Source organism: Microcoleus sp. D2_18a_B4 (assembly GCF_036702475.1).
Taxonomy (GTDB): Bacteria; Cyanobacteriota; Cyanobacteriia; order Cyanobacteriales; family Microcoleaceae; genus Microcoleus.
The window spans coordinates 30555-145897 of the sequence record NZ_JAUBTL010000008.1; the positions used below are offsets into that span (position 1 = coordinate 30555).

102 protein-coding genes, 1 tRNA gene, 3 pseudogenes and 1 riboswitch are annotated in these 115343 nt (G+C 45.4%); of the genes and pseudogenes, 34 read left to right on the top strand and 72 right to left on the bottom strand.

The features are described 5' to 3' along the window. Positions 1–111 precede the first annotated feature (111 nt). The 3 genes from QUB04_RS07020 to QUB04_RS07030 form a co-directional block, all read right to left on the bottom strand. Complete coding sequence (locus tag QUB04_RS07020; protein WP_333282663.1) at positions 112–1083, bottom strand: GTP-binding protein; 972 nt, start codon at positions 1081–1083, stop codon at positions 112–114. Positions 1084–1264: 181 nt separating this feature from the next. Next, on the bottom strand, positions 1265–2299 hold the full coding sequence (gene cobW, locus QUB04_RS07025) for a cobalamin biosynthesis protein CobW (protein ID WP_333282666.1): 1035 nt from the start codon (positions 2297–2299) through the stop codon (positions 1265–1267). Between the two features lie 195 nt (positions 2300–2494). After that, positions 2495–2905 (bottom strand): DUF1636 domain-containing protein, encoded by a 411-nt coding sequence (locus QUB04_RS07030; RefSeq protein ID WP_333282669.1) that lies wholly within the window; start codon positions 2903–2905, stop codon positions 2495–2497. A 22-nt stretch (positions 2906–2927) separates the two neighbouring features. After that, positions 2928–3074: riboswitch (cobalamin riboswitch) on the bottom strand. 134 nt (positions 3075–3208) lie between these two features. Here QUB04_RS07030 and QUB04_RS07035 point away from each other — a divergent pair. Continuing rightward, positions 3209–5296 (top strand): serine/threonine-protein kinase, encoded by a 2088-nt coding sequence (locus QUB04_RS07035; protein ID WP_333282672.1) that lies wholly within the window; start codon positions 3209–3211, stop codon positions 5294–5296. 323 nt (positions 5297–5619) lie between these two features. After that, positions 5620–6876, top strand: coding sequence for a serine/threonine-protein kinase (locus QUB04_RS07040; protein ID WP_333282675.1), 1257 nt, complete (start codon positions 5620–5622; stop codon positions 6874–6876). Between the two features lie 15 nt (positions 6877–6891). Here the strand turns inward: QUB04_RS07040 and QUB04_RS07045 are convergent, their stop codons facing one another. From QUB04_RS07045 to cynS, 3 genes are all read right to left on the bottom strand, one after another. Beyond that, the gene (locus tag QUB04_RS07045; protein ID WP_333282678.1) at positions 6892–7503 is read right to left on the bottom strand and encodes a type IV pilin-like G/H family protein; all 612 of its coding nucleotides are present in this window, start codon (positions 7501–7503) and stop codon (positions 6892–6894) included. Positions 7504–7558: 55 nt separating this feature from the next. Then, the gene (clpX, locus tag QUB04_RS07050) at positions 7559–8941 is read right to left on the bottom strand and encodes an ATP-dependent protease ATP-binding subunit ClpX (RefSeq protein WP_333037102.1); all 1383 of its coding nucleotides are present in this window, start codon (positions 8939–8941) and stop codon (positions 7559–7561) included. 224 nt (positions 8942–9165) lie between these two features. Further along, complete coding sequence (cynS, locus tag QUB04_RS07055) at positions 9166–9609, bottom strand: cyanase (RefSeq protein WP_333282681.1); 444 nt, start codon at positions 9607–9609, stop codon at positions 9166–9168. Between the two features lie 441 nt (positions 9610–10050). Between cynS and QUB04_RS07060 the strand changes: the two genes are divergently transcribed. From QUB04_RS07060 to QUB04_RS07070, 3 genes are all read left to right on the top strand, one after another. Then, positions 10051–10395: a slr1659 superfamily regulator gene (locus tag QUB04_RS07060; RefSeq protein ID WP_333282684.1), complete on the top strand. Its 345-nt coding sequence runs from the start codon at positions 10051–10053 to the stop codon at positions 10393–10395. Positions 10396–10542: 147 nt separating this feature from the next. Further along, complete coding sequence (locus QUB04_RS07065) at positions 10543–12681, top strand: ATP-binding protein (protein WP_333282687.1); 2139 nt, start codon at positions 10543–10545, stop codon at positions 12679–12681. Positions 12682–12717: 36 nt separating this feature from the next. Beyond that, the gene (locus tag QUB04_RS07070) at positions 12718–12963 is read left to right on the top strand and encodes a hypothetical protein (RefSeq protein ID WP_333282689.1); all 246 of its coding nucleotides are present in this window, start codon (positions 12718–12720) and stop codon (positions 12961–12963) included. Positions 12964–13453: 490 nt separating this feature from the next. Here the strand turns inward: QUB04_RS07070 and QUB04_RS07075 are convergent, their stop codons facing one another. Then, positions 13454–13708 carry a hypothetical protein gene (locus QUB04_RS07075; RefSeq protein WP_333282692.1) on the bottom strand — a complete coding sequence of 85 codons (255 nt, stop codon included), beginning with the start codon at positions 13706–13708 and terminating at the stop codon, positions 13454–13456. A 55-nt stretch (positions 13709–13763) separates the two neighbouring features. On the opposite strand from QUB04_RS07075, the gene QUB04_RS07080 reads away from it, so the two are divergent. Then, positions 13764–16349, top strand: a complete 2586-nt coding sequence (locus QUB04_RS07080) for a PAS domain S-box protein (RefSeq protein ID WP_333282694.1) — start codon at positions 13764–13766, stop codon at positions 16347–16349. 93 nt (positions 16350–16442) lie between these two features. On the opposite strand, the gene QUB04_RS07085 is transcribed toward QUB04_RS07080, so the two are convergent. From QUB04_RS07085 to QUB04_RS07145, 13 genes are all read right to left on the bottom strand, one after another. Further along, positions 16443–16904 (bottom strand): VOC family protein, encoded by a 462-nt coding sequence (locus tag QUB04_RS07085; RefSeq protein WP_333282697.1) that lies wholly within the window; start codon positions 16902–16904, stop codon positions 16443–16445. A 508-nt stretch (positions 16905–17412) separates the two neighbouring features. Further along, positions 17413–17898, bottom strand: a complete 486-nt coding sequence (locus tag QUB04_RS07090; RefSeq protein ID WP_333246317.1) for a glutathione peroxidase — start codon at positions 17896–17898, stop codon at positions 17413–17415. Between the two features lie 290 nt (positions 17899–18188). Next, positions 18189–19082: a DUF2382 domain-containing protein gene (locus tag QUB04_RS07095; protein WP_333282701.1), complete on the bottom strand. Its 894-nt coding sequence runs from the start codon at positions 19080–19082 to the stop codon at positions 18189–18191. A 220-nt stretch (positions 19083–19302) separates the two neighbouring features. After that, a complete protein-coding gene (locus QUB04_RS07100) occupies positions 19303–20163 on the bottom strand; it encodes a DUF2382 domain-containing protein (RefSeq protein ID WP_333282703.1) in 861 nt (286 codons plus the stop codon). 396 nt (positions 20164–20559) lie between these two features. Then, positions 20560–21075: a DUF1499 domain-containing protein gene (locus QUB04_RS07105; protein ID WP_333282706.1), complete on the bottom strand. Its 516-nt coding sequence runs from the start codon at positions 21073–21075 to the stop codon at positions 20560–20562. A gap of 68 nt (positions 21076–21143) precedes the next feature. Continuing rightward, on the bottom strand, positions 21144–22802 hold the full coding sequence (locus QUB04_RS07110) for an adenylate/guanylate cyclase domain-containing protein (RefSeq protein WP_333282709.1): 1659 nt from the start codon (positions 22800–22802) through the stop codon (positions 21144–21146). Then, a complete protein-coding gene (locus QUB04_RS07115; protein ID WP_333282712.1) occupies positions 22777–25350 on the bottom strand; it encodes a response regulator in 2574 nt (857 codons plus the stop codon). Before QUB04_RS07115 ends, QUB04_RS07110 begins: the two co-directional genes overlap by 26 nt. Next, complete coding sequence (locus QUB04_RS07120; protein WP_333282715.1) at positions 25347–25739, bottom strand: response regulator; 393 nt, start codon at positions 25737–25739, stop codon at positions 25347–25349. Before QUB04_RS07120 ends, QUB04_RS07115 begins: the two co-directional genes overlap by 4 nt. 456 nt (positions 25740–26195) lie before the next feature. After that, entirely contained in the window at positions 26196–27620 is a 1425-nt protein-coding gene (locus QUB04_RS07125) for a response regulator (protein ID WP_333282718.1), read from the bottom strand. Positions 27621–27627: 7 nt separating this feature from the next. Further along, on the bottom strand, positions 27628–31572 hold the full coding sequence (locus QUB04_RS07130; protein ID WP_333282720.1) for a PAS domain S-box protein: 3945 nt from the start codon (positions 31570–31572) through the stop codon (positions 27628–27630). A gap of 519 nt (positions 31573–32091) precedes the next feature. Further along, complete coding sequence (locus QUB04_RS07135; protein WP_445301041.1) at positions 32092–34833, bottom strand: family 10 glycosylhydrolase; 2742 nt, start codon at positions 34831–34833, stop codon at positions 32092–32094. Positions 34834–35140: 307 nt separating this feature from the next. After that, positions 35141–36574 carry a transposase gene (locus tag QUB04_RS07140; protein WP_333282727.1) on the bottom strand — a complete coding sequence of 478 codons (1434 nt, stop codon included), beginning with the start codon at positions 36572–36574 and terminating at the stop codon, positions 35141–35143. 345 nt (positions 36575–36919) lie between these two features. Continuing rightward, positions 36920–39658: an RNA helicase gene (locus tag QUB04_RS07145; RefSeq protein ID WP_333282729.1), complete on the bottom strand. Its 2739-nt coding sequence runs from the start codon at positions 39656–39658 to the stop codon at positions 36920–36922. A gap of 258 nt (positions 39659–39916) precedes the next feature. On the opposite strand from QUB04_RS07145, the gene QUB04_RS07150 reads away from it, so the two are divergent. Continuing rightward, positions 39917–41050, top strand: a complete 1134-nt coding sequence (locus QUB04_RS07150) for a succinylglutamate desuccinylase/aspartoacylase family protein (protein ID WP_333282732.1) — start codon at positions 39917–39919, stop codon at positions 41048–41050. 69 nt (positions 41051–41119) lie between these two features. Here QUB04_RS07150 and QUB04_RS07155 read toward each other — a convergent pair whose 3' ends face one another. The 4 genes and pseudogenes from QUB04_RS07155 to QUB04_RS32500 form a co-directional block, all read right to left on the bottom strand. Continuing rightward, positions 41120–41302, bottom strand: coding sequence for a hypothetical protein (locus QUB04_RS07155; RefSeq protein WP_333282735.1), 183 nt, complete (start codon positions 41300–41302; stop codon positions 41120–41122). Between the two features lie 215 nt (positions 41303–41517). Further along, positions 41518–44025, bottom strand: a complete 2508-nt coding sequence (locus tag QUB04_RS07160; RefSeq protein ID WP_333282738.1) for a phosphodiester glycosidase family protein — start codon at positions 44023–44025, stop codon at positions 41518–41520. 178 nt (positions 44026–44203) lie between these two features. Continuing rightward, positions 44204–44596: pseudogene (locus QUB04_RS32495) on the bottom strand (sensor histidine kinase); the annotation flags it as partial. A gap of 141 nt (positions 44597–44737) precedes the next feature. After that, positions 44738–45046: pseudogene (locus QUB04_RS32500) on the bottom strand (hypothetical protein); the annotation flags it as partial. A gap of 719 nt (positions 45047–45765) precedes the next feature. Here QUB04_RS32500 and QUB04_RS07170 point away from each other — a divergent pair. The 5 genes from QUB04_RS07170 to QUB04_RS07190 all read left to right on the top strand — a co-directional run bounded on the left by QUB04_RS07170 (position 45766) and on the right by QUB04_RS07190 (position 52063). Beyond that, entirely contained in the window at positions 45766–50538 is a 4773-nt protein-coding gene (locus QUB04_RS07170) for a glutamate synthase-related protein (RefSeq protein ID WP_333282741.1), read from the top strand. A gap of 220 nt (positions 50539–50758) precedes the next feature. Next, positions 50759–50956: a hypothetical protein gene (locus tag QUB04_RS07175; RefSeq protein WP_333282744.1), complete on the top strand. Its 198-nt coding sequence runs from the start codon at positions 50759–50761 to the stop codon at positions 50954–50956. A gap of 58 nt (positions 50957–51014) precedes the next feature. Then, a complete protein-coding gene (locus QUB04_RS07180) occupies positions 51015–51212 on the top strand; it encodes a hypothetical protein (RefSeq protein WP_333146184.1) in 198 nt (65 codons plus the stop codon). A 3-nt stretch (positions 51213–51215) separates the two neighbouring features. Further along, complete coding sequence (locus QUB04_RS07185; protein ID WP_333282747.1) at positions 51216–51650, top strand: hypothetical protein; 435 nt, start codon at positions 51216–51218, stop codon at positions 51648–51650. Positions 51651–51793: 143 nt separating this feature from the next. Continuing rightward, entirely contained in the window at positions 51794–52063 is a 270-nt protein-coding gene (locus QUB04_RS07190) for a type II toxin-antitoxin system Phd/YefM family antitoxin (protein ID WP_333146188.1), read from the top strand. 37 nt (positions 52064–52100) lie between these two features. Here the strand turns inward: QUB04_RS07190 and QUB04_RS07195 are convergent, their stop codons facing one another. The 3 genes from QUB04_RS07195 to QUB04_RS07205 form a co-directional block, all read right to left on the bottom strand. Next, a complete protein-coding gene (locus QUB04_RS07195) occupies positions 52101–52499 on the bottom strand; it encodes a PIN domain-containing protein (protein ID WP_333282750.1) in 399 nt (132 codons plus the stop codon). A gap of 6 nt (positions 52500–52505) precedes the next feature. Next, positions 52506–52739, bottom strand: a complete 234-nt coding sequence (locus QUB04_RS07200; protein ID WP_333282753.1) for a hypothetical protein — start codon at positions 52737–52739, stop codon at positions 52506–52508. Between the two features lie 201 nt (positions 52740–52940). Then, positions 52941–56276 (bottom strand): Eco57I restriction-modification methylase domain-containing protein, encoded by a 3336-nt coding sequence (locus QUB04_RS07205; RefSeq protein ID WP_333282756.1) that lies wholly within the window; start codon positions 56274–56276, stop codon positions 52941–52943. A gap of 337 nt (positions 56277–56613) precedes the next feature. On the opposite strand from QUB04_RS07205, the gene QUB04_RS07210 reads away from it, so the two are divergent. After that, positions 56614–56817 (top strand): hypothetical protein, encoded by a 204-nt coding sequence (locus tag QUB04_RS07210; RefSeq protein WP_096832242.1) that lies wholly within the window; start codon positions 56614–56616, stop codon positions 56815–56817. Between the two features lie 153 nt (positions 56818–56970). Then, positions 56971–57043: transfer RNA gene (locus QUB04_RS07215), tRNA-Ala, on the top strand. Positions 57044–57141: 98 nt separating this feature from the next. Here the strand turns inward: QUB04_RS07215 and QUB04_RS07220 are convergent. The 7 genes from QUB04_RS07220 to QUB04_RS07250 form a co-directional block, all read right to left on the bottom strand. Next, on the bottom strand, positions 57142–59073 hold the full coding sequence (locus QUB04_RS07220; RefSeq protein ID WP_333282759.1) for a UvrD-helicase domain-containing protein: 1932 nt from the start codon (positions 59071–59073) through the stop codon (positions 57142–57144). A gap of 11 nt (positions 59074–59084) precedes the next feature. Further along, positions 59085–59477 carry a helix-turn-helix domain-containing protein gene (locus QUB04_RS07225; RefSeq protein WP_333282762.1) on the bottom strand — a complete coding sequence of 131 codons (393 nt, stop codon included), beginning with the start codon at positions 59475–59477 and terminating at the stop codon, positions 59085–59087. Between the two features lie 57 nt (positions 59478–59534). Beyond that, positions 59535–61733, bottom strand: a complete 2199-nt coding sequence (locus QUB04_RS07230) for a hypothetical protein (RefSeq protein WP_333282766.1) — start codon at positions 61731–61733, stop codon at positions 59535–59537. Positions 61734–61783: 50 nt separating this feature from the next. Next, entirely contained in the window at positions 61784–62884 is a 1101-nt protein-coding gene (locus tag QUB04_RS07235; RefSeq protein WP_333282769.1) for an ATP-binding protein, read from the bottom strand. After that, on the bottom strand, positions 62881–63111 hold the full coding sequence (locus tag QUB04_RS07240; RefSeq protein ID WP_333282772.1) for a hypothetical protein: 231 nt from the start codon (positions 63109–63111) through the stop codon (positions 62881–62883). The genes QUB04_RS07235 and QUB04_RS07240 overlap by 4 nt, the downstream gene beginning before the upstream one ends. Continuing rightward, positions 63101–63451, bottom strand: coding sequence for a hypothetical protein (locus QUB04_RS07245; RefSeq protein WP_333282775.1), 351 nt, complete (start codon positions 63449–63451; stop codon positions 63101–63103). Before QUB04_RS07245 ends, QUB04_RS07240 begins: the two co-directional genes overlap by 11 nt. 137 nt (positions 63452–63588) lie before the next feature. Beyond that, positions 63589–63909, bottom strand: coding sequence for a hypothetical protein (locus tag QUB04_RS07250; RefSeq protein WP_333282778.1), 321 nt, complete (start codon positions 63907–63909; stop codon positions 63589–63591). Between the two features lie 218 nt (positions 63910–64127). Here QUB04_RS07250 and QUB04_RS07255 point away from each other — a divergent pair, with 218 nt between their 5' ends. Continuing rightward, positions 64128–64439 carry a hypothetical protein gene (locus tag QUB04_RS07255; protein WP_333282781.1) on the top strand — a complete coding sequence of 104 codons (312 nt, stop codon included), beginning with the start codon at positions 64128–64130 and terminating at the stop codon, positions 64437–64439. 161 nt (positions 64440–64600) lie between these two features. On the opposite strand, the gene QUB04_RS07260 is transcribed toward QUB04_RS07255, so the two are convergent. Next, entirely contained in the window at positions 64601–65002 is a 402-nt protein-coding gene (locus QUB04_RS07260; protein WP_333282784.1) for a hypothetical protein, read from the bottom strand. Between the two features lie 87 nt (positions 65003–65089). Between QUB04_RS07260 and QUB04_RS07265 the strand changes: the two genes are divergently transcribed. Further along, positions 65090–65374, top strand: a complete 285-nt coding sequence (locus QUB04_RS07265; protein WP_333282787.1) for a hypothetical protein — start codon at positions 65090–65092, stop codon at positions 65372–65374. Positions 65375–65767: 393 nt separating this feature from the next. After that, positions 65768–65977, top strand: coding sequence for a hypothetical protein (locus QUB04_RS07270; RefSeq protein ID WP_333282790.1), 210 nt, complete (start codon positions 65768–65770; stop codon positions 65975–65977). A 248-nt stretch (positions 65978–66225) separates the two neighbouring features. On the opposite strand, the gene QUB04_RS07275 is transcribed toward QUB04_RS07270, so the two are convergent. The 12 genes from QUB04_RS07275 to QUB04_RS07330 all read right to left on the bottom strand — a co-directional run bounded on the left by QUB04_RS07275 (position 66226) and on the right by QUB04_RS07330 (position 71694). Continuing rightward, complete coding sequence (locus QUB04_RS07275; RefSeq protein ID WP_333282793.1) at positions 66226–67632, bottom strand: hypothetical protein; 1407 nt, start codon at positions 67630–67632, stop codon at positions 66226–66228. Next, the gene (locus tag QUB04_RS07280; protein WP_333282797.1) at positions 67623–67853 is read right to left on the bottom strand and encodes a hypothetical protein; all 231 of its coding nucleotides are present in this window, start codon (positions 67851–67853) and stop codon (positions 67623–67625) included. Before QUB04_RS07280 ends, QUB04_RS07275 begins: the two co-directional genes overlap by 10 nt. Then, positions 67850–68482 (bottom strand): hypothetical protein, encoded by a 633-nt coding sequence (locus tag QUB04_RS07285; RefSeq protein WP_333282799.1) that lies wholly within the window; start codon positions 68480–68482, stop codon positions 67850–67852. The genes QUB04_RS07280 and QUB04_RS07285 overlap by 4 nt, the downstream gene beginning before the upstream one ends. Next, positions 68472–68768, bottom strand: a complete 297-nt coding sequence (locus QUB04_RS07290) for a hypothetical protein (protein WP_333282802.1) — start codon at positions 68766–68768, stop codon at positions 68472–68474. Before QUB04_RS07290 ends, QUB04_RS07285 begins: the two co-directional genes overlap by 11 nt. Positions 68769–68775: 7 nt before the next feature. After that, positions 68776–68949 carry a hypothetical protein gene (locus QUB04_RS07295; RefSeq protein WP_333282805.1) on the bottom strand — a complete coding sequence of 58 codons (174 nt, stop codon included), beginning with the start codon at positions 68947–68949 and terminating at the stop codon, positions 68776–68778. A 161-nt stretch (positions 68950–69110) separates the two neighbouring features. Next, positions 69111–69674 carry a hypothetical protein gene (locus QUB04_RS07300; RefSeq protein ID WP_333282808.1) on the bottom strand — a complete coding sequence of 188 codons (564 nt, stop codon included), beginning with the start codon at positions 69672–69674 and terminating at the stop codon, positions 69111–69113. A 1-nt stretch (position 69675) separates the two neighbouring features. Continuing rightward, positions 69676–69927 (bottom strand): MerR family transcriptional regulator, encoded by a 252-nt coding sequence (locus tag QUB04_RS07305; protein WP_333282811.1) that lies wholly within the window; start codon positions 69925–69927, stop codon positions 69676–69678. Positions 69928–70076: 149 nt separating this feature from the next. Continuing rightward, positions 70077–70322 carry a hypothetical protein gene (locus QUB04_RS07310; protein WP_333282814.1) on the bottom strand — a complete coding sequence of 82 codons (246 nt, stop codon included), beginning with the start codon at positions 70320–70322 and terminating at the stop codon, positions 70077–70079. A gap of 82 nt (positions 70323–70404) precedes the next feature. Next, complete coding sequence (locus QUB04_RS07315; RefSeq protein ID WP_333282817.1) at positions 70405–70671, bottom strand: hypothetical protein; 267 nt, start codon at positions 70669–70671, stop codon at positions 70405–70407. Further along, positions 70661–71137, bottom strand: a complete 477-nt coding sequence (locus tag QUB04_RS07320; RefSeq protein WP_333282819.1) for a hypothetical protein — start codon at positions 71135–71137, stop codon at positions 70661–70663. The genes QUB04_RS07315 and QUB04_RS07320 overlap by 11 nt, the downstream gene beginning before the upstream one ends. A 17-nt stretch (positions 71138–71154) precedes the next feature. Next, positions 71155–71406: a hypothetical protein gene (locus QUB04_RS07325; protein ID WP_333282822.1), complete on the bottom strand. Its 252-nt coding sequence runs from the start codon at positions 71404–71406 to the stop codon at positions 71155–71157. A gap of 27 nt (positions 71407–71433) precedes the next feature. Then, the gene (locus QUB04_RS07330) at positions 71434–71694 is read right to left on the bottom strand and encodes a helix-turn-helix transcriptional regulator (RefSeq protein ID WP_333282825.1); all 261 of its coding nucleotides are present in this window, start codon (positions 71692–71694) and stop codon (positions 71434–71436) included. Positions 71695–71863: 169 nt separating this feature from the next. On the opposite strand from QUB04_RS07330, the gene QUB04_RS07335 reads away from it, so the two are divergent. The 3 genes from QUB04_RS07335 (at position 71864) to QUB04_RS07345 (ending at position 77961) form a co-directional block, all read left to right on the top strand. Continuing rightward, entirely contained in the window at positions 71864–75613 is a 3750-nt protein-coding gene (locus tag QUB04_RS07335; protein WP_333282828.1) for a DUF3987 domain-containing protein, read from the top strand. An 88-nt stretch (positions 75614–75701) separates the two neighbouring features. Continuing rightward, on the top strand, positions 75702–77474 hold the full coding sequence (locus QUB04_RS07340) for a DEAD/DEAH box helicase (protein ID WP_333282831.1): 1773 nt from the start codon (positions 75702–75704) through the stop codon (positions 77472–77474). Positions 77475–77721: 247 nt separating this feature from the next. Next, on the top strand, positions 77722–77961 hold the full coding sequence (locus QUB04_RS07345) for a hypothetical protein (protein ID WP_333282834.1): 240 nt from the start codon (positions 77722–77724) through the stop codon (positions 77959–77961). A gap of 314 nt (positions 77962–78275) precedes the next feature. Here the strand turns inward: QUB04_RS07345 and QUB04_RS07350 are convergent, their stop codons facing one another. The 16 genes from QUB04_RS07350 to QUB04_RS07425 all read right to left on the bottom strand — a co-directional run bounded on the left by QUB04_RS07350 (position 78276) and on the right by QUB04_RS07425 (position 88128). Then, positions 78276–78869, bottom strand: coding sequence for a C39 family peptidase (locus QUB04_RS07350; protein WP_333282836.1), 594 nt, complete (start codon positions 78867–78869; stop codon positions 78276–78278). A 5-nt stretch (positions 78870–78874) separates the two neighbouring features. After that, positions 78875–79090, bottom strand: a complete 216-nt coding sequence (locus tag QUB04_RS07355; RefSeq protein ID WP_333282839.1) for a hypothetical protein — start codon at positions 79088–79090, stop codon at positions 78875–78877. Positions 79091–79100: 10 nt separating this feature from the next. Beyond that, on the bottom strand, positions 79101–79346 hold the full coding sequence (locus tag QUB04_RS07360) for a hypothetical protein (protein ID WP_333282842.1): 246 nt from the start codon (positions 79344–79346) through the stop codon (positions 79101–79103). Between the two features lie 2 nt (positions 79347–79348). Continuing rightward, on the bottom strand, positions 79349–79741 hold the full coding sequence (locus QUB04_RS07365; RefSeq protein ID WP_333282845.1) for a hypothetical protein: 393 nt from the start codon (positions 79739–79741) through the stop codon (positions 79349–79351). Positions 79742–79745: 4 nt separating this feature from the next. Beyond that, positions 79746–80210: a hypothetical protein gene (locus QUB04_RS07370; protein ID WP_333282848.1), complete on the bottom strand. Its 465-nt coding sequence runs from the start codon at positions 80208–80210 to the stop codon at positions 79746–79748. Between the two features lie 5 nt (positions 80211–80215). Then, a complete protein-coding gene (locus tag QUB04_RS07375) occupies positions 80216–80653 on the bottom strand; it encodes a YkgJ family cysteine cluster protein (protein ID WP_333282851.1) in 438 nt (145 codons plus the stop codon). Beyond that, positions 80653–80985, bottom strand: a complete 333-nt coding sequence (locus tag QUB04_RS07380; RefSeq protein WP_333282854.1) for a hypothetical protein — start codon at positions 80983–80985, stop codon at positions 80653–80655. The genes QUB04_RS07375 and QUB04_RS07380 overlap by 1 nt, the downstream gene beginning before the upstream one ends. A gap of 51 nt (positions 80986–81036) precedes the next feature. Then, entirely contained in the window at positions 81037–81423 is a 387-nt protein-coding gene (locus QUB04_RS07385; RefSeq protein ID WP_333282857.1) for a hypothetical protein, read from the bottom strand. 56 nt (positions 81424–81479) lie between these two features. Continuing rightward, the gene (locus QUB04_RS07390) at positions 81480–81824 is read right to left on the bottom strand and encodes a hypothetical protein (RefSeq protein ID WP_333282861.1); all 345 of its coding nucleotides are present in this window, start codon (positions 81822–81824) and stop codon (positions 81480–81482) included. A gap of 162 nt (positions 81825–81986) precedes the next feature. Beyond that, positions 81987–82925 (bottom strand): hypothetical protein, encoded by a 939-nt coding sequence (locus QUB04_RS07395; protein ID WP_333282864.1) that lies wholly within the window; start codon positions 82923–82925, stop codon positions 81987–81989. Continuing rightward, the gene (locus QUB04_RS07400) at positions 82912–83844 is read right to left on the bottom strand and encodes a hypothetical protein (RefSeq protein ID WP_333282867.1); all 933 of its coding nucleotides are present in this window, start codon (positions 83842–83844) and stop codon (positions 82912–82914) included. Before QUB04_RS07400 ends, QUB04_RS07395 begins: the two co-directional genes overlap by 14 nt. After that, positions 83844–84191 (bottom strand): hypothetical protein, encoded by a 348-nt coding sequence (locus QUB04_RS07405; RefSeq protein WP_333282870.1) that lies wholly within the window; start codon positions 84189–84191, stop codon positions 83844–83846. Before QUB04_RS07405 ends, QUB04_RS07400 begins: the two co-directional genes overlap by 1 nt. Next, positions 84184–85932: a hypothetical protein gene (locus QUB04_RS07410; RefSeq protein ID WP_333282873.1), complete on the bottom strand. Its 1749-nt coding sequence runs from the start codon at positions 85930–85932 to the stop codon at positions 84184–84186. Before QUB04_RS07410 ends, QUB04_RS07405 begins: the two co-directional genes overlap by 8 nt. A gap of 88 nt (positions 85933–86020) precedes the next feature. Continuing rightward, a complete protein-coding gene (locus tag QUB04_RS07415; protein ID WP_333282876.1) occupies positions 86021–86632 on the bottom strand; it encodes a hypothetical protein in 612 nt (203 codons plus the stop codon). 2 nt (positions 86633–86634) lie between these two features. After that, positions 86635–87417 (bottom strand): hypothetical protein, encoded by a 783-nt coding sequence (locus QUB04_RS07420; protein ID WP_333282878.1) that lies wholly within the window; start codon positions 87415–87417, stop codon positions 86635–86637. Further along, the gene (locus QUB04_RS07425; RefSeq protein ID WP_333282881.1) at positions 87418–88128 is read right to left on the bottom strand and encodes a hypothetical protein; all 711 of its coding nucleotides are present in this window, start codon (positions 88126–88128) and stop codon (positions 87418–87420) included. Here QUB04_RS07425 and QUB04_RS07430 point away from each other — a divergent pair. Then, positions 88121–89494 (top strand): hypothetical protein, encoded by a 1374-nt coding sequence (locus QUB04_RS07430; RefSeq protein WP_333282884.1) that lies wholly within the window; start codon positions 88121–88123, stop codon positions 89492–89494. The two genes, QUB04_RS07425 and QUB04_RS07430, sit on opposite strands and share 8 nt — an antisense overlap. A gap of 86 nt (positions 89495–89580) precedes the next feature. Continuing rightward, positions 89581–89916, top strand: coding sequence for a hypothetical protein (locus tag QUB04_RS07435; RefSeq protein ID WP_333282888.1), 336 nt, complete (start codon positions 89581–89583; stop codon positions 89914–89916). Between the two features lie 48 nt (positions 89917–89964). Here QUB04_RS07435 and QUB04_RS07440 read toward each other — a convergent pair whose 3' ends face one another. Further along, a complete protein-coding gene (locus QUB04_RS07440) occupies positions 89965–91107 on the bottom strand; it encodes a tyrosine-type recombinase/integrase (protein WP_333282891.1) in 1143 nt (380 codons plus the stop codon). 715 nt (positions 91108–91822) lie between these two features. On the opposite strand from QUB04_RS07440, the gene gcvT reads away from it, so the two are divergent. Next, complete coding sequence (gcvT, locus tag QUB04_RS07445) at positions 91823–92974, top strand: glycine cleavage system aminomethyltransferase GcvT (protein ID WP_333282894.1); 1152 nt, start codon at positions 91823–91825, stop codon at positions 92972–92974. 143 nt (positions 92975–93117) lie between these two features. Here the strand turns inward: gcvT and QUB04_RS07450 are convergent, their stop codons facing one another. Continuing rightward, a complete protein-coding gene (locus QUB04_RS07450) occupies positions 93118–93951 on the bottom strand; it encodes an alpha/beta hydrolase (RefSeq protein WP_333282897.1) in 834 nt (277 codons plus the stop codon). A gap of 59 nt (positions 93952–94010) precedes the next feature. Between QUB04_RS07450 and gcvH the strand changes: the two genes are divergently transcribed. The 7 genes from gcvH to QUB04_RS07485 all read left to right on the top strand — a co-directional run bounded on the left by gcvH (position 94011) and on the right by QUB04_RS07485 (position 102035). Beyond that, on the top strand, positions 94011–94400 hold the full coding sequence (gene gcvH, locus QUB04_RS07455; protein WP_333263672.1) for a glycine cleavage system protein GcvH: 390 nt from the start codon (positions 94011–94013) through the stop codon (positions 94398–94400). 511 nt (positions 94401–94911) lie between these two features. Further along, positions 94912–97857, top strand: coding sequence for an aminomethyl-transferring glycine dehydrogenase (gcvP, locus tag QUB04_RS07460; protein WP_333282901.1), 2946 nt, complete (start codon positions 94912–94914; stop codon positions 97855–97857). 249 nt (positions 97858–98106) lie between these two features. Next, positions 98107–99438 (top strand): serine/threonine-protein kinase, encoded by a 1332-nt coding sequence (locus QUB04_RS07465; RefSeq protein ID WP_333282904.1) that lies wholly within the window; start codon positions 98107–98109, stop codon positions 99436–99438. A 159-nt stretch (positions 99439–99597) separates the two neighbouring features. Continuing rightward, positions 99598–99822 (top strand): DUF4258 domain-containing protein, encoded by a 225-nt coding sequence (locus QUB04_RS07470; protein ID WP_333282906.1) that lies wholly within the window; start codon positions 99598–99600, stop codon positions 99820–99822. Between the two features lie 17 nt (positions 99823–99839). Continuing rightward, entirely contained in the window at positions 99840–100067 is a 228-nt protein-coding gene (locus tag QUB04_RS07475; RefSeq protein ID WP_333282909.1) for a type II toxin-antitoxin system MqsA family antitoxin, read from the top strand. 95 nt (positions 100068–100162) lie between these two features. Further along, a complete protein-coding gene (locus QUB04_RS07480) occupies positions 100163–100342 on the top strand; it encodes a hypothetical protein (RefSeq protein ID WP_333282912.1) in 180 nt (59 codons plus the stop codon). 4 nt (positions 100343–100346) lie between these two features. Next, the gene (locus QUB04_RS07485; protein WP_333282915.1) at positions 100347–102035 is read left to right on the top strand and encodes a glycoside hydrolase family 44 protein; all 1689 of its coding nucleotides are present in this window, start codon (positions 100347–100349) and stop codon (positions 102033–102035) included. Positions 102036–102147: 112 nt separating this feature from the next. On the opposite strand, the gene QUB04_RS07490 is transcribed toward QUB04_RS07485, so the two are convergent. After that, positions 102148–102549 carry a helix-turn-helix domain-containing protein gene (locus QUB04_RS07490; RefSeq protein WP_333282918.1) on the bottom strand — a complete coding sequence of 134 codons (402 nt, stop codon included), beginning with the start codon at positions 102547–102549 and terminating at the stop codon, positions 102148–102150. 189 nt (positions 102550–102738) lie between these two features. On the opposite strand from QUB04_RS07490, the gene acsF reads away from it, so the two are divergent. The 4 genes from acsF (at position 102739) to hcp (ending at position 107966) form a co-directional block, all read left to right on the top strand. After that, positions 102739–103815 carry a magnesium-protoporphyrin IX monomethyl ester (oxidative) cyclase gene (gene acsF / locus QUB04_RS07495; RefSeq protein ID WP_333282921.1) on the top strand — a complete coding sequence of 359 codons (1077 nt, stop codon included), beginning with the start codon at positions 102739–102741 and terminating at the stop codon, positions 103813–103815. Between the two features lie 11 nt (positions 103816–103826). Beyond that, positions 103827–104573 (top strand): heme oxygenase (biliverdin-producing), encoded by a 747-nt coding sequence (locus tag QUB04_RS07500; RefSeq protein ID WP_333282924.1) that lies wholly within the window; start codon positions 103827–103829, stop codon positions 104571–104573. 86 nt (positions 104574–104659) lie between these two features. Then, complete coding sequence (gene hemN, locus QUB04_RS07505) at positions 104660–106057, top strand: oxygen-independent coproporphyrinogen III oxidase (RefSeq protein ID WP_333282927.1); 1398 nt, start codon at positions 104660–104662, stop codon at positions 106055–106057. A gap of 241 nt (positions 106058–106298) precedes the next feature. Further along, positions 106299–107966, top strand: coding sequence for a hydroxylamine reductase (hcp, locus tag QUB04_RS07510; RefSeq protein WP_333282931.1), 1668 nt, complete (start codon positions 106299–106301; stop codon positions 107964–107966). Between the two features lie 247 nt (positions 107967–108213). Here the strand turns inward: hcp and QUB04_RS07515 are convergent. From QUB04_RS07515 to QUB04_RS07540, 6 genes and pseudogenes are all read right to left on the bottom strand, one after another. Then, a pseudogene (locus tag QUB04_RS07515) lies at positions 108214–109047 on the bottom strand (MBL fold metallo-hydrolase); the annotation flags it as partial. A gap of 3 nt (positions 109048–109050) precedes the next feature. Continuing rightward, positions 109051–110262 carry a transposase gene (locus QUB04_RS07520; protein WP_333143302.1) on the bottom strand — a complete coding sequence of 404 codons (1212 nt, stop codon included), beginning with the start codon at positions 110260–110262 and terminating at the stop codon, positions 109051–109053. A gap of 407 nt (positions 110263–110669) precedes the next feature. Next, positions 110670–111905, bottom strand: coding sequence for an HhoA/HhoB/HtrA family serine endopeptidase (locus tag QUB04_RS07525; RefSeq protein ID WP_445301040.1), 1236 nt, complete (start codon positions 111903–111905; stop codon positions 110670–110672). A 142-nt stretch (positions 111906–112047) separates the two neighbouring features. Continuing rightward, positions 112048–112233 carry a hypothetical protein gene (locus QUB04_RS07530; protein WP_333282937.1) on the bottom strand — a complete coding sequence of 62 codons (186 nt, stop codon included), beginning with the start codon at positions 112231–112233 and terminating at the stop codon, positions 112048–112050. Between the two features lie 596 nt (positions 112234–112829). Then, complete coding sequence (locus QUB04_RS07535; protein ID WP_333282940.1) at positions 112830–113912, bottom strand: AI-2E family transporter; 1083 nt, start codon at positions 113910–113912, stop codon at positions 112830–112832. 257 nt (positions 113913–114169) lie between these two features. Further along, entirely contained in the window at positions 114170–115240 is a 1071-nt protein-coding gene (locus QUB04_RS07540; protein WP_333282944.1) for a D-alanine--D-alanine ligase family protein, read from the bottom strand. Positions 115241–115343 lie beyond the last annotated feature (103 nt).

The window sequence follows — 115343 nt, forward strand, 5'->3', positions numbered from 1 at the left end:
GTGGAACAGGCATCTTGCCTGTTCCATTCCACAAGAAATGAATTTTCATCTTGTGGAACAGGCATCTTGCCTGTTCCTAAAACGCTTATTAAAAATGCTTCAAGATGTCAGTTAAACCAGACATTTACGAAAATCCTCTCGCAATTGATTTTCGTTTAAGTTGCGGCCGATGAATACAAGCTCATTTTTCGGAGTTTCGGTGGCTTTCCAAGGTCTATCCGCCCGGCCATCGAACACCATATGTACTCCTTGGAAAACAAATCGCTTGTTTTCTCCAGCCATATTCAAAATACCTTTTGTCCGAAAGATATTTGTGCCTTGAGTTCGCAACAATTCCTCAATCCAATCGCTAAATTTGTTGCCATCAATAGCACCAGATTCGACTATTGCTACCGAGGTAACAGTTTCGTCGTGTTCGTGAGTGTCTTCGCCCAAAAAGTCTGGTTCGATTTCTAATGCCCGGTTCAAATCAAATGCTTTAACGCCCAACAAAGCATCCATTTGTAATTCAGCATTGTGAGTACGGTGAATTTTTGCCATTGCATTCATGGCGCGAATTCGTTTTTCTAATTCTGCCAATTCTTCCTCACTCACTAAATCAGTTTTGTTGAGCAAAACTACATCAGCGAATGCAATTTGTTCTTGAGCTTCCTCTGCGTCCCAGTGCTGCCAGATGTGCTTGGCATCAACTACCGTGACAACTGCATCTAGCAGTAATGTGTCCCGCATATCTTCGTCTACAAAAAAGGTTTGAATTACGGGTGCGGGGTCGGCTAAACCTGTGGTTTCGATGACTATGTGGTCAAATTTGTCTCGCCGCTTCATTAAGTTACCGATAATCCGAATTAAATCTCCTCGGACTGTACAGCAAATGCAGCCGTTGTTCATCTCAAAAATTTCTTCATCGGCATCAATTATCAGTTGGTTGTCGATGCCTACTTCGCCGAATTCGTTGACGATGACTGCAACTTTTTTGCCGTGTTCCTCTGTTAAAATGCGGTTCAGTAGCGTAGTTTTGCCTGCACCCAGATAGCCCGTGAGAACGGTAACAGGAACTGATTCGATCGCCCCAGCAGTCACCATACTTTACCTCGATTGTTGTACAATGATAACCATTATCGCTATTCTACACCAGACCTGCTGGCAGCAGCAACATATTAAATAATGTTAATAAATTGTTCGTGAGAGCTTGTAGGGGCGAGTTTTACCAATAATATGTGCTGCCATTCAAAATATCGATAAACCCGCCCCTCTCAGAGGACAATTAGTTGTTAATCATAGCTGCAATTCGATCGCGCTCTAACTCTCGACCAATCAGCACTAATTTGGTTTGGCGGAGTTCCGAAGGTTGCCAAGGACGATCGTAAAAATATTCTATGCGCGAACCCACACCTTGCAACACCATCCTCATCGGTTTCTTGGGAACCGCCACAAATCCTTTAATCCGATAGATTTCCTCCTGCTGCATCAACGATTGCAGTTTTTTCACCAAAGCTTCAGGTTCAAATTCGCGATCGGCAATAAAGAAAGTCGAGTTAATATCATCATCATGTTCGTGTTCCTCCTCAGTGTCGTGGTGACTCGGACGAGACTCCAAATCATCCTCAACCGCCGCATTAAATCCCATTAGCACATCAGGGTTAATTTCGCCACCTTTGCATGGCACAATTTTCACACTAGGACGCAACTCTTGTTGCAACCAGCTTTGGACTTTCTTGTGAGTTTCAGCATCTACGCGATCGACCTTCGTTAAAAGTACCATATCGGCACAGGCTAACTGATCTTCAAACAATTCCTCGATCGGAGTTTCGTGATCTAAACTAGAATCAGCCTGCCGCTGTGCCATCAAAGCATCGATATCACCGACAAAAGTACCGCTAGCAATGGCTTCGCAATCGACAACAGCAACCACACCGTCTACAGTAGCACCCGTGCGAATTTCCGGCCAGCGAAAAGCTTGAATCAAAGGTTTAGGAAGTGCGAGGCCCGAAGTCTCAATTAAGATACAATCAATTTGTTCTCTGCGCTTCAACAATTCCTGCATAGTCGGCAAGAATTCCTCTTGAACAGTGCAGCAAAGACAACCATTTGTCAGTTCAACAATATTGCTGCTGACATTTTCTTCTTCGTCGCAAACTTGGCAATCGCGCAGCAGTTCTCCATCAATACCGATTTCGCCAAATTCGTTAACCAGAACAGCAATGCGGCGACCTTGATTATTTTGCAATAAGTGGCGAATTAAGGTAGTTTTGCCGCTACCGAGAAAACCAGTGATGACAGTAACAGGAATTTTGTGCATTGATAATTTTGTGCTTATTGGGTGATGGGATATCTCGTTCCCAGGCTCTGCCTGGGAATGCTAATCTAGAGGCTCTGCCTCGCTGGAATAAAGGAGCGCTTTTAATAGGAGGCAGAGCCTCTGGGTATGCGTCACCAGGCAGAGCCTGGGAACTAGAAGGAAAGGGAAAAAATAAAATCCTTACTACAAACCTATCTAATTTGGTAGTGGGGGAATCTTTGCTAAAACACCTTTTTTCAGAGCTTGAGGACGCTCAGACCAAGGCAACAAACCGTCCGGTTTAGCATAGTATTGACCCGCGCATTCGAGTACCGCCTCGACGCTTTCCGACTCATTTGCTGGTAAATCACCAAACAGATAAGTGTACTTTCCAACAGCAGCAAAAGACACCGCACAAGAGTGACTGCAAGCACTCATGCACTCAACCTCTTGAATCTCAAATTTATCAGAAAACTCCCAATCTTTAGCTAGTTGCGACAAATTTTCCATGAATTGTTGACCGCCGCTTTTACCTTCGCGCTTGCCGTTTTTCCAAACACTAGCGCAAGCAGTGCAAACAAATAGACTGTGCTTTGTGCGTACAGCCGCATTAATTCCATCCATCATCCGTACCTCGCAGATGCGTTCAAAAGTGAGTTAGATATCGGCGGGCATTCTGACTTGAGAAACCACAAGGGTTTCATTACAGTTGCGGGACAGCGCCGGACTTGCACCGAACTTTCCCCGTTTCCTCTAACGGCTGCTCCCCGCTAGAACCGATCGCGAAATCATATCATACCGCACTTGCCGCCTTTTTGGAAAAAAGTTATGTTTGTAGGAGCGATCGTTTCGTTCGCAGTAAGGACTAAAGTCCTTATAACATAACGGCTTAAGGACTAAAGTCCTTACTACCAACCATAGTAATTACCTATGAACGCTTTTCCTGACTTTTCCCAACATGGCTATCAAGTAAGTCGCGAACTCGGATACAACAGTTTGGGAGGCCGCGTCACCTATCTCGCAGCAAAAATTAACACAAAAAAATCCGTTGTAATTAAGCAATTTCAATTCGCTCAATTAGGTGCTAGCTGGACAGAATACGAAGCTTACGAACAGGAAATCAAAGTGCTGCAAAATCTGGATTTTCCGGGCATTCCCCGCTATCTCGATTCTTTTCAAACTGACAGCGGTTTCTGCATGGTGCAGGAATACAAAAATGCCGAATCTGCTGTCGCGCGGACTTTTTCGCCGCCGGATATCAAGCAAATTGCGATCGCAACTTTAGAGATTTTAGTTGACCTGCAAGCTCAGAAACCGCCGATAATTCACCGCGACATTAAGCCAGAAAACTTGTTAATAGATGACGAACTCAATGTTTATTTAGTAGACTTCGGTTTTGCTCGGCTAGGAGGTGGAAATATCGCCGCTAGCAGCGTCGTCAAAGGCACGATGGGATTCATGCCACCCGAACAAATGTTCAACCGAAAATTAACAAAAGCATCCGACCTTTACGGCTTGGGGATAACGCTGATTTGCTTGTTAACTGGTACGAAATCGGCGGATGTCGGTAATTTAGTTGATGCCAATTATGGCATTCATTTCCGGCATTTAGTACCGCCATTGCAGCAAGGTTGGATGAATTGGTTAGAAACAATGGTAGCGCCGAGAATTCAAGATAGATACAAGTCGGCTGCGGATGCTTTGGCCGTTTTGAAATCTTTGGATGTCAGCAGCTTGCCGAAAGTGAGAATTGAGCGCGATCGCATTCAATTCACCGCCACAGAATATGGAAAAATCTTAACAGGGACGATTGCCATTAGTAACCCAATTCCCGATACAATACTTTGTGGCAGGTGGGAAGTCGCGCCGCATCCGAACGATCCGCCCCACACGCCCTACGACCACTCTTGGATCTCCTTTGAACCGCAGGCATTTGAAAGCAATAATATCGAGTGCACAATCGCCGTCGATACGAGCAAATTGCTGGAAAGTCAAACTTACAACCGCCAAATCATCTTGCGCGCAAATTCTGAACCCGAAACTCATACAATAGAATTGCAAGCTACAACAGCCCCGCTGCCCGAAACTCATACAATAGAATTGCAAGCTACAACAGCCCCGCTGCCCGTACCGCAAAAAACTAATTTTTTGTCGGTATTCATGCTGACTTTTAGCTGGTGTTTGATCTTAGCAACTTTTATGCGCTGTTTGCTGGGAACAGTTTGGATATTTTCCTCAATTGATTCTATTTTCCCCTATCCGCAGGTTGACATCTTTTTGTATTCGGGGACTACTACTATCATGCTTCCCATCAGTCTTACGAGTGGCTTATTGGGATTTTTAGTCGCCGAAATCGCTATTACAGCCCAATCAAACAAATATGATTTTAATTGGTTTCTAGCTTTAGGTGGAGGGTTAATAGGATTGATATTTGCTAATGTTATTAGCAGCATATTAACCAGTATTGTTTTTGATGTCGCGAAGGGTACGGTCGATTATAAATTAATGAGTTTTGTGTATGCTGGGTCAGTGCTGGTTTCGCTCGCAGCAACTTTACTTGGAGCCTTAATACTAGGAGGAAGAATTACGAATGTTACGATCGGAAATGTTACGATAGTAGCAGTTATTATGCTGCTTTTATCATTTTCCTTGTATGCTAATAGCTTTAGCGTCGTCTTGATTCTAGCGCTGGCATCCCTGATTTACAAGATAGTCACTTCGGTATTTAATAAGCTGATGAACCAGCAGATAGCCAGACAAATTTTTGAAGTAGATGCTACCAAAAGAGCTTTTCTTACTGCCGGATTTTGTATGAGTTTGTCAGTAGCATTTATAAACTTTTTAAAGTTAAAATCTCACTTAGCAGGGGTTGAACCCAGAGAAATATTAGTTGTAGGAGGAACGATAATAACATCTCTAGCCGTCACTGGAATTCCGTTAATTGACTCGCTCGTTTTTAAACCAAAAAGAATGCTTGCCAACTATCGCAAATCCCTACCAAATTTAATTAAACCGTAAAAACTTGTTCGCAGCAAGGACTTTCAACCTCAATGACTGAAGTCCTCACTAAAAACCTTACCAAACATTAAGAGTCTGCATTCCTGCCTGTTGTTGGCGGATTGTTTCGAGAGTTCGCTTTAAATCCAACTCTTAAAAACCTCGCTATTAACTATCACAACTCTCAACCACTAACTATAGCACTCCTAAATCATTTGTGTAATTATTGTAGGGGCAAACCCCCCGTGGTTGCCCCATAAGGCCGGGGTAGGCACGGGGGCACTACCCCTACATCTTTTTACGACTCATTTAGGATTGCTATATCAACGACCAACTATTTACCTATGAATGCTTTTCCTGACTTTTCCAACTACGGCTATCAAATAACCCGCGAACTCGGACACAATCGCACTGGCGGTAGAGTTACTTATCTCGCTACCGAAATTAATACCAAACGTTCCGTCGTCGTCAAACAATTTCAATTTGCCCAAACAGGCGCTAATTGGGATCAATATCAAGCTTGCGAACAAGAAATTCAGATTTTGCGAGAACTCGACTATCCTAGCATTCCCCGCTATTTAGATTCCTTCCCAACTGCATCGGGTTTCTGCATGGTGCAAGAATACAAAAATGCCCCTTCCTTGGCAAATTCTCACCGCTGGAAGCCCGAACAAATCAAGCAAATTGCTATCTCTGTTTTAGAAATACTCAAATACCTGCAAAATCGGGTTCCGCCAGTCATCCACAGAGATTTAAAACCCGAAAATATTTTAGTAAATGACCGGATGAATGTCAGCCTTGTCGATTTCGGATTTGCTAGAATCGGCGGGGGAGAAGTGGCCGCCAGCAGCGTTGTTAAAGGCACTTTGGGCTTTATGCCGCCAGAACAAATGTTCAATCGGCAGCTAACTGTTGCATCGGATTTATACAGTCTCGGCGCGACGCTAATTTGCTTGCTAATCGGCATCAATTCTACCGAAGTTGGCAGTTTGATGGACGATACCGGGCGGATTAATTTTAAACATCGCTTGCCGCAGCTAACTCCAGAGTTTCTTGACTGGCTGCAAAAAATGGTGGAACCTAATTTCAAACACCGCTATCCTTCGGCGGATGCTGCCCTCAATGCTTTGATTCCCCTAGAGGTAGTTCAGCAGCGTAACAAGTCAAAACTCGCACTGATATCAGTCGGATTATTAACAGCAATTGCTGCTATTTTTATTCCTTTGCTCTGGAAATTTGTCTATCTCAAACCAGTAATCACCGCAGAAAAGTTAAATCCTCAGACTCAAGTGATGTTAACTGACGAACTAGAATCGACAAAAACTCGATATTTTTGGTCTTTGAAGCAAAACAAAAAAGTCTATTTTGCTGTAAGTGCTGCTAACTTGCCAGAAGGAGAATATAGAAGTCATTGTAAGGTTGTCAACCCTCAAGGACTATTCGCAGCCCAGAGTCAATCTTATTTAAAAACGACGGGCGATCGATTAAATACTTGGTGCTGGTACAATTTTAAACAAGATGACAAACCTGGCAATTGGCAGTTTCAATTTTACTTAGACGGTCAAAAAGTGACGCAAAATAGTTTCAAGGTCTTACCTTAACGTTCGGGCTCGCACTTAACTTGGCACTAACCTTGTTCCGGGCTGGCAGTGAATTTTTTTGCCGTCAAAAGTTGGCGGATTCCAAGTTTCTGCATAACTTGCGTTCTCCCGATCGCTCTCGCATATAGCACTAATAGTTTTTATTAGATTGCTACCCTTTTCTTTGTAAGCAAATACTGCGCCCGTGTAGGATTTCCCGAGGTTCCTATCAGTAGATTTGGCGATCGCGATCGCGCTTTCAAATTGTGCTGGTTCGCGGTGATTGTGCAAAGTTTGAACCGGGCCCATTGATGAGACGATCGTGTAATTATAGTTCTTGGTCTGTTCTTTAAATGCCCCACGGAATATTTTTGCAATGGAATCGCTAAATTGACCGTAGGTTCTATAGTATAATTGCTGCCCTATATTGATGCCTGAAATATCTCGTAGGGGTTCAGAATAAAATTCCTTATCCCTTGACAGGGACGAGGGCAGGTCGATCGTATTGAGTTTGAAATCGTAAAATAACGCGATGATGCCAGCCACAACCGCGCTGTAAATTGCAATCCTCGGCAGCAAACTGGATACTGGAAATCTCGATTTTTTACGGGCTTTAGCTACATTGACTGACATTTTTTTAACTGTCATAAAGTTAATTTGCCAAGCTTGTAGGGTGCGCCACAAGCACCCTACAAACTATAAATTATGCAGTTTCGTGCTGTTTGTGCCATGCGGGATGCCACAGCAATTCAGCAGTCGATCGCTTCTCGACCATTTCAGGAGTAATCATACAGTTAGCCACATCCTTGCGAGAAGGCAACTCGTACATCACATCCAGCATTAACTCTTCTAAAATGCTGCGGAGAGCTCTCGCACCGGTTTTGCGTCGATAGGCCTCCTGGGCGATCGCCCGTAGCGCTTCCGGCTGGAATTCCAATTCCACGCTGTCCATCTTCAACAGCTTTTGATACTGCTTCACCAGCGCATTCCGGGGCTCAGTCAATATCTGCATCAAAGCTGCTTCATCCAGCGGCGAAATCACCGTCACCACCGGTATCCGCCCGACAAACTCAGGAATCAAACCAAACTTGACTAAATCGTCCGGCTGTACCTGCTGCAAAATATCAGCGGCCCGCTTATCCTTCGCCGGCAAAGTTGAGTTGCTGTCGCTTTCTGTTGGCTGAATAAAGCCCAAGGATTTTTTACCTAAACGCTGTTCAACTATTTTTTCCAAACCGACAAAAGCACCGCCACAAATAAATAGAATTTTGCTAGTGTCAACTTGAATAAAATCTTGGTAAGGATGTTTGCGGCCACCTTGCGGGGGCACGTTAACCACTGTTCCTTCCAACATTTTTAGCAGCGCTTGCTGCACTCCTTCTCCCGATACATCTCTAGTGATCGAAGTGTTTTCGCTTTTGCGAGCAATCTTGTCAATTTCATCAATATAAATAATGCCCCGCTGCGCCGATTCGACATCAAAATCGGACATTTGCAACAACCGCAGCAAGATATTTTCTACATCGTCGCCGACATATCCAGCTTCTGTCAGTGTCGTCGCATCCGCTACCGCAAACGGAACTTCGAGCATTTGCGCCAAACTTTGCGCTAACAAAGTTTTGCCACAACCTGTGGGCCCGACTAGCAGGATGTTTGATTTTTGCAGTTCTACATCGCTGTCAGGGGAAGACTTGTCGCTATCTTTAGCTTGGTCAACGCTCAAGCGCTTGTAGTGGTTATAAACTGCTACAGAAAGGACTTTTTTTGCTGAATGCTGGCCGATGACGTGGTTGTCTAAATGCTGCTTAATCTCTGTTGGTTTCGGAATTTGAGCTAAAACAATTTTCGATTTGTTCGATCGACCCGGGCGCCGCGTTCCTTGTCCCTGAGACTCTCGCACCTCTGATTGGGGAATCTGTTGACCAATTGTTTTACTGGAGTCAAAGAACTCCTCCTCTAAAATTTCATTGCACAGTTCCACGCATTCATCGCAAATGTAGACGCCGGGCCCAGCTATTAACTTGCGGACGTACTCTTGCGACTTGCCGCAAAAGGAGCATCTCAGATGGGAGTCATATTTTGACATATTTGCCTCTTAATTTACGGTTGCGGTTGCTTGTTTCGACTGGGGAAGTTGCCGCGGGAGTGACCTTAGCTGTGCCCTAGAAGGGTTTCCCGATCGGACACCCAAGCCAGTCAAGCTTCGCGATCTCTGTTTCTAAGTTAACACTTTTGAGGCTTTAGTCATTAGTCCTTAGTCATTCGACCAAATTTTGAATTTTTAATTCTTGAAGGTAAAGCAGCACTGGCTTACCATTTTTTGTATTCCAAAAATTTTCCCGACATAATTATTTTCACTCGATCGCCTTTTGGGTCTGCTTCTTTCTCGACATCCATAGTAAAGTCGATCGCGCTCATAATCCCGTCACCAAATTTTTCGTGAATCACTGCTTTGAGTGGCATCCCGTAAACCTGCATAATTTCATAGAAACGATAAATCAGCGGGTCAACCGGAACCGAGGCCTCCAAAGAACCTTTTAACGGAGGTTCACAGAGAACCGCAGCCGTCTCGCTATCTAGTCCCAAAGCCGAGATAATTTTCTCGGCTTCATCTGCTGATGCGGTAGCTTGACGGTAAATAACCGCAGCAATCCAAACTTCGTCGCGCCCCAAAACTTTTTCCAAATCTGCAAAACTAATTCCCTTAGCTTTTTTAGCCGCCAAAAGCTTTTCTGTAATTCCTGAAATTGCCATTAAATATTCTCCCCTTCACTTCAGTGTCAGATGTGAAATATGTCTCACATTTTGGTGATTTTGTCAATACCAAATCGAGAAAAAAAATCGAATTGATAGGTCGGCACTTCAGCCAAAGTTGGTCTCGTCAACCCCCACAACTCATACAATTTGAGATTTGAGATTGGAAATGTTAGATTGGCAATGACTGATGACTACCAGGGTTGAGAGCTAGTCAACAGTTGCATTCTTTTTTCCAACTGGTATCACCACTGATACAACTGATAAATCCTAAAATAACTCATAACTGCCCTGCGACAATGGTACAGTTGGCAGTATATGTAATAAAAGTTACACACGCAAAGGCCTTCGGCTGAATTTTGATCGTGCTAGCCTGAAGCTCAATCCTCGCTCACGCAGGCAAAGCCCCTTTACCACTCAAAATCGGCAACTGACAAAAGTATGGAGATTCAGACCAAAGATTACACGATCCAGTACGATCGCGCTACGCAAACTGTCACCTGTAGCGGCTCGTTCCGACTCAGCCAGGTGGAAGAATACGCACCGATCGTCGATCTGCTCAACGAAGTGGCTGACTCCTGCCCAAACACGGTGACTCTAGACTTGCGAAAGCTAGAATTTTTAAATAGTTCGGGAATTAATATTGTCTCAAAATTTGTGATCAAAGTGCGTCAGCAAAAAAATATTCAAATCGCCATCAAAGGTTCTAAACAGATCCCCTGGCAGATAAAATCCCTGAAAAACTTGCGGCGGCTGATGCCTTCCTTGCAATTAGAATTGGAATAATAGGGAAAAAGGTAAAGATAAATCCCCGGCTAAGTCCGCGAACCAGGATCAGGGTGGCTGAAGTTAATCGGAATAAGTCATAGTTAAACTAGCACAAAACCATAAAAAACTTCAGAACCGACTAAAAATTACCAATTTTCAATTGCTATGCAGGAAGAACCATCGACAGAACAGCTACTTTTCGACGTTCAGCGGCTGAGTGCGGAACTTGAAAACTTGAAGCGCGAAAAGGTTGACCTAGAACTTTTGCTGGAGACTACCACCGAACATTCAGATACGATGGAAGCTCACTTGCTGAGCAAAGCTCAGTTGGCGCTGCGTTCAAGCGAAGAGCAGTTTCGGGCGATCGCCTCGGCAACTCCCGTGCCGATATTAGTTTCTCGCCTCTGTGACGGCTTAATTCTGTATGCGAACGCTCAATTGGCTTCTCTGCTGAACATACCCCTAGAAAAATTGATCGGCTGCAGCACTCCAGACTTTTACTTCAACCCCGCCGATCGCCCAAAGGTACTTGAGGCACTTGCTAAGGACGGATACCTCCAAAACTACGAAATCCACTGCAAAAAATCAGACGGCACAGCTTTCTGGGCGATGATCTCGGTTCAGTCGCTGGTGTTTAACGGCGAGCCGACAGCATTGTGCGCCTTGTACGACCTCACCCAGCGCAAGGAAGCAGAACAAACCCTGCAAGAGAGCGAAAAGCGGCTCCGCCGCCAGAGTTTGGCTTTGTTGCAGCTAGGTAGACAGAGGACTCTCAACAGCGGTGCGCTGAATGTGGGAATTCGCGAAATTACCGAGGCTGCAGCCCGCACTTTGGATGTGGAAAAAGTCAGCGTCTGGCTTTACAACCACGGAAGATTTGGAACTCGCTACCCGAACGATCCCCAGCTAAATTTTACGGAGAGAGTGCTCGCCCACAACCAAACAGAGCCACTCGATACAGAGGCCGCTGCCTCAGAGCAGCACGAGGGGGTGAATCATTCTAAGTTTAAAATGCCCAACCTGAAATTAGTTTGTCTCGACTTGTACGATCGCACCCAGGAGAATCATTTGAGCCGGGAGTGCATATCGGCAAGCGATTTTAATTTTTCAATTTTAGATGTTGAAGGCGACGCACCGGGCGAAAATTTGCGATCGGAGAATGGTTTAGAACCTACGACAAAGACTCAAAACTCTCTACAAACAAATTTGTCCCACTCATCTTCGCTAGCCGAACATTCCGCTGTGCTGCCAAATGCCAGCAAGCCCAATTCATCCATATTAAATGTAGCAATTAGGCTCGGTGGGCAGATCGTGGGCATCCTCTCTCTCGAACATATCGGCGCGCCCCGCCAATGGGCTCTGGAGGAACGCACCTTCGCCGATTCTTTGGCAAATTTGGTAGCGCTGGCGATCGAAGGATTTGAGCGCCAGCGGGCTCAGGAAGCACTCTCCAAAGCCAAAGCGCAGCTAGAAATGACCGTCGATCAGCGCACCGCTCAACTCACCACCGCCAATAAACTGCTCCGCATCGAAATTGCCGAGCGCAAAAGAGCCGAAATAGCCTTGCAAGAAGCCTTACACAAAGCTGAAGCAGCTTCGAGAGCTAAAAGCACTTTTTTAGCCAATATGAGCCACGAGCTGCGGACACCGCTCAACGCGATTATCGGTTACAGCGAAATGCTACAAGAAGAAGCACGGGAATCGGGACTCGAAGAGATCATTCCCGATACCCAAAAAATTTATAGCGCCGGCAAACACTTGCTGACTTTAATTAACGATATTCTCGACCTTTCTAAGATAGAAGCCGGTCGCATGGAGCTTTATTTAGAAAAATTTGACCTCTGTAATTTAATAGAAGAAGTCGTTGCAACTTTGCACCCTTTGGTCGAAAAAAATCACAATCAATTGCAAGTTTCTTGCTCTGAGACTTTGGGAGTGATGTATGCAGATTTGACTAAAGTCCGGCAAATTCTGTTCAATTTGCTCTCGAATGCCCTGAAGTTTACCGAAGGTGGAACCGTGCTGTTGAGCGCGACTCGCGAACCAGCAGGTGACAGCGATTGGGTTTATTTGCAGGTATCTGATACGGGGATTGGAATGTCGGCCGAACAGCAGCAGGGTTTGTTTCAACCTTTTATTCAAGGGGACGCTTCGACTACTCGCAAGTACGGCGGCACTGGTTTAGGATTGGCCATTAGTCGCTTGTTTTGCCAGATGATGGGCGGCGATATCACTGTTGAGAGTGAGTTGGATGTGGGATCTACTTTTACTGTTCATTTAAAGGCAAAAGTTGATATTAGTTAGAAGCAAGTTGGGCAACTAGCAATGGGGAGCATCTCAATGAAAGCAGCCAAGCCCAAAATAGGAGTTAGGAGTCAGGAGTCAGGAGAAAAGATCCAGAAGGAAGAAGTCAGGAGCCAGAAGAAGTGTTTTTACAAATATGAGCGGCTCCCTAGCAATGTAGGGGATTTAAGGGATTTAACGGGTGGGGGTTTTGCCAGTAATTATGTTGGGGATTTAAGGGATTTAACGGATGGCAAAAGATGGAATAATTCCCCCATTACCAATTCCTCCATTACCAATTAACCATTACCAATTACCCATTCCCTTTTTAATTGTGACACCGATCGCGATCGACCTCTGTTTTCGATCACACAGCAGCATTTTTTTTCAGCCTAGAATACCTATATTATCTCAAAATTGTCCTGCAGGCCCGATCGGGCGCCTCGCTGCATTTACAAATCCCACCTCAATCTAATTAAAGGGGTGGGGGGTTGCTTCCAGAAAGCCAATTTGGTAAAAGTAATGCTATGGTCGCGAACCAGTAGAAGGCAAAATTTAACAGGAAATCAGGAAGTTTCAAAAGTCTCTGGACGCAGAAACAGAATTCTGCTTTTTGCCTTCATACTGCTTCTACTGGCGAGATAGCACTGCTGCTGAAAGCAATGCACAATTTCTCAGAATCAAAGGAGTGCATCTACATGATTAAGCCTTGCAGTCAACCGCTCAAAATAAATCCTTTTACTTGTTATCGCGATCCGGCTACAGGCAGGTGGACTACTGTAGTTACAACTGTTCAGAACCCTTGCGAAACAGACTCTAGTTTAAAAGCAGAAGCCGAAGCCGAAAACGAAGGTAAAGCAGAAACGATCCTTTCTGCTTCGCCTGCTGTCTCGGTGTCGAAAAAAGTCCTTTCTTTCTCCTTGCCTCCGTTTAAACACCGTGCCAAAAAATCTGCTGTTAGTGTCAGCAGGTAGCTATCGCAGGGGTCTAATCTAGTTTCCACGGTTAGTCCCCCACGATCGCTCAATAAAAAAACGAACTTATCCATAGCCTAAACTGCCAAAAAGCGATATACTGGCAGCAAAGTTTCTCATTCAATATTCGTGAAGTATTTGCTCGATCGCTGCCTCCACTTTGTATGGACAGACCGACCAATTCGCCAGCAGGGAACAGTCATCATTGCTATCCCCCTGGTTTTTCTGTTTGTTTCGCTGCTAGCAATTGCCGGCCTCCGGGATAGTGCCATACAGATAAGAAAGCGAGCAGATACTAATAAGGCAATACTTCAGGAAACTCACCGGTTGATAACCCTGGTGGTGGATGCGGAAACGAGCATTAGGGGTTATGGGTTGACGCAGCGCCGCGAATTTCTATTACCCTACTTAGAAGCAAAGAAGAGTTTGCCTCCGCTGCTGGCTAAACTCAAGGTATTGGTTCAAGAAAGCAAACTGCAACCTCAGCGATTTGAAGAAATTAAAAAAAGTACCGAACAGCAAATAAATTTCTTGCAAAACACTTTGAATAAGCTGGACAGTTCGGCAAGAAGGATGCAGTCGCCGGAAAGAATTCAGGTGTTTGCTCAAGGCAAATTGAAAATGGATAAGCTGCGTACACAAATTAATGCTTTTTCTGATGCCGGCGAAGCCTACCAGAAAAGTCTAGATCGGCAACTAGGGGAGTTGGTAGATTTCATTAATTTTGTGCAAGTTGCGGGTTTGCTTTCCGGCTGTTTGGGTGCAGGGGCTTCCTGGTATTTATTTGATAGTTTAGAGAAGGAATTGAGGAAGCGGGAAGCTGGCTTGGAAGAAAGTAAAAGTCGCATTCAAGCTGTGGTAGACAATGCGGCTGACGGTATTATTACTTTGGACGCACAGGGAAATATTGAGTCTTTTAATAGGGCAGCAGAAAACATTTTTGGTCAGAAAGCCCATCGAATAAGGGGATCTAACCTGCGGCGGCTGATCGCTCAACCGCTGCCGCACAGCAGTGTGGGGGATTATTCGATCGAATATTTTGTGTTACATCCCGATACTACGCTGAAGACTTACCAGCAAGAAACAGTTGGAATTCGACACGACGGAACGAAGTTTCCGATGGAGTTGTCTGTCAGCGAAATGCGTCTGGCAAATCAACACTTGTTTATTGCGATTTGCCGCGATGCCAGAGGACGGAAAAAAGCCGAGGAAACTCTGCGAAAGCAAGCGCAAATGCTGGATTTGGCAAATGATACGATCGCGGTACTAGACTTGAATGGGGCAATTTCTTATTGGAATTTGGGGGCGAAGTGGCTCTACGGGTGGCGGAAGTCGCAAGCAATAGGAAAAAATATTCACAAGCTTTTACAAACAGAATGGACCCAACCTTTTGAGGTAATTCAAAAAGTATTTTTCGAGAAGGGTTCTTGGCAAGGAGAACTGGTGCGAACCAAGAAAGACGGCACAAAAATAACGGTGGCAAGCCGATGGACTTTGCAGTACGACGATCAAGATCAACCGGTGGCTATTTTGGAAATCAGCAACGATATTAGCGATCGCAAACGCTCAGAAATTGCTTTAGCCCAAAGCGCGCAGCGGTTTCGCGCTACTTTTGAGCAGGCGGCAGTCGGCATGGTTCAAGCGACTGTGGAAGGCAAGTTTCTGTTAGTCAATCAAAAACTTTGCGAAATTTTGGGCTACAGCCGGCAAGAATTGGTGGAGAAAAGATTTCAGGATATTACTTTGCCTGCAGATTTGGCAAGCGAACTGGAACTTTTGCGCCAATTGTTAGCAGCAGAAATTGAAAATTTCTCTCTGGAAAAGCGCTACATCCGCAAAGACGGAGAGTTGGTGTGGGCCAACTTGACGGTTTCGCTCCTGCGAGAACAAAATGGCACTCAATTTCTGATGAGTGTGGTAGAAGATATTAGGGAACGCAAACAAGCTGAGGAATCGCTGCGGTTGCGCGCTCAAGAATTGAGGTTGACGGCGCAAAATCTGGCTCAAACGACGAATGTTTTGAAAAAGCGGAATCAAGAATTAGACCAGTTTGCTTATGTAGTTTCTCACGATTTGAAAGCGCCGCTCAGGGCGATCGCAAATCTCAGCAGTTGGATAGAAGAAGACCTCAGCGAGTCAATGACAGAGGATACTCTGCACCAAATGAACCTGCTACGCGGCAGAGTCCACAGGATGGAAGCTTTGATTGAGGGACTGCTGCAATATTCCCGCGTCGGACGCATTGAAGTGCCTTCAGAAATGGTAAAAGTTGAGAAGTTATTAGCAGAAATTATTGATTCGTTGGCGCCGCCGTCGGGATTTGAGGTGAAAGTTGAACCGGGAATGCCAAATTTTGTGACAGAAAGATTGCTGTTGCAGCAGGTTTTTTCTAATTTAATTAGCAACGCAATTAAGCACAACCGAGCTGAATCTGGTCATGTAAAAATCTCGGTTAAAGAGTTAGATGATTTTTACGAGTTTTCTGTAGAGGATGACGGGCCGGGGATTGCTCCTCAATATCACGATAAAGTTTTTGTAATTTTTCAGACCTTGGAAGCTCGCGATAAAGTTGAAAATACTGGGATTGGTTTGTCGCTGGTGAAAAAAATTGTCGAAGGTCAAGGGGGCAGTATTTCCCTAGAATCTGCTGAAGGTGAGGGAGCAACTTTTCGGTTTACTTGGCCGAAGCAACCTATTAGCCAAGACGGAAAATAAAACAACTCTCAAGGTAGGATGTTTACGGATCACCGCGCTCAAAAGAGTAAATGTAGGGTGCACACGGACTACGGAGAACCCGATAGCGAGTGTTTAAACGGCATCACAACGGATTTCGATGATAAATCCATCAGGATCGTAAAAGTAAATGCCGCGTCCTGTAGCGCGAGTGACGGGGCCGCTATCGATCGCAATTTGATTTGACTTTAGCACTTCCAGAGCGCGATCGAACAAATTCGGATCAATATCGAAGGCTAAGTGGTTGGCGCGGGTAAAAGCTTTCTCCGGGTCTGGGTTTGGCGGTTCCAAGTCTGGCTGCCAAAATAAGTCAATAACAGTACCGTCTGGGGTAACGAAATTAGCGACTTTACCAGCGGCTACCATTTCTGTTAAAGTTGCGGGAATTTCTGCACCTGTTAGTTCGTGCAGGCCGAGAATTGTACCGTAGAAGTGGCGGGAAGCTGTCATATCGCGCACGTTTAAAGCGATATGGTGAACGCGGCGCAAATTCCCAGGCGCGAGGGCAATTTTGACGTTGTTTTCGGTAGTTTGCATGATTGTCAATTGCGAATGTTCAAATTGAAAGCAGTTTGATTTATTCAGATGGTGTCCTGTAAAATAAGCATTTTAAGTTGGTAGTCAGGACTTAATCGGGGCCCCGAAACCGGGTTTTTTACCTTGGGTGCGGTCTACAACGTGTCTTTTCGTAAAAAAACCCGGTTTCTCAACAATTGTGAGTAAGTCCTACTATTGTTATTTTTCTTTAGGAAACGATGCCATGCCTACAAATAGCATTGCCAGACCACCTGCCAGAATTGCGAAGGCAAGTAAACCTACCACTAAATCTAATCCCGATGTATTTTCCATTAAATTAAACCGTTCTCCAATTAAATACAATCATCGGTATTCGTTCAGGGTTGAGTGCTTGCAAACAATGGGGAAGAGCAGAAAAAAAATAGCTTTCAACTTATTAGAAAAAAAGCCTATTAATTTCTTCCCTCTTCCCTAAACATCCATCCGTTAAATCCGTTAAATCCTGTACACTGCTTAGTTGCCGAACTTTTTATTTGGCCAATTCTCGATCGATAGCAGCGATTAGTTCGGGCGAATCGGGCCCCACACTGCTGCGGAATCTAGCCACCACTTCACCCTGTTTGCTAACTAAGAATTTCTCAAAATTCCAGGAAACCTCACCCTTGGGATCGACTGCACTCGTAAGCTTAGCGTACAGCGGGTGCTGCTGAGTACCTTTAGCGCGTACTTTGTCAAATAATTCAAAGGTGACGCCGTATTTTGTAGTACAGAAATTGACGATTTCTGGATTACTTCCGGGTTCTTGACCTCCGAAGTCGTTGCAGGGAAATCCTAAAACACGGAGTCCAGCCGCGCTGTACTTCTGGCTTAATTCTTCGAGTCCTTTGTATTGAGGTGTATAGCCACATTTGGAAGCTACATTAACTATCAAGAGTACCTGGCCAGCGTACTCTCCTAGTTGCTTGTCTTCGCCTGCGATCGTTTTTACTTTAATGTCGGAGATTGTGCTGGGCATTTTCAAATACTTTTAAATTTGACCACCACAATTTTACCGCAAGTCGGTACAATTTTGTCTAGAGGTCGATCGCTAAAAATTTCAATATCCCGGTAGGGGCAGGTTTACGCATCTCCGGCTTATATTATAGATATTGGTGAACCCGCCCCTACCAAAATTACGGTTAATTTACCGAACCCGATCTTAGTAGATGGCGGTGAACTTTCTCCCCAGCACGAGTCGCCACAGTCCCCTGTTAGATTTAAGTTTCTCGCTAATAGCTAAAATCTACACGGAAAAGGACGAATATTTTAACTCTCTGAGTGGTGTTCCGTCATCCATTTTTGGTAAGTATCCTCAAGTTGCTTGTCTTCCAGAACGAGTTCTAGGCGGACTTTGACGCAACCGTGACGCGGTTGAGAGGCGATCGAATTTAAGATTTTGCTAGCTTTCTGCACAGAGGTAAATTCCGCCTTAACTGTCGGTTCTTGGCGATCGGTCTTAATCTCCGTCAAATCTATACCGGTGATGTTTCCCTGGCCTAAATCTATTTCTGCCAACACCTTCGGATCGTCGCCGACTTGTTCGACAATCAGCTTTTCCCATTGGATGGGTACTTGTACCATCCGAGTTTCAATTTCTTTACGCACTATGACTTCGCCGACTTTGCGCTTGCTGCGATTGATCACCAATCGTTCTTCTAGCAGGCGAATTACTTCTTGATCGACAATATCGAAGTTTTCCTCATCCTGATCTGTCTCGAAATCTGCATTTGTGAGATCGGCATCTGTTAGATTTGACATAACTTTTGAGGGATTTGTTGACTCACTGTTGCTAAATTCACTATCCGGTTCAGAGGCATTGTCTAAATACGGATGCCCGCCATTTGCCGAAGCTACCGGGAGCAGAGCGATGTGTTCAGAATTAATAGTTACAAACAGCGCTTTTTGGTGATAATCGACTTTTTTTAGCAGCTTAACACTTAATAAAAAAATGCGGGGATTTTCGCTGCCTAGCCCTGCCACCACAAAGTTTAACTGACCGTTAGCATCAAAATAGACATCTTTAACTTTGCCTACTAAGTGACCTTGGTTGTCTTTGACGGTAAAACTTTTTAGCTTAGTTCTGACTTTTTCAGGCACCCGGTTGAGACGGGTTATTGATTTTGCAGTTGCTATCTTTTCTGCTGATGCTTGACCGTTCATTTTTTAAACTTTCCTGCTTAGGGATTTTTATTATGAATTGGTAAGGGGAAATTGGTAAAGGCGGGGAAAGTGCATAAACCTTGCCAAAACTAGACAAGTTTTGTACCCCCCCGCCCCTCACATAGGAATTGCGCGATCGCCACCAATTCAATCAAACCTGCGCGGTGACAGAATTATGTCATTAAGGCGCAATTCCTCTGCAATATTTGTTGCGGTTGGTTTAGATCTTTGGATTTTTATTATCTACAACCGCAGTTCCCTCAGTCTTAACGTCTAATTCTTCACGACGCAAGGTTTCTTCGCCCTCAACGGTGGTGCGAACCACTTCTTTTCTGACGTTGACTTCTTCGCGGACGAAAGCTTCCTTGTGAATGTCGGCCGTTTCTTCGTAGACTTCCATGCGTGCAACTTCCCCTGATTGGAAGTCAGCCTCACCGACTGAAACTACTCGACCCGCTTCTACCGGGGTTACTCGATCGATTACAACTCGTTCTTTTTCAATGGGTACTGAAGCTCGCGCTGTTTCAGTTTCCACGCGCTTGCCAACTGCTACTTCGCCTGTCTTGGCGCGGTGTTTGTTGGCAATCAAGCGTTCTTCATAAAGCTTGAGATTTTGGTGCTGCTGTTCGTTGGTTTCGTAGAGGGGGCGATCGATATCGTAGCTGTAGTTGCTGCGATCGTAGCTAGCAGGAGTTGCAGTGCTGGCAGCGGCAGTTCCTTGATTGCGGTAGACGCCTCTTACCTGTTCTTCGCGATCGTAATCTACTGATTCTAAATCATTGTAAGCCGGCAATTGTTCTGCTTGAGCTTTGTTGCGAAGGCCTGTGGCGTGGACGCGACGGGCGCCGTAGTCGAAGCGAGCCGAACCGATTGGCAACAATACTTTTTTGCCAAAAATCCAAATACCGGTGTCAATTACCAGATAGCGGAAACGGCCAGTGTCATCAACCAAAGCGTCATAAACGGTGCCTACTTTTTCATCAGAGTCGCCAGCATAAACATCAAATCCCTTGATGTCGTCTCCCGCAAAGATTTCTTCCTGATAATTCGGATAAAATTCTGCTAATTTTTGAAGGGCCATGTGTTTTTTCCTCTTTGCTCTACTTAAATTAATAGTAGAAATTAATTCGCTAACTTCCCTCTCCCTAAAGTCAGAAGTGTATAATTTAGGTGGTTTAATACTATAGGAATACTACGGCATCTCTTCTTCTGTGCTAGCGCGCTCAGCTATTTTAAAGATTGTAAAACTATACAATCGTCAATCTTATAACAAGTATTAAAACTCAAAGCCAACCGTAGGGACACGGCATTGCTGTGTCCTACTCCCCCTGCTGGATACTCCTTTTCCTTTGCGGTGTGCCTACTGTTAATAATTGTTAAGTAGGTGGTAAAAAATTAACATTACATAGTAATACACCAATATCAAAGCCCCTCATCTTGCAGGAGAGGGGCTTGCGGAAAGCTAGAAATTTTCAGTTCAGAGTTGATTGAATTGAGTTCTGATAGTTTCAATCCGTTTGCGGTTAACTCCCAAATCTGACTCTCCCAGACGCGAAGCCGATCGCACGTGGATCACTTTTGCTCCATCATCTACCAAAAATTCAACGTCATCAACAAACCCCATCAAAGCACTGGTGAACTCCGCATAGAGGTAATTATCAGTTGCCGTGATAATTTTAGTTTTTCCATAGGAGTCGATCGCCCCTTTGAGCTTTGCCATCGCTTCACTCTGGGACGAAGTGTATGCCAAAGGCTCAATTTTGTGTTCGGCATCTTGACTGAAGCTGCTGACGCAGTTGGGGGAACTCGGGCACGCTGCGAGTTTTCCTGACACAATGCCGATATTGGCAGGTCTTTTTCCAGCAAACATGGTTTTTTCTCCGGGTATAGCGATAAAAGTAGCGATCGACAGTACCGCTACTGCTAGCAGTGATATTAAAATAACCAGGACTTTTTTCAATGCTGTCGGCGATTTTGTTTCAACTGTTTGCAAAGGATTAGCCCTCCTGAAAGTGCAAATTAAATCTAATTTAAATATTAATTGAAATTGACATCTAAAAATCACAAAGATTTACTTTTTTCTTCAATTAACCAGTAAGTCAGCATTCTTCCTTTACCTTTTATCGGGATATGACCCCGTTCTTCCAAAACAAACTGATCTTTCAAACGCTCGTAAGTCGCCGCCGTCACTTGAATTTTACCAGGCAATCCGTTAGACTCCATGCGTGAAGCAACATTAACAGTATCCCCCCACAAATCATAGCTAAATTTACTAATCCCAATAATTCCCGCCACCACCGAACCGCTGTGAATTCCGAGCCTCAATTGAAAATTTTCTCCCATTTTGGCATTAAACCTCCTCAAAGCTGCCTGCATCTCCAAAGCTAAAAGTGCGATCGCCGAGGAGTGATCTTCCCGCGGCGTCGGCAAACCCCCAACCACCATGTAAGCATCCCCAATCGTCTTAATCTTTTCCAACCCGTGCAATTCAGACAACCTATCGAACTCCGAGAAAATCCCGTTCAAAATCTCTACCAACTGCGTCGGACTTTTGCGAGCCGAAAACTCTGTAAAACCCACCAAATCAGCAAACAAGACGCTCACCTCATCAAAATGATCCGCTATCAACTTTTGCTCTTTTTGCAAGCGATCCGCAATAGGTTTCGGTAAAATATTCAGCAGCAATTTCTCTGTTTGCTCTTGCTGCAATTTCAGGGCTGCCTCAGCTTGTTTGCGCTGAATAAGCGAACCGAGCTGCGTAGCAACCGCGCTCACTAATTCCAACAAGCGGGGCTGACATTTCAGAACTTTTTCGCGATAAAAAATCAAAATAGCTAACACTTGGTTGTCCGCCAAAATTGGCAAGCCAAAAGCCGCTTTCAATCCCACATTCACCGCAATTTCCGAGCGCAAAAAAACTTGATCCGGTGCAGTAGAAACATCCTCGATCCATTCAGACTGCTGCGACTGCCAAATCCTCCCAGGGAGTCCCACACCGGGAGCAAAAGTTAACTGCCAACTTGTTTGTCGGAATTGGGCAAAACTCACGTCGCTGACGTACCTGCCTGTAGCGCATTTTAAAAAGCCCTCGCTGCAAGGAATCCAAGCTTCGCCTAGGTTCCATTCAATAGTTTTGCAAATTAAACTTAAAATCACATCTATAGCCGAGTCAAAATCCTCAGATTTGCTAATAGCTTGAGTAGCCTGCAGCAGCAATCTTGTTTCCATTTCTACCTGGTGGCGTTCAGCAATTTCCTGGTGCAACTGGCTATTTTGAGCGGTCAATTTTTGATTTTTTTCTTGCAATTGCAGTTGCAATGAACGCACAGTAAGTTGATTGCTCACTCGCGCCAATACTTCTTTCACCTGAAAAGGTTTTGTGATATAATCGGCTCCGCCGACTTCAAAAGCTTTTGCTTTATTTATTCCTTCTTCTAGCGCGCTGAGAAAAATGATGGGAATTTCCCTAAATTGCGGTTGGGATTTCAGTTTTTGACAGAGTTCGTACCCGTCAATATCCGGCATCATAATATCGAGTAAAATCAAATCTGGCGCGCTAGATTGAATAGCATCTAAGGCAGAAAAACCATTAGTAACCGGTCGAACTTTATAGCCATTTTTTTGCAAAATTCTAATCAACAAACGCAGATTATCTGGCGTATCGTCAACTACTAAAATATTTGCTTGATAGTTTTCAGTTTGTTCCGCCTTCATCTGCATTATCTGATGCCTCCGCCTCGGCCATTAAATTGAGAATTTTCTGGTAATCAAAATTATCGAGATGACCCTGGAGGATGTCCGCAAATTCAGGATGAGGCTCCCTTATTTCGTCGATTGTCATGACAATTAAGTCAAAATCAGCACTGAGGATTACCTGCTTCATGTTGTCTATCCATTCAGCAGGAAGTGTAGGTAAATAAGCAAGCGCAGCATTAGGGATCGATCGCGATAAATTATTTCGATCGCCTATTGAGATCGAGTCGGTTGAGTTAGAGTAGAGATACTTCACCCCCAAATGTTTGGTGAGGGTATCAAATATATCTGTTTTGCGGAAAGGTTTGCTAATAAAATCGTCGCACCCCACCAATAAAGCAAACGCTTGCCTCCCTTCAATTGTACTAGCTGTTAAAGCAATAATCTTCGGAATCGGGGAGTCGGGATGGGAAATATTCATTTCCCCGTTTCCTTGCTGCTCTTGCTCTCTCTGCTTGATTCTAGCCTTAATTTGTTTAGTAGCTTCGTAGCCGTCCATCACTGGCATTCGCACATCCATCAAAATTAAGTGCGGATGCCAATTTTCCCACATTTCTATTGCTTCCTGGCCGTTGGTGGCTTGTTCCACCCCGAAACCTAAAGGAGAAAGCATTTTGACTAAAAGTTGGCGGTTGTCTTCGCGATCGTCCACAATTAAAATCCGGTAGCACGGTTGATTGGGTTCCAACCCAGTAACTTCGCAGTTAAGTTGCCGATCGGGAAGATCAGCAGCATAAACCGCACCGACGGGAATTTCAAATTTAAAAGTGGTGCCGAGTTCCAGTTGACTTTCTACGAGAATTTCTCCTCCCATCAGGCGGACAAATTGACGGCTGATCTTCAATCCTAAACCCGTGCCTTTCTGAATTTTTTGACCGGAAGCTGTTTGCACAAAAGCCTTAAAAATATTGCCCATTTCTTCGGGAGCAATGCCAACTCCTGTATCTTCAATTTCAAATAGAAGGAAAAAATCCCGCACCGGAGTTGAATCCTCAGCCTCATCGCTCCATTCAACCTTGGCCAAATCACTGTTATTTCTCGAAAAATCCCGAATACTTCTTGTTGTATCAAAGCAAGCTGTGGGACTCTCTAATAAATCCAGAAATCCCGATTGTTCTAACTTTATAACTCTTAAGATGATTTCCCCTCTTTGGGTAAACTTAATCGCATTACTCAGCAGATTAATCAGCACTTGTCGCAATTTAATATCATCGGTTCGCACGTACTGAGGAACGTCAGGATCGCGCTGGAAAAGCAACTGCAATTCTTGATTGTGTAGCCGCAGTTGAAACATATCTTGCAAATCGTCAAGCAGGCGGTAGAGGTCGAAATTTTTTGGGTTGATCGTCATCCGCCCCGCTTCGATTTTTGACAAGTCTAAGACTTCATTGATCAACGTCAGCAAATGTTCGCCACTACGCCGAATAATTCTCATATTTTCTCGGTTTTCGACACTAAGATCCGGGCTGGGTTCCATGATTTGTGCAAAGCCGAGTATCGAATTGAGAGGGGTGCGTAACTCGTGGCTCATATTGGCCAGAAACGTGCTTTTAGCTTTGTTTGCTGCTTCAGCAGCTAAGGCGGCTTGTTGCAGTTGTTCTGTGCGTTCGTCAATTTGGGCTTCTAATGTGTGGTGGTAATCTGCTAGTATTTTTTCGGCTTGTTTGCGATCGCTAATATCTTGAAAAGCTGCGATCGCATAAACAATATTTCCGCTAGCGTCAAAAATCGGCGTGGTATTGATCTCGATCGCAATTCTTTTGCCATCTTGACGGATTTCTACATCGTCAACCTTGACAAATTCTCCTTTCAGTGCACGCAAGATTGGCAGATTATGCGGCGGGTAAAGCTCATCAGTATTGGCAACATAAAGTTGATAAGTCGCAGCTAATTGTTCCGCAGTGCTTTCCGGGATAGTGTCTGCACCCAGCAAATCCCGCGCTGCCTGGTTGAAATAGGCGATCGAGCCATCGGGATGATAAACAGATACCCCCACTGGCAAAGCTTCTAAAAATTGACTCAGGCGACTTTCACTCGCAGACAAAGCCTCATTTACTAGCTTTAACTCCTCGTTTACTTCTTGGCGCTTCTGAATTTCATCTGTTAACTTTTGATCTTGCAAATAACTGTGAACAGCTTCTACTACCGTTAATTTTAAGTCTTCATTTTTCCAAGGTTTAGGAATATAACGGTACAATTTAGCATACTTGATAGCATTGCTCAGAGCTTCCAAATCTGCTTGCCCCGTTAGCATAATGGTCAGCGTCTCCGGCGAGCTTTCGTGAATTCTTCTGAGCAGTTCATCCCCTTTAATATCCGGCATGATATAATCGGAAAGCACCAAAGCAACCTCGTATTCATCTGCCTGCAAATCTGCCAGCAAATCTAAAGCATCAGCCCCCCCTTCAGCGGTTTCAATTATACACCGATCGCCGATCGCCTTTTTCAGTTCAATCTTTAAACTGTTCAAAACGTCAGGTTCATCATCAATACAAACAATCACAGGTTTTTTCATAACTTAGCCAGCCCCGATTTTATAGTCTCTATTAACTCTTTGCTTTCCCAGGGTTTGTACAAACAACAGTATAAATCTGCTTCTTCTACTGCCCGCTGAACTGCCGCTGCATCCGCTTGGCCCGTCAACATCACCTTAATAATTTTAGGATATTTTTGGTGAAGTTTAATTAAAAATTCGTCACCTTTAATTCCCGGCATCTGCCAATCAGAAACAACCACAAGCACCTCAGCTTTTTCGTGAAAATCCTCAAGTATATCTAAAGCTTCCTCACCACTTTCAGCTAATTCATAAAAGTAATCATTTTTAAATTCATTTTTTAGCTGCATCTTGAGAGTATTCAAGATATCGGGTTCATCATCAACGCAAAGAATTACAGGCTTATTCATCTTTTCCTCTCTGCTTAAATTTTAGTATGTTTACCGACATGATCTCGTTTCCGGTTGGATGGGAATCATAAAGTCAAGGTCAATAATTCCACATTCCCCACTCCCCACTCCCCACTCCCTACTCCCCATCATCTATGAGTGTTACCGGAATTGATATGACTTCCTTTTACGTTATTGATTTGGGAGCATCTCATATTTGCAAAAACACTTCTTTCTTCTTCCTTCTGACTCTTTTCTCCTGGCTCCTGACTCCTGACTCCTAATTCCAATTTGGAGCTTTGCTGCTTTCATTGAGATGCTCCCATTGATTTCGGGCAACGATGCAGGATATTTGTCCCCTATCTTATTTTAATAGGACTTGAGAAGATAAACCCGGTTTCTTGGAATAAATTTTGTATTTGTCAGCGAGACAGTGACGAGTGTCACCGAAAATCAGCCCCTACAGGTAAGTTTTGTTTAATAAATTGGCAGCGAGACTGTAAAAGTTGTCTGCCCCGGTACAGAATCTACAGCAATTGTGCCTTGGTGTTTTTCCACAATTTTTCTCACAATATCCAATCCCAAACCGCTACCTTCGCCCGCAGATTTAGTCGTAAAAAAGGGCTGAAAAATTTTGGGAATAACTTCTGAGGGGATACCTTTGCCGTTATCAGTAAATTTGAGGAAAATATTGGTCTCTTGCTGCCGAGTTTCAATCGTCAAAATACCTTTATAATCCATTGCTTGCAGGGCATTATGAACGAGATTCGTCCAAACTTGATTTAAGTCATCGGGATAGCACATAATTTCGGGTAAATCTCCATAATTTTTCACTACTTCTATACCGTGTTTCAGTTGATTTTGATAAAGGGTTAACACTGTTTCAATGCCCTCGTGCAAGTTCGCCGGGACTTTTTCTGGTTTGCTATCAAAATGAGCGTAGGTTTTTAAGGCAAATACTACTTTTCCCGACTTCGCTGTCGCTCTTTGGATCAGGCTAATACTTTTTTTAAAGCTCGCAAACTGGTAAGCAGTATTTAAAACAACTTCCCAATCCGGCGATTTAAAAAGCGGCAAGAACTCTTCTATTTTTTCGTAGATTTCCATGTCAACTAAAGTATCCGCAATTTCCTCGGAGTTTTCAACAGATGCTGCCATCAAATCTCCCGTCAACTGCTGCTTAAATTTACGTTTTTCTCTACTTGTAAATAAAATTGTTTGATGGGTGGCTCTGTACAGTAAAGCTAAAAAATAAGCTTTGCTTTCGTCAGAAAGTTGTTGATAAATTTCAGGAAATTTTTCTAGAAACTCGTCAGAAAAATTAGCTATATTATTAATAGAGGAACCTATAATGCCTAGGGGGGTATTGATTTCGTGGGCAATGCCGGCAATCAGTTGTCCCAGGGCTGCCATTTTTTCCGATTGAATCAAATGCTCTTGGGTGGTTTGCAGTTGGTGCAGGGCCGTTGCTAAATCTTGATTTTTTTCTTGCAAAGTGTGTTGGAGTGAACAAATTTTTAAATGAGTTTCTATCCGGGCTAAAACTTCTTCAACCTGAAACGGTTTAGTAATAAAGTCAACTCCGCCAACTGCAAAAGCTTTAACTTTATCCAGCACGTCATTGATCGCACTAATAAAAATTACAGGAATGTCTTTGGTAATTTCAGAATCTTTGAGTTGCTGACAAACTTGATAGCCGTCCATTTCCGGCATCATAATATCCAGCAGCACTAGATCCGGGGGTATTTTTTGAGCTGCAGACAATGCTAGCTTGCCATTGGGTACGGGGCGAACTTGATAGCCTTTTTCGCTCAAAATTCCTGCCAGCAGCCGCAGGTTTTCTGGCGTATCGTCCACTACTAAAATATTAGCTCGATTGGTTTTAGGTAAAGTTGAAGTCATCGGGTGTTTACTGTTTCTCGCTGAGTTCGATTATGTCCAAAATTCTGTCATATTCAAAATTATTAATGCAATCTTGAAGCTTGCCCGCAAGAGAAGGATTGACAGTGCCGATTTGTGCGATCGAAGTTGCGATCGCCTCCATCTCCACACTCAAAATACTTTGCTTCAATTGGGCTCTCCAGTCTGGAGAAAGAGAAGCGAAAGCCTCCGGTGTCAGCACATCCAGACTTGACTCATCTACACCTGCTGCACTTACTGCGGTTGGATCTTCATAAATATAGCGTACTCCTAAATGTTTTCCCATTGCCACAAAGATATCCTCCTCTCGGAACGGTTTCCGCATAAAATCATCGCAACCCGCCGAAAGAATCACCGCCCGTTCTTCCTCCAAAACGCTAGCAGTTAGGGCCACAATCGCCGTTGCTTGCCCGCCAGTTGTAGTTTTAATCTGTTTCGTTGCCTCATAGCCGTCCATCACAGGCATTCTCATGTCCATCCAAATCAGATGCGGTTCCCACTCCCTAAAAATATCAACCGCTTCTTTACCGTTATTCGCTTCTCTCAACTCAAATCCGAGGGGACTGAGAAGTTTTACTAACAGTTGGCGGTTCAAAGGTTTGTCGTCCACAATTAGCAAGCGATAACTCGGCTGATTCGGTTCGAGGGCAACAACTCGACGTTGAGTTTTTTTGCTTTCAATATCACTAGCTTCAACCAGATGAACTTGGATGTCAAACTGAAATACTGCACCCTTTCCGAGCTCGCTGCTAACAGTAATTTCACCTCCCATTAATTGTACGAACTGGCGGCTAATAGCTAAACCTAAACCAGTTCCTTCCTGAGAATCTTTACCTGTTTTAGTCTGCACGAATGCTTCAAACAACTGATGGACTTCCTCAGCAGCAATGCCTGCACCAGTATCTTGAACTTCAAAATGCAGCCAGTAGCGGCCCGGCAATTGGTCAGTGCTGTTTTTATGTATATTCCGTTTTCCTCCTTTGACTTGCATCGACACTCCCCCTTCTGAAGTAAATTTAATTGCATTATTGAGCAAATTAATTAAAACTTGGCGTAATTTAACTTCATCAGTACAAATGTAATGGGGAACTTCGGCGTCTCTCTCGAAGATTAATTGCAAACCTTTTTGCTCAGCTTTGAGAGCAAACATATCTTCTAAATCGTCGATTAGCTGGTACAAATTGAAGCTTTTTTCATTAATAGTCGTGCGTCCCGCTTCGATTTTTGACAAGTCTAAAACTTGGTTGATTAAAGCCAGTAAATGTTCTCCACTCCGCAGGATTATTGCAACATCTTCTTGATTTTCAGGAGACAGAGTTTTACTGCGGATCATGACTTGAGCAAAGCCGATGACCGCGTTCAGGGGCGATCGCAATTCGTGGCTCATATTGGCGAGAAACGTACTCTTCGCTTTGTTTGCTGCTTCGGCCGCTTCTTTCGCCTGCTGCAGTTTGATTTCCGCTTGTTTGTTATCAGTAATGTCTTTAATAAAACCTTCGTAGTAAAGTAGATTTCCTGCTTCATCGCAGGCAGTGCGACAATTTTCCGAAATCCAGATTATGCTGCCATCTTTGCGGTAAATTTCCGATTCAAAGTTTGATAGTATCCCGTACTCGTTCATCAGCGCTGCAAATTCTTCGCGGCGGTTGGGTTTCACGTAAAGCTGGTTATGGAAATTCGGCTGTGCTGCTATTAATTCTGCAGGCGAGTCGTAACCGTAGATGCTAGCTAAAGCGGGGTTAGCGCTGATATATTTCCCGTCAATAGCAGTTTGAAAAATTCCATTCAAAGCATTTTCGTAAATGTTGCGGTACTTTTCTTCTGCTTCCCGGAGGGCAGTTTCTGCTTTTTGGCGCTCGGTAATATCGCTAGAAATCGACAAGAAACAAGCTTCTCCGTCAATATCGATGGTTTCTATCGACAGTAGTGCCGTTCTTTCTGTACCATTTTTATTGCGAAACCTCAGCTCATAATTGTGAATTGCCGTCTTATTTTTTAACATTTGAATCATGCGATCGCGCTCTCCCAAACTCGCCCAGAAATTGAGTTCAACCGCTGTTTTTCCAATAATTTCTTCGTGACTGTACCCCATCATCCGACAAAAGCTCTCATTGGCTTCTATGTGGCGACCATCGCTAATTCTAGTCAGGGTAATCGCATTAGGACTTAAACGAAAAGCTTTAGAAAACTTTTCTTTAGCCTTGGCAAGCTCGGCGGTACGTTCTGCAACTTGCACTGCTAAATTGTCGTTGTATTCCTTTAATAATTTCTCCGCTAATTTGCGTTCTGTAATATCTTGAAAAGCGCACATCCCGTAGATAATATTTCCTTGAGCGTCATAAATAGGAGTTCCCCAAACTTGCAGGGGAACAGTTTTGTCAGTCGAGCAGATTTCAATGTCATCAACAGTTACACTTTTACCCTGCAAAGCATTTAAAATTGGATCGCGTTCCGCCGGGTAAATTTCCTGAGTGCCAGCTAAATAAACTCGGTAGGATTGACGTAAACTTTCGGAATCTGCGGGTACAATTCCTTGAGATAAAAGTTGCTCTCCAGCAGGATTAATGTAGTGAGGTTGACCGTTGGGCTCTACAATAAAAATGCCTAGTGGTACTGCATTGAAAAATTGTTGGACTCGGTTTTCGCTTTCCGACAGAGAAGTAAATGAATGCTGCAATTGCTCGGCCATGCTGTTAAAAGCAGTGGCAAGTTCTCCGAGTTCATCTTTGCGATTCAGAGTGAGCTTTGTATCCCATTCATTCCGCGCCAAAGCTTTCGCCGCCGCATTCAATTTTAAAATCGGTTGAACCACCCATTTAGCAGTAAGAATCCCCAGAATTGTCGCCCCCACCAATGCTGCAACCGACAGTAAAAAAGTCGTGCGCGTATTGGCGTTAATTTGTTCCATAAAGTCCGATTCTGGCACAACTACTACAATCAGCCAATCCAACCCTCGATCGTCTTTAAAAGGAGCTACCTGAATAAAATTTCGCTTGCCATCAACATCAATACTAAGTTGTTGAGAATTATTAATTTTAGCTAAGCTATCGTAGGATTTATCAAGATGCTGTGCAGTTTGGCGAATTAGCGGATTCTCGCTTTCTGAAGCTTTAATGCGTCTTGTTTCTTTACCTTCCACCACGAATTCTTGACTCGCCGTTGAAGTAGCAATTAACATCCCCGATCGCTCCATCACAAAAGTTTGTCCTGATTTGCCAATTTTGAGGCTAACGAGAAATTCTTTGATGCGGGAAAACAGCACATCGCTGCCAGCTACTCCTAACAATTTGCCAGCAGCGTCGTAGATAGGCAAAGCAGCAGTAATTGCCAGCTCACCAGTCAAAAAATCTGTATAAATTGGAGTCCAAATAGGTTTTTTGGCCGCAGCCGCAGCTATGTACCAAGGGCGAGTTCGCGGGTCGTAAATATTGGGTGAAATTTGCACTAATTGAACGCGGTTTCCCTGAGAGTCCGCAGTATATCGAGCTAATTTATTGCCAGTAGATTTGTCAGCCGCCGATATCAAAATCCCATCGTTAGTGCGGATTGCTCCAGAGTGTTCTCCATTTTCTTGGCCTGTGTAAATGATGCTGATAGAATCAAAATATTGAATTTGTTCTAGAAAATGATGTTCGAGTTTTTGCTTTTCTTTTAGGTTCAACTGCCCCATTTTTATGCCTTGAACGTTCAGGTGATTGACAATGTGGGGAATTGACATATAATGTTCCATGCGGTCTTTGATGCGATCGCTAATTTCTCCCCGCAACTGAGCGGCAACATCGTTGACTGCCCGCTGACCGTTTTGGAAAGATAGCCAACCTACAACTCCTACCGTGCCGACAATTAGCACTATAAAAGGAACCACGAGCACCGTTTGTAATGGAACTTTGCCGATAATTTTTGTAGCCAAACGATTGAGGAATTTAGGAAACATATTCATCTTAAGAGGAATTGGGAATGGGAAATGAGGACTTGGGCATTGGTAATGGTTGGGAGTTCGGATTGGAAACCATTTTCCCTTTGCTCTTCCTTTTCTCCTTTTGCTGTAGTTTACTGACAACAGTACCGTCGATCAATTTAAATCAAAATATAGCCTTTCTCAGTAACATGAGGTGCTTCTAGGGCATAGGGCATAGGCCTCCGTGGGCATAGGGCATAGGGCATAGGACAAAGCCCCCATAACTCACAACGCTTGAGAACCGCTATAGCGTATTTATACTCCGAGTTTTTCGTAACTACTGATACAGATAATTGGCGCGATCGCCCCTAAGTCGAAATCATCTTATGTATTGCACCATTCTCAATAAGCTTTTTATGAACAGGCTTTTCGGCCTGTTCCACAATAAAATTCACTTTTTGGGGAACAGGCCGAAAAGCCTGTTAAGCGAGAATGGTGCAAGATGTGAGTTTAAACAAACAGTAGCTAACCAGCGCACACCCCAAAAATCTGTATTTACCTGCGATTCAACTCCATCCTTTCGCCGTAACGTAAAAGCATATCCAAACTCTCCAAACGATTTTGCCAAGTTTGCACTTGATAGCTATTTTCGGCAGAATGCAAGCGCATCGAAGATTGAAATTGAGATTGAAAACTCCCCAACAATCTTTTAGCTGTTGCTAAACTTTCCCTAGAAGGATTTGCCGCCAACTTGCTCAAAGCTTGCGCCAATTCATCCGCTCGACTTTGCAAAACCTTCAGTTCAGATTCCGACATCCGCAACTGATTGTTAGCCAACAAAAAACTCCATTCCTGCTTGAGAGCAGTATACCGCGAAGCCGCCGCTGCAAACGGCTGTCGGTAAGGAATCGGCTCCGCAGCAGAAGTGGAACGCACTGGGGTGCCTTGAGTGCGGTTAAAAAACCCCTGCATCCCGCTGCTGATACTTTCCACCGCAAAAATAGCATAGCCCCCAGTCGGCAAATCGCGCAAAGCTTGAATTTGGTCGATCGCCACAACTTCCGGGAGAGTCAACAACTTAACCGAGGGAGAAATCAAAGCCGAACCCAGAATTTGTTCCTTTACCAGCGGTTCGGTGATGCGCTGAAGTCGGTTCGTATCCAAAGCATAAGTCATCGGCACAATCAAATCTACAATGCCCTGACGAGCCCAAACTTCCCAATTTTGCTGAATTTTGTAAATCCGCTGACTTTCCGGGTGTGGAAACACCGCCACCGACAGAATTGTGCGCGGATAATTCTGGCGCAAAAGCTGAGAAACTTCAGCTACAAAACTATTAATTTGATTAGTTTTAAACTCAACCCACTGCCGCCATAAACTGCCGTTCCTGGGGGAAATATTCACCGGATCAGCACCAGTCAACTGCCTAAATTGCTGCCTCGCCGCAATACCGTAACCGTAAGTAAAATTCGCATTGTCATCTTGAAAAGGATAGCGAATATAGTCTAATTGCACCCCATCTACTTTGTAGTTATTGGCAATTTCGCTGACAATTTGTAGCAAATAATTCCGCGCTTCCGGGTTCGCCGGATCGAGATAAAATTTACCATCGTTAGGATTTTGCGTGCGTCCTTTATTGTCAATATTAGCCCACTGTGGATGGGCGGAAAGCACCGGGCCTGGATAAGAACTAGGCTGGCCAATTAAAGTATTGTGGCGCTTATTTCCTGTGGCAAAAACCCAAACCCAAGCGTGCAGTTCCATGCCTCGCTCGTGAGCTAATTTAACTGCCGATGCCAGCGGGTCCCAGCCAACAGTCAGGGGATTTTGTTGCGGTGCAACTTGACTGGGATAAATGGTATATCCGGCATTCAAAGTTTCAAAGAAAACTGTATTGATACCGGCGGCGGCGAGTCGATCGAACACTGCCGCCAAACCCTGTTCAGATCGTGCTGCGACGATCGTCCCGCGATCGAGCCAAACCGCGCGAATTTCCGCCCCAACGCGCTGTCCTTCCTTCGGGTAATTTTCCCACAGCAACTGCCGCGCTTCCACCCACTGCGATCTCGCCTCCGCGTAGTTTTGCTCTTGCAGGAGTTGGTCGAAAGTTTGCAAAACCTGCCGCGCTTGGGCGATCGCCCGCCCCCTGATCGCTTGCAGAACAGGGGGGCGGCTGGTTGCCTGCCCGCCTCCGCCCTGTTCTGCCGCCACCAGTTGAGGGGAGGTAGCAGCATTGAGATTGATGGCGGTATTGGCTGAATTAGATGCTGTCAGGGCGCTTTCAAACCTGCCGAGGAGGTTAGTGAGTTCTTGGCGCATCAAGTACGCTTCAATGCTGACGATCGGCTTATTGGAATTTGGCTGCACGTCCAAACCCGCCGGCGCCGACTGATCAGAAGGGTCTGTAAAAGTTGCAGGAACAGGATCGGAAAGCGAGCCAGAGGGAGAAAGTCGGCTCAGCGGGGTAGTACGCGGCAAACTAGGGGTGTTTCTAGTGACTCTTGAGGGGGGAGTTGGCAGTGGGGTCGCGGCAGCAGTGGGCGGCGCTACAGGCTGCGAAGCGATTGTGCCTCCCCAGCGGGCGATCGAGGCTTGCAGCCAAGCCTTATCTACATTTGCCGAACCGTCGCTACCCCAGCGCCAGCCGAGATAGGTAGCGCGATCCGTGGCGATGGCTGCGGAGGAACCGGAACTATCTTTCCAAGTAGCAATAGTTTGACTGTTTGCATCAGCCGGAATCAAGACACCGCCTTGGACTGAGGCATTTTTTTGTTCTGGGGGCATCCAACTGCTAGAAGTTTTGCAAGCGAGATCCCGACAGCGGCTGCGCGGTTGCGGAGTCGCCGGTTGGGTTAACGGAAAAGCCCAATAGGCCCCAAGGAGCGATCGCAAAGATTGGCGAACCAAGGCCGGGGAACTGCGGCCGACTGGGCCCGAAGCAATCAAGCGGCCGCCCTGGGAGGCCCAAGCTTCTAAAACTTTAATTTGCGTCGGACTCAAAGTTTCAATATTGGGCAAAAACAGCACGTTAACGCCTGTTAAATCCGCCGTACTTTTGATTTCTTCGAGATTGATTGGTTTGTAAGCAATGCCACTTTCCCAGAGGCGCGTGGTAATCTTTACCCAGTCGGGAGAATTCTCGGAACTGCGAACAACGCCCAGAACTACTTCTGCGAAACTCGGAGAGGGAAATAGGATGAAGAGATTGAGTAATGTACTCGCTAGAGTTCCAATTAAGACTCTTTGCAAGAAAGTGAAAAAGCGAATTTTTTGAACCTGGGAGCAGGCATCAGGCATTTGAACAGGCTTTTTGATTTGTTGCATAAATATGAGAATTACTCACCACACCGCTAAAGAAAATTTTAATAACAATTAAGAGCGATCGATCCGCACCATACAATTGTCTATCCTGTTCTGCAACCTGAATCAGGAAAAAGTGCGATCGATCGATTTTAGATTTTGGATTTTAGATTTTGGATTTTGGATTTTGGATTTTGGATTTAAATCGGGATCTATTCCTCATGACTGTTGACTTTTGACTGTTTGGGCATTTGAACAATACCGATGCAACCGGAAACGATTTTAGAGTGAACGAACCTGACGGTCAACTGAGTACAGTTAGACCGCAGGCTTCTTTTTCCTTTTTTTCAAAGGCTTTTTTGAGTGACGGAGTTCCCCCGCCACTTTCGTAACTCAATCCAATCTTCTTTATAAGTTTGGCTGAGTTTTCATCTCGATCCAAAGATTCTCCACATTGGCAAGAATGCCACCGTTCCGATAATTCTTTCGGGACTTTGTTGAGGCAGTTCCAACAGTGCTGGGAAGTTCCCTTTGGATCAACAAACAAAACACTTTTACCTAGTTTCCAGGCGACATATTTCAGAACGTTGGCGAATTGCCCGTGAGCAGCATCAAGCATGGATTTATTCAAACCACTCTTAGCTGACTGACCGTTAGGCAAATAAACCAAATTACCATTCTCAATATCAGTCTTGGGCTTGGCACGTCTAGTTAGATTTTTGACGCTCAAATCTTCAACAACTAAAACCTCACACTTGCTAAGTAGCTCATGTGCAGTTTTAAATTGAAAATCTAATCTAGCTCTAGCTACGAACTGATGGAGTTGGGAAACCTTGTCCTTGATTATTTTCCAAGGTTGAGAACCCTTGACTCTATTAGCTAACTTCGCTTGAAGCCTTGCTAATTTCTGAGCCGATTTCCTCAAAAATCTAGGATTCTCAACTCTTTCGCCATTGGAAAGATAGACGTAATTAGTGACTCCCCAATCAATGCCAACAGTATTTTTTTCAGTCGGTTGAATTTCTGCAACCGTTACGGGAACCGTTTTATCTTCTAGCGTCAGGGAAATATACCACCCATCCGCTTCTTTGATGACGCTCCCCGTCTTAACTTTGAATCCTGCTGGTATGGGGCGATGGAACACCATAGGTACTTGACCTATTTTTGCGAGGCTAATACAGATCCTATCTTGCTCATCCTTAACAATATGTAAGTTATCTAATTGAGGATAAGTGAAAGATTTGTAGTAGTGAAACCCTTTGAACCTCGGCTTTCCTCTACGATTGCCATTTTTATCGGGCGTAGTAAAGTTGGAAAAGGAAGTCTCAACTCTGTTGACTACATCTTGCAAGACCTGAGAATCTAGCGTTTTATAATCAGGAAATAGCTTTTTAGTATTTTTCAGGTCCGCCCGTTGTATCGTTGGCCACTGTACATATCCGCCTTCAATGTTCGAGAAAACATCACCTTTCTTGGTCAAAGAATTGCCTGACTCATCCTTTTTTCTGCCATTCCTGGTTTGCACTCTAGTCAAGGGAATATTTTGATAAATCTCCTCAACAGGGACTATCGAAACAATCAATGGGCAGGCGTTTATAGGTGTTCTCGTGGCTTCCCACCACCTAAATCTTTCGCCAAGTCGGTAGTTGTACTGTCGGCGACAAAGTTCTAAATGAGCCTCTATTATTAATAGTTGGGCTTTTGTGGGCTTGAGGCGGTATTTGTATGTTATTTGCATTAGAAACTTCCTTTTTTCGACCTACTTTAATGTATCATCTTTTTAACTCAATGTTTAGAAACTACATCAAAGTTTAAGGTGCTTGCAATGTCTAATTGTCGGTTTCCGTACCTCCACCCGACGCTTCTTTCCATCACGCGGGCGTAATTTATTCGGGGTACTTCGCGCAACGCTCAGATGTGTCCCCTTTAAATATACCGAGGGACTTCCCGGCTGCTAGTTAAAACCTGGGTGCATTTGGGTTGAAAAACCAAAAATACAATTTAGATGTCGGACAGCTTACAGCCAACAGCCAACAGCCAACTGTCAACAGCCAACTGTCAACTGTCAATTGTCAACACTTTTCTAAGTTGCAGCTTCATTCACCGGGAATCGATCGATTAACTGCATCGCCCGACAAGCATTCCTCCGCAAAGCATCCGAAACATGAGGAACATGAGGAATCTGAGACAAGAAATCCAAAGTCCGGCGCAAAATCCGCACCACATCCCCTTCATCCAAACTCGTATGGCTAATCAGTTCCAGCCATTCAACACCCAGAGCCCACTGCTCGACCAAAGTCACTAAATCCCGTTCCAGCCAAATCGGGATTGCAGCTTCATGACGGTACTGAACTTGAAACAATCGGCGGCGCAGGCCTTTTTGCAGATTGTCCAAAGGTGCCAAAACTTCTGGCGACAGCGAGTAGTGAGTCCAACTGTCCGGTCTGGAAACTTCTGTAACTAAGGCCGCGCAAGCAGCCGCGAGGTGGTGGGGGTCGAGTTCGTCAAACTCTGCAGACATCAGGGACAAACCCAGCCACAGTTCGTTATCGCCACGAATGGCGGCGCAAGCTTGGCCCAAGATTGTCGGTACCAACCTGTCGGAGGAGTCATCTCGGTTTCCTGTTGCCGAAACTACTCTTTCCAAGCAGCCAAAATTCAGCAAGATGTCGATTAAGTTGAGAAATTGCTCCCAGTAGCGAGCTCGCTGCTTTTCTAAGTCTTGTTCGCTTTTGCGAACTTCTTTTTTCAATTCTTCCCGGCGGCGCTGGCGTTTGAGCAAAGTACCGGGATTGCCCCATTCTAGAACCGGGTGAATTTCTAGCTTAGCTTCTACGGCTGCGATTTTCTGCTGTTGCTCGATCGCCTCTGGGCTCGGTTCTGGTGTCGGCAATTCTGGGATCGATTGAGCAATTGAAGCAGTTTCTTCAGTTCCCAAGCGGCATTGGCCGAGTCTCAGGAGCATTTCCGGCGGCGGGTTCAAGGTATCTGCAACGCTCAAGCGGGGTAATTCGGCGTGCAGACTCGCGACATCGCTAATGGCGACGACATACCAGCGGTTATCTTTGCCCAAGCACACCAAATTTGGTGCTTGGCCGGAACCTGCAATTTTGGCAACCAATACGGCGGGTACAGGAGTTGTGTGCGATCGTTTAGCTGTCGGAACGTGCTTACCTTTGAGACTCAGAACCGTGCCAAGCACTGCAAAAGCCACAGCTACGGACATCTCCTTAAATCTGGCTTCTTCAGCTTGCTGCAATAGAGTTTTCAGCAAACGTTTATCTTCTTTGAGTCTTCCCTGCAATTTTTCGTAATGAGCGAGCTCTTTTTCCAGGGTGGAGACATTTCCTCCGGCCGCCAGGGACTGTTCAAGCACCGCCAATTCTGCTTGCAATCGGTCTAATTCTTCTTGCTGCGGCTGCAAGTACAAGGTAGACAGGTATTGACCGAAACTCCGCTCTACCAACTCTTGAGCTTCGTCGAGAGTGTGTGTTTGCAGCAAATTCAGCACCATGCCGTAGCTGGGCGTAAACTGACTGGCGAGGGGGTCGGCTTTGGCTGTTGCCAAATAAGAGGCTTCTTTTGCGCCTTCAAAGCGCGTCTGAACTGCGACCACGTGCCCCAGCTTGTCCATGCCCCGCCGACCCGCCCGACCGGCCATTTGCAGGAATTCTGAAGCGTTTAGCAGTCGGTGTCCCTTGTCGGTGCGCTTGGACAGGGTAGAAATGACTGTGGTGCGGGCGGGCATATTAATCCCGGCTGCTAGGGTTTCGGTGGCAAATACGACTTTTATCAAACCTCTGCCAAAAAGTTCTTCTACTAAACCTTTCCAAGCGGGCAAAATGCCTGCGTGGTGGGCGGCGATGCCTTTTAAAAGTGCTTCTTTTTGACCGAAGCGTTCTGCTTCTGGGTTTCGCTGTAAAAAATCGTCAATGATGCGTTTGAGTTCGGCTGTTTCGGCTTCGTTAACTAGGGAGAAATTGCCGACTTCTGCGACTGCTTGGTCGCACCCGCGACGGCTGAAGATGAAGTAAATTGCTGGTAGCATATCTCGATCGTCCAACCGGGCCAAAACATCGGTCAAACTCGGAGTGGGGATGCTGCCTCTTTCTACTTTTTGCTGCTTCTTTTTGGGGACTAATCGGACATTGGCTCTTTTGCCGGTCTCGTCTAATAGGGGAAATATCCCTTTTTGATTGGCGAAGTGGAATTGCAGCGGTACTGGCCGAAAGTCTGAGTAGACGAGCTCTGTGGGCCCGTGGACTTTGTTAATCCAGTCTGTGAGTTGGTCGCTATTGGCAACGGTTGCTGAGAGGGCGAGCAGTTGAATTTCGCTCGAACAGTAGATGATGGATTCTTCCCAGACGGTACCACGCTGGCGATCGTTCATGTAGTGACACTCGTCGAGCACCACGGTTTCGACTCCGGTGAGGGAAGTACCGACTTCTCCGATCGGCGTACCGTAGAGCATATTCCGAAATATTTCGGTAGTCATCACCAAAATCGGCGCATCTCGATTGACGGAGATGTCGCCCGTCAGCAAACCTACGTTGTCGTCTCCAAATTGACTGCGGAAGTCGCGCAGCTTTTGGTTAGAGAGTGCTTTGAGGGGAGTGGTGTAGAAGACGCGCCGCCCTCTGGAGAGTGCTTGATGGATGGCGTATTCCCCGATTAACGTTTTCCCAGAGCCTGTGGGAGCGCACACGACAACGGATTTACCTGCATCGAGGGCGGCGATCGCCTCTCTCTGAAAGTTATCTAGCTCGAAGGGAAATATGGTCTTCAGATCCAGCTCTGGGCGGTTCTGGGCAGTGTCTGGCACAAGGATTATTATAAGGTTGCAGGGTAAGTATGCTTAAATCTTGCTGAAAGCAAGTCAGCAGAGGACTGTATTGATTTTAGACCAACGCCCGCAAATCGGCTATTAAGTCATTAGTCATTAGTCATTAGTCATTAGTCATTAGTCATTAGTCATTAGTCATTAGTAACAATTACCAGTTACCAATGCCCCATGCCCCATGCCCCATGCCCCATGCCCCATGCTCCATGCCCATTCCCCATTCCCCAAGTTTCCTTCTCTATGATTCCTGTTATTTCGACTATTCCTGTGGTGCAGCTTGCTTCGGGCGATCGGCTTTCACTGCAAGTCTATCAGTTCCAAGGTGCGATTCCCGGCAAAAAAGCTTATCTCCAATCTAACCTGCACGGCGCTGAGATTAGCGGTAATGCTGTGATTTACCAATTAATTGAGTTTTTAATGTCTTTGGACAGCAGCCAGTTAAGCGGGGAAATTTGGCTAGTTCCGGTTTGCAATCCTGTGGGTGTCAGTCAGCGATCGCACCATTTTTCCCCTGGTCGCTACAATCTTTATGATGGGGTAAATTGGAACCGAATTTTCTGGGATTTTGAAAAACAAGGGGAAGATATTCTTGGTTTTGCTAATTCTCACATCCATCTCGATGCCGATACTGTCAAAGTTAATTACAGAAAAGCGATTGCTTTGAGTTTTGCGAAAGAGTTGGCAAAAATTAACGCTCCTAGTTGCCGCCCCTACAGCGAGCTTTACCGATATCAGCTACAATCTTTGTGTTTGGATGCTGACTATGTGCTGGACTTGCACAGTTCTACGAATCAAAGTTTAGATTACCTTTACTGTTTTAATTCCCGCGAGGAGAGTGCGAAAGCTTTTTTACTCGATCGGGCAATCTTGATGGACGAGTACGACGGCGATGCTTTTGACGAGGCGTTTCTCAAGCCTTGGCTGGCTTTGGAGAAGATTTTGGCCCAGTTGGGAAGTGCAATCCAATTTGATGTGGAAGCTTGGACTTTAGAATTAGGTTCGGGGATGGAAATGAATCCCGAGTCGGTGGCGAATGGCTTGCGGGGCATCAAAAATTACTTAGCAAGTAAGGGTTTATTGAAAATAGATGGATTCCCTCTCCCGAAAACTGCGAATCATCACGTTATTTTTACCCCCAAGAATTCAGTGTTCAAATACTACGCGCCGGCGGGCGGGATGATTCAAAATCGAGTGCAATTGGGGAGTTATGTCAAAAAGGGCGATCGGCTTTATCAAATTCTCAGCTTTAATAAGAATGGGGAATTTCCCAGTTTGGTTGATGTTTGTGCTGAATCGGATGTTTTCATTTTTGATGTTTCCACAAATCAGTCAGTAAATCAAGGAGAGTATGTGTTGTCGGTGATGGCAGATTGAGAATACCAAGAAACCCGGTTTCTTCAAGAAACCGCGTTTCTGAAAACCTATTGGTAGTCGAACCATAATTTACGATATACTATTGAATAGGGCTTGTTTAAATTCAGCCGCACTTTTATAATAAATTTCAGGATTGTCAATTAAAGCGCGATCGATAACGGTGGCTAGCGGTTGAGGAATCGCAGAAGTGCGATCGCGCACAGGAACCGCATCATTTTGTAAAACCGCCAAAAACGGGTCTTGACCCTGCAAATTTCGCGGGGAATATCGCGTTATCATCACATACAAACAAGCCACTCTATTTGGGATTATAGAAACTTTTACTCCTCCCCCTTAGCAAGGGGCTAACTCTTACTCCCCTTCTTAGCAAAGGGGGGACAAGAGTTTGTAAGGTGCGTCAGTGGGGAGATTCTCGATTTTTGAAAAGATAACGGACGCTGACGCACCCTACAATTTAACGTGACGGTTTATGGTTGAATGAAAATACCGATCGCATTATGAACTCTCGCCGCCGTTGACGGAGGTCGATCGAGCAAACTACCTCCCAAATACAAACTCGTCGAACTTCCCCCATCCAAATTTAAAGCCTCCACAGCACCCATTTGCTGCAATATCTGCGCCAGTTCTGCGAAATTTGGCCCCGCCCCGCCCGCACGATTGTGCACCGCTACAATCAGCAAATTCCCCGCAGCAGTTCGCCCGATCGCACTTCTAATTGCTGTCTGTCTAACAAACGCATCGCTAAACCCTTCCGCCTTAGCATCCAGCACAACTTGACTGTTTTGTACCAACACCGGCCCGCCGCCGAGAATGTAGGGAAAACGGTTGAAATCAGCAGGAAAAGTGTTAGTTTCTAAACGCAGTAAAGTGCCGATAGAGAGTTCAGATGCAGGGAACAAATCGGCACGCAAAGCCAAAATATAACCGTTAGCTGGAATGGGAAAAGTTGTTGTTCCCACCGCACCTCCGGGGGATTGGCTGACAACTCTATCGCCCGCAACTGTCACAACTATTTCATTGCCAGACAACGGAGTATAAGTTGTTCCCCAATCAGAATTGTAGCGACCGATTCCCGGTTGTACGTAGGCACTATTGAGATGAGAAAGCGGCAAAATTTGATTTGCCGAAGTGATCACAGTTTCTTGCAAAGTCAAACGATCGATCGCAAATTCTCCCCGATCGTTCCAGGCGATCGCCCCCCGGTTCAATATCGGCCCGGAAAGCCATTTATTGTCCCGCCGAATTGCTCCTAAAGCTAAGCGATTAATTCGATTGAAAAAACCTGCATTAATCGCCGCAGCCGCTCCCGAAATTTCTGCTGTTTGCAATAAAGGTGCAGTGCCTTGATCGGCAGGCGGATTGCTGAGAATTGGTCGAATTTTCACACCAGCTTGACGGGGGTTAACTTCTAACCAAACTACCGGAAAACGCGCGGTTCCTAAATTCTGATACTGCTGCCGCCACTGCACACCGGGAGCCCAAACAATGTTTTTTTCTACTAACGAATCTGGCCGAATGTCGATAACTAATCGATTGGGATTTCCCAGGCTGAAAACTTGCGGCCGCCAACCCAAAGGAATCGTCACTTTGACTTTGGTTTGAACGCCGTCAGGTTCGACTTTTAGTGATAGCAATTGTTTGCTGGTTGAGAAAGTCTGCTGAATTATGGCGGGTGCGACTTTGGCATCGATCGCGATCGACCATTCTTGACCGGCGATCGGCGCTGCGGGCGTTATTGGCAGTGGCAGGGCGGGTTTGGTCGGGTCGTCTGGTGTTTCGAGGTTTGGCGCAGTGCGGAGGTTTGGCAGTGGGATAGCGGGCTTTGTGGGGTCGTCCGGGGGGTTGGGTGTGGGTGTCGGCGACGGGATTGGTTTATTGACAAAGTTGACTTGCCAGGGAGTTGGTTGATCGATATCTAATACAATGCGATCGCCCGATTCTATTTCTGCTTGCCGAATTCCGGTAACATTTGCCGCGGGAGACGTGATTCTCAAAACATTACCATCTGCTGATATCTGCCAGCCCGCAAGGGACACAAAATCGGTAACATCTAAGTAACGATACGAGCCTGTTGCCCGCGCTGCTAAGCTTTGAGAACCTGTTAAAGATACCGAAAACCACTGCACCGGTTGTTTGGTACTGTCGGCGCTGCTAAGCAAATCTACTCCCGCACTTTGCATCAATCCAACGTCAGCAATCCAAGTTCGGAAATTCCCAGAAGTGCTGTTTGCCGGCTGCTGAGTCCAAGTTAGGGGGAGAATGCGACCGTTTAGAGAAACTTGGCGGCCTTGTCTAACTCTCGAAGAGGGCGGTACAGATTGAGCCAAAAACTTATAGTCCGATACGGGTTGAAACCCCTGTCTCATAATAGCTGAAGTTCTCTCAAGAGAACTATCGCTCAATTTTTCAGTCGGTTTTAACCGACTTTCGCTATCAGCCAGGGAATTCATTCCCTGGCGGGCTCTGGAAGCATCAATCAAATGCGGAGTCCAACTTAGGGGGAGAATGCGGCCGTTTAGAGACACTTGGCGGCCTTGTTTGATTATCGAAAATGGGGGTACAGATTGAGCCAAAAACCTATAGTCCGACAGGGAATGAATTCCCTGTCTCATAGCTGAAGTCCTCTCAAGAGGACTATCTGTCAATATTTCAGTCGGTTTCAACTGAGATGTTGCACCATTCTCAATCAGCTTTTTATGAACAGGCAAGATGCCTGTTCCACAAGAAAATTCACTCTTTGTGGAACAGGCATCTTGCCTGTTCTTGAGAATGGTGCAAGATGTGAGTTTCAACCGACTTTCGCTATCAGCCAGGGAATTCATTCCCTGGCGGGCTCTGGAAGCATCCATCAACCCAGCCCTCTCCCCCTCTTGTGCTCTTGCGGGTTGATTCCCGACAAAAGACGGGACGATCGCCAGTACGGGTAAAATCGAGACTGACAATATTAGACGCCAATAGAAAAAATTACGTTTCACAGCTTACAACTCACAATTTCACTTCTAAACGCATGGGGATTTAGAAACCCGGAAAATCCGTATGTTTGTTCTTACTAAATCCGATATTTTTGACGATGACTACGATCGGCATGAAGCTCTCGATCGAGTCTAGGTTAGCCGATCGCACTAATTGCCCTCAAGCCCTACTACAAACTGCTCACCCCGGAATACAAATCACAAACTCCGAACCCTGCCCCAAAGAAGAATTCACGAGTAACGTACCTCCATGTTTTTCCACAACAATTTGGTGGGCTATAGACAATCCTAATCCAGTTCCTTGACCCACCGGCTTGGTTGTGAATAAGTGATTAAAGATGTTTTCCTTGACTTCGGCCGACATCCTCACTCCATTATCCTTAATGCGAATCAAAACCTGAGTTGGGTCTTCGCTCAGAGCAGTTTTAACCGTAATTTGATTAGGTAGGGCTTTAATTTCACTAAAACTCCGACCCTTATTTGACTCCTCCAGAGCGTCAATTGCATTAGCCAGCACATTCATAAATACCTGGTTTAACTGTCCGGGAAAGCATTTTACTAGAGGCAAGTTACCGGGAGCATCTCATCTTTGTAAAAACACTTCTTCTGGCTCCTGACTTCTTCCTTCTGACTCTTTTCTCCTGGCTCCTGACTCCTGACTCCTAACTCCAATTTTGGGCTGGGCTGCTTTCATTGAGATGCTCCCCAAGTTACCATACTCTTTCACAATTTCAATGGCAGGGCGAAACTCGCTGGCTTTTAAACGGTGCTTGAGAATTAGCAGAGTGCTTTCGAGTCCATCGTGAATATTGAAAGAAACTGGTTGATCGCTATCTGCCCTGGAAAACGTTCTCAAACTTGGACTGATATTGCGGATGCGATCGACTCCTTCCTTCATCGAGCCAATCAATTTGGGCAAATCTTCTCGCAAATACTCCCAGTCTATGGCCTCGATTTTTTCTGCAACTTTAGCTCCGGGCTTGGGAAAACTATCTTGATATACATCGATTAGCTCGAACAAATCAACGAATCAAGAATCAAGCGCGTCTGTAGACCTGAGAGTGTCAAAAACGTTTGTGGGTAAAAAAATACAAAATAGGCTTAGGGAAAACAGTCAACCTTTTTCGGCTAGGCATCTTAGCCGGGGTTCTGGACGATCGCTGACAAGACTTGCACGCAAACTCTGACTGTAATGGGTGAAATTTTATCAATTTTTTGATAAACTTGATGTTCGCAGCTTGAGAGTTGACTTCACAATAAGACAGGTTTCACCAGTTGTGAACCGCGCTGCTACATTGCACCTACCGACTGAGCGGGCAGGTGGCTTTTGTGTCTGCGGGCGCTGACGAAAGCAACTCAACAGCGCAGCAAGCAAAATAACGCTAAAGTTACTATCTACCTGAGTCCGCAAGGCTACCCTTCCGAACTCAGGAAAAACCCACACAAAAAACTAGATCGCCTGCAATGTATCTAGTTGCATGGCGGCGATTTCCCAAAGAATCACTGCTTTTTAACAGCCGGGTATTCTAGGAGACATCTCCGAGGCGATGCGAGCGAGATAATGTGAAATCTGCAAACAGGGTTTTAGTGCTAAGTACAGGCAGCATCGACGTAAATTTTTCTCCAATCAGCTTGCAATGTGCTGTTTTAAAGTTTACTAGGCTCCCACCGCTCGGCAGCCTTCTCTCTCCGAGCTATAAAAACGCATCAACCACACAATCACGGAAATAACATTCAATCAACATGGGTAACACGATCGATCCAAACAGAAACGTGCATCAAACTGAGCGAGGAACTCCATTCGCCGGCCAAAGCTGGTTAGTGGAAGAAAGAGATGCCTGCGGTGTGGGCTTTATTGCCAACCAAAGCGGCGAAGCCACCCACTCGATTATTCAAAAAGCGCTGCCAGCTTTAACTTGTCTGGAACATCGCGGCGGTTGCAGCGCCGACTCTGATTCCGGCGACGGTGCGGGTTTGATGACCGCGATTCCTTGGGAATTGCTGGATACTTGGTTTGCCGAACAGGGAATTGTGCCTCCGGCGCGGGAAAACTGCGGCGTGGGAATGCTGTTCCTGTCTCAAGATAAATTTCAAGCAACTATAGCGCGGCAGGTGGTTGAGCAAGTTCTGACCGATCGCGGGCTGAAACTTGTGGGATGGCGCAAAGTTCCCATTGTACCGTCGGTTTTGGGCGAGCAAGCGCTAGAAAATCAACCTCAAATCGAACAAGTAATAGTCAGTTCACCGCACTTAGCCGGAGACGAACTCGACAAACATCTATTTTTGGCGCGCCGCACGATCGGACACGCGCTGTCAAATCGACCCAACTTCACCCGCCAAGACTTTTATACTTGCTCTTTCTCCTGCCGCACGATCGTCTATAAAGGCATGGTGCGATCGGCCGTATTGGCAGAATTTTACCAAGACCTGAAAAATCCCGCTTATAAAAGCTCCTTTGCCGTCTATCACCGGCGCTTCAGCACCAACACCATGCCCCGCTGGCACTTAGCCCAGCCGATGCGCTTGCTGGGACACAACGGCGAAATTAACACGCTGTTGGGCAATATTACCTGGATGAAGGCGCGGCAAGCGAATTTAGCTCACCCGAATTGGAGTCAAGCGGATATCGACACGTTTAACCCAATTGTCAACCCCGAAAGCAGCGATTCGGCAAACTTGGACAACGTGATGGAGTTGTTGGTGCACTCCGGCCGCACCCCCCTAGAATCCCTGACAATTCTGGTACCCGAAGCCTACAAAAATCAGCCGGATTTGGCTCCCTATCCAGAAATTGTCGATTTTTACGAATATTACAGCGGCATTCAAGAACCTTGGGACGGCCCGGCACTGCTGGTGTTCAGCGACGGCAAACAAGTAGGTGCTACGCTCGATCGCAACGGTTTGCGGCCGGCCCGCTACTGCATTACTAAAGACGGTTTGGTAATTGTGGCTTCCGAAGCCGGAGTTGTCGATATTCCCGAAGCAGATATTGTCGAAAAAGGCCGTTTGGGGCCAGGACAAATGATTGCAGTTGACCTGCAAACTCAAGAAATTCTCAAAAATTGGCAACTCAAGCAGCGAATTGCTAAGCGGCACCCCTACGGCGAATGGCTGCAAAAACACCGCGAAACCTTGGAACCGCAGCCTTTTGCCGAAACAGCAACCCTCGACTCCCAAACCCTGTTAGCAACCCAAACTGCTTTTGGCTACACAGCAGAAGATTTGGACATGGTGATCGTCGAGATGGCGAGTTCTGGGAAAGAACCGACTTTCTGCATGGGCGACGACGCTCCCTTAGCTGTATTGTCAGAAAAGCCTCAGTTGCTGTACAACTATTTCAAACAGCGGTTCGCTCAAGTGACAAATCCGCCGATCGACCCCCTGCGCGAGGGGATGGTGATGTCGCTGACGATGAATGTGGGCCTGCGGGGCAATTTACTGCAAGCAGTGCCAGAAAATGCCAAGCGGCTGAAAATTGATTCCCCCGTACTCAACGACGCTGAATTATCTTTCTTGAAAGAGCAAAAGTCTTTCCCCGCAACCGAATTGTCAACGCTTTACAAAATTGCGGCCGGGCCTTGTGGTTTAAAAACAGCAGTCGAGCAACTTTGTCAAGAGGCGGCTGCTTCGGTGCGCGAGGGTTCGAGAATTCTGATTTTGAGCGATCGAAGGAAGAAGGAAGAAGGAAGAAGGAAGAAGGAAGAAGGAAGAGGGGAGAAGGAAGAGGGAGATTTATCTAGTGTGGGATTGAGTGCAGAATTCACTTATATTCCCCCATTCCTCGCAGTTGGTGCGGTTCACCACCACTTAATTAGCGTCGGGCTGCGGATGCAAACTTCGCTGGTTGTGGATACCGCCCAATGTTGGAGCACTCACCACTTCGCTTGTTTGATTGGTTACGGTGCGGTGGCTGTTTGCCCTTACCTGGCCTTGGAAAGCGTGCGCGCCTGGTGGTCTGACAGCAAGACTCAAAACTTGATGCAGCACGGCAAAGTTCCTAATATTACCGTGACGCAGGCTCAAGCTAGATACCGCACAGCGGTGGAAAACGGCTTGCTGAAGATTATGTCGAAAATGGGGATTTCACTGCTGGCTAGCTATCAGGGGGCGCAAATCTTTGAGGCGATCGGCATTGGCGGTGATTTGCTCGATTTGGGTTTCAAAGGCACTGTTTCTCGCATCGGCGGTTTGAGTGTCGCGGAACTGGCTAACGAGGTAATGTCTTTCCACAGTCAGGCTTTCCCAGAATTGCACCTCAAAAAGCTCGAAAATTACGGCTTTGTGCAGTACCGCCGTGGTGGTGAATATCACATGAACAGCCCGGAAATGGCGAAGGCTTTGCACAAGGCTGTGACTACTTTTAAGGCTCAAACTAACGCTAACGGCAATGGGGCCGAACCAAAAATGACACCAATTGGTGACAAAAATGGTGAAAGTGCCTACGACCATTACGAGGTTTACAAGCAACAGCTCGAAAATCGCCCGGTAACGGCTTTACGGGATTTGCTGGATTTTGTGAGCGATCGCCCTTCCATTCCCATTGAAGACGTAGAATCTGTAGCAGATATTGTCAAGCGCTTCGCCACCGGCGGTATGTCCCTCGGCGCTTTGTCCCCGGAAGCCCACGAAACGCTAGCGATTGCGATGAACCGCATCGGCGGCAAATCCAACTCCGGCGAAGGCGGCGAAGACCCGGTGCGCTACAAAGTGCTAAACGATGTGAGCGCAGCCGGTTTCTCACAAACGCTACCTCACTTAAAAGGTTTGCAAAACGGCGATACAGCTTCTTCATCCATCAAACAAGTAGCTTCTGGACGCTTCGGGGTGACTCCTGAGTACCTGATGAACGCCCAACAAATCGAAATTAAAATCGCACAAGGTGCGAAACCGGGTGAAGGCGGTCAATTGCCGGGGCCGAAAGTGAGCGAGTACATTGCTTATTTGCGCCGATCGAAACCGGGTGTCACGCTGATTTCGCCTCCTCCTCACCACGACATTTATTCGATCGAGGATTTGGCGCAGTTAATTTTTGACTTGCACCAAATCAATCCGAAAGCAGGAGTTTCGGTGAAGTTGGTGTCGGAAGTTGGCATCGGGACTGTAGCCGCCGGTGTCGCCAAGGCAAATGCTGATGTGATTCAAATTTCCGGTCACGATGGCGGCACCGGTGCTTCGCCACTGAGTTCGATTAAGCACGCAGGTTCTCCGTGGGAACTCGGATTGACAGAAGTTCACCGGGTGCTGATGGAAAATAAATTGCGCGATCGAGTTTTGCTGCGCGTTGACGGTGGCTTTAAAAGCGGCTGGGACGTGATTGTAGGCGCTTTAATGGGCGGCGAAGAGTACGGTTTCGGCACGGTGGCAATGATTGCAGAAGGCTGCATTATGGCTCGCGTTTGCCACATGAATAGTTGTCCGGTGGGTGTGACAACTCAACAAGAACACTTGCGGAAACGGTTCCCCGGAACGCCGGAACACGTTGTTAATTTCTTCTATTTCGTAGCACAAGAAGTGCGGAGTTTGCTGGCGAAATTGGGTTATAAGTCGATCGCAGATATCATCGGCCGCGCGGATTTGCTGACAATGCGCGAGGGGGTGAAACTAACTAAAACCCAAGCGATTAATTTGGATTGTTTGACCAAGTTACCGGATACTAAGAGCGATCGATCTTTCTTGATCCACGGCGACGTACACACCAACGGCCCAGTGTTAGACGATGATTTGCTGGCGGATGCTGAGATTCAAAGTGCGATCGCCAATCACGGCACTGTTAGCAAGAGTGTAAAATTGGTGAATACCGATCGCACTGTAGGCGCAAGAATCAGTGGTGCGATCGCACAGCAACACGGCAACACCGGTTTTAGCGGTCAAATCACCCTCAATTGCACTGGTAGCGCGGGCCAAAGCTTCGGCGCGTTCAATTTGCCGGGGATGACGCTGGTACTGTCAGGCCAAGCCAATGACTACGTTGGTAAAGGGATGCACGGCGGCGAAATCGCGATCGCACCGCCGGCTGGTGCGACTTATGATGCTTCTGAAAATGCGATCGTCGGTAACACTTGTTTGTATGGTGCGACGGGGGGAACTCTGTTGGCTGCGGGTAAAGCTGGCGAACGGTTTGCGGTGCGTAATTCAATGGCGAAAGCAGTCATTGAAGGTGCGGGCGATCACTGCTGCGAGTACATGACTGGCGGCGTGATTGTCGTGTTAGGAAAAGTCGGCCGCAACGTCGGCGCTGGAATGACTGGCGGCTTGGCTTATTTCCTCGATGAAGATGGCAGTTTCCCGGCTCACGTCAACGGGGAGATTGTGAAGATGCAGCGCGTTTGTACGGCGGCTGGGGAGGCGCAATTGAAGGAGTTGATTGAGGCTCAGTGCGATCGAACCGGCAGCAAGAAAGCTGAGAAGATTTTAGCAAATTGGTCGGAATATTTGCCGAAATTCTGGCAAGTTGTGCCGCCAAGTGAAGCGAATTCGCCGGAGGCTTCGGAACAAAAGATTGCTGTGGAAGTTTAATTTTCCAGTTGGTTAAATAGATGAGGGGCGACGCGAGTTGCCCCTTTTTTTGATGATTATTCTGGGTTTTTGAGTTGTAGAGTCGATCGCAACACTACGGTGTTATACTAAATGTCAGGTGGTACACCTGTTAACATAAGCAACTTTTAAAGTTATATGAGACAGGTGTGTCACCCCAGAACAAGTGTTTGAAGGTAAAGAGTAGAGATAATGGGTATTAATGTATGCGAGCCAACAAGCAATGCCTTCCAAAAAGCCTGTAATCACTATCCGAGTGAACCCCGAAGAATATGAGGTTTTGCAAGAATGGGCTGATTCGGAGTTCAGAAGTGTGCCCAGCTTAGTGCTGGCAGTCGTTCGGAAAACGCTCTTAGAGCGCAAGCAGCAACACCCAGATCGATCGAACTCAACAACCTAAATCTAAATGACCTTGCCATTGACACCATTCAAATGAACATTATGGAGATACGATCGTTGTGACCAATTCTCAACCAGAGGAAGTCACCTCAAGCCACTCCGTCACCGAACGACGGCGGTGTTATGCAATGCAGGAAAAATACGGCTGGCGACTGCTACGAATCAAACCGACAAAAGACTCCATCCTCAAATACTCCTGCATATTTGAAGGTGAAACCAGTTTTCCTAACTACATGGATGAAGACGAGGAGGATTAACAAATGAGCAGAAAATACATTATTTTTCGCGCTGACTGGACAGAAGAAGAAGGTGCCGAGAACAGACTTTTAGCTCACACCGGAGGGCTAACCGACATTCTGGCAGAGTATTTTGATTCATCAAATTCACCGATTCCTGAACCTGGTTATCGGCCGCTAGAGTTCCAAACTCTGACAGAATTTGAAGACACCCAAATAGCCGGTGCTGATAGTCACTACCGGGTAGGCGACTGGGAAGTAATTAGAGTAGAAGAATACCCGACAGCCATCCCCAACAATGCGTTTGAGGTGATCGTGGTTTGCTACTGTAAATACTCCCCCATTAAGACACCATTGATACCGATGCCAAAAGCTACGGTTTCAGTTGACTCTTTCGGTTCCGAGGAAGAGTATCGGCAGTATCTCGAACAAACAAAGCAGGCAACAGCACTTGTTTAAAAATAATCTTGACTTGGAAGGTATGGAAATTTTCATACCTTTTTTGATTATTTGCGGTTGGCTAAAACAAAAGTGGCGATCGACCTCCCAATCCCTCACAATTTTGCCTAAAATAGACACAACCCACACTCATAACATCTGTCATGCAAAGTTACACCCTCGCAGAAGCCTGCAATCCACAGGGGACAGTCTTTAACCGAGCTGCTGTCGAGCCAGTTTTACTCACAGATAAATCGCAGCCCAGCCACGTAATTATGTCCGCTGATGCCTATCAGCGCTTGATAGAGCGACTGATGGAAGTAGAAGATATGCTTTTAGGCGATTCTGCAAAATCTGCCCTGAGTCAGTCTCAAATGGTGGGTACTAAAACCTTTGTAGAAACACTCAAACAACTGACAAATGGCGAAACTTGATGGTTTACAAATAACCGTTATTTTATTATAAATACAATCACCAGATAACAGAAATTACACCTGAAGCCGTAATATTTCCATCGCACGTCAACAGCGCAACAGTTTCACCTTGATTTTGCAAAATCATTGCGGTTGCTACAATTTGACGATCGTGCATTTCATGGATGCTCAATAAGCTGAGCGTTTGATTGATGATAGTTCTATCAAGTGGATAAATCGCGATTCTAGGATCGCTGTTAATTGCATTCAACAAAGCATTCACAGATGGAATTGATGTTTTTTTTCGTTCTACAATCCATGCAGCTTCAGCCAAGGCGATCGCAGGTAGAACAAGCTGACTGGTCAAATTGGAGAGAATTGCTTGGGCTTGAGTCCCCAATCTTTGATTTCCTTCGAGAAACCAGATCAGCGCGTGGGTATCAATGACATATTTCATCGGCAGCTATGACCAATCTAATTCATCGTCAGTATCCCCTTGAAACTCGGCCATCTCGAAATCTGCTTCTGTGGATTGATGAGAACCTGCAAACATTCCAAACTGGATAAATGTAGGCGATCGAGGAATGGATGGCGCAGCCAAAAAAGTAATCAGGACGCGGCTTTCATAAATGTTTTCAGGAACTTCTAAAAGTTCGATGACTCCATTTCTGTAAATTCCTTCAAATGCTTGGAGCATAATGATTCACCTCGCGTACAAAGTATGGTCTATCGACTCGCTAGCTCACAATCCCAGTCTAACAAATATTCCCCAAAAAACACAATTTTTTGATATTATAGTTTCAGCCTCAGTCTCAAATGGTGGGTGCCCAAACCTTTGTAGAAACAGTAAAACAACTGGAAAATGGCAAAAATTGATCGTTTACAAACAGTTATTCTATCAAATCTGTCGGGCGATCGGCATTCGCGGAGGTGCTGTTTTCCACATCAAATCTATTTCTTCCGGTGTCAATCCATAAGCTTGATTAACTAAGTCGGATAAACGGTGTTCGAGTCTCAACGCCTCAGCTTTGCGAGATTGAATGGCCGGTGCATATTCATTATAAGTTTCGCGGACTGCTTTTAGTCCAGCAACGCCGAGAGGATCGGAGGATTTAGTTTTCGGCATTCGCTTTCTGATTTCTGCTACGAATTCAGCAAAGGAAAGGGCCGAAAAATCTTCGAGTTTTTGTCCGAGTTTATCAATTAAATAAGTGATTTCCAGCCATTGCAAGACATCTCGATGAGTTTCTTGATTAGTTTTGGCGATTTCAATTAAACGGCTGACAATTGGTTCTACTTCGGCACGAATTGAGTCAGTTGGTGGTGCGATCGGAAGCTTTTCCATCAATTCGCCAACGGGACTCAGTGCGTCATCTTTCATGTGCGGTAAATACCGCCAATTGTGCCACCACATAAGTGCTGAATTAAGCACTCCCAAGATATACAATTCAGAAGTCGGAATAATGAAAGCTTTATTGTTGGTCAAATAACCCCTATTATCATAGCTATATGCTGGATGAAATTGAATTTCCTGATAGCTCAGTTTAGGCTGTTGAAATAGGTTACAAAAAGAGGGCGATGCTTGCCACTGCCACCATAATTGTTTGCCTGCTCTTGCTTCTAACTTAGTTCTATATTTTTCCAGATGAGATTTTATTATAGGATAGTTTTCTATCTCAATCTCTCTATGAGCGAAGATTATCCAAACTTCATCCCATTGAGGATACCAGCGTTTTATATCCTGACCTCGCAATAATGGCTTGATAATTTCAGCGGATTTAGGGTCTGCTTGAACCAGACTATTTTTAGTAGCTTCATCAATCAAAAAAGCTTCGTTAAATCCTGTTTTTATGCCATATAAAGGCTTAACCCCTGCAAAATCTTTGAGCGGAACACCTACTCGTTGAATTTTTTGCATCAACTCATCAACAGCAGGAGGTTCCAGACTCCAAGCATTCGCAGTGAAACGATCTCGCGAAATTTGATAACCGTGTTGTTGAACGTATTGTGTGAGATTGATATTAGCAAGTTCCTCGCGCGGAACCGGACAAACGATCACAGGCGAATTAGGTTCAGATTTACCTGGCTCAATCTCGCTTTCAGTTTCCGAGATATATAGAGAAGCGTTAGGTTTTCTGACGGCGACAATACAGGGAAAAGTATCAGCATCCTCAAAAATTGGCGCGTGTCCGAAATCAATAATTTGCTCTAGTAAACCTTGACTGGCAAAGAACTTGCGTAGAGGTTCGCCGTATCCCGACCTCAGCCATTTATTTGTGACAATATACGAAAGCACTCCCTTCGGTTTGAGAATGTTTAATCCGAGTTCATAAAAGTAAGTATAAAGGTCTGCTACGCCGTTATATGATTCATAATTTGCTTGCAAGTATGGTTTAATTGGAGATAGCAACTCCTGCCGCACGTAAGGCGGATTGCCAATGACAACATCAAAACCGCCATCAGCAAAAATCCGGGGAAATTCAGCTTGCCAATCAAACGCTGTATCTGCTACATTACTGTCAGCGACAATCGAGTTTCCCGCTTTAATATTATCATCCAAATACGTCAGGGTTTTACCAGGTTCCGCCGTCTTCAACCACAGAGAAAGTTTGGTAATTTCCGCCGACTCCGGCAGCAAATCTACGCCGTACAGGTTGTTGCTTAAAATGCTTCTGTCAAATTCCAGCGAGTTGCCGTTTTTTGGCTTACAGCCCAAAGCATTCAATTCGCGATCGACTCTTTCGTACTGCTGCATCAAATAATCAAAAGCCGCAATCAAAAAAGCTCCCGAACCGCACGCCGGATCGATGACGCGCGTTTTTTGCAGCACCTCGTCTCGATACGCTTTCCAAAACTTAATTGCAGTTTTCTTTGGTGGCTGCACCGACACTTCAGCAACTTCGCCCATTAGGAATAAATCGCGCAATTCTTGCTCTCGCCGCTGCAAATAGCCACCGAGAGAAACCTCGACAATATACTGAGTAATAAAAGCAGGCGTGTAAAACACACCTTGAGTTTTTCGCTTGCCTTTTTTCTGATTGTATTCCTGTCCGGCAGTTTCAGCATTTAATTCTTCCAAATCTGTAACAGACTGCTCGAAAATATGCCCCAAAATATCGACGGAAACTTCGGTATCAAAATCAAAGCGCGTCAGCTTATTAAGCAGACTGCATAAAGGATTTGGCACAGTCAATTGTGCGTCTAAAACCGGATCGAATTTAAATAAACCGCCGTTGTATCCCGGTACAGGAGGGTCATCATTTCCCACATCTACCCAGCGAAATACAGATTGATAATTTTCCCAAATTAATCTAGGATTGTATTGGTCTTGGTGGTCGTGAGCGTTGCTGAGTGTTTTTGGCGGCAGCAACCCTTTATCTTCACAAAAAGCAATGAATAAAACGCGGTCTAAAGTTTTTTGAGCTTTTTCGATGAGTACGCGATCGCGGTTGGGGATATCCTGCGGCCCAGTAAAGCGAAAATGTTTGACGAGAGCAAGTCGAATTGCTTTGTACTCTTGATATAATTTATTGGTGATTTCCTCTTGAGCTTCGTCAGAGTCTTTTAACAGTCTGTCAATAACAGAACCTGTTTGCTCTTGGTTTTTCGGCAAAAAATTGCGGCGACACAGCAGAAAGTAAAACCGCTTAAAAGCTTCAATATCCGCCAAGTCAGCCAGAAAAAATTGTTCGTAATAAGCAGGAGTTTTATTGGTATGATAAAGTCGCAGCTCTCGATAATTAGAGACAATAATCCAGCGACAATCGGGTGTATAATTAGCGTAGCGCCAACCTTGGTCAACTGCTGATTCCGATCGCCCGGATGCGGGACGGTCTAAATCATTTTTCGCTCCCTTGAGTTCGATCGGAGCAATCACTTTACCTTGCAGGGACACGGCTTTGCCTTTAGGATTGCCAGCAGCAGTAAAAAAGCCGATCGCCCCGTCAGCAGAACCGCCGCCATCAGATATCGTTTGTTCCGCGTTAATTTCCCAAGCTTTCCCCGCACCTTGAATTACCGAGCAATATCCCAAAATATCCTGAAAAATATCATTAATAAAACTGCCGTGCAGGGAAACTTCTTTAACTTCGTCTAACGTACCCGTTTTAAGTGCAGCAATCCACGTTCCCAATTTTTGGCGGCGCACTTCCATATCTTGCGGAAAGCTAAAAGCACGCAAAGCAGTGTTGAGTGTTTTGCTGTGAAAAAGGGCGCGAGTAGAGCGATTTGTCATCTTTTCAAGCAGGTTAATAAAGTTAATTTTACAGCATCCAAGTGCAACAGCGGCTCAGACCTTCTGCTATCAAATCAGTTATACTCAAAGGTCGATCGCACCCTACCCCCTCAAAAAAGCGTGAGCGATCGCTCAAGAGTCAAAAACGCCACCTCTAAAGCTGAGCTAGCTCTCATTTACTTTGCATATTGTAATTATCACCAAAAGCTATAATTTTTTCTCAGTAGCTTTCCGCTGCTCCCTTCGGGTTTTACAGCAAAAGTTAAATACGCCTGAGCTTATCTGCACGGAGCGAAAAGTTTTGTTACAATAGGTAAGCTGTTACAAATCGTAACTTATGCTGGTTTCTATTTTAATAATTGACGTTGCCCTCGTTGCCTGGTCTTTGCACTTAATGCAGGAGGCGATCGCGCAACGGGAATTTTCACTAATGCTAGCCGGCACCCTAGTTGCGGTATCAGCCGCCGCTCTGCTAGTCGTCTACTTCCTCATGGGGTCTTGTTTGAGCCATTTGAGCGAAATATCCCAACACACTTACTAAATGATAGTAGGCGATTGACCATTGTCCAGAAGCGAGGAGAGTTTTGTGGAAAAAAAGCCGAAAGCCTTGCCAGCCGAAGGCTCAAAACTAATTTCCCCAAAAAGCTTGACAAATATTGGTCAGTTAAGGCATGATTGAGAGCGCGAAAAGAAAGGGGAATTAGCTCAGTTGGTAGAGCACTACAATGGCATTGTAGGGGTCAGCGGTTCGAGCCCGCTATTCTCCATAAAACGCAAACCTTGTAACAACCGGAGTACAGCGATTAACTAGAAAAAGAGTGTAGGAGGGTCACAAAACAGCATACCAGATACGTACCCAATTGGCTTATCGGAGTAGGTCGGCAATGGAGTCTTTTCCGAGCCGATCGACTAGCTCTCGAAAAATTGTCCGAAGTTTTGGGCGGGGCAGATTTTGGATTTTTGCCAAAAGTTCGATCAATTCTTCTTGGGTTACTTCTACTTCGGAGGTGGCTAGTTCGACAGTAGTTGCTGTCAAGGCTAAGCACGGTGCTGTCTCGTCAAACTGATGAGTTACCTCGGAAGCTGTTACTTCACTTTTTGTCACCACGTCTATATATTCCTTGGGCAACCACGAAATATCACTAGGGCTTTTATCTTCCCCCAGCACCAGCGCTAAAACTTCCTTGGGCCTGGTCAGGGCGACATAGAGCAAGTTGTTTTCTTGCTCTTTCTCCTCTGCGGTTTGCCCTTTGTGCGAAAAAGGCATCAACTCTGGCTCAATAATAAAGGCAACATCCCCTTCCCCTCCCTTGCCAGAGTGGATTGAATAGAGGTTGATACACCGGCGTCCGTCCGACTCGTCAAAGATTTTATTGATCACCAGTGTCCAGATTCCCAAGTCTTCCGGCTGGTAAGCCTCGAAAAGAGCTAACACCGCCGCCAGCATATCGGTCAACAGTGAAATCCGCGCCTCACTGTCTTTATATTTCAGCAATCGATCACGCTCTTTCGCCTCATAGTCTGCCAAAGCTTGCGGAAATGTGGCGACATCGTAAGGAGTCTTAGATTTAGTGATAATTCGCTCAACTTCATCTAAAACCCGCTTGCCTAAACTCTTGTCTTTGATTTTTGCCGGCTTGCCCGCTGCCAGCAGTTTAATTGCATAAATCAAAAGTGGTGCATTTTTTCGGCAAACACCGATGTAGGATTTCGACTCATCCTGAAACAGAGAGAGAAACTCATCGTGTCTCAAAATCTTAATTTCCCCTATTCCCGCGCCTGGATGCGGTTCGATCGGAATATTGGGAAAAATCTTTCGGACAAGTTCGAGATGCGATCGCCCGCAGCGGTAATTCACGGGCAATTGCAAAGTTTCACAGTTGAACATTTCGGTGAATTTTTCCACCCCGTCAGAAACGCAGCCACGGAAGCTGTAAACTGCCTGATGCTTGTCACCCACTGCAACTAGAAAGTTTTTGGCTGGGTTTATCAGTAGTGACAGAATATTTAATTGGAGCACATCTGTATCCTGACATTCATCCACTGCAATCATGCGAAATTGTGATCGCCATTTTTCGAGTGTACCTTTGCACTTATGGCGCTCCATCCAAAGTACCCACGACATATCGGTACAGTCGATTACGTAATCTTTGACCGCGCTATTTAATCCAACTTTTAAGCATTCTGCCGCTGCTGTAACTACTTTTTCATTGACTGGAATGTCAAGGTTGTGGAGTTCAACTAACTCAGTAATGCTTTCTCTGTAAGGGGGTGCACAGTATAACCGCAGCAATTCCAACAATTGTAAAAATTCACGCTCCAATTCCCTAACTTTGTCTTCAGGAGAATTAGAAAATAGATTACCTGGGATATAGCGGCGATTCTTGCCCACATATTCAGTCCGTCGAGTATATCCTAAAGCGCTTGCTATGTCTTCATACTTCCAGTTTTGGAGCTTGAAAGTTTTATGATCGGTGCTGAGCGCTTCCCGTAAGATTTGGTAACTCAAACTGTGTAGAGTATTGACCGAGTTTTTCCAGCTACTCCCGATTCTTGCCCCAAGCTTAGTTGCTAAGTCGTCTTTGTTTTTGCGGCCGAATACTACCAGCCGGACTTCATCAGGTTTGATACCTAAGTCTCGCAATAAAGAGCAAATCTCAACGAGCACAAAGCTTTTCCCAGTCCCTGCGAGGGCTTCAATTAACAACCCTTTGATTGGTTCACCCACCAACACTTCACAGCGCTGCTGAACTGCGAATAAAATATCGGCTTGATATTTCGACAACTCTAATTCCATTGTGGCGACTCCTAGTAAATGTTGATAGTTAGCGATTGAATGTGTGAAACATCTTTCTTTACCTTGGGTTGGTGAGTTTTGGCTGTTTTTCTGATTTTATCAATTTCTTGTTTAGACTTCCAATTGCTTTTAGGTGCTAATCGGTAAACATCAGTCTTACCCTGACGGCGCTCTTTTGTTATTAAACCTGCTTCACATAAAGTCGTAAGTGCATATTGAGCTTTTCTAACACTCATTTGGCAAACTTCTGTTATTTTTTTAAGTTTTGCAAAGCACTCACCGTCAAGCTTTCCCCCAGTACGGCGGACGATATGTGCGTAAATGCGGAACTCGTAAGGATCTAAGCCGTATTCATCTAACTCTGAATGCACCATCGGCAGAGGTGGCAATGATTGTTTGTCCATTGTGGCGACTCCTATTATTAAAGATTCCCGGCTGTTACACCGGGAATAGAATTTACATTACTTAGCCTTTTCAGCTTTCAATTTTCTCCGAACTCCATCAACGGCGGCCGCTTCTTTGGTGTTAAAAAGATTAGGGCGGTAGGGATAAATTGAATTTATCCAGTCCAAACCAGATGCTAGAGAACGGTAAACCCGAAAATTAGTTTTAGTTGGTCGGTGCAATACAAAATATTCGGGATTTTCCGCGTCAAAGTCCTGAGCCTCGACAAAATCAAAATCCGCTACCGCGTAACGCTCGACTACTTCAGATCCGCGCATCAAACTTACTGAAGTTTTTCCGGCATCTCCAAACTCTACCAATTCTTCTTCAAAGCGCGACAAAACTTCATTACCTTTACCACTTGCCATTTCAAATCCATTTACGATCACCCTGTAAATCGGCGCTGGTGTGGTTACTGGTTCCGCAGGTTTGGTCGCAGCGATTTCATTAGGCAACAAACTAAAATCTTCCTCAGCTAATTTTTGCAACTGCCCGATCGAGAATTTGCCACTAATTTTAATTTCATAGGCAAATTGCTGTTTCGCCCCTGGTTCCGATTGCATCCGCTTCACTTTTCGAGGTTCTTCGACTTTCCAACCGCAACTCTCAAAACTGCTGTGCCAGAATTCTTTCCATTTTTTGGCTCTGGGTTTAGCCAGAGTTTCTGTTTTTTCTCCGGCAGTGTCGCGGTTAGCAAAGGCAGCATAAGCTGAAATCAGTTCCCCATTATCTCGGCGCTTGATATAGCCGACTGCGGGCGTCAACTTCACGAGCTCTACAAATTTATCTTCCTCAGTGGCGTGAGGATTGGCTAGTTTTTCTAGTCGAGTGGCTTCCTTATCCCGCCAATCTCGGATTAAGTCGCAAGCGCAAATTTTCCAAGTACGATCGCCAATCTCAAACGGCAGTTGAGATGTTGAGAATACCAACTTAGGATTTCCATCCGCACCTTTAAAAGTTTGGGAGAAAAATCGGAAAGTTGCACCAACTAGATTTTCGCCGGTATATTGCGGGTGTACTGAAACAGTAAATCCCAATGCTTCAAAATTGGTTTCTGTTTCGGGCCCTGCGGGTTCGGCGGTAGCTGATTCAGCGATCGGCTCTGGAGTGCTTTTATTAGACGCTAAAGTTTCGTCAGCATTCCAGCGTCCGACTTTTTCTTTAATCTTTGCCTCTTTCTCTAGTTCTTGTAGGAAAAACCGGGCATACCCTAATGCCGCTTGCTCAAGGTTCTCAGGGGAATGCTGATAGACGAAAGTTTGAGCCGATTCGTAATATTTACGAGTTCCCCCAGTTGAGTTGCACACTGTAATTTGCACCTCTTCTGAATTGTAATCTACCGTGTCATCGGCCGGAGCAATTACCGACTCGATCGCAACACTGATGCCCAATTCCTCAAAAGTGAAATTGCTGTTACCTTCTAATAATTTTTGCAGTTTGGTAGGTTCTGGTGTAGTTTCGGAAAATTCTAGAGCCAACTGACCGGGAACTTGCAAGTTTTCTACTTGGTCAATCAATGCCCGCGTCCACTTCACGATCTCGTCAGAATCTGCCAGCGACTCAGGGAAAGTTGGATCAATTTCCTGAATGTACTCTGTACTAACATCCCACGCCTGATTGTATGACGCCGAATACAATCCGATCGAGACTATACCGCCATTCGGGAAACTGTAATACACGTCCCAGCCCCGGTAGGTTTCATATTTGTCGTCATAATCTTCCAAGTGGTCAGTTTCAAAGAATCCTTTAGCCTTCAAAATGCTTTCGATTGTTTCGGGTTCTGGTGCAGCTTTTAGATCGTCATTTTCGTCACTAATTTCTCCCCAAGCTCTGTCCTGTTCGGTGATTTCGGCGTGAGCTTCTTCTAGTTGCTCTTTCAATTTTTCATTTGCCTCCTTTACCGCCCCCCAAAAGATTGCATTGTCGCGAGCCTCTTCTCGCAGTCTTTCATTCTCAGCATTAGTAGCTTCCCACTGTTTCAGTTCGTCGGCTGTTAACGGTTGTGGCGACAAATTAAACTTGCTACCGATCGCCAAAATCTCCTGCCAAATACTAGCCAAATCTTCCGGTGCAACATCGGAGTAATCTGCGAGAAGTTCCGACAACAGAGTTTTGATAGGAGCCGTCTTAATTTCGAGTTGCTCTAATTTTTGGACTTGAGCGTCCAGGGCTGCCTTTTCTTCGAGAATTCTTTGGATGCGAGTTTGAATGCACATAATTTTCGTAGTGTGGTGAGTAGCTCCCAGGAGCTGCCTGGGAGTTGTGTTTAGTTAGGGTTTGCGGGTTGTTGCTTAAGGAGCTCCAAGAATTCCGACAACTGCTTAAAATTCAAATTGTTGCGAGTCTCGATACCAAATTGAAGTTTAAGAACGTCCTTGCCTTGTTCTGGTGTCCACTTGAGTCGCTTGACTTCGGCGCTCGTGGCTTCAAAAACTGCTAAGTAATCGAGAAAATCCAGCAACTCCTCATCCGTTAATTCGGTCGGATGAACTTTGTTGAAATTGGCGACTAAGCAATTTTGAATTTGGAAATCAGTCCATTTCAATCTGTGCAGTGTGTCTGCGACGGCGCTGCTGGCGGCAGGGTTGGTGGCTGGCGAAGGCTTGGGAGTCGGTGCAGCTACTTTTAATTGCTTGCTTGCCATCGGCGCTGGTGCCACTTTTGGCGGGGGTGCAACAAACTGGGGAGTGGCTGCGGGTTGCGGTTCGGTTCCCTGCATCCAGTTTTTGAGAATTTCTGCAATTTCACGCCCTGGGTTCAAGAAAGTGCGATCGGTTAGTTCTGGGCATCGGGATTTTGAGATTGTCAAAATGTGCTGGTAGTCCATCTCGCCAGCAACATCAAATTCATACTCAATACCAGAACTTTGCACCGGTGCTGTCCCGATTTTTTTGGGTGCAGTTTTTGAGCGACCATCTTTAGCGGTGTACTCCTCCATCACATATTCAGTTTTTGAGCGCATCGTGGCGATGATATGAGCTTTACTACCGATCATCGCGTCAATTAATTTACGTTCTAGCGGTCTGACGTTTTTCCAGCCATCAAATCCCTTGCCAGCGAGTTCGAGTTCGGAAAACCAAGCATGAGAAAGTGAATCAATGATAATCACTTCGTAACTAGCTTGCTCTGCCGCTTGAATAGCTTGGATATATTGGCCGGGGTGGTGATTCTCTAGCTCGCAAACATCGAATTGGAATTTGTCGGCATACCGGGAAGCTGAACCGTGTTCGGTGTCGATAAGTGCGATCGACTTTCCGAGATAAGAGGCGATCGACAAAGCAGAAAAAGTTTTTCCCGAACCCGATGCGCCAGATATCGCGAGTCGGATTTTGATTTGAGCTTTGGTAGCTTTTTTGAACATGCTCATGCTTCTACCTCAACTCCTTTGATGATCTCGATATCAGATAAAAATGCACCCCGACACTGCTGATACTTAAGAAACTCTTCACGGCTGCCATCCTTCGTGGTGACGTGCATTTTGAGTTTGAAAAACATTCCTTTGAAACCGATCGTACTTGGTGCCACTAAGGCAGTAGATCCGATGTTGGCTTCCCGGATGCACTCCCCCTGAAAGTTGAAAAGTTTAATTCGCATACGCTTTCACCCTCGAAAGAATATCTGCTGTAACAAAGTTGCTATCGGCGATCGGGTAGTTGTCTGTGGGGTACGCGGTGGAGCTAAGCCAAGTAACGGCATATTCCCACTGGTTGTCTGGCTGGTTCCAGTTTGCCCCGACAATTTCCCCTCGCTCGGTGTGGAATTGACCGCTATTTTCATCAGTCCAGGTGAACTCGACTTTTTCTCCAAACCAGAATTCTGGTTTTTTGATTCCTGGTAGCGGGGGCTTGACTGCGGGGGCGATCGGCGGAAGGTGGATCACTGGCGTGAACATCGTTGCTAAAAACTGGCGGCGGCTGAGTAAGCCTGATGGCATAATTGAGTTACCTCACAGGTAAATTGTGTGGCTCCCCTTGATAAGGGGGAGAGCGGAACCCGTCGCGGGCTGAACACTAGCGGCGGGTTTTTGCTGTCTGTCCTTATATTAGACAGTGGGCTATCCAATGTCAACCCTCAATTAGCACTATTGTTGCCAGGTACTATTTTCACGACACAGTAGATCTCTACAAATTTAGCCATATGGATATTGAGAGCAGAGCAAACACTCTGCAAGACTTCCACGGAAACCATTTCAGACATTCCGTACTCAAGATTTTTTATGTTTTGGTGGCTACAACTACCGCCTAAGTCTTTAATTTCTTCAGCTAACTGTCGCCGAGACTTTTTACCTCGCGCTTTTTCTAAAAGCCTTCCCTTGTCAGGGTTCCACGATATAAATCGAACATCATCAAGACTTACTAACATTTTTTCCCCTTCTGGCAATTCTATACTCATTTTAGTCACCCCGGTTGACATCTGCAACAAAATCTAGCTACAGTAGTGTACGAAGTACACCGAGGCAAAAGAGTTAAAAAATGATCGAAGATTGCCACCAAGGCACGATTAAACGTTCAGCCCGCCAAACTCAAAGAATTTGACGGGCTGAAAATGTTATTGCTGGTGTGGCGTTCTGAGAAAATATTGATACCCCTATCACTATCTTTTTTCAGAACATGAACCATTCTACTAAACTGTCGCGCCGATCGCTGCTGATACTGTTGAGCGGATTTGCGACAACAATAATTGCTGCTCCAACTGAAGCAGCGAAGAAGGGGAAAAGGAACCGGGGCGATCGCTATTACCCGCGTAACACATACCCGACTCCATCACCTGTAACTCCATCATCTCCAGCAGTTCCTACGCCTCCGCCAGCACCAGAGCCATATCGACCGACTTCTCCTGCATTGATGTTCGGAGTGGGAGGCGGAGTCCTTGGTGGGTTTGGGCTACTAGGTGCATGGTTGATAAAAATGAATCAAAAATAGGAGCCAACAAAATGAACACAGCAGAAATTTTGATCGAGTCCAAGGCCGCCCGCGGCTACCACGGCTAAGCAGAAGCAAGGTACAGGCAAGCAAAAAGTCAAAACATCGAGCTAACTAAAAATTGCAGCCGCTACCGTGCACTCGATAGCGGCCGCAAAACCCTAAACTATAAAACTATCCCCTACCTGCGTTACTCCCTCAGCAATTCTCACGTCATCGAAAACCCGTGCCACGATCGCCGACTCGACTTTATCTATCAATTCCTGGGGTGCATTAGTGGCTTCCAAGTAGCCCAAAACTTCCACAGCAACAGATGACTGCATCAATAGTCGATCGCTCTCACCGCCAGCAACGGCATAAGCCCTGACCCAATTGATAATTAGCTTGCTGCGATCTATACCTCGCGGCACAAGTTTTTTAAAGGCTTCTAGTAGCCATCTTGGCAACGATACGTACAAAGTTTCGGCTTTTTCCTCCTCCGGTAAAGGTATTCGCCCTCCGTTTTTTCCTCTTGGCTTTTTAGTGGAAACCTTACCAGTTAAGGTGTTAGAACTATTTTTCATTGTTTTTGATTTTGACCTTGACACAATCAAATAAGCTATGTATGATTATGGCATGGTTGAAATCAAACAAGCAAGGAGCAACGCAAAATGACAACTTTAAAAACCTATCTCACCGGATCTTTATCCTACGATCAATCGTGGGGTATTTGGGCTGAGAAAATAGACGGCAGATTTGAACTAGAATCCAATGCTCGATTTGGGCAATTCGTTTTTGAGAATGGTGGCATGGCGGATGGCTATGAATTGGTCGGAGACAACGTATCACTCACCGAATCACGCGACAATTACTGCGATACAGATGAAGGGTGCGAGGATTTTTATGAAGAATGGGCAATTGACTTTTTACAAAATTTAAATGAAGAGGAAAATTAATCATTTTTCATAGCCCATCAGCGGGAGTCGCGCCCCGCTAAAATTAACATAATCCCTATTAGGGATGCCCTAAATTTTACGGGCATTTAGGAGGAAAAAATATGAGATATTTTACCAATCCCGCAAACTTTTTAGAAGTTGAATTCTCTTCTAAAAAGCAAGCGCAAGCGTACGCTGTGCGCCTTTTCAGGGAGGGATGCGAGACATTGTATGGTCACTGGTGGCCGCAAAACGAAGGCTACCGCAAACCTAGTGACTTAGTAGAATCCCGTTGGGATTCCATTGAGGAGATGTATGAAAATTTACCTAAATGATGTTGTTTGATAGGAGAGTATTGATTAAATAGCGCATTGCGGGAGTAGCGCCCCGCGTTGTCAAAAATTAGGAGAAATCATGGAGCTTGCAAACTTATCAAAGAAAATTGAATTTCAGATTGACGGTGAAGTTTACTCAGTCGAACCCTGTTTCTACGATGAAGAGATACCAGGATTACAAATCAATTTTCCTAGTGGAGAAGCTACGCAGGTTGGGCTTTACAATTTTTTGGATTTGCACCAGTTGAAAGCGTTTGTGATTTTACAATTGAATAATTACAAATCTTAAGCGTTTATTGGCGCGAGTCGCGCCCCGCATTACTGTTTTCACCAGTTGAACTTTTCTTCCCTACTAAGTCTATCGGTAGCCGTTCACCTCAAATTGACAGGGTAGGGTTCCCGTCCGCGCTTAGAGCCACATAATAGCAGAATATCTCGAAGTGGGATAACAAATCAATACTATCAATTCGACAACAAAAAAGCAACTATCTGGGGTGACTTGATAGTTGCTTTGCTACAGGGTAGTAATTTGTCCTCTTAAATTGTATCACCTTCAGCTTTTATTTGTTCAATCAGCCGATCGAGCATCGCTTTTGCCTCTACATAAAGGTGATGATTTCTGCCACCGCGACGCACTCCCCACAGCAGCAAAATAGTTTTTTCGGTTCCCAGATTTTCGGCAATTACTAATTGAGCTAGTTGTAGTCTGTCCTCGTGTTCCAGGGGAAACTCTACCGAAAATACAGCCGGTGCAGTCTCTGCCAAAATTTCAGCCAACAAGCCTGAAAACCGTTCCACCCTTATTCCGTCAGGTGTTCCAGGTTTTTCCGGTTTGCGCTGCGGTGTTCCAGGAGACGAAACCGGAACGGGTAAAACCTCCTCTGATTTTTTCTCAATTTTCACCAAAGTACGATCGCCCAACGCCTGACCCGGCATTTTAACTAATGCCTCAAACCTCGGTGTTGCCCTCTCAGTTACTGGATCGTAATCGCCCAATATTTCAACCTCTAACATACTCTCATCCCGGAGAGAAGCCATCCCCTTAGCATCACCTAAACCAGCTAGAGTGCGGGTATGGGTAACGATTATTGAATAACATTCAACCTTTCGGATGTCGCTGTTAACAGTTTTGAAGTGTTCGCCACTATATTTGCAGCGATCCGCCCAATTGGTGAATTCCTCAGTAAGAATCGTTAGAGGTGCAAATTTGGGATTTTTCTGGCTTCTGCGGATTTTGTAGCGGCGTTCGACTTCATTCTTAAACCAGGTTATTTTTGCATCAATCGCTTTATAATCCATCCCATCGCCCACAACCTCGCAGCCCTCCCATTGACCATAACTAGCATGAGGATCGAGAACTATTACCTCGTGTCCGGTGGCTAATCTTTTTTGAATTTCTTCCTCCACAAAAGTAGTTTTGCCAGCACCCGGAATTCCATAAATTAGCAGCGAGGGATACCAGGAAATACCCGGCATTTTTCCATATTGCCGACTGTCGCCACGATCGGGTAAATCTTCAGTTGGCGGCGGTACCGAAACCGAATGCTCGACCAATATTTCGGAAAAATCTTTTTGCTCTGGTTTGTATCGCGCACGTTCTCGCAAATATTGCGCGTACATAAAATCCTCCTCTTCTTTCGTTAGCTGATGCACCGGAGGCCGAAAACTAGGAGGCGAATTAGTCATGGCGATTTCTTCAATCCAAGCCGCCGAAACCATTTCCGCAGAAGTTCGCCATGCTGATCGCACTCCGGCCCCCTGTTCATGTTCGTAGAATAACCGCACAGAATTTATGCCAGCCCCCACACCTACAGCAGCGCTCAGAAATTTGAATGAGGCAAAATCCTTGCTCGACAATCCATAACAGAAGGGAATCGCCAAAGCGCCGATCACCAGATTTCCGATTCCCCACAAAATGCGATCGCTCCTAGTATCTAAAGCCATGCCAGCCCCCCTAAAATCACGATTACAGAAATCAGTGCTAACCACGGGCGGGTACTTGGTGCAAAAAATGCAATCACGAGGGTGATCGCTCCAAAACCTAGAAGCGCCAGTAAAACGCCGAACTGAATTGCCGGACTGTGCTTAATAAAAAGAGCCAGCAGTAACGCAGCGCTCCATCCTGCTACTAGCCAGCCCCCGAAAATTAGAATTTTAGAATTCATGCTCTTTCTTTCTTCCCTTCAAAAATTCCAAAAACTCTATTACCTTGCAACTGTGGAGAATTACCCCTAGCTTTAGAAATCGCCGCTGCAATTCCCTCTCTCAAATTCTGTAACCAAGTTTGGTGTCGAGCCTCTGCCTGTTGATACCGTGCGGCGTACCGTTCGCGCTCTTGCTCCTGTTTGAGTAAATGCACCTTGTCCTGATAGAGAATTTCTTCCCTGGTTTTGTAGCCCAATAGAGAAACAGAATTTTTAGTTTGAGCCATCAGCACTTGAGTCTGACTTTGATATTTTGCCCAAGCTATTGCCGCCTCTGCCTTCAGTTCGTTGAGCTTGTTTTGGGTAAGAATTCCCTGTTCCCGGCGCTTATTTTCTTCCTCTGCAATCTTGGCGATCGCGTTCGTGTAAGTTTTTGTCGCTGCTGTGAGTTTGCGCTGTAGCGCTAATTGGGCAACCTCGTTTTCTGCGGTTTTTTCAAATGCTGCTACAGATTCATCAGATAACCGCCCGGTTGGAACTCCGAGCCTCGACAAAAGTTGATCACCGTTAGAACTGCCGACGGCTAATTCAGAGTCGAAACTTTTTTGAGCATCGCCGGCAAGCATTGCCGTGAAAAAATCATCTGCCATAATTCCCCCCTAAACTTTCCCTGCAAAATTCTTGAATCTGCTTTGTGGTAGCCGCCCGCTGTAACTGTTCGAGTTGCAAAGCATTTTGAGCCTCTATAACTCGACGCTCTGCAAAATAATTCCCTGCGGTCAGTCCTCCCACGGCTCCAACTAATAAGAGCAAACCACCCCCGAAAAATAACGAGGCTTTCTGTACGGTTGGTTGATGCTGCGGGCGATTCGTGACAATAACTGTTCCGGGTGTGTCTACACTAAAAATCGGGTGCTGGTATTTTTCTTGCTGCATAAAGTTTCTAATTTCCCAGTAGATTGTCAATCCAGGTTATTACAGTGTTTAATCCTGTGTCTTCTTCAAAATGAAAATTGCCATAGACTAAAGCTCCTCTGCCATCAAAAACATAAAAATTGAAAAAATTATTATGTTTTTCTATCCGAATATCAAAGCCACAATAATCAATTAATCCCATCTAGCAAACCCCCACAAGTAGATAGACCGGAACATCATTTGCGATCGGTTGCCGCAAGAATTGCCAGAACACTTTTAAAAAATCGAGCATTTCGGGTTCCTCAGAATTTTGGGTAGTGACTGCTGACAACCAAAGAAGTATCAGCAGCCGATCGGACAAGTCTATGCGGCGTAATTTTCGGCTGATGCCAGCATCGGCATATTGCTGGTTCCGGCTGCGAGTGCTGGTAGGTAGCCCCCGACTGCATCGAATTTTCCCAAGCCGGCATCATAAACCCGACTTACCGAGGCTTCTAAGATTTCTGCCACTTCTTCAGGTAAGTCCGCCGTAGAAAAACCGCCATCCAAAAGTTGAGCCAAAATATCATACTCAGCCTCGCGAATTCCCACGGCGCGACGGATAGCGCGAGTACGGGCGATCGCTAAATCTTCCTGAGCAATACTGACATTTCCCAGTTCTTTGCCAGTTGTGGCGATCGCATTCTGCGGCGCGTGCTCGCGGGGATTGGCTCGAACTTGGCTGATAACTCCTTCGCGGTATGCAGTGGCGGCTTTGGCGATCGAGCGCTCTTGGCGATCCTTCATGTACGCCACGACTCCAGAAATTTCTTGGACTTCCTCTGGGGTAAAGCTGGATTTTTCTTGCTTAAACAGCGCCTTGGAAATACTGTTGATGCGTCCAGGGGTGACGGTTAAATCGCTAGCGAGTTTTTCGACTGTGTGCATTTTAGATTCCTTCTCTGATTAGTGTGTTTCGGACTTGCTGTTTGCTGAGGTTTTGGCGAAAAAGTTGGGCAACTCGCTGGAGAGCGGCAAAACTTTCTGGGGTGTAAACTTTCTCGTTTTTTTGATGGTGAAACTCTTCAGGTGCGGAATCGGTGAGTAATTTTCTGTAATTCCGCAGAGTTGTTTCTGAAATTCCTAGTTCTGCCAGCACCTCTGACTTTGTTCTGAAATGTTCACAGTTCGCTGATTTCACATTTTTAGTTACTTCCTCCGTTGCTGAATAGTTGCGGACTGGTTAGCGGGTGCGGTGCTATCCGCAACGATTCCGCACCCGATTACACCAACAATAAACCCCTCACTAGGAGGGGTAAACGGATAAAATCCTGATTATGAAAATTAAGATTAAAAGCCCCAGTCTCGCTTAAGTGTGGCTGCACGAATTCTAGCTAAGCGGCCACATTTGCGAGTCGAACCCCAGTGATAAACAGTATCAGGCTCAACACCGAAAACCTGAGCAAATTGCTCAGCAGTTATTTCATATTTGGCTTGTACCAACCACAGTAACTCTATGGGGTCAAATTCGTCGGGAAATTCTGCAACACCCTGAAATATTGCAACAGGGCGCGCAATTGTTGATATATTAGGCATATCGATTCTATTCCTATCTTGTTAGCGGGAGTGGACGGTCAGCCCTGGGTGCTTGTCTCGCACCGCAGGGCATTTCAATTAGTTAATTGGGATTGAGTAAGGGAACTGGAAGTTTTACATCATCGATATGCTGAAAGTCGCTACAAATCAGCGTTAACAAATCGGTGAAATACTCAGCGCCGATTTCTTTTTCTGTAATTACTACAGAATCAGGCGTTCCCCGATACCACAAGTGCAAATCACCGTGTTTGTCCAAATGGAAAGCGACAACTTCAGAAGTGTCTAAACCCAAACATTCAGCAGTGCCTTTAAATCCGCTGGTATTTTTCACTGGAATTCTAATTTTCATCAATCACCTCCATAATTTTCATCTCTCTGGGTGTTAGACCTAGCACTTCCTCAACCTGTCGCAGCATTTCCGCAAGCTGTGGATCGTTCATGTCTAATATTTCATTCCACTTTTGGGCAAAATCCTCACAATTACCAAAATAAAAATCAGATAAAAGCTCGGAGATTTCAAGCATCCGTTGACGCCTAGCATCAAGGTACAGCGGATTAACCTTAACTACGGCTTCCCAATTCTCATCCTGCGATCGCTTGAAATTAATCAAACCATGATAAAAAGCCTCGTTGCCTTCTTCTTGTAAAGCTTTACCAGCTTTGAAAATAGCGGCCAGGTCGGCAATGTCGAGATAACTGGCATCGGTCATGATTCCCGTTTCAAATGGGTCTGCGGGCCAGTGTTCTTTCTTGAAATTGGCGGCGAAGTATTCGGCGTCCATTTTGCGTTGATAGTTTTCAATTTGGTCTGTCATTTATTCCTCTTTACTGCTCAAAATTTTCTGGTATCTACTAAACTCACTATTGCCATGCCGTTTAAGTTTCTCAACGCATCACCTTCTACTCGATCGTAGACATGAGTTATTACTCTTTCGCCAGTAGTGAGAATAGTAGGAATAGCCTTATCCCCCAGCCGAAGCTCAAAAAAATGTCCCCTGTAAGTAATAACCCTCAAAGGTTTTGTCGTAATTTCGGAAACATAGTAATAATCATCTTCCAAATGCAATTCAACTAAATGACGCATAAAGCTTAACTTCGGAATTGTTGACCTTTACACGTCTCCAGAATTTTGAGGATTGTGCGTCCAATCCCCACGCTCAAAAGCTTCAATCAAATCATCAAGAGAGCAGTTGTAAACTTCCATCATTTTTTTTATCAAAGATGGAGTCACACGTGGAACATGGCCAGCTTCCCAATTGCTTAGGGTAGCTGGTCTAACTCCAATTGCTCTAGCAGTCTGCTCTTGAGTCCAACCTAGTTTTTTTCTGAGAATCACGGGCGTTAATCGTTGTGATTTTTTCGGTATTTCCATAGTATACTGAAAATATACGGTTTACGCAATACGTAAACCGTATATCCTTCTCCCTGATGAACAACAGGCGGCAAGCCTAGATTCCAGCCTGGACTTGCCGCTTCATTCAATTTTTCAACTCAATCGCCACAAAAAATCAGTAATTTATCCAGTAGCAGAGGTCGCCTTTATGTACGATATGTACGCCACAAATCCCAGCCACATCGAAAAGTTGATTGAAGCGATCGCAAAAATGCCCGAAGATTGGGCCCTAACTCCGTGCAAGGGAAAGGCGAACCAGTGGCCAGCGTGGAATAAGGAACGGTTAAGTCGCGAAACGTTGATAGCGGCTATTCGATCACAAACTAATAACGACGGCAAGAAAACCTTGTGGACTGGGGTGAGCATCGTGACGGGCCCGCTGTCCGGTGGCATTATGGCTGTAGATTTTGACGGCCCGCTGGCTTACAAGAAATATTGCGCGCTCAGTGGCGGCGATTCCTATCCGACGACAAAGCGCTGGAGTTCTGGCAAGGAAGGGCATTTTCAAATTCTGCTGGAAGTGCCAGAGGAAAAGTGGGAAGGATTGAAGCCGACTAAATTCTTTATCCTCAATCCTGCGTATCGCATCGAATTGGGATTAAGCACAGAAGCGATCGCCCAAACAGTCGAAACTACGGTAGAAAACATTGAACAATGGGAGTCTGGCACAACCTCACCGATTCCCCCGGCGATCACCAAAAAGTTGACAGAAATCTACAGCTGCAACAACAGCGAGTTTTGTCAGAAACTCGAATTCCGATGGAATGAGTGCAGCACTTTACCGCCATCTATTCACCCGGATACCGGGAAACCGTACTTCTGGAAAAATGAAGGCGATATCGCAGAAGTGCCGTATTTCATTCTGGATCTGATGAGGGAAGCGCCAGCGGTGGAGTTGCCGAAAAAACCATCGGTGCAAAACACTATATATATAGATGCCGAAAAATCTTTGGTGGATATTCTTGATAATGAGATTCTGCCGCGACTGGACGCTGAGGAATTTTATGGCAACTGGGTAGCGCTTAAAAAGTCGGGCGACAGTCTTAAAGGTTTGTGCCCGTTCCATCAGGAGAAAACTGGGAGCTTCAGTGTCTCCCCTGCGGAAAAGCTATTTAAGTGTTTCGGCTGTGGTGTTGGTGGCGGGCCTGTGCAGTTCCTCCACCAAATCAAGGGTGGCACCGGTTCCCCGACTGGCAAAGAATTTCATGAAGTGGTGATGGAACTTGCGGGTAAGGTCGGTGTACAGATACCTGATCGTCAGCAGCAGCGCCAAACCCATAATCTAAAACCCAATACCCAAAATCCAAAACCCAATAATGTCCTCAAACACCCTGCTAATTACACCCCAGAGCCAGCACCCGCTACAGAAATCATTGAACACGCCGACAGCCTGCTAGAAGAAGAGTTGACGCCGACAAATCAGATCATCGGGGCGATCGCAGCGGCGAAACGAGCCGGGTTATCTCCCAGAGACTTCAGAGAAATTCTTGTAGAGCGGCAGGCAGAGCAAAACTTAGATTGGTCGATCCTAGATTCGACTTCCAAATTCAAGCAACTCCACCAAATTCAAAATACGTCGATCAACCTACGCGAGTTTTTCCCTCCGGCGCTGGCAACTGCGTTGCTTTCTAAAGCAGAAAGCGATCGCATAGACCCTGTGCGAATTGTGCAGTCTTTGTTGCCGGTAGTAGGAACGATGCTTGGCGGACACGTAGGAATCGAAATAAAACCAGGGGATGAAGAGGACGACGCGTGGGTGGAATATCCCATTATCTATACCGTAGACGTTGGTTACGCCTCTACGGGTAAATCGGCGACTCAAAACAGTTTGGTCAAGCCTCTTAAGAAAATGCAGGCAGCCGAACAAGAACGGATTGATGAAGTCTTAAACGAGCTTGTGCAACTAGAGGAAGCTTGGAAAGAGATGTCGAAAGAGGAGCGCGCCGAAAAAGCTGAGAGTGAGGAAAATCCACGGGTTTTCAACGAGAAACACTGCAAACCTAAAAAGTGGATTTTCAATCCCCAGCGGGCATCGGCACAAGCGATAACTAAGCGCATTGCTGAACAACAGCCTAAACACGGCTGCTTGCTGCTACAGGATGAATTATCAGGGTTGTTTGACTCACTAGACCAATTCACTGGCGGCAACAGCGGACAGCGCCAATTTTTACTAGAGGCGTGGAACGGCAGACTTGAGGGAAGTGTCGATCGCGTCGATCTAAAAGCTGATAGCTATACGTTCAAAGAGCAAACCATCAATATTACGGGTACTATCCAGCCAGATATTGCCCGTCGCATTTTCAATATGACTTCAGATCCAGATGGGATGTTGTCGCGATTCCTGCCGGCTGTTGCTGGGATACCAGATAATTTTGCACAGCGTCCGACAGTGCGAGTAAGTCTAAATCGGATGATGACAGAGTTAATCAAGGCTTTAGAGCGCATCCCTGAAACCTTACTTACCATGCCCGCTCGTACTGCTGATATTTATTGGGACTACTGGGAACAACTGCGACATATTCAACAAGCTAGTTTTGGTGACAATCCTACATATTCTCAATTTGTAGGGAAGCAGCAATCTTATGTTGGCCGCTTTGCGATCGTGCTGCACTGCTTAGAAAATCTAGGGGCGCCGGAAATTCCATCGCGGGTAACTCCTGAAATTATGCACAAGGCTGTGCGACTCTCGCTGTTCTACTGCAACCAGTTTTTACTATTACAGAGCAAGTCAGCACAGCAGCAGCCGATCGAAGGAATTTTGCTCGATATCCTAAAATTTGCCCAACAGCAGGGCGGCACCCTAACAACACGTCAACTTTGCCAATCTAGATTTAGACGCTTGCAGATTGAGGGCAAAAAATTCTCTGCATATTTTGCACAAAAGTTTTTGCAGGCGATCGCCGATGCGGGTTACGGCACTTTCAAAGATAAAACTCTAAATTTGTTGTCATTGTTGTCGCCTGTTGTCGGGGGTGTTGTCGCACTCAAACCCATAGAGAATAAAGCTTTGAGTGCTGTGTGTTGTCAAAATCCCAAAGTATATATTTCTGAAAATTCTCAGGCAAATTCTCTCGCGCACACGGAAAGTATTTCCGACGGCCTTATTGATGAGTTCACTGAAGAGTGTTCTCAAATTTCTGAAAATTACAACAATTTAATTTCACTGGTTCCTAATGAACTTTTAGAGGCTTCCGACAAGAGGGCGGCGGATGAGGCAAGGCAGTGGAAAGAAAATTCAGCAAATATGAGTTTTCCAGAAATGACAACACTTAACCCTCAAACCCTTACAGAGTCAGAAAAACCCGCGACAACACCGCGACAACAAACGACAACAAATGACAACAAACGACAACACTTGGAAAATTCTAACCAGCTAAACGAGTCTGAAATTGAACTTTTGGAATATTTGCAAAAAGCTGTTACCGAAAAAGACGCTTATTTTGCTCAACAGGTGCGAGGCATCCTCAAAGAAGTTTGTGGCACCGGTGCCGCCGATCGCAAAAAAGTATGGGGAGCCCTGGGCGATGCCGAGCAAAAAACTTTTACAGAATTGTTGGCAGTGGAAATTCCGGCAGAAGTCGGACACGTACTCGAAGCCATGCAGCAAATTTTGGGCAGCAGCGACGATCCGAACGAAGTCGATCACCTGTATCGAGTTTTTGCGCCAGAACTTATTGATCGGGCGATCACACTTCTTCGAGAAACCGACAAATCTACGATTCTGCATTGGATTGCAGTTCGGGATTTAGCCACAAATTTAATGGAGGCAGTTTTCGATGGCGCTGTGACAGATGTGGCGGCGGCTCATCCTGCGGACTTAGTGGAGTTGGCGATCACACGGCTGGAATTTCTTAAAGAACATGACGCAGTGGATGAGATTCGGGATGCGCTGAGTTAGCGAGTTGTTCGCCCAAAAAGTTTATATTCTGCAAGGCTTTCAGTAGTCTTCACTCGTGCTTTGTTCGCCCACTCTAGAGAGAGAAAAAATGATGGAAAACGCAATTATCGAAGTCATCACACCTACTTACACTCTCAGACCGTACCAGTTAACACTTATTGAGAAGATTGAAGCCGCTTGGCAGTCTCATCGCCGAATTATGCTTCAGTTGGCGACGGGAGGGGGAAAAACTGTAATTTTTGCACACCTTGCCCGCAAGTTTGCCGAACAAGGTCAAAGTGTGTTGGTGTTGGCACACCGGGAAGAATTGATTTTACAGGCACGGGAAAAGTTAGAAGCGGTTGCCGGGGTTCCGGTCGGTGTTATCAAGTCTGGCTTTCCCACTCATTCCTATGAGTTGCAAGTTGCCTCAGTCCAAACACTGATAAGGCGCAAGAATAAACCAGATGCAGATTTGATTATTGTTGATGAGGCTCATCACGCAGTTTCAAAAACTTACACAACAATTTTAGAGCTTTATCCAAACGCTAAAATTTTAGGTTGCACGGCTACACCATGCAGAATTGACGGTCAAGGCTTCCACTGGTTGTTTGATGAGTTGATTTGCGGGCCGTCAGCAGCGGCATTAATGGGCGGGTTAAGGGGTGATGACGAAGATTGGGGAGAAGACGGCAAATACCTTTCTGGTTACAAATTATTTTCTACAACCAAGACTGTAGACACTTCAAAAACCAAAACAGCAAATGGAGATTTTAACCCTAATGCTTTGGCTAAGGCAGTAGGCGCACAAATTGAGCCTTGTGATGTAGTGGGGGAATGGAAAAAACACGCTCAGGGGTTGCGTACCGTTGTTTTTGCGGTAGATGTTTTACGGTCGCAACAATATGCTCAAGAATTTCAAAACGAGGGTATTTCGTCAGATCACCTAGATGGGGAAACCGCTAAAGATGAACGCAAAAACATTTTAAGTCGATTTACTAATGGAGAAATTCAAGTTTTGTGTAACTGTGGAATTGTTTCTGAAGGGTTTGATTTGCCAGCTATTGAGTGTGTTCAAATAGTTCGACCTACGAAATCAACCTCGATGTGGCTCCAGATGCTTGGTCGCGGATTGAGAATTATGCCAGGGAAAGAGTATGCGGTTTTTATAGATCACACACAAAATCGCCGATACTTGGGAGGGCCTGAAGATTTTCGTAGAAGCGCGTGGAGTTTACACCCTACACCTCTTGATGAAGAAGATAAACGTTTTTTTTATCTGGATTGTCAAAAATGTCAACATTCTTATAGGCCTTTGCCTCATGAGATGAAAAAATTGATTTCTTCTTGTCCTAGCTGTCTTACCGAAAATCGATTTGAATTAGGAAGTGGAGGCCCTGCACAAAGCAAGGATTTAGCAGCTAATGTTGACAGCAAAGTATATTCTTTTGGCTTGTCAGATTTTGTTCCTTTAGGATTGCGGGAGTTGATTGATAGACTATTCCAAGTGGCTATAGAGCAAAGATTGAAGCCTGTTTGGGTGTATTACAGGTTCAAGCATGAATTAAACGAGCAAGCGGTTTTACATACAGTCTCTTTGGCTACATGGAGATATTTAGCCGAAAAGTTGGGATACCCGAAAGAATGGGCTTGGAAAGAATTGCACCTTGCAACAGGTAAAGGATTAACCTCCGACGAAACCGAATTAGTAGAAATGATGTGGCAGCCTATTTTAGACCAAGATTCAGTTTTAGCTAAAACTATTCAGCCTATACTGACGGAAGTTTGCGACAAAGGATTAGCCGATCGCCGTAAAGTCTGGCAAGCGCTGTCGCCAAACGAGCAAAAAATATTTACTGAACTTTTGCAGGATAACCCATGAACCGCCAAGAACTAGAAACCGCGGAATTGGTGGAGTTGGCGATCACGCGATTGGAACACCTGAAGGAGTGGGATGTGGTGGAACAAATCCGAGAAGAGTTGAGCTAGGGCCTGAAACAAGCTGCAATTGTAAAGTTTTCGCAACTCGCTCGGATGCTGAACAACGCTTAGCTGAAGAAAAACGTCATCCTGCCAATCAGAATATCTCCATTGTTGAAGTTGAATTGTACCGTAATTAAGATCTAGCAATGAAAACTACATTTTACTGGTCAAACTGGAAATTTACAATAGAAAGCTCTTGTTATTATGACGATTCACCAAAAAATGTATTTCACCTAGAGGCCATCGTTATGCCAGAACTTGAATTGGTAGCTAAATCAGAATTCAAAGGGTGGAATCGAACGCTAGCCGAACAAGCAGCTAAGTCAATGGTTGTGTGCGACAACAAAATTGATGAAAATTATTACTTGAAAAATCTTTTCAGCTAATAATGCTTCGCTTTGATAAATTTCTGATCGCCTGCGAATACTTAGGATTTCAGGTGAACCACTCAACCGGACAAAGGCAGCACGTTTACAATCTTGATGCGCGTGAAGTGTTGCAACAGTGTCAAAAGTAATATAATTGTGGTGGCTGGCAATAAGTGCGCTGTACACAGGCCGCGGGATGTCAGCCTCCCAGTTAATCCCTTCTAGGGTTGATCACTCTGCACTCCGCGTAACTCGCTAATTGTGGAATTCTTGCAAAAACCTTTGATGTCGTTAGGCGACTTAACCTTCCCCCCCTTATTAAGGGGGATTTTTTATAAACCAGTGGCTTTGCCACCAATAGAAGTAAATACTCGACCCCAACCGTCAGAGCGCGCTGTCCATAAATCTTCCATAATCTCGAAACTATATTTGTCGTATCGTCCTGATTGCCCACCAATTGCTTCGTAATAATCCGCACGAGCGGCGCGTACTCCATACGGATCGTGCACCCAGAAGAATTCCTTGATAATGTCATAACCAACTAAACAAACGATATGACCGCTGGATTTATAGTGTAAACCCACGGGCATTGGTAGTTTTTTATCTAAACTGGTGATCGCGTTATCAATTGACAGGGATGTACTGAAATAACTTTCAAGCCCAAATTTTTTTAAAGCCTGAGTGTTAGCGGTATGGTCTGTGCTGTCGCCGTAAGCTTTTAGTACATCCCCATACGCTGATTCAGCTTCTAAGAATCCCAGACGCTTTGCTCTGTCTTCTAAAGATTCAAGCCCTCGGTCTAGCAAAATGTAGTTAGCAGCGATCGCATTTGACGTAAGACAGCATTGCCTTGAGCCAGAACCAAAATAATAGCTTTCATTGTCTACTTGAGAAAAATAAGGAGCTGGTAATTTAACGGCTGACATAATTTTTAATCCTTATAATTTTTAATTTTGAACTTTAAAGCCTCAATAACCAGAGTAAATTTTGTTAGCTCTGGCGCGGTATTCTGTCGAAGTTCATGTCTAGCGGTGCAATAAATGTACCCATATTCGCTGCTTACATCACTTAGAGCATCTATTAGATCCTCTTTTGCTGCGTCAGGCGTAAATAGCAATTCAACCGCTTGCTGATAGTAATAAGCCACATACTATACTTTATTTACTTTGGTCAATATCTACTTGATCCGCGCTAATTCTATTTTGTGATTGTCTATTTTGAGGACTATATCCGCCAGCCGCCGAGCCTAAAAAAGTCCCAGCAACTCCCAAGGTATAAGCAAATCGATCACCTGTGAGCCTTTCACTATTTAAAATGGCGCACACCGCTAGAGAAAAACCAGCTATTCCAAGCGCGCATGGTGTAAGCGATCGGACAATTTCAGGGATGAGATCTAATTTCATATTTAGGATGGCGTAGTAAAGTCGGTTCTAATTTTGTTGTAACGCCTCACAGCCTTTTTCTGCAAATTGGGAACGTCCTGTCGAATATGATACGCATCATCATGCCCTACATAGTATTCTTCATTTTCAGTGTCCTTATAGGTTTCATATTCTCCTTGAGTCCACCGCTCTAAAAATTTATCTTGCTGATCAAGTCTGGTTACGATAACATCAATAATTGCTTCTAACGCAATGGTGCGCTCGTGTTGTGCTAAAGCTTTGCGCTGGTTTTCGATAGTAGTGGCAGTGCGTTCGGAGATGTATTTTTCGGCCAGTTTAAGCCCTTTCCACAAAAATCCGGCTATAACAGTGAAACCCGCCGCATTGGTTATTAGATTAGTCCAAGAAATAGCCATATAATTACGGCGGATGCTGTTGGAGTAGTGTGTCGATTTTATTTTCAAGTCTAATTAAAGTACCTTGAACGATGCCAATTTTGTTTTCAGTGGAATCTGCTTGAGGGCCCCAATACTCCCATATAGTAAGACTTGCTTGTTTAAACCACCGAGGAAATCCAATTTCTAATGTGTAGGTAGTAGCTAAAGGTTGAAAAATAAGTAATTGAGTTCGCCGCAACCATAGTTTACGATTAGCGACAGGTTCAGCAGCTTGATTAGGGCCTACTCCTAGTCTAATTTTCTGAGAAACCCAACCAGCAAAATTCCAACTTTCTTTCGCCTCTGAATTAGAAACATGTATTGCTAGTATATGTTTTTCAAATTCATACGGCGGAATGTAATTAGGAATACCGTATCCGGTGAAATTTTGACTATCTGACTGCAACCAATTGGTGTTATTGCCAAATTCTGCCAGTAGGTTTCCCACTTTTTTTAGCTAATCGAATGTCGGTGAACAGCGTTACTTAATTTCCAGCCACGAACGTTAGCGCCTCGCGTACAATGGAAATTTTGGCAAGTTTGAGGACGATTTTCGTAAATTGAACAGCGGCGGGTATTTCTATCAAGATAAGTGCACCAGCCGTCAGCATCTCGGCGCAATACTGGCAATCCTGATTCTTCTTCAACAAAGCAGTCATAAAAATCCGAACTGGCTTCTTCTGGAGTTAAATAAGTGCCGCGCAAAGCACAACAAGCTGCTTTGCAAGTTGGTAGAGCGTCGGTACATTCGCAGTCAAACTGAATCCAAACGCCATCCGCTCCAACTTGAGATGTAATTTGTCCGGTAATTTCTCCATCAGCTCCCAGAAAATTCTGCAAAACATGAACCCTAGGAACGGGAGACACATATTCCCTTTCTTCTTGATTCATTAAATTATCTGCAAAGGCGAAATGTAAGGTTGAGCGTCTGAAGTAGTAAGAATTTTTTTAATTCTCACCGTACTTACTACATCCATATAAGGATTGTTATTGCCGTCAAAAAGGATCGGTTCGTTTTGAACGTTAACAATTGTGCTGATAAATTCTGTGCTAGTGTTAGCTTCGTTGGCTTCGGATTGAGTTGTTTTATACGCTTCCAAAACCGAATTTAAAACTTGCACAGGAGTAACATTGTCGGGAAGCGTGGCAGAAGAGGTAAAACAAGCTGCTACTGATGTATGGTTTAACGCTGCCAAAAAATTAGAGTTTTCAATGTCAAGCATAATTTTAGGAAACAGTAGAATTTGCAAAAATGGTTGAACAAAAAGCTATATTTAGCTTAGGCGCATTCTGTTAGCGCGTCGGACAGCAACAATTGCTCCCGCTGTAATGCCTGGAATTGTGTTGGTTCCATTTGCAAAAGCAGCACCAATAGTTTCTGCTTTTTCATTGGTAACAAGAATCTTAATTTGGCGAGACGGGTCTGTTGAAGTTCCTTTCGTAACCGCTGTCATTCTTACCAATTGCCCCGATCGAATCAAGTTTTTAATGGGCATAGCCGGATTAGATTGTTCATTTGCTGCCGCTGCCGCAATTCCGCTAGCGGTAGCAAATGCTCCAGAATACATATTGACATTGGATCGGAAATAGACAACAGTAGCGCCAGTTCCACCGGGATTTGCGGTACTAGCTTTGCATAATTTGTTAGAAGCTGCTGGCATAATTTAATTATTGGTAAATTGACTGGCTGACAAATGAGGAAATAAAGTGAGACTGATTAGTAGAACACAGCGCGACGAGGGTAGGAAGCTGAAATTATCGTGCGCCCCGTTCCGAATTCTTTGCCAATTAGACTGCTAATTGCCTCTTCCATTTTTGAAGTAGCGCAAAAAATATTCTGCCCTGATCGCGTTTTTGCTCCCGTTTTGTAATTGATTCGGATTCGACCTCCTTCGCGAGCCCCAATCAAAGTTGAAGTACGTAAAACAGTTTTACCTGCAATCGGCGTTGTTGATTTGCCCGATAACCCTAGGTCGGTGGCAATTGCAGCGTAATTCTCTGTAAGCTGTACGGCCGCGTTACTAGCGCCGTCAATAACGTAATAGGCTTTTGCTACAGGCATAGACCAAAAGTGTGAGACAGGACTTTTTCATCATGTCTTCTGCCCTAGTCGCTGTCAACGGTTTCTAGGTGTTTTGAAACCGTGCTACTCCCCTTACAAACCCGTAGGGTTTGCAAAATCTACATACGTATTAGATATAGTTTGCTGGTCATATTGTTGAGCTTACTTATACACAATTTGAGCTCGCTCTACTAACGGAATAGGGGTGTTAAGTTTTGCGAGATTTATTTCTGCGCGCCAAAAAGTGACATCCACTAACGGGCGTTCGTTATCTTGAGGAGTAGGTTCTCCAAGAACTGTGACACTAGGGGGGTTAGAAGGAAAGGCTGCGGCTTCGTCCACGGCTGTACTCATTCGTAATTTTGATCGGTCTAGCGGTAGGTCTAAAACAGCTAATAATCGAGTTAATAAAGCTAATCCCGCTGCCTCATTTCGACACAACCACCATTGCCCGTCAAACCCTTGCCAACGATTCGTATAACTTAAAATTTCTTTTCCTTTATTCCAAATATATAAATTAGGAGTAGCAAATTGTTCTTTTATCCTTTGCGCGTAGTGTCGCAAATCTGATTTATCGATACTAGGTAGTGGAACTTTTGGGTCATCAGTTTTATTCATAACAACCAAAGTTATTATTCCTTTAGCAGTTCCCTCTCCTCGAAAATAAAGTTTAATAGATGGTTGTCCTTTCATCGGTGGCCAAGCTTTACTTTTATTTCGAGACGCCGATTCTCCACCACCTTCGTACTCTAATTGATGAATATGTTGAATAATTTTATCGGCCGTACCGCTTAACGGAATCGACTCGCTTTCAACTGACCGATCGCGCCAATACTCGCCTTTGATAAATCCATTTTTATTAGACCATTCTCGCCACCGGGGCTTCTTATTTGCGTCGCTACGCCAAGCCTTTTCACCTGTTACAGGATAATTACCTAAAGCTCGATTTTCAATATCTTCAGGAAATCCATTTTCCCATCCTTCAAACCATTGATTAAAATCAATAGACGTTTGATTACCCAGTAACTCATAAGTAGCAATTGTTTGCTCAATCTGTTTTTTTACATCCTCAATTGAGCCTTGAAAATTAATTTTCGTCATCGTCTTCATTCAATAAAAGTGTAATTCGCTGTCGCCGTTCATTTTGATATGCAGCATACTTGGAGGCTGCAAGCGCATCATCAATTGTGTTTGTAACAACATAAATAGCCTCAGATATGGAATCTTTGAAGCTATCGAGAACGTCTTCAGCCCAATCCTGCCACTTGTCAGGAATATTTTTTTTAATAAAATCCTGTTGGCGTGAAATGAAACTATCAACAGGCAGCGAGGTATCAGTAACACTGCCACCAAAAAACCCAGCTTTGCGCGCGGACAAAATAGTAGCTAAAATCCCATTCCGAACAGCGATGCTGCGAGCCTGCATCAGAAATGATCGCAGTTCGTCACCTACCTCATCGCCGCCTTCCTCCGCAAGCGCCAGCGCAATCTTGCCAGAAAGCACAGGTACGGCGATACCGGCAATAGTTGCCCCACGTAGTTTGTTATTACCTGTTGCCTTGCCTAGAGCGCCGAGTGTTGCTCCGATAGCCAAATTTGCAAACCCAATTAATCCCCATGCCGCCATCTGCCCGACCGCATCACCAGAATTCAATAGCAACGATTCGTTATTGCTAGCAATCTGTTTTTTGATTTCATCGTCTGTGCTATTCCAGTCAAAATTCTCAAGCTGAAGATAGCTACTAACAAGCGTACTGGCAATTTGAGTCAGGCTCGCTGTTAAAGTATTAAGTGCTTGCTGAAATAGGAATCCCGCAAACTGCTGCAATCGGGAGACAATACCACCAAGAATTCCACCACTACCCGTTCCCAAGCCCGTAGTAATTCCGGGATTACTGCCGTCTGAGCTCGCAGTAATATCGATCGTTCGCTCGCCGCCAAGGTTTTGGCTGTTAAGTATTCGCGTCCGACGTGATCGCAATTCTGTCAATTCACCCAATACGATCGGTGTGTTGTTCATTAGGTAAGCGGTGCTACAGCCACGGCAGTAGAAACTGTAAATTGAGCGGCTACTGAATGGCGAGCAGTTACCAGTCCAGCGGCACTTGGCGTACTCCAAATCGGTGCGCCAAAGGAATTAAGCTTACTGCCCGCTGGCAATGCTGCATTTTTAGTAGTTTGAGCTCGATTGGCAGCGTCAAGAAGTTTGTAGCAAAATTCGATCACTCCTACTTGAGTAAGTAAATTTAAGTTTGGAGATTCCCCAGAAACCAGAGAAACATTTACGCAAACACCGCGACTGCTGTCTACAAAAATAGAATCCGGTGCAAGCGCTGCCAGTAATTCAGCCCAAGTAAGATCATTCATCAGCAGTTTTTGGCCTCTTAATTACAAAATTATTTCCAGTGATATCGCCCGTTGGGGCTGGCGTATCTACTCGAATTCTAACTTTAAATTCGGGATTGGCAGCGTTAATACTAGCTTGCAATTTTTCAAGTTCTTTTTCGGCTTCGCGCTTGGCTTCTGCCGCGTCGTATTTTCTTTGGTTGCGAGCATAGTCTCCTACCAGTCCCGATTTTGCATCTAGCGCTACCGCAGATTTGGCAATCTCGCTGTTACGTAAAATTCTGTCTAACACAGCCTGAAAATCGAAGGGGTCAACGTCTGTTAAAAATGCGATCGGCTGTTTGGAGGGTGTAAGGAATTTTTTCAGATTGAACGTTGGATTATCGGAGTCCATTGGAGTGATAGCCGAATCAATAAAAATTGAGCCGTAGCCCGTTCTCACTCCAAAGAACCGGATCAAACACTCCACATTTTTTTGAGCAATCACACTAGCAGTATGTGCCTTGGTGGCAGCAACGGCGGAGTGGGAAGCTACAGCTACAGCGGCATCGGCATCAGTTGCAGTTTGAATCATCAACCCGCTAAGCTCCGCAAAAGCCTCAGAAATATTCTCGAATTTAAGCGGTTGGCGTTTGGCTCCATCCACGATCGCAATCTCTACAGGCCACTCACCCTGCACTGCATCCTGCTGCTTTACAAACCATTCAAACCATTCTGCGAAGTTCTCAATTGGCTGCGCTGGTACGGCGTCGGCAACGGAATTGTCGTTAATAAGGGAACCGGGCATCACTACAGGGTAACGTCCATAGCCAGCTCTCATATAGGAGGCGGCTTGAATGGCGGCGATTGCATCCACTAAAGTTAGGGGGACAATCGGCACGAGAGACGGACCGGGAGCAGCAAATATTTTTGCTCCCATTTCTCGAATGAGCTTTTCAGGAGCAAATGGCGATAAACCTAAAGCTTTTTTAACCGCTTTTTCGATCATGTCAGGAGTCAGACAAGGGCAGTTCATTTCTTCGCAATCCTCTCTTGGTGGTGGTGGTGATGGTGTAAATCCAGGTGGTATTGATGAAATATTGGCGGCGGGCGGAGCTTTTGCGTAATCAGAGGGAATGCTTGCTTGAATTCCTAGAAAAGTATAGGGAGATTGTCCACGAAAAAATCCATTTCTTTTCATGTACGGAACTGCAAATTTTGTTCTAGTTTGTGTAGGTGCTTGACTATTTACAAAAAAATAAGTTCCGCCTGATATTCCATTCCAAGTTTGATCAAAGGTTGGATTTAAAAAAAAACCGCCTCTACCCATATCACTGTAAGATAGCGAAATTGGTTCATCAGTAAGTGGACTGCCCAACGTTTCGCTTATGGTTCCCCTTATAAAAACATTCCCTAGTTTGTCTTGAAATCGTTGCGCCCCTGTATCGTAATGCCCTGATCGAGGCTGCCACATAAGAGAATCCCCCAACATAGTACCGAAGAGAGTGAAACCAAAAACATGATTTCCAAAATACGTATTTGTAATCCCTCCCATCGCTTCAATTGCATCATTATAAGAAAGAGCTTGACTGCTTTGAGGCGAAGGAGGTTTAAGACCCAATTCAGCGGTTTCTGGCTTTTTAGGACACTTTAACCCGCTTCCGTACCATTCAATTGCACTTGAGTACGAGCCATCGGGACATTCAATATAAGGCACAGAAAGAGTTTCGAGCAAACCGTATCCTGTATAAGCTCGCACCCCCAAATCAACGGTTGCACCCAATCCTAAAGCACTGCCTAAACCCGCACCCCACTTGCCAATTGCGCCGCCTATTCCATTGCCGATTCCTGCACAAACACTCATAAATACCTCAAATATAACAAGCTTGGCTGACGGTTTGAACTGTTTTTTGAGTGGCACTTGCATATGCCGACATATTGATACCTTGCGATGGTACAAAAGTTGATAGCGATTCGGCTACGGTTGCAATTGTTTTAAGCCCTGCAGCGTTTGTATTTGCAAGTTTTGCAACTTGTGGCAACTGCTGCGAAGCTCGTCCTACGACTCCCACTATAAGTCCACTTAACTGTTTTTGCATGTCTTTTTCGATAATCTCCGCTTGCTGTTGTATGGATTCTGTTTGATTTTGCGTTTGCTGAATTGCCTGTAATTCTTTTTGCAGTTGTTGAATAGACGCCGAATTGCTGACCTCCTGCTGCACCTGTTGCTGAATATAATTTACCAAGATTAACTGTACCTTTTCTTGAATTTGCTGCTGTGCGCGTTGTAGCGCTGCCTGTGGATCGCAAGCATTGGCAGGCACTGATACCTGGGTAGCTGCAATAATCTGGTTGACTACGTTAGGAACAATATCTTTACCCGGTTTTCCTCTTTCGGCATTGATTAAGCCTTCGATTGTGGCTCCATTTCGTCCGTTAATTGGTTGAATCCCACCTGTCGCTGGGGTCAAAAAGCTAACCATAATTAATACCCGTAAGAAATATTTGCCAGTTCTTTTATTTTTACAAAGCGCGTATCTAGATTAAATTCAAAGTTTAAGTAACGCCAATACCCCATATCTCTTTTTATATAAATACCTAATCTATAAGGTTCAGGTTTTTCGTTGAACAGCGTGGTGTCTAAAGTAAAACATATTTCATCATTTTTGTCTAAGTAGCTAGCTATAACGTGTGATTGCCCCCAACCATCCCATAGTCCAATATAAAACAAATTATCGTCACTACCCCCCAAGGATAACATTGCAGGAGTTGTGATGGCAAAGTAATACTTAGTGTTAGGCAGCCATTTTTTAACGAGCAAACAATTCTCTTCACTCTCCAAAACAGGATTTAATAGACCGAAAAAATTACCTTGCCAATTTGTCGTACTGCGACCAGAAATAATATCAAGACTTGAAGCGCTACCGCCTTGACCTAATTTAATCCAATTTGCACCCTCGAAATACCATATATCTTTGGTATCTATGTTTAAATAAATTACTCCAGACTTATCTCTCGGTGCTGGAGGATTTTCGTAGCCTTGCTCAAAAGTAACTACATTAGACGGCAATTGTGGCAGATTATACGCTTTTGGCTGCGTCCAAGTTAAAACATTATTTTGCTTAATGCTAACATAAAGCTTCAATCCAATTACAAGAAATTGCCCCTCCCAATCAGGTGCAGGAAAAATTGAGCCCTCTGGTAAAACTTTGATTTTGGCTTCGTGGATTTGGTCTCCGCGCAAAGCTGAGTGAAAGAAATCTGGCATTTACAGTTCAATCCCCATAAATTCAACTTTCCCATTTACCACTTTAATATTATCATTATCTAAAACCAAATTAGACAGCTCGTAAGGCATGATTGGCGGCTGAAATATAAAGCGCTGCCAAATCTCTTTATTATCTCCAAACCATTGCGATCGGGATAGGGGGACAGCGACGCGAATATCTCCCAATGTAGTAACCGTTAATTCCCCTTCAAAGGACACATTAGCAAAATCAACTACTCGCGCTTTAGCTTCATGTTGATCGGCTCCACCTTTGGCGTGTGCTGCCAAATCCAAGTTTAAGTAACCCCGCGTAAAATCTGGCTTCAGCAAAAACACCCGATCGCGCTCGACAGGTGGACTCGGAACTGTAACCCCAATGCCCAAGTTCACAAACCCTTCGGGCAAGAGCCAGCCAAAATCCCACCACCAATCCGCGCTAATCCATCCCGCATTAGCCGATCGCCGTGCCAGTAATTCCTTAACGCTGCCTGGATCAGTTGCCCCACAACTTAAACAACAGAAGAAAAAATCATTATCTTTTGTAGCGCACGTAGCCGGTCGCGGAAGGTAGCCGCTCGGTCGCCTCGTTTTTTTCCACAAATCCGTAAAACTATTATATCTAGCTGTGGGATGCACTGGGAGTAACTTCCCTGCAACCTCCGAAATGCTATTATCAGAGTATGCTCTATTCCTTAATTCAAATATGGCCATCGCCGAAAGTATTTTATTTCAGATTGATTCCAGCAATTATACCGCGCCTATTTTTACGATTTACAAACCTCAAGCCGAACACAGCGGATTTATTACCACTTTAAGACTAACAATCAATATCAAAAGTATAGATGCAGCAGAATTTCCGTACATTCCCGACAATACCCCTCCGGATAATCTCCAGCAAATTCTGGAGGAAGTAGCGCTCAACACCTCATTTAAGGAAATTATACTTTATGTAAAGAAAGGAACTGGAGCATGGATCGAGCGAGCGCCTATTAGAATTTTTAACAAAGAGCCGTATTACGATGTAAATCTGATGCGCTTTTTTTCGGATTCCAACACGATAGATGTAGCAGAGGATTTGAGCCTTGGGATTCAAATTAAACTCGGGAATGTACTGACATCGGCAGACACAATTTTAGTTTGGGGTTCCGTAGTCGCCGAAAAAAAAAATAATGGAAATGAGGAATTGAGCGATCGCATTGTTGCTCTCGAAACTCTGCTCAGTGTTTATGGTGCACCATCTGCCAGCCTTCCTGGTACAAACGGTTTGGTGCCGGCTCCCCCCGCTGGCAGTGGGGAATTTTTGCTCAGGGGCGATCGGGAGTGGGAAAATCCCAATAAATTTGCTACTTTAATCTCTCCTAATTTTACCACCCCAAACTTAGGAACCCCCTCTGTTGCAATACTGACGAATGCTACTGGATTACCTTTAGCTACTGGAGTAACCGGAAGCTTGCCGGCTACGAATGGAGGTATTACATCTGTCGCTCAAACTTTTCTGGGCGCAAAAAGTTTTAGTGATATTACTAGAGTTACAAACACTACCGAAGCTACTTCTACAACAACTGGAGCCTTTATTATTTCAGGAGGTCAAGGCGTGGCAGGTAATCAGTATATCGGAGGATTGCTAAATATTGGAGGACAAATTCAATTTCCGTCCACACAAAACGTTAGTAGCAATCCGAGAATATTAGATGATTATTTAGAAGGTACGTTTACCCCAACTATAACAGGTACAACTACAGCAGGATTAGGTACGTACACAACACAAATAGGAACTTTTACAAAAATAGGGAGAAGAATTTTTTTTGACATTCACCTAGTATGGAGTGCTCACGACGGAACTGGAAATATGATTGTATCTGGATTGCCGTACACAAACGTAAATTTTACGACTGCTGCAATTTATCACAGTACCGTTACGTTAGTAGCTAATAATACTCTACAACTTGTAATATTGAATGGTGCAAATACTATAATTCTACGACAAGTACCTGTTGGTGGCGGGACTCAAGCCTCCGTAGCTATAGACCCCGCAGGAGTAGTCACTATATCGGGTAGCTATCTTGTATCCAATTGATTTATGGTTGTTGCTAAGACTGGGTAAGTCTTTAAGCAATCACAATTAAGTTAAAATATTAATTCAGAACAAAGAGGGAAAAAGCCATGAGTGTTTTAATTAAAGATACAGATGATGTTACTACTGAACATATACCTGACAGACTTGAAGTTAATCTAATTCAAGCTGCAGGGAACATCCAAGATTTAGAGTTAAAAATATACTTCAAGGTTAAGACGACTTTGCCTAGTGGCAAAGTCGTGGGAGAGCCTTACCTTGACCAAACAAATCCTTTATTACTTAATTGTCAAGGCGATGAAAAATTAACTCAAGCCATGCTAATAATTCAAAGAGCAATTGGTCAAGGACGTTATACCCAGATCACGACGGTGGCAGCTCCCAAATCTGAAACAACCTCTGATGCGACGCAATCGCCGATTTAAAATTCGTAATCGAACGGTCGTGAGTTCAAATCCCACCATCGGCTCTGGTTAAAATTCGGGCAATTCTAGATCACTGTTAGCCGACAAATAATGCTCAAAAATCATTTTTGGGCTGTTGCCTGCAAGTTTTGCAATTGTCGCCACGTCCAGCCCCTCGCGAACTAATCGGGTAATGAAACTGTGACGCAAGTTGTAACAGGGCAAATATTGCTTGATTTTTTTCTGAGCTGCGAGTTCGCGGACGATCGGCAACCAATACCGACCAGAAAAATTATGCTGATCTATATACCCGCTTTTGGGTGAAGGAAAAATTAGATTGTGTAAATTAGGAATCTTAGGCAAGTTAGCTAGAAATTTAGTGAGCTGAGGATTGCAGGGAAAGTCTCTGCGTTCACCAGTTTTTGTATTTTTGAGTTCGCCTTTACTGTGGGCTTTGTTTACTCGAATTGACAACTTTCCATTTTCCCCAGCGGTCAAGTCATCCCAAGTTAGGGCGATCGCCTCTTCAGGTCTAAATCCCGTAAGCGTCAGTAACTCAACGTAATTTGCATAAAAACTCGCGGCTTTATTTGCACGAAAGGTGAGAAGGATCTTTTTTATGTCTGCGGTCGTGAAGATTTCTCGCGAGCGATCGCCCTGTTTTTTCGGCAACTGCCTAGTTAATCTACTGTATGGGTTATTTTCAATTAACTTGGCTTCTACCGCCCAATTGCAAGATGCATTCAGACTTGCCAGTGCTCGCCGGATTGTACCGGGGGCGTAAGTTTGCAGAAGCTTGGGCAACAGCAATTCCGATCGCTCTAGCAGCAGTTGCTCAGCCGTCAATTTTTCGAGACACAAATCAACTGTTCGCCAGTTGTCTTTTTGGGTTGTTTTTGCGACTCGGTATTTTTGGTGAATCTTGTACTTTTCCCACACTTCGCGCAAATCTAATCCTTTTTTAGCAGCAGCAATTTTGTCGGCATGAATCTGGGAGTATTTAGCCAGACTTTCATCAAACCGCCCAAACAAGATATCAGCGTTAATTTCTTGGGCCCGACCTTCTGCCACAATTCGAGCCGCCTCTGTATCTGCTTTCCCGATCGCTAAACAGAAACGGCGACCGAGGGCCCGCCATCTTAGCCGATAATTTCCTCTGACAATTTCTACCGACACATCACCGAATTTTTTAAAAACCGCAGAATTTGTCATTTTGTTTAGTTTGTACCCAATTTGCTGTAATTTCTATTTTGCAAACCTCTGAAACACCCTTTCTCTGTTATATCCTGTCTTAGGGAAGTATGGCATTGTAGGGGTCAGCGGTTCGAGCCCGCTATTCTCCATAAACATTACAGTAGGGAAACGGCACTGCTCATTCGTGTCAACTTAAGACTAAAACTGTTGATAAATATCGCTTTTACCCCAGTCTAGATCCCCCTCGCATCCCCCTTAATAAGGGGGACTAAAGAGAAGACTCTTGTCCCACCCTTATTAAGGGGGGCTGTTTCATTATCACCAAAAACGAGGTTTTTGTAGGGGTAGTGCTACCCCTACTCCCCGTGCCTACCCCCGCCACCAACCATCGAATGGGGGTTTCAGGCCAAAAGGGCCGGCACGGGGGCACGGCCCCTACCAAGAATGAAACCGCCCTGCCTTGTTAAGGGGGACTTTGAATACTCTTGTCCCCCCCTTCGTAGGGGCGGTGCCCCCGTGCCCGCCCTAGGCGCCGTGGGGATCGAGGGGCTCATCGGTAGACGGTATACTGATACTACTTTTGACGTTAAGTTGACACGAAGAAGGGCACTGCAGTGTCCTTACTCGTACCTAAACAGCATTGCCGTGTCGTTAAATTCGATCGCGCTACACACCGCGAAAACCAATTTTCCCGTAAAATCAAAACAGTCTACCCGCAACCAAAGCGCTACCTGTGGCAAAGTCAACTGAACCCAACAATCCAGAGAGTCCGAGCCAACTTGCCCGCACGCCTCTGTACGACCTATCATTAGAACTCAAAGGCCGGATGGTGCCATTTTCCGGGTGGGAGATGGCGGTGCAGTACGCAGGCATTAGCAGCGAACACCAAGCAGTACGCCAGCAAGCAGGAATGTTCGACATTTCCCACATGGGAAAATTTGGTTTGAGAGGGAAACAATTAATAGAAAAATTTCAACCCTTAGTCCCCTCAGACTTGAGCCGCTTGCAACCCGGTCAAGCTCAATATACAGTCTTGCTAAATGCCAAAGGCTGCATCTTAGACGACATTATTTTCTACTGCCAAGAACCAGACCCTATCACTAGCGAAGAACGTGCAGTAATTATTGTCAACGCCGCCACTCGCATCGCAGACAAAGCATGGATAAGCACTCACTTAGAATTGAGCGAACTCTGTTTTACAGACATCTCAGAAGATAAAGTTTTAATTGCAATTCAAGGGCCAGAGGCTGTTAACTATCTCCAGTCTTTTGTGGAAGACAACCTCGCACCAATTAAGGCATTTGGTCACTTAGAAACAAATCTGTTGGGACAGCCGAGTTTTATTGCCAGAACAGGTTACACCGGCGAAGATGGGTTTGAAATCATGGTGGATGCCGAAGTAGGAAAAGAACTGTGGCAAAAATTGTTAGCTGCTGGCGTTGTGCCCTGCGGTTTGGGTGCGAGAGATACCTTGCGTTTAGAAGCAGCAATGGCTCTTTACGGTCAAGATATCGACGACAATATCACGCCTTTAGAGGCTGGAGTGGGTTGGGTTGTTCACCTCGACACCAAAGGCGATTTTATTGGGCGGGAGGTTTTGGAACAGCAGAAAGCGAGTGGAGTATCAAAGCGGTTGGTAGGGTTAGAAATGCAGGGACGGCACATTGCGCGCCACGGCTATCTGGTAATATTTGAAGGCGAAACAGTAGGAGAAGTTACTAGCGGTACATTATCGCCTACTTTGAATCGGGCAGTAGCCCTCGCATTTGTTCCCGCAAAATTAGCTAAAATCGGTCAGCAATTAGAGGTCGAAATTCGCGGTAAAAACTATCCGGCTAATGTGGTGAAAAAACCATTTTATAAATCGCCAAACCGCCCCAGTTAAATTAGGTACAGCAGTTCTCAATCTTGGTGAGGTATGCCCTATGCCCGCTTATCAAGCGTGCACCTCATGTTACTGAGAAAGGCTATAAAGTGTAAGTGTATGTGTTCTTGTGGAACGGGCTTCTAGCCCGTTGCTCATCTTGGTCAAGAAGACTCATCTACTAGCTTAGCAAATTGTCGCAAAGTTGCAGCATAGCGATCGCCCGCCACATCCATCAAATCATTATGACCCGCCCCATCAACCCAAAAATTTAATTTCGGCTGCTTCGCCGCTGCAAACAACTGCTCTCCATGCCAAAAATGCACCACCTCATCAGCCTTACCATGAATCACCAAAACAGGCGATCGAACTTTGCCAATCTTATCAATATTCACAAACTTGTCAAAGGGTAAAATAGGAATCCGCGTCAACACCCGAAAAGCCGAAACAAAGGAACTTTCAACCACCAAACCGCCGACTTGTTGCCGCGAAGCCAAATCAATTGCCGGCCCACCGCCCACAGAACGCCCGTAAAGAATAACTTGCTTTGCAGGTACTCCCAAATGTTGGGTTAAATAATTGTAAGCAGCCTCAATATCACGATAAGTATTATATTCAGAAGGATTTCCCTGACTCGTGCCGTAACCTTGATAATCATAGGCAAACACAGCAAACCCGCTATCTCGAATCTCTCTGAGTAGCCACAAAATGCCGTCCAAGTCTTCCGCATTCCCGTGACTGTAAAGTATGGTATATTTAGCTTGCGGGTTAGGAAAATGAACAGTTGAAATTTTCACGCCATTAGCTGAGCTAACTTTGATAACTTCCCTGCTATCACTCTGACTAGATGGGGGAGGTTGAAAAATTAGCCGTTCTGAAAAAAAGAAACCGTAAAAACATAGAAATGCGTAAATAAAAATTATAGAGCGCATCAGTCGTTTGACAGAAAATTCTCCAAAAAGCAAGCGTTTAATATTTTTTCTGTTCCATTTAGTCATTACTAAAGGCTCATAGTTGAATAAGATTTAACTACTACTTTTTTATTGCGAGAAAAGACATGGCACTAACATACCCCGATGACCTGAAATACCTAGACACTCACGAATACATCCGACTCGAAGGCGAAATTGCCACCATCGGCATTAGTGCTTTTGCAGTTGACCAACTCGGCGATATCGTGTTTCTAGATTTGCCCGAAGTCGGTGCAGGCTTGGAAAAGGGCGAAGCTTTCGGTACAGTCGAGTCAGTGAAAGCCGTTGAAGACTTGAAAGCACCAGTTACCGGTATAGTCGTAGAACGCAATGATGACATTATAGAGGCTCCCGAAGATTTGGCAGAAGACCCCTATGGCGCTGGATGGCTGCTGAAAGTGCGCGTTGACAATCCCAGCGAAGCAGACGAGGCTTTCTCGGCCCCGGAGTATCGCAAAATGGTCGAGGGGGAATAGGGCATAGGGCATAGGGCATAGGGCATAGGGCATAGGGCATAGGGCATAGGGCATAGGGCTCGTTGATAATTCCACAATCCGCCAGGGGTTGAAACCCCTGGCTAATAGCACAAGTCGTCTAAAGACGACTGAAATACCAAGCTGTTGCGGGGGGAGTTGCGATAAGTGCAGCTTAATCTACAGTCGTCTTCAGACGACTTTAGCTATGAGACAGGGGTTTCAACCCCTGTCGGACTGTCGGACTTTGATACACGCAAAAAATCTTGCTTAGTCGTCTTCAGACGACTTTAGCTATGAGACAGGGGTTTCAACCCCTGTCGGACTGTCGGACTATCGGACTGTCGGACTTTGATACACGCAAAAAATCTTCCTTAGTCGTCTTCAGACGACTTTAGCTATGAGACAGGGGTTTCAACCCCTGTCGGACTTTGAGAGACGCAGAAAATCTTCCTTGTTTTCTTAGCAAAATGTTACAAACAAAGAAGCAAAAGTCTATTCAGGAGAATCCGCCTTGGTACTCTACAGCCCTCAACTTGAACCCAGTCAGCAGCAAAACCTTTCCCCCATCAATGGTTTTGCGGGCCGGCACATTGGCCCGACACCCAGCGAAATCCAGCAAATGCTCAATGTTTTGGGCATTTCCAGCCTCGATGAGTTGATTGACAAAACGGTTCCTGCGGCGATTCGTATTTCTCAACCCTTACAACTTCCCGAAGCGCGAAGCGAGTACAGCGCTTTGGCAGAATTGAAAGAAATTGCTGCAAAAAATCAGGTATTTCGATCGTACATCGGCACAGGATATCACGACTGCATCACTCCCCCGGTCATCCAGCGGAATATCCTAGAAAATCCCGGCTGGTATACAGCTTACACTCCCTACCAAGCCGAAATTGCTCAAGGGCGATTGGAAGCTTTGCTGAACTTCCAAACCATGATAATTGACCTCACGGGTTTGGAAATTGCCAACGCTTCTTTGCTGGATGAAGGGACTGCGGCGGCGGAAGCGATGGCGGTGAGTTACGGCGCCAGCAAAAATAAGGCAAAAGCGTTTTTTGTTTCCCAAGATTGCCACCCTCAAACTATTGAAGTTGTGCAAACTCGCGCTAAGCCGCTGGGAATTGACGTAATTGTCGGCGACCATCACAGCTTTGAGTTCGATCGTACAATCTTCGGCGCTCTCCTGCAATACCCCGCCACAGACGGCGCAATTTACGACTATACCGATTTTATTCGATCGGCACACGAAGCCGGCGCATTAGTCACAGTCGCCGCCGACATATTGAGCCTTTGCTTGCTCACACCCCCCGGCGAATTCGGCGCGGATATAGCCGTAGGAAGCACTCAGCGCTTCGGAGTGCCGATGGGATGCGGAGGGCCCCACGCAGCCTATTTCGCCACGCGAGAAGAGTTTAAACGGCAAGTTCCGGGGCGAATAGTTGGCGTTTCTAAAGATGCCAACGGCAAATCTGCTTTACGTTTGGCCTTGCAAACTCGCGAACAACACATCCGCCGCGAAAAAGCAACCAGCAATATTTGTACTGCTCAAGTTTTGCTGGCAGTGATGGCGAGTATGTATGCTGTTTATCACGGCCCGTCTGGACTGAAAGACATTGCTGAGAAAGTATGGACTTTAACAGCACTTTTGGCATCGGGTTTAAGAAGTTTCGGATACAAAATTGGTTCTCAACCTTTCTTCGATACTTTGCGGGTAGAATTGGGAGACAAACCGCTGTCAGAAATTCTAGAAGCTGCTAAAGTACACAAAATTAATCTCCGAGTTTTCGATGATTCGACAGTGGGAATCACTTTAGATGAAACTGTCAGCGTTGAAGATGTGCAAGAGTTGTGGGAAATTTTTGCACAGAATAAAGATTATATCAGGGCAGACGGGCAGAATGCTCTCAACATTCCGCTGGATGCCGACGCATTGAATTCATATTTGACCTTACCAGATTTTTGCGATCGCACCAGCAGCTATCTCGGTCATCCAGTTTTCAACAGCTACCATTCAGAAACTGAACTTTTGCGCTATTTGCACCGTTTAGAAGCCAAGGATTTATCGCTAAATACATCGATGATTCCCTTGGGTTCTTGCACAATGAAATTGAATGCAACAGCAGAGATGATGCCGGTGACTTGGGCGGAATTTGGCAAGATACATCCCTTTGCGCCCCGCGATCAAACTCGCGGCTATCAAATGATGTTCGTGCAACTAGAACAGTGGCTGGCAGAAATCACTGGTTTTGCGGGAATTTCTTTGCAGCCCAACGCCGGTTCCCAAGGCGAATACGCAGGCTTGTTAGTTATTCGCCAATACCACGAACACCGAGGCGAATCTCACCGAAATATCTGTTTGATTCCCCAGTCAGCCCACGGTACAAATCCGGCTAGCGCGGTGATGGCGGGGATGAAGGTAGTGGCTGTCGAGTGCGATTCCCAGGGTAATATTGATGTCGCAGATTTACATAAAAAAGCCGAGAAGCACAAAAATGAACTGGCGGCTTTGATGGTGACATATCCATCAACGCACGGCGTTTTTGAGGAAGAAATTAAAGAGATTTGCGAGATTGTTCACAACTGTGGCGGACAAGTTTATATGGACGGCGCAAATATGAATGCTCAAGTGGGTTTGTGTCGCCCCGGTGATTTTGGTGCTGATGTTTGTCACTTAAATTTGCACAAAACTTTCTGTATTCCCCACGGCGGCGGCGGGCCGGGAATGGGGCCGATTGGGGTAATGTCTCATTTAGTAGAATTTTTGCCCAGTCATTCTATTCTTAACAGTCAACAGTCAACAAACATCAGTCAACAAACATCAGTTGGTGCTGTTTCCGCCGCGCCTTGGGGAAGTGCTAGCATTTTGACTATTTCTTGGATGTACATTCGGATGATGGGAGGATTCGGTTTAACTGAGGCGACAAAAGTAGCAATTCTTAATGCTAATTACATGGCAAAACGGTTAGAATCTTATTATCCAGTTTTGTACAAAGGGAAAGCTGGTTTAGTGGCGCACGAGTGTATTCTGGATTTGCGATCACTCAAAAAATCTGCGGCTATTGAAGTCGAAGATATTGCTAAACGGTTGATGGATTACGGCTATCACGCGCCGACGGTTTCTTGGCCGGTTGCTGGTACGGTAATGGTGGAACCGACGGAAAGCGAATCCAAGCAGGAATTAGACCGTTTTTGCGATGCAATGATTGCAATTCGATCTGAAATTGCGGAGATTGAAAAAGGTAATGTTGATGCACAAAATAACGTCTTGAAAAATGCCCCGCACACCGCAGAATCTCTGATGGTTGATGAGTGGAATCGTCCTTATACTCGCGCGCAAGCTGCTTATCCGACATCTTGGACTCGCGAACATAAGTTTTGGCCTGCGGTGGGGCGGATAGATAATGCGTTTGGCGATCGCAATTTTGTCTGTTCTTGTTTGCCAATGGAGGCTTACACTTAAGATTGTAATCCATGTAAATCTCGTTTATATCTGAGTCTAGATCCCCCTAAATCCCCCTTAAGAAGGGGGACTTTGAGTGCTTCCAGTCCCCCCCTTCTTAAGGGGGGCTAGGGGGGATCTGAGGGTTTGATAGATGCTAAATATCTCGGTAGAAAACCCGGTTTCTCAACATCACCCAAAGCCTCAACAAAAATTCCCCCGTCTGAGCTATAATCAAAACCATCCTCCCCACATCCTCACATACCCCTCATGAGGCACTGGCCCCCCGGACAACAACTGCACCAAGGCAAATACCTAATCGAAGAAATTCTCGGCGGCGGCGGATTCGGTGTCACTTACCGCGCCCAAAACCTTAAAGAAGGTAAAGCAGTCGCCATCAAAACCCTAAATGCCAACGTTCAAGGGAAGCCAAACTTTCGCGAATACCAAACCAAATTTGTCAACGAAGCATTATCTTTAGCCAAGTGCAGCCACCCACACGTCGTCCAAGTTTACGAAGTATTTCCCGAAACGGTGGGAAATATCGAATTGTGGTGCATGGTGATGGAATTAATCGACGGCACTAACTTAGCAGAATATCTCGAAGATAACGGCATTTTATCCGAAGCGAAAGCTGTGCCAATGATTCAGCAAGTCGGAAGCGCCCTGAGTTTTGTTCATAACCAAAAATTTACTCACCTCGATGTTAAACCCCAAAATGTTATGCTCAGAAAGCGGGGTTTTGAAGCAGTTTTGATTGATTTTGGCTTGGCGCGGCAGGTTACAGCGCCGGGGAAATTGCGGACAAATAGTAATTCCGGTACTGAGTGTTACGCACCCATTGAATTATTAGAAAAACGTGCCGAACTAGGCGCTTATACAGATGTTTATTCCCTAGCAGCAACGCTTTATGTAATGTTGACGGGTGAGTTGCCGTTTTCGTCGCAATTCAGGAAGCAAAATATTCCTTTAACTCCGCCGAAGCAACACAATTCTAAGATTAGCGACAGGGTGAATGCGGCGATTGTGAAAGGGATGGAGTTGGAGCCGCAAAATCGCCCGCAGTCGGTGCAGGAATGGTTGGATTTGCTGATACCGAAACCATTGGCTGATGAGGTTAATTTGGTTTCAGCAGTGGGGATGGATTATAGAAAATTGCGGAATTTATTGGCGGCTAAAAACTGGAAAGAGGCGGATGAGGAAACTGCTAGAGTGATGCTGAAGGTGGCGGGTAGAGACGAAGAAAGATGGCTTGATGTAGAAAGTATTAATTTTCCCTGCGAGGACTTGCGTACCATTGACCAACTTTGGGTGAAATACAGTAATGGGCGCTTCGGCTTTTCGGTGCAGAAGCGTATCTATCAAAGTCTAGGCGGAACCAGGGAATACGATCCTAAAATATGGGAAGCGTTTGGCGATGGGGTAGGTTGGCGCGTGAATAGTGAATGGACGGAAAACTGGCAATATAACACCAAAGCACCAGAAGGAAACCTCCCGACACCTCCCGGCTGGGGTTGGTTGAGTTGGGTGGGGAGTTTTGATGGGTGTGGGGAGCTAATTCTAGTGGCGCTCTTCTCTCTTGTCGAGACTTGTAAACTCTAACATCTAAGCATTTCAGATTGCATGAGGACTAATGCTAAATAACGGACATGATATTAATCCAAAATCCCCAATTCATTTTTATGGTGATTTAAAAAAAATGAAATGTTCGATAAAATACTACGACTGATTAGGGCCAAGGTTAGCAATCAGCATTATGTCATGACACTCCATGCTGAAGAAGAGATGGAAGATGACGATTTGACAATCTATGACGTTGAACAAGGTCTTCTCACAGGTGAAATACTAGAATGTCAAAAAGATACAGTGACAGCAGAATCAAAATACCGGGTTAGAGGAGAAACTACCGATGGAGGAGAAGTCGAATTAATTGTCAAACTTAGTCCCACTGGAAAAGTTGTTATCATTACAGTATACGTGCCTTAAGCAAGGAGACTTAGTAAATGGTATGCGATATTTGCGGAACAGAAGGTGTGCGAGTTCGCCGAATTCCCAGAACCTATGGTAAAGGCAAAGATTTGCTAGTTATAGAAAACATTCCCGTCATAAGCTGTCCTCACTGTGGTAGCAGTTACCTAACAGCCGAAACACTCCATGAAATCGACAGAATTAAACGCAAGCGTAAAAGTGTAGCGGTAGAACGTTCTGTAGAAGTAGCTAGTTTTGCTTAGCCAATTATCACCTTCACAATCATATATTGAAATGAGTTCAAAAGTCACTCTCACTTTTGTATGTGACGAGGGCGGGATTTTCCCCGCGCAATTTTGTGGGACTAGACCCGTTTTGTGCGATTTTGAATAATGATGCGGTTCCTATTGGCGATCGCACTTGCTCGATTCCTCAACCGCTAGCCACCGTAATCGATCGCGCTTTAATCGACAATCCTGAAATTTATTACAAAAGTGCAGTAGATTATAAACAAGCCCTATTAAATACTATACCATAAATTAATGAATGCACGATTTTTGTGGCAGTTTCCCGGAAATAAACCGCGTTGGATTACCCTATTATTGTTTGGTTTTTTGGCTGCTTTGGCGGTAGTGGCAACAACAGCTTACATCAAAATGGCGATCGCCCAAACTATCGGCCCGGCTTTATCTGTTGATGTTACAGCCGATCGACATTCCATCAGTCCTGACATCTATGGTATGAATGATTATGCGATCGATCCCACACTAGCCAAAGAGTTGCGAATTCCGGTAGAACGCTGGGGGGCTAATCACACCAGCCGCTACAACTGGTTAGTCGATTCTTCCAACAGCGGCGATGACTTCTTTTTCGTGGGTGGCGGCGACAATAAAAATCCTGTTCCCGGTGATTCTATAGATAAAATTGTCAAAACCAACCGCCAAAACGGCAGCAAAAGCATCGTTACAATTTCGATGATTGGCTATGTAAATAAATTTAGCACTTGGAACTGCGGGTTTAGAGTATCCAAATACGGGCCACAAGAAAAAACAAATCCCTACATTTTTCCAGAAGGTGATAAATGCGGCAACGGTAAGCGTCCCGATGGCACTTTGATAACTGATAATAATCGCCTTGATGTCAGTATTATTAGCGACCCAGCATTTCAAAAAGCTTGGGTTCAACACTTAATTAAAACCCACGGTACTGCTGCTAACGGCGGCGTGCAAATTTATCAAATGGACAATGAACCAAGCGGCTGGGGAAATACTCACCGCGATGTTCATCCAGAAGCGACGAGTTACGAGGAATTGCGCGATCGCACTTACCAATATGCCTCAATGGTAAAAGCTACAGATCCCACTGCTAAGGTACTCGGCCCATCGGATTTTGGCTGGCCTGTCTATGTGGATTCGGGGGTTAAGGGCGATCGTGAAAAGCACGGCGGTGTCTGGTTTGCGCGGTGGTACTTGCAACAAATGCGCGCTTATGAAAAGCAAAAAGGTGTTCGGATTCTCGACTATTTCGACCAACACTACTATCCTTCGGTAGATGATACCTGTGTGGCCAATTGTCCCGCTGGTGATGCCAAAACGCAAGCAGCGCGGCTGCGATCGACTCGTTCTCTCTGGGATGCTACCTATACTGATGAAAGTTGGATTGGTAAATACTATCCACCCCTAACAATTATTCCCCGGTTTCGAGAGTGGGTAAAACAGGATTATCCAGGTACAAAAATTGCAATTACTGAATACAATTGGGGCGGTTTAGAGTCGATTAACGGCGCCTTAGCCCAAGCCGACGTACTGGGGATTTTTGGGCGGGAACAACTCGATTTAGCGACGCTATGGGGGCCTCCTAAGTCTTCGGAACCGGGGGCCTATGCTTTCCGAATGTACATGAATTACGACGGAAAAGGCGGTAAGTATGGCGATACTTGGGTGCGATCGGGTAGCACAGATCAAGGACTTTTGTCAATCTACGGAGCCGATCGCAGCAGTGATGGTACTCTGACGCTGGTAATTATTAATAAAACCAACAAAAATTTGACTAGCAACCTGAGTTTGAAAGGATTTAAATCGGCCGGTAAAGCTGAATTTTACACTTACAGCGAGGCCAATTTGCAGGCGATCGTCCGTCAGAGCGATTTAGGTGTCAGTGATACTGGATTCCAGGCAACTTATCCCGCTAATTCTATGACTTTGGTGGCTATTCCCAAGGCTAATTCTTAGCGGGACTTAACTTAAGCCACGGAATTCGCCCGCCAGAACCGGAATGATTAAACCGCAGAGGACGCAGAGGGCACTGAGGAAGAGAAGAGAGAGAGGAATAATTCTGACATTTTTAATCTGAAATTAGACCTGAAGCGTTCCTGCGATCGTCCTTAGCATCCGAGTGTGTTAGTGGACAAATGCAACTCTCCTGTCCCAGCCACTGCGATCCTACTTGATGCAGGGCTGCCATCACTGGTTGAATTTGGCGACCCTTGGGCGTGAGGGAATATTCTACGCGGGGCGGAATCTCGGCATAAACACGGCGATCGACTAACCCTTGAGATTCCAACTCTCGTAGGCGTTGGGTGAGGGTTTTGGTGCTGATGCCAGGGAGTGCCGTGAGTAATTCGTGGGGACGCCTCGCGCCTCCAAACAGTTCGCGTAGAACCAAAATTGACCATTTATTGTCCAACAAATCCAGCACAAATTGAATCGGACATTTAACCTCTACGCACTGACTTGCTTCCACCATAAACTCCCTGCACAGTTGCCTTCACGATAATTTCCATATTTCTTTAGAAATGGCTCAAGCGTCCTATTTGCTTCAATGCTTTACCTAAAGTAACTATAGGATACCACTGGTAACTGACTTGTGGGCGATCGCGGATTAAGGCAATGTGGTGCACAGTCATCAATTCCGAACAATCCACTCTCCACTCCTATGGTCAGTTCAATTAGTAAATCGGAGTCTGCTGGTCTGCCATCCGGCATTAAAGCACCTGTTCAAGAAACCCTGTTAACACCCCGCTTTTACACCACCAATTTTGATGCCGTTGCCGAAATGGATCTGTCCGGGCAACAAACGGAATTAGAAGCAGTTGTAGCAGAATTGCGCGCGGACTATAACCGCCACCATTTTGTCCGCAATCAGGAGTTTGAGCAATGCTGGGACAACATTGATGGCGAAACGCGAAAGGCATTTATTGACTTTCTAGAGCGCTCCTGTACCTCAGAATTTTCGGGTTTTCTGTTGTTCAAAGAACTCTCCCGCAAACTTAAGAATCGCCAACCCTTGTTATCGGAAGCCTTTAGCTTACTGGCACGGGATGAAGCGCGTCATGCCGGTTTCTTGAATAAGGCGATGGCAGATTTTGGGTTGTCTCTCGATCTGGGCTATTTAACAAAAAATCGTACATACACATTCTTCCCTCCTGAATGGGTAATTTATACTGTTTATCTGTCGGAAAAAATTGGCTACTGGCGCTATATTTTGGTGTATCGCCATCTCGAAAAACATCCAGAACATCAAATTTATCCCCTGTTTCGCTACTTCGAGAATTGGTGCCAAGACGAAAATCGGCATGGGGATTTCTTTAAGGCTTTGTTGCGATCGCAGCCTAAGCTTTGGAATAACTGGAAGGCAAGACTCTGGGCGCGCTTTTTCCTACTGACGGTGTTTGCCACCCACACAATGACGGTGTTGGAACGCTCCACATTTTATGACTCGATCGGCATCGACCCCGATGAATATAACAAGCAGGTGATTCATCACACCAATGAAACGGCAAAACGGGCGTTTCCCAGTATTTTAGATACCCACCATCCAGAATTCTTTCCCCGTTTGGATCGATGTGCGATCGCCAATCAGAAGCTAGCAGAAATCTCAACTAATCAGCGCCATGCCGCCATCCAATTTTGCCAAAAATTACCCTGGATTGCTGTGATTGTCTGGCAGTTGTTGCGCCTTTATTTACTGCCCTCGATTAATGCTGAATCGTCCAGAACCGCTATTAATTAGGAGATATTGCCATGACTAATCTATCCACACGCCTCCGAGAAGGCACGATGCAATCCCACACCACAGCCGAAAATACGGCATTTATGAAATGCTTTATGAAAGGCATTGTGGAACGGGAACCTTTGCGTAAACTATTTGCCGATCTGTACTTTGTTTACAGCGCCTTAGAAACGGCTTTGCAGAGCCATGTCAACCACCCGATAATCGGGACTCTCTATTTCCCTAAGTTAAATCGCACTGAGAATCTGGCTTGCGATCTAGCTTTTTATTACGGTGAAAATTGGCGGGAGGAAATTACGGCTTCGCCAGCGGGTTCTGTGTATCGCGATCGCATTCAAACCCTCTCAGCAACCGATCCAGTCCTGCTGATTGCCCATGCCTACACCCGCTACATGGGTGATTTATCCGGCGGACAAAGCTTGAAAAACGTGATTCGATCGGCGTTGTCTCTGCCGCCGGATCAGGGAACAAATTTCTATGAATTTTCCCAAATCTCGACACCTGAAGCAAGGCGAGTATTTAAGGAACGCTATCGCCAAACCTTTGATGAGTTTCCGGTGGATGCTGACACGATCGAGCGAATTGTCGCCGAAGCAAATACGGCATTTACCCTTAACCAGGATGTAATGCACGAACTCGAAGCCGATGTGAAAGCGGCGATTGGAGACCATACCTTTGATTTGCTGACTCGGCAAGATCGCCCCGGTAGCACAGAAGGCCACAGCCCTCATGCCAAGCGAGAATCTGTCGCGAAATAACTCGCCCCACGAAAACAAGATCGATCGTATCTCTAAAATATGCCGGGGTTCTGAATTTACACAACAACAGAAGGATACATTAGTTAATGAAACAGTTATCACAAACGGTTGAATTTGATGCTGCATTGTTGAATAAATACAACCAGCCTTTACCTCGCTATACCAGCTATCCACCCGCCACAGAATTAAGCACTGATTTCGATCGCCACGCATTTAAAACCGCGATCGCCGTCGGCAATCACAAACGAACCCCCTTATCGCTTTACTGCCACATTCCGTTTTGTGAAACGCCCTGTTATTTCTGTGGCTGCAATACCATCATTACCCAGCGCAAGGAGGTGGTAGAACCCTATTTAGGCTATCTCGATCGCCAAATTCGCCAAGTTGCCAGTTTGGTGGATGCCGATCGGCTGGTGCATCAGTTGCACTGGGGCGGCGGCACGCCCAACTATCTCGATCGCAGTCAGGTAGAGTGTCTCTGGAACCAGTTAAATCGATATTTTCGGTTCGATGACGCGGCCGAAATATCGATCGAAGTCAATCCTAGCTATATCGATCGCGAATATATTCTATTTTTGCGACAATTAGGATTCAATCGGATTAGCTTTGGCATTCAAGACTTTAATCCCATCGTGCAGCAAGCTATCAATCGGGTGCAGCCCGAAGCGATGTTGTTTGATGTGATGGATTGGATGCGGGAAGCTGGGTTTGAAAGTGTCAATGTGGATTTAATTTACGGCTTACCTTTCCAGACACAAGCAACGTTCCAGGAAACAGTAAAGAAGACCTTGCAATTAAATCCCGATCGCATTGCCGTCTTTAATTTTGCCTATGTTCCCTGGCTCAAACCGGTTCAGAAACGAATGCCGGAATCTGCTTTGCCGACTGCGGGCGAAAAGCTGAAAATTCTGCAAAGTACGATCGCCCAACTGACGCAAAATGGCTATGTGTTTATTGGTATGGATCACTTTGCTAAGCCTAATGATGAACTAGCTATCGCGCAACAAGCTGGGCAACTACATCGTAATTTTCAGGGTTATACCACTAAGCCCGAATCGGATCTGTTGGGCTTTGGCATGACTTCCATCAGTATGTTGCAGGATGTGTATACCCAAAACCACAAGGGATTGAAAGATTTTTATCGGGCGATCGATGGGAAGGAATTGCCGATCGAAAAAGGTGTTATACTTAATCAGGACGATCTGATTCGGCGCACAGTAATTATGGAATTAATGTGTCAATTCCAACTGTCGGTGCAAGATTTGGAAGAAAAATACCATCTCGGCTTCGATCTAGATTTTAATGACTATTTCGCTCAGGTTTTACCACAACTAGATGCCTTAGAAGCCGATGGGTTAATCAAACGTTGGGGCGATGGCATTGAAGTAACCGCGCTCGGCCGCTTGCTAATTCGCAATATTGCATCCGTGTTTGATAGCTATCTCATCCCCCACTCAAGCAAACGGTTTTCCAAGTCCCTATGAATCCTCGTCAGATTTGTTAACTCTGAGATGTTGCACCATTCTCAATTACTTGTTTAGGAACAGGCTTTTCGGCCTGTTCCACAACAAAATTCACTCTTTGTGGAACGGGCCGGAGAGCCCGTTATTGAGAATGCTACAAGATGTGAGTTAACTCAGATTTGTTAACATAGTCAGAGACGGATAAATACTTTCATAACCGAGTTGTTGCGTAAATTCTAACCAATTCAACAAGGAAAAATCAATGTTCTGTGAACAATGCGAACAAACAGCAAGCGGACAAGGATGCCATCAGTTTGGTGCTTGTGGGAAAAGTCCTCAAGTGAATGCTATCCAAGATTTGCTGATTTATTATCTGCGCGGGTTGGCTCCGATTGCCCTGAAAGCAAAGGAGTTAGGCATTGATACTCATGCAGTGGATGTCTTCACCTGCGAAACGATCTTTGCCACGATGACGAATGTCAACTTTTCCGAAAAGCGGTTTGTTGAGTATCTCCAAGAAGCGATCGCCCATCGCGCCAACCTCAAGGCTCAAGTGCAGCAAGCAACAGACACTCCACCCACGTGGGCTGCAATTTCCGACTTTGAACCCAACTTTGAGGAGAGCCTGGTTGAGCAGGGTGAGCAGATTTCCCTCCAGTTCCTCAGTCAGTCTGCCTCGAATGTGGATATTTTCTCACTCAAACTCACAGTGCTATATGGGGTTAAGGGTCTTGCCTCCTACACCTTCCACGCCTACGAAGTGGGCCAGGAAGACGAGCGGGTGTATCGTTTCATTTATGAGGCACTTGTCGCCCTCGATAACCAGACCTTGAGCTTGCAGGAGTGGGTGGATCTTGCTCTTGAGGTGGGAGCCATTAATCTGCGCTCTATGGAACTATTGGATGCCGGACATACCGGTACCTATGGGCACCCAATTCCCACGCCTGTTCCCCTCAATCCACGGCAAGGGAAGGCGATTCTGGTTTCAGGACATGACATCAAACAACTCGAAGGCTTACTCAAGCAAACAGCAGACACTGGAATTACTGTTTACACCCACGGCGAACTTCTACCAGCCCACGGCTATCCCAAACTAAAACAGCAGTATCCCCATCTCTACGGTCACTACGGCACTGCTTGGCAGAACCAAACCAAGGATTTTGGCAAGTTCCCCGGTGCGATCGTGATTACGACCAACTGCTTAATGCCAACCCATTCCTATTATGAAAATAAACTCTTTAGCGTTGGCCCCGTCGGCTATCCGGGTCTGATTAACTTGAGTGAGATCGACAATGGCACACCCGATTTTACTCCCGTTATTGAGAAAGCACTGGCACTTCCCGGCTTTACTGAAGATGCACCCGCCAGGGAAGTCACAGTTGGTTTTGCCCACAATACAGTCCTAGGTGTGGCAGATAAAATCATTGAGGCTGTGAAACAGCGTAAAATCCGCCATTTCTTCCTGGTAGGGGGCTGTGATGGAGCCAAACCCGATCGCAACTACTACACCGAGTTCGTAGAAAAAGTGCCTGATGATTGTGTCGTGCTCACCCTAGCTTGCGGTAAGTTCCGCTTCTTCGATCGACAAATGGGCGACATTGACGGACTACCCCGCCTGATGGATGTTGGTCAGTGCAACGATGCCTACTCCGCGATTCAGATTGCTGTAGCCCTAGCCAATGCCTTTGAGGTAGGTGTCAACGATATACCCCTTTCCATGATTCTGTCGTGGTATGAACAAAAGGCAGTAGCCGTCTTGCTAACTCTCTTGCATTTGGGGATTAAAAACATTCGTCTAGGGCCGACATTACCGGCGTTTATTTCTCCCAATGTATTCAAGCTTCTGTCGGAGAAATATAACTTGCAGGCCATTACCACCCCTGATGCCGATCTGGCAGCTTGCTTGAGCCCATTAGCAGTCATTCGCTAAGTCTATTCAGACGGATTCATCTGCGTTAATCTGTGTTTATCTGCCCTCATCTGCGGTGAAAAAAAGAGAATTTATCGAGCCGCAGATGATAAGGGATTGACGCTGATTCACGCAGATGTCGAGAAGAGAGATAGGAATGGGCGTGCGATCGGATGGAGATTCATATTCTCAAAGATGGCAGTCGGATTTTTACAGGCTACCCGAGTCAAACGAATCTCGCTGAGTCGGAGTTATGAACCCGATCGCACTAAGCATCGAGCATCCAAGCAATACACTTTTGCATTTGATTGCTCATTGTTTGTCGATCGGCATTATACCTGCGGCCGTGTCCCGGCAACACCCATTCAAACGAGTAATTAGCCAAATTCTGCATAGATTTGATTTGTTCCGGCCAAGAATACCAACAGACATCGTGAAAGCCAACTAGCTGCTGCAAACTTTCCGACCAAGCAAGATGATCGCCGGTGAACAAAAACTTGTTATTGTAAAGCAAAACTGTGTGACCTTTCGTGTGACCGGGCACCGATATAATCAACAAATCATCTGCTAGTTGATACGGTTCGGTGGGCGACAATTGCATTTCTACACGGCAAGTATCAGCGTTAATTTCGTCATAATGAATGATGCGATCGCACCCAAAATGCTCGTGGTATAGTTGATGCTCAGCCACATCATCGCGGTGAGTCAAGTACATATAGCGAATGCCGCCCATTGCTTCTATGTTTTTGACTAGCGGCGGTACAAAACGGGGAGAATCAACTAAAATATTGCCTTCGGGGCGGACAATTAAATAGCTGGCTGCGGCGTAGGAATTCTCTGAGTGGTAGCCGCAGTGATAGACATTTTCTGCTATGAGTGCGGGTAACAGTTGCTGAGCTTCTTTGATCCTTTTGGGTTTTTCTACAGTCCCTATCGAACTTGTAGGACAAGACAAAAGAGCCGCGAGCGATCGCATTTCTTCAGTGTCATTAGTTGGCTGGTGGTAAACCGCAGACTGTTCTCCCGCTTGACCAAATACTTCAGGTGCCATCCACCGACAAGTATCGCAGTCAATGCAGGTATTGTCTACTTGACACTCCCCTGGCTAAAGCCGAGGGGATTCTTGATTCGCAGAATCGACTTGCCGATGCAGAATTACTTCAACATCGGTAGCGGTCAACTCTCCACAAGCGTTCGGATCTAAGATCCAAGTTCCGACGTGCCCCGCCGTACTCAATCCCCGACTTAGGATATTTCTACCTGCGTTGTGATCGCGATCTAATACACATCCACACCGACAAGCGTGAGTTCGCGTTGATAGACTTTTCTTAACAATGGTTCCGCAGCTAGAACATTCTTGACTCGTCCCGTGGGCTGGCACGGCAATTGTAATCCTTCCGAATACTTTACCGAAATATTCCATCCACACTCGAAACATATACCAAGATGCGTCGTTAATCGATTTAGCTAAGCAGTGATTCTTCACCATGTTTTTGATTCTCAAATCTTCATAGACTACACAGTCGTTTGACTGGATGACGCATCTTGCTAATTTCACAGCAAAATCTTTACGCTGTCTACTTATTTTGAGGTGGCGTTTTCCTAGAATTACCCTAGCTTTTTTTCTATTTTCTGAACCTTTGACTCGCTTTGAAAGCCGCCTTTGGGCTTTCTTTAGTCGGCGCTCTCCTTTGCCCAGAAAACGCGGATTTTCGACTGTAACACCATTAGAGTCTGTGTAGAACTCTTTGAGCCCCACGTCTAATCCAATAGCATTACCTGTAACTTCAATCTTCTCGGAACGGTCAACTTGAACGCAAAACTGGATGTAGTATCCATCGGCTCGTTTGACTAAGCGCACTCGCTTAATTTGGCTAAGCTGATAGAAATGTAAGTCTCGCGTTCCTTTTAATTTGAGTTTCCCGATTCCATTCTTATCTGTAAAAGTGATAGATTTCCGGTCTGTCGCTAGACGCCACCCGGTCGTTTTGTATTCGACTGAGCGGTTGTCTTTCTGGAATTGCGGAAATCCCTTTTTCCCGGGAATTTTCTTTTTACAGTTGTCGTAGAAGCGGGCGATTGCCGACCACGCTCTTTCGGCGCTTGATTGTCGAGCCATGCTATTCAATTCATCGCAAAACGGAAACTCTTTAGCTAAAACAGCGCTGTACTTATTCAAGTCATATTTGTTGACTTTTTGGTTTTCCATCCAAAAGCGCAATGCTTTGTTACGGATGAACTGCACTGTTCTAATTGCTTCATCTACAGCATCGAATTGCTGCTTTTTACCGTATGCTTTGAATTCAAAAACTAGCATGACTTCGACCTCATCACGTTCTTCTTATGCTAACAGCACTAGCTTAATATCATCAAAGTGTTTACAAGACTTTACAGAGTTGTATCCTAAGTTGCAATCCTAATATCTAATGAAAGATACTGGGAAGCTAAAGCCTCCTTCTCCCTTTCATCCCCGGACTAAAGTCACGGGGTTTTCATGTTCGATTTCTATAAATTATGGTAACAATGAGTACCCCCCACATCCCGACGGGGGATTAAACCCCGTCTCACAGACCAAGCCGATTAAAACTCACCTCTTGCAGCATTCTCAAAAACGGGCAAGATGCCCGTTCCACAAGAGATTAATTTTCTTGTGGAACAGGCATCTTGCCTGTTCCTAAAAGGATTATTGACAATGGTGCAATATCTAAGTTTCAATCAACAATTCTACTGCTGATCCGCTGGAAAAGCACCCGCTTTCACCGCCACAGTAACAGGTTGTCCGCCGCGGCTTAATTCAAGCTGCAGATCGCTGCCCACTGTACTTTTCTCGACAATTTGCTGTACGCTGCCAGCATCAGTTACTTCTTTACCGTTGATTTTCTTGATCACATCGGCAAGGCGAACTCCAGCTTGTGCCGCCGGAGAATTTTTCGCAACTCCCAAAACTAACACACCTTTATCTTCAGTCAGCCTCAATTTGGTGTTGGGATTTTTATTGAATTCTGCCTTGACTTCGGGAGTAATGCTCAACATCCGAACGCCGAGATAAGGATGTTCGGCTTTTCCTACTGTTACTAATTGGTCGGCAATTTGTTGTGCTCGATCGATCGGAATAGCAAAACCCAATCCTTGAGCGCCTTGAATAATCGCCGTATTCATGCCGATAACTTGACCGCGCTGGTTCAGCAGCGGCCCACCAGAATTGCCGGGATTAATCGCAGCGTCGGTTTGAATAAAGCTAACGCGCTTGTCGGGAACACCGACATCGGCGCTAGAACGGCCTGTAGCGCTAATAATGCCCACAGTCACAGTATTGTCCAAACCGAGGGGATTGCCGATCGCGATCGCCCATTCTCCCGGCTGTAACTCTTCAGATTTGCCCAAACTCACCACAGGCAAATTGTTAGCTTCTATTTTAACAACAGCCACATCAGTAACTGTATCGACGCCTAAAACTTTGCCGACAAATTCGCGGCCATCCTTCAGTTTTACCGTCACCGTATCCGCCCCGTTAACCACGTGAGCGTTAGTCAAAATGCGGCCATCAGAACCAAAAATAAAGCCCGAACCGGAACCCCTTTCTACCCGATTTCCCGGTTGAATGGGAGATTCTGAACCGAAGAAGCGGCGGAATTGTTCGGGTATCTCATCTGGAACTTGGTTCGTCACCGTGCGAGACGAATTGATCCGCACAACTGCCGGGCCGACTTCCTGCACAACTTTAGTAACAAAATTAGAGTCTTGAGAGGGCAGTATATTCGCAGGCAGTGCTGAGATTGGCGCTGGAGTTGAAGGTGCAGCTTGAATGGCGTTAGAACTTCCAGGAACTTGAGAAGTTAGGGCGTTGCACCCAACTGTTGCGGTGGAGCCGAGCAAAATGAGGGAGAAAAAAGCAAGTTTTTTCGGCAAATAGAAACGGCGAGAACGCACAGTTGTAGCAGGCATATTTTTGGTTGACATAGTATTGAGTTGGTGGGAGTTAGAGGGAGAGTTATAATTATGGTTTTGCATTTTTAGCACCTACTGTAATTAAATTAGAACTAAAGGTTCTTTAATTTTTATTCAAGCATTGATGATATCTGCTTGACTGGTGGGGTTTACCCTACAAGCTGGGGTAGAAACCGGACAGTTGCAGGCAAATTGTTTGTGGATTCGAGCTTTTGAGTGCGATCGAACTGGGTCGGCACTGGCGAATTACTGTCTGAGTGCGATAATACAAACTACGGTAGCCAGCTCGCATATTCCGCATTTCCCGCGAACTTTTCACAGGATTGATATCCGAAGTCATTCGATTTTAGATTTTAGATTTTAGATTTTGGATTGACTTGCGCGAGATAAATTCGGGGGCTTGAGGATTTTAGATTTTAGATTTTGGATTGATTCCACGGATAAATCACGTGGCGGGTACCACCTTTGAAATTCTTGGTCAAAAATAATCCTGGACTCAACCAAACCAGGTTTCTACGCAAAATCTTCGTTGGGAGCGATCGACGTTAACCTAGAAACGAAGTTTTTGACCGCGCCTGCATCCAGGAAGGATAGCAGCTAAAGCACCGGAAAGCCTCACCCTAAAGCCGGAAGTAAAAAACCTGTAATATCGTTTTCGGTTGTATCGGAATGATTTAACCGCAGAGGGCGCAGAGAACGCAGAGGGAGAGAATACACAGAGGAATAATTCCGATGCTACCGGATTTGATATAAAGCCTCAAGCTAAAGTACCAATTAAACCTAAGTCAATCGATTTTAGATTTTAGATTTTAGATTAAAGAATTGAAGCATTGACTTGCGCGAGATAAATTCGGGGGCTTGTATCCTGGATGCTTTCGGTCACAATAGCCTGCCAAAACTCTTTTCAAATCTTAATGTTGAACCTAGGGAGGAATTTTATTGCTCCATAGGTTCAATGGAACTAACCGAATCGATTTCCCTCGACTTGTTCCTCGAACTTTCCAAAACATCAACAGTATTCTTAATAAAACCAGCCATCGGCACAGCAACTAACAAACCTGCTATTCCTGCCACCTTAACTCCCACCAGCAGTGACACTAAAATCCACACAGGATTGAGACCTATAAAACCGCCTAATAACCGAGGAGCAACCCCGCTTTCTATTATTTGCTCAATTACTGTAGCGACAGCTAAAACTGTGACGCCGAGCCAAAAGTTGTTTAATGTGATCAGCAAACTGACAAGGCAAATACTGAAAGGTGCCCCGAAGGGAATCATAGTCATTACACCCACACCCAAACCGAACAGAAGTCCGAAGGGAACTCGCATAATTAAAAAAGCAACAGTGATAGACAATCCCATCAAGCCCGCCAAAGTTGCTTGCCCGACGAAGTAGTTGTGGAAGCTTCGCGCCAGTAACTCTCGCAATTGAAGGCTATGCTTGGAAGGAAACCATTTAAACAATCCTTCCCATACGCGATCGCCGTGCAAGAGCAAGTAGAATGTCACGACTATTGTGAGGAGGAAATTCAACAGACTGTCTGCAGCACCCAAGCCAAATTTGAGAAGTTCGCCAGTGAGTGACTGCAATTGAGATGAAAGTCGATCGCTCAATTGGGTAGTCAAACCGCTAACATCAATGCGGAGATTGCGATTTTCCGCCCAATTGTGGAATGCTTCAATCTGTTCTGTGCCAGAAACTATCCAAGTCGGCAGTCGGGTGGCGAGTTCAGTGATTTGGTTTAGCAGAATGGGTGCCAGAGTGATACCTAAAACCACCAATAGCAGTAAAGTCAAAAACAATACCGACAAAACTGCTCGATCGCGCTTCAAGCCGTATCTGTGCAGAAAGCGCACTGGATAATCTAGCAAAAAAGACAGCACTGTAGCCACTACCAAAACTGTAATCAGGGCGCGAAAATATTCAAAGACTAGGAGGGCTAACCAGCAGTTGAGTACCGCTAGGGGAAATACCAGTCCGTAAGTCCACCACTGCTGCAGTTGAGTGAAACGTCTCATCTAAGTTAACCGAGTTAAAATTTGAGATGCAAGATGTGAGATTGGCGCTGCTATTTGCCCTTCTCTGTTAACCATTTTATAGTGCATTTATTTATACCCGACTGCTGAAACTTCTCAGTTGCTCTGCCAGGGTAAATTGGGTTGCTGGCAGGCAGTGCCTGCCACAACTATGTTATATCGTTTCCGCTGGTATGGATATATTACCTGCGAAAATAATTTCTTTTCGGTTGGCACGGCAGCGGTTTGCAGCGCGCGATTCAGCCTTTTTCACCATGCCGTTCGAGAGCTAATTGAATTAAACGGTCTACTAATTCAGGGAAAGAAATGCCGTCCGCTGCCCACATTTGCGGATACATACTGGTAGCTGTAAAGCCAGGAAAAGTGTTGATTTCGTTAATCAAAACTTCTCCGGTTGATTCAATGTAGAAAAAGTCTACTCGCGCTAAACCTGCCGCGTCTACAGCCAAAAATGCTTGCACTGCCATTTCTTGGATTTGCGAGACGATCGCACCGCTGACTTTTGCCGGGATTGAGCAGTCGGCTTGTCCCTGGGTATATTTAGTTTCGTAGTCGTAGAAATCGCTTTGAAAACTAATTTCTCCCACCGTTGAAGCTTTGGGGTTGTCGTTACCTAAAACTGCACATTCTAATTCTCTAGCCACCACACCCGCTTCGACAATTATCCGCCTGTCGTAGCTGGCGGCGCTGTCGAGAGCAGCTTCTAATTCAGCGCGCGATCGAGCTTTAGAAATTCCCACAGACGAACCCAAATTGGCCGGTTTAACAAAGCAAGGATAGCCCAAAGCTGCTTCAATTTTATCACAGAGTTTAGGGAAAACGCAAGGATTAGACCAGATTTCCGAACGGTTAACAGCGATGTATTTTACCTGCGGCAAACCAGCTTGAGCAAAAGCCATTTTCATGGCAATTTTATCCATTCCCAGCGCCGAACCTAAAACCCCGGAACCGACAAAAGGAACTTGCATTAATTTCAGCAACCCTTGCACCGTACCATCTTCACCGTTTGGCCCGTGCAAAACCGGGAACCAAACATCTACAGCATTAAAATTAGGAAATTGTCCAGCCGGAGAGTCGTCTTCTCCTGTTTGTTCCTCTATTTCCAGAGGTTTTCCGGTGGCTAAGACTTGTTGAGGTAATGTTCCCGACAGCCAGCGGCCGTTTTTTTGGATATAAAAGGGCAGAACTTCGTATTTAGACGCATTTTCCTCCGCAGCGAGGGCGCCGGCGATCGCCCGCGCCGAACTAATTGAGACTTCGTGTTCGCCCGATCGCCCCCCGAACAATAGCCCGATCCGCATCATTGTCATTTTTCACTACTCCTAGGACTTTTCGACAAATATACACGCAGAGAGCGCAACTAAGGCACATACGAACCGCTTTAAGACTACTTATCTCCTCCCTTCCACTCTT

Bases quoted from the DNA above. Each gene is read 5' to 3' on its own strand.
- QUB04_RS07170 (WP_333282741.1), top strand. From the start codon at position 45,766: ATGGGTAACACGATCGATCCAAACAGAAACGTGCATCAAACTGAGCGA.
- QUB04_RS07250 (WP_333282778.1), bottom strand. From the start codon at position 63,909: ATGAGTATAGAATTGCCAGAAGGGGAAAAAATGTTAGTAAGTCTTGAT.
- QUB04_RS07500 (WP_333282924.1), top strand. From the start codon at position 103,827: ATGACTAATCTATCCACACGCCTCCGAGAAGGCACGATGCAATCCCAC.
- QUB04_RS07330 (WP_333282825.1), bottom strand. From the start codon at position 71,694: ATGGAAATACCGAAAAAATCACAACGATTAACGCCCGTGATTCTCAGA.
- QUB04_RS07205 (WP_333282756.1), bottom strand. From the start codon at position 56,276: ATGACAAATCGCTCTACTCGCGCCCTTTTTCACAGCAAAACACTCAAC.
- gcvH (WP_333263672.1), top strand. From the start codon at position 94,011: ATGGCACTAACATACCCCGATGACCTGAAATACCTAGACACTCACGAA.
- QUB04_RS07230 (WP_333282766.1), bottom strand. From the start codon at position 61,733: ATGTGCATTCAAACTCGCATCCAAAGAATTCTCGAAGAAAAGGCAGCC.
- QUB04_RS07290 (WP_333282802.1), bottom strand. From the start codon at position 68,768: ATGCAGCAAGAAAAATACCAGCACCCGATTTTTAGTGTAGACACACCC.
- QUB04_RS07195 (WP_333282750.1), bottom strand. From the start codon at position 52,499: ATGAAATATGTCATTGATACCCACGCGCTGATCTGGTTTCTCGAAGGA.
- QUB04_RS07405 (WP_333282870.1), bottom strand. From the start codon at position 84,191: ATGAATGATCTTACTTGGGCTGAATTACTGGCAGCGCTTGCACCGGAT.
- QUB04_RS07060 (WP_333282684.1), top strand. From the start codon at position 10,051: ATGGAGATTCAGACCAAAGATTACACGATCCAGTACGATCGCGCTACG.
- QUB04_RS07275 (WP_333282793.1), bottom strand. From the start codon at position 67,632: ATGGCTTTAGATACTAGGAGCGATCGCATTTTGTGGGGAATCGGAAAT.
- QUB04_RS07450 (WP_333282897.1), bottom strand. From the start codon at position 93,951: ATGACTAAATGGAACAGAAAAAATATTAAACGCTTGCTTTTTGGAGAA.
- QUB04_RS07030 (WP_333282669.1), bottom strand. From the start codon at position 2,905: ATGATGGATGGAATTAATGCGGCTGTACGCACAAAGCACAGTCTATTT.
- QUB04_RS07210 (WP_096832242.1), top strand. From the start codon at position 56,614: ATGCTGGTTTCTATTTTAATAATTGACGTTGCCCTCGTTGCCTGGTCT.
- QUB04_RS07120 (WP_333282715.1), bottom strand. From the start codon at position 25,739: ATGAATAAGCCTGTAATTCTTTGCGTTGATGATGAACCCGATATCTTG.
- QUB04_RS07420 (WP_333282878.1), bottom strand. From the start codon at position 87,417: ATGCCAGATTTCTTTCACTCAGCTTTGCGCGGAGACCAAATCCACGAA.
- QUB04_RS07295 (WP_333282805.1), bottom strand. From the start codon at position 68,949: ATGGGATTAATTGATTATTGTGGCTTTGATATTCGGATAGAAAAACAT.
- QUB04_RS07320 (WP_333282819.1), bottom strand. From the start codon at position 71,137: ATGACAGACCAAATTGAAAACTATCAACGCAAAATGGACGCCGAATAC.
- QUB04_RS07045 (WP_333282678.1), bottom strand. From the start codon at position 7,503: ATGACAGTTAAAAAAATGTCAGTCAATGTAGCTAAAGCCCGTAAAAAA.
- QUB04_RS07260 (WP_333282784.1), bottom strand. From the start codon at position 65,002: ATGAAAAATAGTTCTAACACCTTAACTGGTAAGGTTTCCACTAAAAAG.
- QUB04_RS07440 (WP_333282891.1), bottom strand. From the start codon at position 91,107: ATGACAAATTCTGCGGTTTTTAAAAAATTCGGTGATGTGTCGGTAGAA.
- QUB04_RS07535 (WP_333282940.1), bottom strand. From the start codon at position 113,912: ATGAGACGTTTCACTCAACTGCAGCAGTGGTGGACTTACGGACTGGTA.
- QUB04_RS07130 (WP_333282720.1), bottom strand. From the start codon at position 31,572: ATGTTTCCTAAATTCCTCAATCGTTTGGCTACAAAAATTATCGGCAAA.
- QUB04_RS07435 (WP_333282888.1), top strand. From the start codon at position 89,581: ATGAGTGTTTTAATTAAAGATACAGATGATGTTACTACTGAACATATA.
- QUB04_RS07430 (WP_333282884.1), top strand. From the start codon at position 88,121: ATGGCCATCGCCGAAAGTATTTTATTTCAGATTGATTCCAGCAATTAT.
- QUB04_RS07490 (WP_333282918.1), bottom strand. From the start codon at position 102,549: ATGGTGGAAGCAAGTCAGTGCGTAGAGGTTAAATGTCCGATTCAATTT.
- QUB04_RS07200 (WP_333282753.1), bottom strand. From the start codon at position 52,739: ATGCTCCAAGCATTTGAAGGAATTTACAGAAATGGAGTCATCGAACTT.
- QUB04_RS07125 (WP_333282718.1), bottom strand. From the start codon at position 27,620: ATGACTTCAACTTTACCTAAAACCAATCGAGCTAATATTTTAGTAGTG.
- QUB04_RS07345 (WP_333282834.1), top strand. From the start codon at position 77,722: ATGAAAACTACATTTTACTGGTCAAACTGGAAATTTACAATAGAAAGC.
- QUB04_RS07190 (WP_333146188.1), top strand. From the start codon at position 51,794: ATGCAAAGTTACACCCTCGCAGAAGCCTGCAATCCACAGGGGACAGTC.
- QUB04_RS07425 (WP_333282881.1), bottom strand. From the start codon at position 88,128: ATGGCCATATTTGAATTAAGGAATAGAGCATACTCTGATAATAGCATT.
- QUB04_RS07315 (WP_333282817.1), bottom strand. From the start codon at position 70,671: ATGAAAATTAGAATTCCAGTGAAAAATACCAGCGGATTTAAAGGCACT.
- QUB04_RS07365 (WP_333282845.1), bottom strand. From the start codon at position 79,741: ATGGCTATTTCTTGGACTAATCTAATAACCAATGCGGCGGGTTTCACT.
- QUB04_RS07520 (WP_333143302.1), bottom strand. From the start codon at position 110,262: ATGCTAGTTTTTGAATTCAAAGCATACGGTAAAAAGCAGCAATTCGAT.
- QUB04_RS07375 (WP_333282851.1), bottom strand. From the start codon at position 80,653: ATGAATCAAGAAGAAAGGGAATATGTGTCTCCCGTTCCTAGGGTTCAT.
- QUB04_RS07400 (WP_333282867.1), bottom strand. From the start codon at position 83,844: ATGAACAACACACCGATCGTATTGGGTGAATTGACAGAATTGCGATCA.
- QUB04_RS07340 (WP_333282831.1), top strand. From the start codon at position 75,702: ATGATGGAAAACGCAATTATCGAAGTCATCACACCTACTTACACTCTC.
- QUB04_RS07110 (WP_333282709.1), bottom strand. From the start codon at position 22,802: ATGCAGATGAAGGCGGAACAAACTGAAAACTATCAAGCAAATATTTTA.
- QUB04_RS07100 (WP_333282703.1), bottom strand. From the start codon at position 20,163: ATGGCCCTTCAAAAATTAGCAGAATTTTATCCGAATTATCAGGAAGAA.
- QUB04_RS07175 (WP_333282744.1), top strand. From the start codon at position 50,759: ATGTATGCGAGCCAACAAGCAATGCCTTCCAAAAAGCCTGTAATCACT.
- QUB04_RS07540 (WP_333282944.1), bottom strand. From the start codon at position 115,240: ATGACAATGATGCGGATCGGGCTATTGTTCGGGGGGCGATCGGGCGAA.
- QUB04_RS07070 (WP_333282689.1), top strand. From the start codon at position 12,718: ATGAAAGCAGCCAAGCCCAAAATAGGAGTTAGGAGTCAGGAGTCAGGA.
- QUB04_RS07475 (WP_333282909.1), top strand. From the start codon at position 99,840: ATGGTATGCGATATTTGCGGAACAGAAGGTGTGCGAGTTCGCCGAATT.
- QUB04_RS07090 (WP_333246317.1), bottom strand. From the start codon at position 17,898: ATGCCCAGCACAATCTCCGACATTAAAGTAAAAACGATCGCAGGCGAA.
- QUB04_RS07040 (WP_333282675.1), top strand. From the start codon at position 5,620: ATGAATGCTTTTCCTGACTTTTCCAACTACGGCTATCAAATAACCCGC.
- QUB04_RS07140 (WP_333282727.1), bottom strand. From the start codon at position 36,574: ATGCAAATAACATACAAATACCGCCTCAAGCCCACAAAAGCCCAACTA.
- QUB04_RS07095 (WP_333282701.1), bottom strand. From the start codon at position 19,082: ATGAACGGTCAAGCATCAGCAGAAAAGATAGCAACTGCAAAATCAATA.
- QUB04_RS07085 (WP_333282697.1), bottom strand. From the start codon at position 16,904: ATGCAAACTACCGAAAACAACGTCAAAATTGCCCTCGCGCCTGGGAAT.
- QUB04_RS07245 (WP_333282775.1), bottom strand. From the start codon at position 63,451: ATGCCATCAGGCTTACTCAGCCGCCGCCAGTTTTTAGCAACGATGTTC.
- QUB04_RS07020 (WP_333282663.1), bottom strand. From the start codon at position 1,083: ATGGTGACTGCTGGGGCGATCGAATCAGTTCCTGTTACCGTTCTCACG.
- QUB04_RS07225 (WP_333282762.1), bottom strand. From the start codon at position 59,477: ATGGACAAACAATCATTGCCACCTCTGCCGATGGTGCATTCAGAGTTA.
- QUB04_RS07265 (WP_333282787.1), top strand. From the start codon at position 65,090: ATGACAACTTTAAAAACCTATCTCACCGGATCTTTATCCTACGATCAA.
- hemN (WP_333282927.1), top strand. From the start codon at position 104,660: ATGAAACAGTTATCACAAACGGTTGAATTTGATGCTGCATTGTTGAAT.
- QUB04_RS07350 (WP_333282836.1), bottom strand. From the start codon at position 78,869: ATGTCAGCCGTTAAATTACCAGCTCCTTATTTTTCTCAAGTAGACAAT.
- QUB04_RS07150 (WP_333282732.1), top strand. From the start codon at position 39,917: ATGATTCCTGTTATTTCGACTATTCCTGTGGTGCAGCTTGCTTCGGGC.
- QUB04_RS07465 (WP_333282904.1), top strand. From the start codon at position 98,107: ATGAGGCACTGGCCCCCCGGACAACAACTGCACCAAGGCAAATACCTA.
- acsF (WP_333282921.1), top strand. From the start codon at position 102,739: ATGGTCAGTTCAATTAGTAAATCGGAGTCTGCTGGTCTGCCATCCGGC.
- QUB04_RS07395 (WP_333282864.1), bottom strand. From the start codon at position 82,925: ATGACGAAAATTAATTTTCAAGGCTCAATTGAGGATGTAAAAAAACAG.
- QUB04_RS07325 (WP_333282822.1), bottom strand. From the start codon at position 71,406: ATGCGTCATTTAGTTGAATTGCATTTGGAAGATGATTATTACTATGTT.
- hcp (WP_333282931.1), top strand. From the start codon at position 106,299: ATGTTCTGTGAACAATGCGAACAAACAGCAAGCGGACAAGGATGCCAT.
- QUB04_RS07255 (WP_333282781.1), top strand. From the start codon at position 64,128: ATGAACCATTCTACTAAACTGTCGCGCCGATCGCTGCTGATACTGTTG.
- QUB04_RS07115 (WP_333282712.1), bottom strand. From the start codon at position 25,350: ATGAAAAAACCTGTGATTGTTTGTATTGATGATGAACCTGACGTTTTG.
- QUB04_RS07075 (WP_333282692.1), bottom strand. From the start codon at position 13,708: ATGGATAAGTTCGTTTTTTTATTGAGCGATCGTGGGGGACTAACCGTG.
- QUB04_RS07035 (WP_333282672.1), top strand. From the start codon at position 3,209: ATGAACGCTTTTCCTGACTTTTCCCAACATGGCTATCAAGTAAGTCGC.
- QUB04_RS07310 (WP_333282814.1), bottom strand. From the start codon at position 70,322: ATGCCTAATATATCAACAATTGCGCGCCCTGTTGCAATATTTCAGGGT.
- QUB04_RS07280 (WP_333282797.1), bottom strand. From the start codon at position 67,853: ATGAATTCTAAAATTCTAATTTTCGGGGGCTGGCTAGTAGCAGGATGG.
- QUB04_RS07380 (WP_333282854.1), bottom strand. From the start codon at position 80,985: ATGCTTGACATTGAAAACTCTAATTTTTTGGCAGCGTTAAACCATACA.
- clpX (WP_333037102.1), bottom strand. From the start codon at position 8,941: ATGTCAAAATATGACTCCCATCTGAGATGCTCCTTTTGCGGCAAGTCG.
- QUB04_RS07235 (WP_333282769.1), bottom strand. From the start codon at position 62,884: ATGAGCATGTTCAAAAAAGCTACCAAAGCTCAAATCAAAATCCGACTC.
- QUB04_RS07470 (WP_333282906.1), top strand. From the start codon at position 99,598: ATGACACTCCATGCTGAAGAAGAGATGGAAGATGACGATTTGACAATC.
- QUB04_RS07285 (WP_333282799.1), bottom strand. From the start codon at position 68,482: ATGGCAGATGATTTTTTCACGGCAATGCTTGCCGGCGATGCTCAAAAA.
- QUB04_RS07530 (WP_333282937.1), bottom strand. From the start codon at position 112,233: ATGACTTCGGATATCAATCCTGTGAAAAGTTCGCGGGAAATGCGGAAT.
- cynS (WP_333282681.1), bottom strand. From the start codon at position 9,609: ATGGCAATTTCAGGAATTACAGAAAAGCTTTTGGCGGCTAAAAAAGCT.
- QUB04_RS07390 (WP_333282861.1), bottom strand. From the start codon at position 81,824: ATGCCTGTAGCAAAAGCCTATTACGTTATTGACGGCGCTAGTAACGCG.
- QUB04_RS07270 (WP_333282790.1), top strand. From the start codon at position 65,768: ATGGAGCTTGCAAACTTATCAAAGAAAATTGAATTTCAGATTGACGGT.
- QUB04_RS07240 (WP_333282772.1), bottom strand. From the start codon at position 63,111: ATGCGAATTAAACTTTTCAACTTTCAGGGGGAGTGCATCCGGGAAGCC.
- QUB04_RS07135 (WP_445301041.1), bottom strand. From the start codon at position 34,833: ATGCCTGATGCCTGCTCCCAGGTTCAAAAAATTCGCTTTTTCACTTTC.
- QUB04_RS07185 (WP_333282747.1), top strand. From the start codon at position 51,216: ATGAGCAGAAAATACATTATTTTTCGCGCTGACTGGACAGAAGAAGAA.
- QUB04_RS07360 (WP_333282842.1), bottom strand. From the start codon at position 79,346: ATGAAATTAGATCTCATCCCTGAAATTGTCCGATCGCTTACACCATGC.
- QUB04_RS07525 (WP_445301040.1), bottom strand. From the start codon at position 111,905: ATGTCAACCAAAAATATGCCTGCTACAACTGTGCGTTCTCGCCGTTTC.
- QUB04_RS07065 (WP_333282687.1), top strand. From the start codon at position 10,543: ATGCAGGAAGAACCATCGACAGAACAGCTACTTTTCGACGTTCAGCGG.
- cobW (WP_333282666.1), bottom strand. From the start codon at position 2,299: ATGCACAAAATTCCTGTTACTGTCATCACTGGTTTTCTCGGTAGCGGC.
- QUB04_RS07300 (WP_333282808.1), bottom strand. From the start codon at position 69,674: ATGCACACAGTCGAAAAACTCGCTAGCGATTTAACCGTCACCCCTGGA.
- QUB04_RS07485 (WP_333282915.1), top strand. From the start codon at position 100,347: ATGAATGCACGATTTTTGTGGCAGTTTCCCGGAAATAAACCGCGTTGG.
- QUB04_RS07335 (WP_333282828.1), top strand. From the start codon at position 71,864: ATGTACGATATGTACGCCACAAATCCCAGCCACATCGAAAAGTTGATT.
- QUB04_RS07385 (WP_333282857.1), bottom strand. From the start codon at position 81,423: ATGCCAGCAGCTTCTAACAAATTATGCAAAGCTAGTACCGCAAATCCC.
- QUB04_RS07220 (WP_333282759.1), bottom strand. From the start codon at position 59,073: ATGGAATTAGAGTTGTCGAAATATCAAGCCGATATTTTATTCGCAGTT.
- QUB04_RS07415 (WP_333282876.1), bottom strand. From the start codon at position 86,632: ATGGTTAGCTTTTTGACCCCAGCGACAGGTGGGATTCAACCAATTAAC.